The 115,343-nt window shown below is 31.4% G+C and carries 102 protein-coding genes (1 of these 102 running past the window's edge); 62 read left to right on the top strand and 40 right to left on the bottom strand.

Annotated elements, in window-relative coordinates:
- Together GFJ99_RS09770 and GFJ99_RS09765 are read left to right on the top strand one after the other, a co-directional pair.
- Positions 1–186: the 3' portion of an ABC transporter ATP-binding protein gene (locus GFJ99_RS09770; protein WP_008257525.1), read on the top strand. It extends 558 nt beyond the left edge of the window; only the last 186 of its 744 coding nucleotides appear in the window; its start codon lies beyond the left edge, outside the window; it ends in the stop codon at positions 184–186.
- A gap of 6 nt (positions 187–192) precedes the next feature.
- Complete coding sequence (locus tag GFJ99_RS09765; protein ID WP_153208548.1) at positions 193–1,167, top strand: MlaD family protein; 975 nt, start codon at positions 193–195, stop codon at positions 1,165–1,167.
- Positions 1,168–1,183: 16 nt separating this feature from the next.
- On the opposite strand, the gene GFJ99_RS09760 is transcribed toward GFJ99_RS09765, so the two are convergent.
- The 9 genes from GFJ99_RS09760 to GFJ99_RS09720 form a co-directional block, all read right to left on the bottom strand.
- On the bottom strand, positions 1,184–1,717 hold the full coding sequence (locus tag GFJ99_RS09760; protein WP_153208547.1) for a hypothetical protein: 534 nt from the start codon (positions 1,715–1,717) through the stop codon (positions 1,184–1,186).
- Between the two features lie 63 nt (positions 1,718–1,780).
- The gene (locus GFJ99_RS09755; protein ID WP_153208546.1) at positions 1,781–2,209 is read right to left on the bottom strand and encodes a hypothetical protein; all 429 of its coding nucleotides are present in this window, start codon (positions 2,207–2,209) and stop codon (positions 1,781–1,783) included.
- A 58-nt stretch (positions 2,210–2,267) separates the two neighbouring features.
- Entirely contained in the window at positions 2,268–2,951 is a 684-nt protein-coding gene (cmk, locus tag GFJ99_RS09750; RefSeq protein ID WP_153208545.1) for a (d)CMP kinase, read from the bottom strand.
- Positions 2,952–2,981: 30 nt separating this feature from the next.
- A complete protein-coding gene (locus GFJ99_RS09745; protein WP_153208544.1) occupies positions 2,982–3,368 on the bottom strand; it encodes a hypothetical protein in 387 nt (128 codons plus the stop codon).
- 94 nt (positions 3,369–3,462) lie between these two features.
- Positions 3,463–4,482 (bottom strand): type IX secretion system protein PorQ, encoded by a 1,020-nt coding sequence (gene porQ / locus GFJ99_RS09740; RefSeq protein ID WP_153208543.1) that lies wholly within the window; start codon positions 4,480–4,482, stop codon positions 3,463–3,465.
- A gap of 223 nt (positions 4,483–4,705) precedes the next feature.
- On the bottom strand, positions 4,706–7,168 hold the full coding sequence (gene lon / locus GFJ99_RS09735; protein WP_153208542.1) for an endopeptidase La: 2,463 nt from the start codon (positions 7,166–7,168) through the stop codon (positions 4,706–4,708).
- Between the two features lie 194 nt (positions 7,169–7,362).
- Positions 7,363–7,893 (bottom strand): lipocalin family protein, encoded by a 531-nt coding sequence (locus GFJ99_RS09730; RefSeq protein WP_153208541.1) that lies wholly within the window; start codon positions 7,891–7,893, stop codon positions 7,363–7,365.
- A gap of 38 nt (positions 7,894–7,931) precedes the next feature.
- Positions 7,932–9,221 carry an MFS transporter gene (locus GFJ99_RS09725; RefSeq protein WP_153208540.1) on the bottom strand — a complete coding sequence of 430 codons (1,290 nt, stop codon included), beginning with the start codon at positions 9,219–9,221 and terminating at the stop codon, positions 7,932–7,934.
- 64 nt (positions 9,222–9,285) lie between these two features.
- Positions 9,286–10,104, bottom strand: a complete 819-nt coding sequence (locus tag GFJ99_RS09720) for a M48 family metallopeptidase (RefSeq protein ID WP_008257492.1) — start codon at positions 10,102–10,104, stop codon at positions 9,286–9,288.
- A gap of 149 nt (positions 10,105–10,253) precedes the next feature.
- On the opposite strand from GFJ99_RS09720, the gene GFJ99_RS09715 reads away from it, so the two are divergent.
- Positions 10,254–11,117, top strand: coding sequence for an alpha/beta hydrolase (locus tag GFJ99_RS09715; RefSeq protein ID WP_153208539.1), 864 nt, complete (start codon positions 10,254–10,256; stop codon positions 11,115–11,117).
- A 32-nt stretch (positions 11,118–11,149) separates the two neighbouring features.
- Here GFJ99_RS09715 and GFJ99_RS09710 read toward each other — a convergent pair whose 3' ends face one another.
- The 5 genes from GFJ99_RS09710 to GFJ99_RS09690 all read right to left on the bottom strand — a co-directional run bounded on the left by GFJ99_RS09710 (position 11,150) and on the right by GFJ99_RS09690 (position 18,512).
- The gene (locus tag GFJ99_RS09710; protein ID WP_008257488.1) at positions 11,150–11,875 is read right to left on the bottom strand and encodes a TIGR00730 family Rossman fold protein; all 726 of its coding nucleotides are present in this window, start codon (positions 11,873–11,875) and stop codon (positions 11,150–11,152) included.
- Positions 11,876–11,964: 89 nt separating this feature from the next.
- Positions 11,965–14,799 (bottom strand): excinuclease ABC subunit UvrA, encoded by a 2,835-nt coding sequence (gene uvrA, locus GFJ99_RS09705; protein ID WP_153208538.1) that lies wholly within the window; start codon positions 14,797–14,799, stop codon positions 11,965–11,967.
- A gap of 82 nt (positions 14,800–14,881) precedes the next feature.
- Positions 14,882–15,844 carry a Fic family protein gene (locus GFJ99_RS09700; protein ID WP_153208537.1) on the bottom strand — a complete coding sequence of 321 codons (963 nt, stop codon included), beginning with the start codon at positions 15,842–15,844 and terminating at the stop codon, positions 14,882–14,884.
- A 204-nt stretch (positions 15,845–16,048) separates the two neighbouring features.
- Positions 16,049–17,866, bottom strand: coding sequence for a chloride channel protein (locus GFJ99_RS09695; protein ID WP_153208536.1), 1,818 nt, complete (start codon positions 17,864–17,866; stop codon positions 16,049–16,051).
- Between the two features lie 52 nt (positions 17,867–17,918).
- Positions 17,919–18,512 (bottom strand): ACP phosphodiesterase, encoded by a 594-nt coding sequence (locus tag GFJ99_RS09690; protein WP_153208535.1) that lies wholly within the window; start codon positions 18,510–18,512, stop codon positions 17,919–17,921.
- A gap of 191 nt (positions 18,513–18,703) precedes the next feature.
- Here GFJ99_RS09690 and glmM point away from each other — a divergent pair, with 191 nt between their 5' ends.
- A complete protein-coding gene (glmM, locus tag GFJ99_RS09685) occupies positions 18,704–20,101 on the top strand; it encodes a phosphoglucosamine mutase (RefSeq protein ID WP_153208534.1) in 1,398 nt (465 codons plus the stop codon).
- A gap of 35 nt (positions 20,102–20,136) precedes the next feature.
- Here the strand turns inward: glmM and GFJ99_RS09680 are convergent, their stop codons facing one another.
- Entirely contained in the window at positions 20,137–22,140 is a 2,004-nt protein-coding gene (locus GFJ99_RS09680) for an endonuclease (RefSeq protein WP_153208533.1), read from the bottom strand.
- Between the two features lie 235 nt (positions 22,141–22,375).
- On the opposite strand from GFJ99_RS09680, the gene GFJ99_RS09675 reads away from it, so the two are divergent.
- From GFJ99_RS09675 to GFJ99_RS09620, 12 genes are all read left to right on the top strand, one after another.
- Complete coding sequence (locus GFJ99_RS09675) at positions 22,376–25,123, top strand: aminopeptidase (RefSeq protein ID WP_238990095.1); 2,748 nt, start codon at positions 22,376–22,378, stop codon at positions 25,121–25,123.
- Positions 25,124–25,306: 183 nt separating this feature from the next.
- The gene (locus GFJ99_RS09670) at positions 25,307–27,709 is read left to right on the top strand and encodes a thiamine pyrophosphate-dependent enzyme (protein WP_153208531.1); all 2,403 of its coding nucleotides are present in this window, start codon (positions 25,307–25,309) and stop codon (positions 27,707–27,709) included.
- A gap of 206 nt (positions 27,710–27,915) precedes the next feature.
- A complete protein-coding gene (locus tag GFJ99_RS09665; protein WP_153208530.1) occupies positions 27,916–29,316 on the top strand; it encodes an anthranilate synthase component I family protein in 1,401 nt (466 codons plus the stop codon).
- A 152-nt stretch (positions 29,317–29,468) separates the two neighbouring features.
- Complete coding sequence (locus GFJ99_RS09660; protein WP_008257470.1) at positions 29,469–30,032, top strand: aminodeoxychorismate/anthranilate synthase component II; 564 nt, start codon at positions 29,469–29,471, stop codon at positions 30,030–30,032.
- A 44-nt stretch (positions 30,033–30,076) separates the two neighbouring features.
- Complete coding sequence (gene trpD, locus GFJ99_RS09655; RefSeq protein ID WP_008257467.1) at positions 30,077–31,069, top strand: anthranilate phosphoribosyltransferase; 993 nt, start codon at positions 30,077–30,079, stop codon at positions 31,067–31,069.
- A gap of 75 nt (positions 31,070–31,144) precedes the next feature.
- A complete protein-coding gene (trpC, locus tag GFJ99_RS09650) occupies positions 31,145–31,930 on the top strand; it encodes an indole-3-glycerol phosphate synthase TrpC (RefSeq protein ID WP_153208529.1) in 786 nt (261 codons plus the stop codon).
- A gap of 138 nt (positions 31,931–32,068) precedes the next feature.
- A complete protein-coding gene (locus GFJ99_RS09645) occupies positions 32,069–32,704 on the top strand; it encodes a phosphoribosylanthranilate isomerase (RefSeq protein ID WP_153208528.1) in 636 nt (211 codons plus the stop codon).
- Positions 32,694–33,881 carry a tryptophan synthase subunit beta gene (trpB, locus tag GFJ99_RS09640; RefSeq protein WP_153208527.1) on the top strand — a complete coding sequence of 396 codons (1,188 nt, stop codon included), beginning with the start codon at positions 32,694–32,696 and terminating at the stop codon, positions 33,879–33,881. The genes GFJ99_RS09645 and trpB overlap by 11 nt, the downstream gene beginning before the upstream one ends.
- Before the next feature lie 32 nt (positions 33,882–33,913).
- Complete coding sequence (gene trpA, locus GFJ99_RS09635) at positions 33,914–34,678, top strand: tryptophan synthase subunit alpha (protein ID WP_153208526.1); 765 nt, start codon at positions 33,914–33,916, stop codon at positions 34,676–34,678.
- Positions 34,679–34,807: 129 nt separating this feature from the next.
- Positions 34,808–36,571, top strand: coding sequence for an APC family permease (locus tag GFJ99_RS09630; RefSeq protein WP_153208525.1), 1,764 nt, complete (start codon positions 34,808–34,810; stop codon positions 36,569–36,571).
- A gap of 112 nt (positions 36,572–36,683) precedes the next feature.
- Positions 36,684–37,208, top strand: coding sequence for a CIA30 family protein (locus tag GFJ99_RS09625; RefSeq protein WP_238990964.1), 525 nt, complete (start codon positions 36,684–36,686; stop codon positions 37,206–37,208).
- Positions 37,209–37,343: 135 nt separating this feature from the next.
- Complete coding sequence (locus GFJ99_RS09620) at positions 37,344–38,369, top strand: M28 family metallopeptidase (protein ID WP_153208523.1); 1,026 nt, start codon at positions 37,344–37,346, stop codon at positions 38,367–38,369.
- Positions 38,370–38,447: 78 nt separating this feature from the next.
- On the opposite strand, the gene glyA is transcribed toward GFJ99_RS09620, so the two are convergent.
- The gene (glyA, locus tag GFJ99_RS09615) at positions 38,448–39,722 is read right to left on the bottom strand and encodes a serine hydroxymethyltransferase (protein ID WP_153208522.1); all 1,275 of its coding nucleotides are present in this window, start codon (positions 39,720–39,722) and stop codon (positions 38,448–38,450) included.
- Positions 39,723–39,834: 112 nt separating this feature from the next.
- Here glyA and fahA point away from each other — a divergent pair, with 112 nt between their 5' ends.
- From fahA to clpB, 3 genes are all read left to right on the top strand, one after another.
- A complete protein-coding gene (fahA, locus tag GFJ99_RS09610) occupies positions 39,835–41,121 on the top strand; it encodes a fumarylacetoacetase (RefSeq protein ID WP_153208521.1) in 1,287 nt (428 codons plus the stop codon).
- A 196-nt stretch (positions 41,122–41,317) separates the two neighbouring features.
- Entirely contained in the window at positions 41,318–42,499 is a 1,182-nt protein-coding gene (locus GFJ99_RS09605) for a hypothetical protein (protein ID WP_153208520.1), read from the top strand.
- 210 nt (positions 42,500–42,709) lie between these two features.
- Positions 42,710–45,313: an ATP-dependent chaperone ClpB gene (clpB, locus tag GFJ99_RS09600; RefSeq protein WP_153208519.1), complete on the top strand. Its 2,604-nt coding sequence runs from the start codon at positions 42,710–42,712 to the stop codon at positions 45,311–45,313.
- A gap of 106 nt (positions 45,314–45,419) precedes the next feature.
- On the opposite strand, the gene GFJ99_RS09595 is transcribed toward clpB, so the two are convergent.
- Positions 45,420–46,775: a M28 family metallopeptidase gene (locus GFJ99_RS09595; RefSeq protein ID WP_203228784.1), complete on the bottom strand. Its 1,356-nt coding sequence runs from the start codon at positions 46,773–46,775 to the stop codon at positions 45,420–45,422.
- A gap of 177 nt (positions 46,776–46,952) precedes the next feature.
- Between GFJ99_RS09595 and GFJ99_RS09590 the strand changes: the two genes are divergently transcribed.
- The 6 genes from GFJ99_RS09590 to GFJ99_RS09565 are packed head-to-tail and all read left to right on the top strand — an operon-like array spanning position 46,953 to position 52,960.
- The gene (locus GFJ99_RS09590; protein ID WP_153208517.1) at positions 46,953–48,197 is read left to right on the top strand and encodes an MFS transporter; all 1,245 of its coding nucleotides are present in this window, start codon (positions 46,953–46,955) and stop codon (positions 48,195–48,197) included.
- A 10-nt stretch (positions 48,198–48,207) separates the two neighbouring features.
- Positions 48,208–48,816 carry a DUF2238 domain-containing protein gene (locus tag GFJ99_RS09585; protein WP_153208516.1) on the top strand — a complete coding sequence of 203 codons (609 nt, stop codon included), beginning with the start codon at positions 48,208–48,210 and terminating at the stop codon, positions 48,814–48,816.
- A 23-nt stretch (positions 48,817–48,839) separates the two neighbouring features.
- Positions 48,840–49,403, top strand: a complete 564-nt coding sequence (locus GFJ99_RS09580; protein ID WP_153208515.1) for a GNAT family N-acetyltransferase — start codon at positions 48,840–48,842, stop codon at positions 49,401–49,403.
- A 5-nt stretch (positions 49,404–49,408) separates the two neighbouring features.
- Positions 49,409–50,551 (top strand): ATP-binding cassette domain-containing protein, encoded by a 1,143-nt coding sequence (locus GFJ99_RS09575; RefSeq protein WP_153208514.1) that lies wholly within the window; start codon positions 49,409–49,411, stop codon positions 50,549–50,551.
- A 13-nt stretch (positions 50,552–50,564) separates the two neighbouring features.
- Entirely contained in the window at positions 50,565–52,106 is a 1,542-nt protein-coding gene (locus GFJ99_RS09570; RefSeq protein WP_153208513.1) for a hypothetical protein, read from the top strand.
- 2 nt (positions 52,107–52,108) lie between these two features.
- Complete coding sequence (locus GFJ99_RS09565) at positions 52,109–52,960, top strand: aldose 1-epimerase family protein (protein ID WP_153208512.1); 852 nt, start codon at positions 52,109–52,111, stop codon at positions 52,958–52,960.
- Here GFJ99_RS09565 and GFJ99_RS09560 read toward each other — a convergent pair.
- The 3 genes from GFJ99_RS09560 to fabG form a co-directional block, all read right to left on the bottom strand.
- Complete coding sequence (locus tag GFJ99_RS09560) at positions 52,952–54,979, bottom strand: hypothetical protein (RefSeq protein WP_153208511.1); 2,028 nt, start codon at positions 54,977–54,979, stop codon at positions 52,952–52,954. The genes GFJ99_RS09565 and GFJ99_RS09560 overlap by 9 nt on opposite strands.
- Positions 54,980–55,019: 40 nt before the next feature.
- The gene (locus GFJ99_RS09555; RefSeq protein WP_008257428.1) at positions 55,020–55,388 is read right to left on the bottom strand and encodes a four helix bundle protein; all 369 of its coding nucleotides are present in this window, start codon (positions 55,386–55,388) and stop codon (positions 55,020–55,022) included.
- Positions 55,389–55,467: 79 nt separating this feature from the next.
- Positions 55,468–56,214 carry a 3-oxoacyl-[acyl-carrier-protein] reductase gene (fabG, locus tag GFJ99_RS09550; protein WP_008257427.1) on the bottom strand — a complete coding sequence of 249 codons (747 nt, stop codon included), beginning with the start codon at positions 56,212–56,214 and terminating at the stop codon, positions 55,468–55,470.
- A gap of 127 nt (positions 56,215–56,341) precedes the next feature.
- On the opposite strand from fabG, the gene GFJ99_RS09545 reads away from it, so the two are divergent.
- From GFJ99_RS09545 to GFJ99_RS09510, 8 genes are all read left to right on the top strand, one after another.
- Complete coding sequence (locus GFJ99_RS09545) at positions 56,342–56,893, top strand: RNA polymerase sigma factor (protein ID WP_153208510.1); 552 nt, start codon at positions 56,342–56,344, stop codon at positions 56,891–56,893.
- 17 nt (positions 56,894–56,910) lie between these two features.
- The gene (locus GFJ99_RS09540) at positions 56,911–57,180 is read left to right on the top strand and encodes a hypothetical protein (protein ID WP_153208509.1); all 270 of its coding nucleotides are present in this window, start codon (positions 56,911–56,913) and stop codon (positions 57,178–57,180) included.
- A gap of 4 nt (positions 57,181–57,184) precedes the next feature.
- Entirely contained in the window at positions 57,185–57,643 is a 459-nt protein-coding gene (locus tag GFJ99_RS09535) for a hypothetical protein (RefSeq protein WP_008257424.1), read from the top strand.
- Positions 57,636–58,346: an MbnP family protein gene (locus GFJ99_RS09530; RefSeq protein WP_008257423.1), complete on the top strand. Its 711-nt coding sequence runs from the start codon at positions 57,636–57,638 to the stop codon at positions 58,344–58,346. The genes GFJ99_RS09535 and GFJ99_RS09530 overlap by 8 nt, the downstream gene beginning before the upstream one ends.
- On the top strand, positions 58,343–59,368 hold the full coding sequence (locus GFJ99_RS09525) for a cytochrome-c peroxidase (protein ID WP_008257422.1): 1,026 nt from the start codon (positions 58,343–58,345) through the stop codon (positions 59,366–59,368). Before GFJ99_RS09530 ends, GFJ99_RS09525 begins: the two co-directional genes overlap by 4 nt.
- Before the next feature lie 61 nt (positions 59,369–59,429).
- Positions 59,430–60,773, top strand: a complete 1,344-nt coding sequence (locus tag GFJ99_RS09520; protein WP_008257420.1) for a YHYH protein — start codon at positions 59,430–59,432, stop codon at positions 60,771–60,773.
- Positions 60,774–60,782: 9 nt separating this feature from the next.
- A complete protein-coding gene (locus tag GFJ99_RS09515) occupies positions 60,783–62,423 on the top strand; it encodes an aryl-sulfate sulfotransferase (RefSeq protein WP_153208508.1) in 1,641 nt (546 codons plus the stop codon).
- 227 nt (positions 62,424–62,650) lie between these two features.
- On the top strand, positions 62,651–63,130 hold the full coding sequence (locus tag GFJ99_RS09510) for a hypothetical protein (RefSeq protein ID WP_153208507.1): 480 nt from the start codon (positions 62,651–62,653) through the stop codon (positions 63,128–63,130).
- Between the two features lie 30 nt (positions 63,131–63,160).
- Here GFJ99_RS09510 and GFJ99_RS09505 read toward each other — a convergent pair whose 3' ends face one another.
- Entirely contained in the window at positions 63,161–64,201 is a 1,041-nt protein-coding gene (locus tag GFJ99_RS09505; protein WP_008258558.1) for an RluA family pseudouridine synthase, read from the bottom strand.
- On the bottom strand, positions 64,188–64,841 hold the full coding sequence (locus GFJ99_RS09500) for a PASTA domain-containing protein (protein ID WP_153208506.1): 654 nt from the start codon (positions 64,839–64,841) through the stop codon (positions 64,188–64,190). Before GFJ99_RS09500 ends, GFJ99_RS09505 begins: the two co-directional genes overlap by 14 nt.
- 167 nt (positions 64,842–65,008) lie before the next feature.
- On the opposite strand from GFJ99_RS09500, the gene GFJ99_RS09495 reads away from it, so the two are divergent.
- From GFJ99_RS09495 to GFJ99_RS09470, 6 genes are all read left to right on the top strand, one after another.
- A complete protein-coding gene (locus GFJ99_RS09495) occupies positions 65,009–65,983 on the top strand; it encodes a D-alanine--D-alanine ligase (RefSeq protein WP_153208505.1) in 975 nt (324 codons plus the stop codon).
- A gap of 2 nt (positions 65,984–65,985) precedes the next feature.
- Positions 65,986–66,441, top strand: a complete 456-nt coding sequence (gene coaD / locus GFJ99_RS09490) for a pantetheine-phosphate adenylyltransferase (protein ID WP_008258537.1) — start codon at positions 65,986–65,988, stop codon at positions 66,439–66,441.
- Positions 66,442–66,507: 66 nt separating this feature from the next.
- A complete protein-coding gene (locus GFJ99_RS09485; protein ID WP_153208504.1) occupies positions 66,508–68,043 on the top strand; it encodes a SulP family inorganic anion transporter in 1,536 nt (511 codons plus the stop codon).
- A 312-nt stretch (positions 68,044–68,355) separates the two neighbouring features.
- Positions 68,356–69,636 carry a DNA cytosine methyltransferase gene (locus GFJ99_RS09480; protein WP_153208503.1) on the top strand — a complete coding sequence of 427 codons (1,281 nt, stop codon included), beginning with the start codon at positions 68,356–68,358 and terminating at the stop codon, positions 69,634–69,636.
- Positions 69,620–70,693: an HpaII family restriction endonuclease gene (locus tag GFJ99_RS09475; protein ID WP_153208502.1), complete on the top strand. Its 1,074-nt coding sequence runs from the start codon at positions 69,620–69,622 to the stop codon at positions 70,691–70,693. The genes GFJ99_RS09480 and GFJ99_RS09475 overlap by 17 nt, the downstream gene beginning before the upstream one ends.
- A gap of 35 nt (positions 70,694–70,728) precedes the next feature.
- On the top strand, positions 70,729–72,459 hold the full coding sequence (locus GFJ99_RS09470) for an ATP-dependent endonuclease (RefSeq protein ID WP_162523971.1): 1,731 nt from the start codon (positions 70,729–70,731) through the stop codon (positions 72,457–72,459).
- A gap of 135 nt (positions 72,460–72,594) precedes the next feature.
- Here the strand turns inward: GFJ99_RS09470 and GFJ99_RS09465 are convergent, their stop codons facing one another.
- Positions 72,595–73,233 carry a class I SAM-dependent methyltransferase gene (locus GFJ99_RS09465; protein ID WP_153208500.1) on the bottom strand — a complete coding sequence of 213 codons (639 nt, stop codon included), beginning with the start codon at positions 73,231–73,233 and terminating at the stop codon, positions 72,595–72,597.
- A 270-nt stretch (positions 73,234–73,503) separates the two neighbouring features.
- Positions 73,504–74,901 carry a DEAD/DEAH box helicase gene (locus GFJ99_RS09460; RefSeq protein WP_153208499.1) on the bottom strand — a complete coding sequence of 466 codons (1,398 nt, stop codon included), beginning with the start codon at positions 74,899–74,901 and terminating at the stop codon, positions 73,504–73,506.
- Between the two features lie 272 nt (positions 74,902–75,173).
- Here GFJ99_RS09460 and GFJ99_RS09455 point away from each other — a divergent pair, with 272 nt between their 5' ends.
- Positions 75,174–76,898, top strand: coding sequence for a hypothetical protein (locus GFJ99_RS09455; RefSeq protein WP_008258532.1), 1,725 nt, complete (start codon positions 75,174–75,176; stop codon positions 76,896–76,898).
- A 64-nt stretch (positions 76,899–76,962) separates the two neighbouring features.
- Here the strand turns inward: GFJ99_RS09455 and GFJ99_RS09450 are convergent, their stop codons facing one another.
- Entirely contained in the window at positions 76,963–77,571 is a 609-nt protein-coding gene (locus GFJ99_RS09450) for an NUDIX hydrolase (protein ID WP_153208498.1), read from the bottom strand.
- Positions 77,572–77,578: 7 nt separating this feature from the next.
- On the opposite strand from GFJ99_RS09450, the gene pyrE reads away from it, so the two are divergent.
- Positions 77,579–78,226, top strand: coding sequence for an orotate phosphoribosyltransferase (gene pyrE / locus GFJ99_RS09445; RefSeq protein WP_008258530.1), 648 nt, complete (start codon positions 77,579–77,581; stop codon positions 78,224–78,226).
- Positions 78,227–78,313: 87 nt separating this feature from the next.
- Positions 78,314–78,706 (top strand): hypothetical protein, encoded by a 393-nt coding sequence (locus GFJ99_RS09440; protein ID WP_026725027.1) that lies wholly within the window; start codon positions 78,314–78,316, stop codon positions 78,704–78,706.
- A 486-nt stretch (positions 78,707–79,192) separates the two neighbouring features.
- Here the strand turns inward: GFJ99_RS09440 and GFJ99_RS09435 are convergent, their stop codons facing one another.
- Positions 79,193–80,314: a cysteine desulfurase family protein gene (locus GFJ99_RS09435; RefSeq protein WP_153208497.1), complete on the bottom strand. Its 1,122-nt coding sequence runs from the start codon at positions 80,312–80,314 to the stop codon at positions 79,193–79,195.
- Between the two features lie 210 nt (positions 80,315–80,524).
- On the opposite strand from GFJ99_RS09435, the gene GFJ99_RS09430 reads away from it, so the two are divergent.
- Positions 80,525–81,031 carry a hypothetical protein gene (locus GFJ99_RS09430; protein WP_153208496.1) on the top strand — a complete coding sequence of 169 codons (507 nt, stop codon included), beginning with the start codon at positions 80,525–80,527 and terminating at the stop codon, positions 81,029–81,031.
- Positions 81,032–81,127: 96 nt separating this feature from the next.
- Here the strand turns inward: GFJ99_RS09430 and GFJ99_RS09425 are convergent, their stop codons facing one another.
- Positions 81,128–81,688 carry a Smr/MutS family protein gene (locus GFJ99_RS09425; RefSeq protein WP_153208495.1) on the bottom strand — a complete coding sequence of 187 codons (561 nt, stop codon included), beginning with the start codon at positions 81,686–81,688 and terminating at the stop codon, positions 81,128–81,130.
- Positions 81,672–81,857 (bottom strand): hypothetical protein, encoded by a 186-nt coding sequence (locus tag GFJ99_RS09420; RefSeq protein WP_153208494.1) that lies wholly within the window; start codon positions 81,855–81,857, stop codon positions 81,672–81,674. Before GFJ99_RS09420 ends, GFJ99_RS09425 begins: the two co-directional genes overlap by 17 nt.
- A gap of 118 nt (positions 81,858–81,975) precedes the next feature.
- Here GFJ99_RS09420 and GFJ99_RS09415 point away from each other — a divergent pair, with 118 nt between their 5' ends.
- From GFJ99_RS09415 to GFJ99_RS09405, 3 genes are all read left to right on the top strand, one after another.
- A complete protein-coding gene (locus tag GFJ99_RS09415) occupies positions 81,976–82,266 on the top strand; it encodes a DUF2752 domain-containing protein (protein ID WP_153208493.1) in 291 nt (96 codons plus the stop codon).
- 12 nt (positions 82,267–82,278) lie between these two features.
- On the top strand, positions 82,279–82,605 hold the full coding sequence (locus tag GFJ99_RS09410; RefSeq protein ID WP_153208492.1) for a CCC motif membrane protein: 327 nt from the start codon (positions 82,279–82,281) through the stop codon (positions 82,603–82,605).
- A 197-nt stretch (positions 82,606–82,802) separates the two neighbouring features.
- The gene (locus GFJ99_RS09405; RefSeq protein ID WP_153208491.1) at positions 82,803–83,495 is read left to right on the top strand and encodes a hypothetical protein; all 693 of its coding nucleotides are present in this window, start codon (positions 82,803–82,805) and stop codon (positions 83,493–83,495) included.
- Positions 83,496–83,808: 313 nt separating this feature from the next.
- Here GFJ99_RS09405 and GFJ99_RS09400 read toward each other — a convergent pair whose 3' ends face one another.
- From GFJ99_RS09400 to GFJ99_RS09380, 6 genes are all read right to left on the bottom strand, one after another.
- Positions 83,809–85,272: a lipopolysaccharide biosynthesis protein gene (locus GFJ99_RS09400; protein ID WP_153208490.1), complete on the bottom strand. Its 1,464-nt coding sequence runs from the start codon at positions 85,270–85,272 to the stop codon at positions 83,809–83,811.
- Positions 85,273–85,290: 18 nt separating this feature from the next.
- Entirely contained in the window at positions 85,291–86,583 is a 1,293-nt protein-coding gene (locus GFJ99_RS09395) for a glycosyltransferase family 4 protein (RefSeq protein ID WP_153208489.1), read from the bottom strand.
- A 7-nt stretch (positions 86,584–86,590) separates the two neighbouring features.
- The gene (locus GFJ99_RS09390; protein ID WP_153208488.1) at positions 86,591–87,058 is read right to left on the bottom strand and encodes a hypothetical protein; all 468 of its coding nucleotides are present in this window, start codon (positions 87,056–87,058) and stop codon (positions 86,591–86,593) included.
- Positions 87,055–87,219, bottom strand: a complete 165-nt coding sequence (locus GFJ99_RS13655; protein WP_203228783.1) for a hypothetical protein — start codon at positions 87,217–87,219, stop codon at positions 87,055–87,057. The genes GFJ99_RS09390 and GFJ99_RS13655 overlap by 4 nt, the downstream gene beginning before the upstream one ends.
- Positions 87,220–87,278: 59 nt before the next feature.
- Positions 87,279–89,729 (bottom strand): YfhO family protein, encoded by a 2,451-nt coding sequence (locus tag GFJ99_RS09385; RefSeq protein WP_153208487.1) that lies wholly within the window; start codon positions 89,727–89,729, stop codon positions 87,279–87,281.
- A gap of 80 nt (positions 89,730–89,809) precedes the next feature.
- Complete coding sequence (locus tag GFJ99_RS09380) at positions 89,810–89,986, bottom strand: DUF4834 family protein (RefSeq protein WP_238990103.1); 177 nt, start codon at positions 89,984–89,986, stop codon at positions 89,810–89,812.
- Positions 89,987–90,171: 185 nt separating this feature from the next.
- Between GFJ99_RS09380 and GFJ99_RS09375 the strand changes: the two genes are divergently transcribed.
- Positions 90,172–91,137 (top strand): transporter, encoded by a 966-nt coding sequence (locus GFJ99_RS09375; RefSeq protein WP_153208485.1) that lies wholly within the window; start codon positions 90,172–90,174, stop codon positions 91,135–91,137.
- A gap of 1 nt (position 91,138) precedes the next feature.
- On the top strand, positions 91,139–92,257 hold the full coding sequence (locus GFJ99_RS09370) for a GTP cyclohydrolase (RefSeq protein ID WP_153208484.1): 1,119 nt from the start codon (positions 91,139–91,141) through the stop codon (positions 92,255–92,257).
- Between the two features lie 48 nt (positions 92,258–92,305).
- Here the strand turns inward: GFJ99_RS09370 and GFJ99_RS09365 are convergent, their stop codons facing one another.
- A complete protein-coding gene (locus GFJ99_RS09365; RefSeq protein ID WP_153208483.1) occupies positions 92,306–93,565 on the bottom strand; it encodes an aminotransferase class I/II-fold pyridoxal phosphate-dependent enzyme in 1,260 nt (419 codons plus the stop codon).
- A 245-nt stretch (positions 93,566–93,810) separates the two neighbouring features.
- Between GFJ99_RS09365 and GFJ99_RS09360 the strand changes: the two genes are divergently transcribed.
- The 4 genes from GFJ99_RS09360 (at position 93,811) to GFJ99_RS09345 (ending at position 98,636) form a co-directional block, all read left to right on the top strand.
- Positions 93,811–94,392 carry a non-canonical purine NTP diphosphatase gene (locus tag GFJ99_RS09360; protein ID WP_153208482.1) on the top strand — a complete coding sequence of 194 codons (582 nt, stop codon included), beginning with the start codon at positions 93,811–93,813 and terminating at the stop codon, positions 94,390–94,392.
- A 130-nt stretch (positions 94,393–94,522) separates the two neighbouring features.
- Positions 94,523–96,451 carry a DEAD/DEAH box helicase gene (locus tag GFJ99_RS09355; protein WP_153208481.1) on the top strand — a complete coding sequence of 643 codons (1,929 nt, stop codon included), beginning with the start codon at positions 94,523–94,525 and terminating at the stop codon, positions 96,449–96,451.
- 86 nt (positions 96,452–96,537) lie between these two features.
- On the top strand, positions 96,538–97,311 hold the full coding sequence (locus tag GFJ99_RS09350) for a carboxypeptidase-like regulatory domain-containing protein (protein WP_153208480.1): 774 nt from the start codon (positions 96,538–96,540) through the stop codon (positions 97,309–97,311).
- Between the two features lie 119 nt (positions 97,312–97,430).
- Complete coding sequence (locus GFJ99_RS09345; RefSeq protein ID WP_008257051.1) at positions 97,431–98,636, top strand: cation:proton antiporter; 1,206 nt, start codon at positions 97,431–97,433, stop codon at positions 98,634–98,636.
- On the opposite strand, the gene GFJ99_RS09340 is transcribed toward GFJ99_RS09345, so the two are convergent.
- A complete protein-coding gene (locus tag GFJ99_RS09340) occupies positions 98,633–99,295 on the bottom strand; it encodes an RNA methyltransferase (RefSeq protein WP_153208479.1) in 663 nt (220 codons plus the stop codon). The genes GFJ99_RS09345 and GFJ99_RS09340 overlap by 4 nt on opposite strands.
- A 42-nt stretch (positions 99,296–99,337) precedes the next feature.
- Between GFJ99_RS09340 and GFJ99_RS09335 the strand changes: the two genes are divergently transcribed.
- From GFJ99_RS09335 to GFJ99_RS09295, 9 genes are all read left to right on the top strand, one after another.
- Entirely contained in the window at positions 99,338–100,027 is a 690-nt protein-coding gene (locus tag GFJ99_RS09335; RefSeq protein ID WP_008257047.1) for an NAD-dependent deacylase, read from the top strand.
- 74 nt (positions 100,028–100,101) lie between these two features.
- Positions 100,102–101,445, top strand: coding sequence for an adenylosuccinate lyase (gene purB, locus GFJ99_RS09330; RefSeq protein WP_153208478.1), 1,344 nt, complete (start codon positions 100,102–100,104; stop codon positions 101,443–101,445).
- A 7-nt stretch (positions 101,446–101,452) separates the two neighbouring features.
- Positions 101,453–103,024 carry a tetratricopeptide repeat protein gene (locus tag GFJ99_RS09325; protein WP_153208477.1) on the top strand — a complete coding sequence of 524 codons (1,572 nt, stop codon included), beginning with the start codon at positions 101,453–101,455 and terminating at the stop codon, positions 103,022–103,024.
- A 108-nt stretch (positions 103,025–103,132) separates the two neighbouring features.
- The gene (locus GFJ99_RS09320; protein ID WP_153208476.1) at positions 103,133–103,525 is read left to right on the top strand and encodes a hypothetical protein; all 393 of its coding nucleotides are present in this window, start codon (positions 103,133–103,135) and stop codon (positions 103,523–103,525) included.
- A gap of 87 nt (positions 103,526–103,612) precedes the next feature.
- Positions 103,613–105,082, top strand: coding sequence for a T9SS type A sorting domain-containing protein (locus GFJ99_RS09315; RefSeq protein ID WP_153208475.1), 1,470 nt, complete (start codon positions 103,613–103,615; stop codon positions 105,080–105,082).
- A gap of 30 nt (positions 105,083–105,112) precedes the next feature.
- Positions 105,113–105,892, top strand: a complete 780-nt coding sequence (locus GFJ99_RS09310; RefSeq protein WP_153208474.1) for a polysaccharide deacetylase family protein — start codon at positions 105,113–105,115, stop codon at positions 105,890–105,892.
- A 71-nt stretch (positions 105,893–105,963) separates the two neighbouring features.
- Positions 105,964–108,201 (top strand): cation:proton antiporter, encoded by a 2,238-nt coding sequence (locus tag GFJ99_RS09305; protein WP_153208473.1) that lies wholly within the window; start codon positions 105,964–105,966, stop codon positions 108,199–108,201.
- Positions 108,202–108,299: 98 nt separating this feature from the next.
- A complete protein-coding gene (locus GFJ99_RS09300; protein ID WP_153208472.1) occupies positions 108,300–109,478 on the top strand; it encodes a hypothetical protein in 1,179 nt (392 codons plus the stop codon).
- 1 nt (position 109,479) lies between these two features.
- Positions 109,480–109,989, top strand: a complete 510-nt coding sequence (locus tag GFJ99_RS09295; RefSeq protein WP_153208471.1) for a CAP domain-containing protein — start codon at positions 109,480–109,482, stop codon at positions 109,987–109,989.
- A gap of 137 nt (positions 109,990–110,126) precedes the next feature.
- Here GFJ99_RS09295 and guaB read toward each other — a convergent pair whose 3' ends face one another.
- The 3 genes from guaB to GFJ99_RS09280 all read right to left on the bottom strand — a co-directional run bounded on the left by guaB (position 110,127) and on the right by GFJ99_RS09280 (position 113,754).
- The gene (gene guaB / locus GFJ99_RS09290) at positions 110,127–111,599 is read right to left on the bottom strand and encodes an IMP dehydrogenase (protein ID WP_153208470.1); all 1,473 of its coding nucleotides are present in this window, start codon (positions 111,597–111,599) and stop codon (positions 110,127–110,129) included.
- A gap of 222 nt (positions 111,600–111,821) precedes the next feature.
- Positions 111,822–112,685 carry a hydroxymethylglutaryl-CoA lyase gene (locus GFJ99_RS09285; protein ID WP_153208469.1) on the bottom strand — a complete coding sequence of 288 codons (864 nt, stop codon included), beginning with the start codon at positions 112,683–112,685 and terminating at the stop codon, positions 111,822–111,824.
- Between the two features lie 19 nt (positions 112,686–112,704).
- Complete coding sequence (locus GFJ99_RS09280) at positions 112,705–113,754, bottom strand: quinone-dependent dihydroorotate dehydrogenase (RefSeq protein WP_153208468.1); 1,050 nt, start codon at positions 113,752–113,754, stop codon at positions 112,705–112,707.
- A 171-nt stretch (positions 113,755–113,925) separates the two neighbouring features.
- Here GFJ99_RS09280 and GFJ99_RS09275 point away from each other — a divergent pair, with 171 nt between their 5' ends.
- On the top strand, positions 113,926–114,480 hold the full coding sequence (locus GFJ99_RS09275) for a thioredoxin family protein (RefSeq protein ID WP_153208467.1): 555 nt from the start codon (positions 113,926–113,928) through the stop codon (positions 114,478–114,480).
- Positions 114,481–114,727: 247 nt separating this feature from the next.
- Here the strand turns inward: GFJ99_RS09275 and GFJ99_RS09270 are convergent, their stop codons facing one another.
- Positions 114,728–115,231 carry a hypothetical protein gene (locus GFJ99_RS09270; protein WP_153208466.1) on the bottom strand — a complete coding sequence of 168 codons (504 nt, stop codon included), beginning with the start codon at positions 115,229–115,231 and terminating at the stop codon, positions 114,728–114,730.
- Positions 115,232–115,343 lie beyond the last annotated feature (112 nt).

Raw genomic sequence — 115,343 nt, 5'->3', positions numbered from 1 at the left:
CTTTTGATGCAATCCATTCAAGAAAAATACAACACCTCATCAATCATTATAACCCACGATGTAGATTGTGCTAAAGCAATTGCAAATAGAATGGTTTTGTTGATTGATGGAATTAACTATATTGAAGGAACATTTGATGAGTTAAACGCTTCAAACGATCCGAAAGTGCAAGCCTTTTTTAAATAAAATAGTATGGAAAAAACAGATCAACAAAAAATACGATTGGGTTTATTTATCATTATAGGTTCGCTATTTTTTTTAGCAGCAATCTATTTTGTGGGAAATAAGCAAAATTTATTTGGCAATACAAGTAACCTAAAAGCTGTTTTTGGCAATGTAAGCGGCTTACAAGTAGGAAATAACGTTAGATATGCCGGAATGGATATTGGAACCGTTAAGAGCATTGAAATGGTGAATGATACAACTATAAATGTATCGATGGCAATTGAAGATAAAATGCTAGTTCATATAAAAAAAGATGCTATAGCCACTATAGGTTCTGACGGATTAGTGGGTAATATGATTATAAATATTATACCTGGAAAAGGAAATGCAAATGCTGTTATTCCTGGCGATATTATTCAATCTTATAGTAAATCTAGCACAGATGAAATGCTAAAAACATTAGATGTAACCAACAAAAACGCAGCACTTTTAACAGCCGATTTATTAAAAATTACTCATGAAATTAATAATGGTAACGGAACTATTGGAACTTTACTTAAAGACAGTATGATGTCTAAAGACCTAAAAGAAACTATTAAAAATTTAAAAGAAACCACGCAAGGCACTACAGCATCTGTAAATAATTTAAACAAAATGATACTTTCTTTAAATCAGAAAGATAATGTAATTGGTGTTTTAAAGGATAAAGAAGTGGCCATTAAAGTAAAAACAATTATTGATAATTTAGAAAAATCGAGTGGCGAAATTGACAAAGTGGTGACCAATTTGAATGCCACTATTACCAATATAAAAGAAGGAAAAGGGGCGCTGAATTATTTATCTAATGATCCTAATTTGGTTAAAAAAATAGATTCTACGATGATAAATTTAAACGAAGCAAGTTACAAGCTAAATGAAAATTTAGAAGCATTAAAACACAATTTTTTGTTTAGAGGCTATTTTAAAAAACAAGCGAAGGAGAAAGCGAAGCAAGAGAAATAGTTATTAAAATTACTTTCTAATCAACATATCCTTCATAAACGATTTCTGCAAGAAAATTATTTTTAAATTTAAATACAAAGACAGACGTTTGCTCTAAATTTCCTATTTTAACTATATTAGAATTCACTTTTGTTTTTACTGCTTTTTCAAAAGTACTTTTGTTGATTCCAATTTTTATAGACTTCAATAATTTAAATTCTGAATTAAGAATCTTAGCTCCACATATCCATTCTTCATTTGAAGTTTTATAAGATTGAATACTAACTTTATCAAACTTATAAGTTTTTAAAGTGTCTATTAAATCGTCTACATGTCTATTATTTACCAACTCTTTTTCTAAAGCAAATTTTGGATTTTTTGTCAGTTCAAATAAATCAGATTCCATTTTGGCTAATATAGGTTCATTTTCAATGTATTGTTCTTGCTCTTGAACAACAATAGTTTCAATTTGCTTCTTTACATCATTTTCAGAAGAATCTTCACTATTTTTTTCTAGTTTACATGAAACTATTAAAATAAATATTAAAAAATATAATAGTTGTTTTTTCATAATGAGTTTATTTATAAAGTAATTTATATAACAAGTGAAGGAGTAACAGGAAAATAGTTAAGATTATAAATAAAACTTTTCTCCCTCAATATAATTATTTGGTAAAAGTGGACTTTTTATTCCAAATGGACCAGTTCCTCTTTTATAATAATACAATTCTTCTTCAATATCAGTATATCTTCCTGAGCATAAAAGACTAAAAATTGTAGTTTTTCCGTTAGATTTTAAAACATTAATATCAATCCAAACTGGAACTTTATCTTTTCTAAACAAAAAATCAACAACCTCATTTTCAGTTAAATTTAATTTTACCACACCATTATCTTCAGGATAAAGATCGAATTTAGCATCGCAATTATCATCCATGGAAGCATTTAAAATTAAATCATATTTAAAATTGGTAAATAGCTCATCATTTACAAATTTCTTTGCGAATTCAAAAGCATACATACTTGATTTAACTAGATATTTTTGGAAATCTGATTTAGTCATTTTATTAAACTAAGTTACTTTATGTGATTTCTCCTAAGTAGAAAGGAAAAAATTAAGCCTACAACTTCTCCTTAACCAAATTCAAAACCAATTCAAATTGCTCTTTTTTACTGAGTGATGAATTATCAATTTCAATAGCATCATCCGCTTTTACAAGTGGCGAATCGTCTCTGTGGGTATCAATATAATCGCGTTCTTCCACGTTTTGCAGTACTTCTTCAAAGGTAACGTGTTGTCCCTTTTCTACCAATTCGTCAAATCTTCGTTGCGCTCTCGTTTTAGAACTCGCTGTCATGAATAACTTTAATTCGGCGTCTGGAAAAACAACGGTACAAATATCTCTACCATCCATCACAATACCTTTGTCTTTACCCATTTCTTGTTGTTGTTCTACTAATTTAGCACGAACTTCAGAAATTTCAGCCACTTTACTCACCATACGAGATACTTCGATAGTTCTGATTTGCATCTCGATATTTTCATTATTCAAATACATTTCAGCAAATCCTAAAGTAGGATTGAATTGAAAACGTAAATTAATCGTTGGCAATTGAGCAATCAAACTGGCTTTATCTAAATGTGTTTCAGAAACCAAGTTGTGTTGCATGGCAAAATACGCTACAGCTCTATACATTGCTCCGGTATCTACATAAACGTAACCTAATGCTGCAGCCAATTGCTTTGCTAATGTACTTTTTCCTGTCGACGAAAAACCGTCTATTGCTATGGTAATTTTTTTCATGTTAGTTAATAGTTGATACTATTCAAAATTTTATCTTACAATAATTTTTTTATTCTTGATTACTTCATTTGGGAAATGATATTCAAACAAATATTGACAGTAAGAATCACACAAATAGCCTTTTTCAAATCCTGAAAAAATGAAAATCGTATCATTAGAATATTTTACATTATCCTTTGGATTTCGACAACAATCTGAATAGATATTAAACTTAATTACAGTTGAATCATTCAAAACCTCTTTTTCAAAATTCCTGATGGATGATCGATACTTCTCAACAGAATCATAATTTGGATGATGCAAAGGAGAACCATCTTCTGCCATGTTAATATCTTTTCCTTTAAATGAATATTCTTTGTTCATTTCATCACATGAAAAAATTAAAAATGATAAGATTAGTAATATATTTTTTTTCATTAAAATATTTTTTAAATTTAACTAAATAACAATAAGCAAATGATTAAAACATATTTAAGCTAATCACTAATTACTTTTCACTAATCACTCATCTCTACTCCAAATCAATCATCAAACCAAACAAACTGGTATTGGCTGCTACGGTATATCTTGAATACGAATAATCAAATTTCACCTTTCCAAATCGAATTCCAAAACCAACAGAAATTCCTGAAAAATTACGTTGTTCTAAAATTCGTAACTCTTCGCTTCTTCTAAAATTATACCCTAATCTAATATTAAATCCTTTTTCTGGAAACAATTCAGCTCCTAAAATTAAATGGCGTAAAGCATTGTTAAAAAAAGACACTTTTTCTTCTTCAGAACCTCCATCCAAACTACCTTCTGCTCTATTTGGGTTTGAAAAAGCAATATTCCATTGTTGCAAATTTTCAAAAGTCATGTGCCAACGAATAGGAACGTTTTCCATTAATTGTGAAATTCCAGCATCTATAGCTAAAGGAAGTTTTTCATTGGTATCTTCATAAGGTTTAATTTGAAATCCTAAATTTCTAACCGTTAACCCATAATTAATGTCGTTATCATAATCAACATATAAAAATCCTAAATCTACTGCAGCTCCCCATGAATTATAACTTTCTAATGTAGATGAAATTAATTTTGCGTTGGCACCCACATACATATCTGTCCATGGCAAATTATAAGCATAACCAAGCGATAATGCAGCTTCACTCCCTGTAAAATCGGATGTTAAATTACCAAATTCGTCTCTACCTTCAAAAGTTCCGTAATTAACATAACTAATTCCTGCGTGAAAGGTTTGTAAATGTCGGTCATAAGTGTACGCGTAAGCAGCCGTTCCGTAGGACACTTCGCCATAATAACTTCCGTAATTTGCAGATAAACGATTGTGCATTTTAATATTAATTGTAGCCGGATTATAAAATGCCTGATTAACATCGTAATCAACTACTGTAACCGTTTTTCCACCTAAAGCAGCTTGTCTGGGAGATTGTGCTAAATTTAAAAACTGATATACACTTTTACCTCCTATTTGACTAAAACCAGTAGCCGATAGCAGAAATAATAAAAGGAATAGAGTTTTTCTTAGCATTTTATGTTGTTAATCTTACTTATAACGCAACTGCGAAGATAAAATTATATCGGTTAGTAAACAAAAAAAGAAGAGGGTGTTCTAAAAGTCTATTGTTGTCAAGCTGAACTCGTTTCAGCTTCTATAAATAATTGAATATCAAAAATTTAGATTCTGAAATAAATTCAGAATGACATAATCACAACTTTCTAAACAACCTCTTCTTAAAATATTGTTTTTAAAATTACTTTTTAGTTTCTAAAACTTTAGCATTTTTAACCTTCTGATCAGTGATTGCAATAGCTAAAACTTCACACATTTTATCCACGTAATGAAATGTTAAACCTTCAATGTAATCGGGTTTAATTTCTTCAATATCACGTTTGTTTTCTTTACACAAAATAATTTCTTTAATGTTAGCTCTTTTAGCTGCTAAGATTTTTTCTTTAATTCCGCCAACAGGCAACACTTTTCCACGAAGCGTTATTTCTCCTGTCATGGCAATATTTTTCTTAATTCTTTTTTGAGTAAATGAAGATACCATTGAAGTTAACATAGCAATTCCGGCACTAGGACCATCTTTTGGAGTGGCTCCTTCTGGCACGTGAATGTGAATATTGTAATTATTTAAAACTTCAGGATTGATGCCTAAAGATTCAGCATTCGCGCGAATGTACTCTAAAGCAATGGTAACCGATTCTTTCATGACAATTCCTAAATTTCCGGTCATCGTCATCGCTCCTTTTCCTTTTGAAATTAAAGATTCGATAAATAAAATATCACCTCCTACAGATGTCCATGCTAAACCTGTAACAACTCCAGCCACATCATTATTTTCGTATTTATCGCGTTCCATTCGAGGCGATTTTAATACTTCTAAAATATCGGCATCTGAAACTTTAACATTATAGGTTTCGTCCATTGCAATTGATTTTGCTGCATGACGCACCACTTGAGCAATTTTCTTCTCTAAACCACGCACTCCCGATTCACGCGTATAACCTACTACGATTTTTTCTAATTGTTTTTTACCAATTTGTAAATCTTTAGCCGTTAATCCGTGTTCTTTTAATTGTTTTGGCAATAAGTGTGTTTTTGCGATTTCGATTTTCTCTTCAATGGTATATCCCGTCATTTCGATGATTTCCATACGATCACGGAGCGCTGGTTGAATTGGAGATAAACTATTTGAAGTAGCAATAAACATTACTTTAGACAAATCGTACCCTAATTCCAAGAAATTATCATGGAATTCTTTGTTTTGCTCTGGATCTAAAACTTCTAATAAGGCAGAAGAAGGATCGCCATTATGACTAGAAGATAATTTATCTATTTCATCTAAAACAAATACTGGATTTGATGTTTTTGCTTTTTTAATATTTTGAAGAATTCGTCCTGGCATTGCACCAATATAAGTTTTACGGTGACCACGAATTTCTGCTTCGTCACGTAAACCACCAAGAGACATTCGGATATATTCTCTACCTAATGCTTCTGCAACCGACTTTCCAATAGAAGTTTTTCCCACACCTGGAGGTCCGTATAAACAAAGAATTGGCGATTTCATATCATTTCTCAGTTTCAAAACTGCTAAATGTTCGATAATACGTTTTTTTACTTCTTCTAATCCGTAATGATCTCTATCTAAGATTTTTTGCGCGCGTTTTAAATCGAAATTATCTTTGGTAAATTCGTTCCAAGGTAATTCTAAAAACAACTCAATATAATTGCGTTGAATTCCAAAATCAGGAGAGTTTGGATTGGTACGTTGCAATTTAGACAATTCTTTTTCAAAATGTTTTGCCGTATTATCGTCCCATTTTTTCTTTAAACCTTTAGCGCGCATTTCCTCAATTTCAGCTTCATACGAAACACCGCCCAATTCCTCTTGGATGGTTTTCATTTGTTGCTGTAAGAAATATTCGCGTTGTTGTTGATCTAAATCAAAACGAACTTTAGACTGAATATCGTTTCGAACTTCTAATTTTTGAAGCTCCAAATTCATAAAACGTAAAGTTTCAAGCGCTCGATCTTTTAAATTAGGAATCGATAATAACTTTTGTTTTTCATCAACTGAAAGATTCATGTTAGATGAAACAAAATTGATTAAAAACGGATTACTTTCGATGTTTTTAATAGCGAAAGTAGCCTCTGTAGGAATATTTGGACTTTCCTTTATGATTTGAATTGCTAATTCTTTTATTGCATCAACAATCGTTTTGAATTCTACATTTTTATCGTCTGGGCGTTCCTCTGAAACTTCTTTAATTGTAGCTTTTAAATAAGGTTCTTCCTGTGTAAAAGCTTCTACTTCAAAACGTTTTTTCCCTTGAAGAATTACGGTTGTATTTCCATCAGGCATTTTAAGAACACGCATAATTCGCGCTACCGTACCAATATGATGTACATCATTTGGTGTTGGATCTTCTTCATTTTCATCAATTTGTGCTACAACACCAATAATTTTTCCTTTGGCATTGGCATCATTAATTAATTTAATCGATTTATCTCTTCCGGCTGTAATAGGAATTACAACACCAGGAAATAAAACAGTGTTTCGTAAAGGTAAAATAGCAATATCTTTAGGCAAAGCCTCATTATTCATTTCTTCTTCGTCCTCTGGCGTCATTAATGGAATTAATTCTGCGTCTGGATCCATTTCTTGAAGTGACAAATTGTCAAGCGCTAGTATTTTTTGATTTGGCATAATAATATTTATGGTCTTTTTGTCAGTGTTAAATAAAAACAACTACTTTTCAAATTTACATAGAAAATCGTTATCAAACTGATAATCAATTTATAAAATGATTTTAAATAGTAATTTCAAAAGTAATAGTTCAAGATGCATGCCATAAAAAAATCCCGAAACAATCGGGATTTAAATTATATTACATCAATTGTTTATTTGGTAAAAACTATTTGAAGATTTGATGTCAAATAAATTGGTTCTCCACCCGAAGTAGTTCCTACAACTTCTCCATTTTGAACTGTTGAAACTATCGTGTTTCCAGCTAAAGTTGCAAAATCTGTATATTCAACGCCTCCGTCTATATAAGTTATTGATAATTGATTACCAGATAAAGCCCAAGTTCCAGTGAAATTTCCTTCATCAAAACATTCAATTGTTGAAGTTGTTCCATTTGTATTAATATCAATTCCTTTACTATCCGCAACAAAAGTATTATTACTGTTCAGCGTAATGAAACTACCATTAAAACAATTAGTTTCATTCATTTGATTAGTTGAAGCAGAACCATCTCCATTCAAATCGGTAGGAATTGAAGAATTAAAAGCAGTCATGTAATAAGTTCCGGTAATCGATGAACTTGATGAAATATCAATTGCTGGATCAATAGGTTCATTATCACATGAAATAGTTACAAATGCTATTGATAAAACTAAAAGTGATAAAATTGATTTTATAGATTTCATAATTAAATTTTAAAAGTCCTCAAATATAAAAAGATATTTTATTTATTGGGTACTCTGAGTAATAAAAGTAGCCCAACAACAAAAAATAAAATTAAAAATAAAATGGCATTTTGAATTTTACCTGTTACATCTGCAATAAATCCGTAAGTAAACATGCCGATTACAATTCCTATTTTTTCTGCTACATCATAAAAACTGAAAAAAGAAGTTGTATCGTTTGTTCCATCAGGTATAAATTTAGAATATGTGGAACGCGACAAAGATTGAATTCCTCCCATAACTAATCCTACGAAAAATGCAGCTATGTAAAAATCAATTGGTGTGATTACAAAATAAGCATACGTACAAATTAAAATCCAAGAGAAATTTAAAAGTATTAATACTTTAATATTTCCATATTTTAGAACTAATCTTGAAGTAATCAACGCACCACTAATTGCCACAATTTGAATTACTAATATACTTATAATCAATCCAATAAATCTATTAGTATCACTTCCCCACTTCACTTCTTTTTCCCCAAAATAAGCAGCAATAATCATAATAGTTTGTACAGCCATACTGTAAACGAAGAAAGCACCTAAATAACGTCGCAAGGCTTTTAATTCCTTTATTTGTTTCCAAACTTTTAATAACTCTTTAAAGCCATTAAAAATTATATTTTTATGAAGTTTGTTTTCATTTTTGTTGTTAGGTAAGTAATAATAGGTATACTGACTAAAACCAATCCACCAAATTCCAACTAAAATAAAGGAATTACGCATCATTTGAAGTTTATGAGAATCATCAACTAACATTACCATTCCTAAACAAACAAGTAATAAAACAACACTGCCGGCATACCCTAAACTAAATCCTTTTGCACTAATTGCATCTTGTTGTTCTTTATGAGCGATATCGGGTAAATACGAATTATAAAACACCAAACTTCCCCAAAATCCTATTAATGCTAATAAATAAGAAACCAAACTTAAAACCACTGTATCTAAAGAAAAGAAGTACAATGACATACAAGAGATAGCTCCAATGTAACAGAAAAGTTTCAAGAAAAACTTCTTATTTCCCATATAATCAGCAATTCCAGATAATAATGGCGATATAAAAGCAATAATTAAAAAACCTAATGCGGTTACATAACTTATTAAAGCTTCGCTTCGAACTGAAAAACCAAACAATACAATTTCTTCAATGTTTTTTTGACGAAACAAAGCACCATAATACAATGGGAAAATTGTAGAAGAAATAACCAAAGCATAGACCGAATTTGCCCAATCATAAAAAGCCCAAGCGTTTAGCAGTTTTGAATCGCCTTTTTGAAGTTTTTGCATAGCATTTGTTTTAAAATAAAAAATCCCAACAATGTTGGGATTCAAATATAATAGTTTTTTTTAATTATTTAAACGTAACGCCAAACTTGGCTGCTTCTGCTTTAGCCTGAGGAATTAATTCTTTAATTTTTGCTATACGAGTAGCATTACTTGGGTGAGTACTCATAAATTCTGGTGGAGATTGACCTCCTGATTGTGCCGCCATTCTTTCCCAAAATGCTACAGCAGTATCCGGATTGTATCCTGCAATTGCCATTAAAGTTAAACCAATCATGTCGGCTTCGCTTTCGTGCGATCTACTGAAAGGTAACATCCCTCCAAATTGAGTAGTTGCTCCATACGCAGTCATAGCCAATTGTTGCGTTTCTTGAGATTTATTACCCGTAGCAACAGCCAAACCAGCAGCTCCTGCTTGTTGTAATACACCTGCACTCATTCTTTGTTGTCCATGATTTGCTAATGCATGCGCCACTTCATGTCCCATTACAGTAGCCATTCCTGAATCGTCTTTACAAATTGGCATAATACCTGTATAAAACACAATTTTTCCACCTGGCATGCACCAAGCATTCACCTCTTTACTGTCAACTAATTTATATTCCCAAGCATAACCATCTAAATACCCTGTATTTCCATTAGCATTTAACCATCTTTCGGCTGCTACTTTAATTTTAGTACCAACAGTTTCTACTCTCTTAGCATCTGAAGTGCCATTGATTACTTTATTTTCAGACAGAAACTGATTGTATTGCTGAAAAGCTGAAGGCAAAATTTCGCTATTTGGAACTAAAGCCAAGGTACTTTTTCCCGTAAAAGGGTTCTTAGCACAAGAAACAACTAAAGCTAAAACAAAAAGAGTAACGATTTTAAATTTTATATTCATAACCAAATAATTTATTTTGACAAATTTACATTTTTTTATTCTGAACTTACTAAAATCCTATTCCTTTTAGTTTGATTTTTAACTATAATTTATATTCTATTTTTAAGTCAGATTTTATATAAGTTGTAACTTGCGGAAAAATTAATACAATGCCAAAAAACAAACAAAAACAAGCTCAAGTAATTGAAATTCCAAAAGCTATTTTGTTTACAGCAAAATTTTTGCAAGCTGTTTCACCTTCTCTTACCACAAAGTTTGCAGCCAAACTTTTTACAACGCCAATAAAACACAAATTACCCAAACGAGAACTACATATGGAACGTGAAAGCGTTCAAAAAAGTATTTTAGTTCCTGAAATTCAAAAAGAAATTGTGGTTTATGAATATGGAAAGAGTGAAAAGAAAATCTTACTAGTTCATGGTTGGTCTGGTAGAGGAACACAATTAGTTAAAATAGCAGATGAAATGCTAAAAATGGGTTATATGACCATTAGTTTTGATGCTCCAGCACATGGAAAATCGAAAGGAAATTCGTCTATTATGATTGAATTTATTGCTTCTATTTTAGAAATCGACAAACAATTTGGACCATTTGAATTTGCAATAGGACATTCTCTTGGCGGTATGTCGGTTTTAAATGCAATTAAACAAAATCTTCAAGTTAAAAAAGCGGTAACATTAGGAAGTGGCGATATTATTCAAGATATCATTGATGATTTTATACTTAAACTAAAATTAAAACCTGAATTTGGAATTAAATTAAGAGATTATTTTGAAACGAAATATGGTGGAAAAATGGACGATTATTCCGCTTACAAAGCAGCTGAAAAAACAAATATTCCTGTATTAGTTATTCATGATAAAAATGACGATGATGTATCGATAAAGGCAGCTTACAATATTCAAAAGCATTTGAAACAATCTGAAATCATGATAACCGAAGGTTTAGGTCATCGTAAGATTTTAGGTGATGAAACCGTAATTCAAAAAATAAGAGAATTCATTTTAAAATAAAAAAGTCCTTCAAATGAAGGACTTTTAGCTTTTTAGAAGTTAGGTGATAAATTGTATTTTTTGTAGAAGTTATCTAAAGCATCTAACACCTCATCTTCGGTATCTACAATTTGAATTAAATTTAAATCATCTGGATTGGCATTTTTCATTTTGTCAATCATAACGGTTTTAATCCAATCTAATAATCCAGACCAAAATTCTGAACCTACTAAAATAATAGGAAATTTTCCAATTTTCTTAGTCTGAATCAATGTTACCGCTTCGAATAACTCGTCTAATGTTCCAAAACCTCCTGGCATAACCACGAAACCTTGCGAATATTTTACAAACATTACTTTTCTTACGAAGAAGTAATCGAAATTTAAGTTTTTATCTTTATCGATATACGGATTAAAGTGTTGCTCAAAAGGCAATTCGATATTTAAACCTACCGAAATTCCGCCTCCATAATGCGCTCCTTTGTTACCAGCTTCCATGATTCCAGGACCACCACCCGTAATTACACCATAACCAGCTTTACTGATTTTAAAAGCGATTTTTTCTGCTAATAAATAGTTTTTATCTTCTGGTTTTGTTCTTGCCGAACCAAAAATAGAGACACAAGGACCTATTCTTCCCATTGATTCATAACCATTTACAAACTCAGACATAATTTTAAAAATTGCCCAAGAATCATTTGAACGTATTTCGTTCCATGTTTTTTGTTTGAATTTCTCTTGAATTCTGTGATCTTCGTTTTCGTATTGATCTGCTGCCATAATAATTTAAGTTAATTTGTTTATAAACAAACTATTAGGTTATTTTAATTACATTTTTAGCAGTGTTGTTGTGTGTAGTAATTAGATTGCTAAGATAATTCTTTTTTCAAAAACTGTGCAGTATAACTCTTTTTATTTTTTACAATTTCCTCTGGAGTTCCTTTAGCAACAACTTCTCCCCCACCTTTTCCACCTTCATACCCAATGTCAATTACATAGTCTGCTAATTTAACAACATCTAAATTATGCTCTATAATTAAAACCGTGTTTCCTTTTTCAACCAATACATTAATTACATCCATTAAAACTCGAATGTCTTCAAAATGCAATCCAGTTGTAGGCTCATCTAAAATATAAAATGTATTTCCTGTATCCTTTTTAGATAATTCGGTTGCCAATTTAATTCGTTGGGCTTCTCCACCAGAAAGCGTTGTACTTTGTTGTCCTAATGTAATATAACCTAATCCAACATCTTGAATCGTTTTTACTTTTCGATAGATTTTCGGAATATTTTCAAAGAATTCAACCGCTTCATCTACTGTCATATTCAATACATCAGAAATAGACTTTCCTTTGTAGCGAATTTCCAATGTTTCTCTGTTGAAACGTTTTCCCATGCAGGTTTCGCATTCCACATAAACATCAGGTAAAAAGCTCATTTCTATCGTTCTCACACCTGAACCTTCACAGGTTTCACAACGACCTCCTTTTACATTAAAACTAAATCTTCCTGGTTTATAACCACGAATCATCGCTTCTGGTGTTTGTGTGTATAAACTTCTAATTTCTGAAAACACATCCGTATAAGTCGCTGGATTTGAACGCGGTGTTCTTCCAATCGGACTTTGGTCAATGTCGATTACTTTGTCAATATGCTCTAAACCTTCAATTTTTTTATAAGGTTGTGGTTTCTTTACCGCATTGAAAAAATGCGTATTTAATATCGGATACAAGGTTTCGTTAATCAATGTTGATTTTCCACTTCCCGAAACACCGGTTACACAGACTAATTTCCCTAACGGAATTTCGATGGAAACATTTTTTAAATTATTTCCTGTAGCACCTGATAATTTAATTGACTTTCCGTTGCCTTCTCTACGCGTTTTTGGCACTTCAATCTTCATTTTACCGTTTAAATATTGTGCGGTAATCGTATCTTCTTTCAATAATTCTTTTGGTGTTCCTTTACTAATGATTTGACCTCCAAAACGGCCTGCTTTCGGACCAATATCAATCACATAATCAGCACGTTCAATCATATCTTTATCATGTTCTACCACGATTACGGAATTCCCGATATCGCGTAAACTTTCTAAAGATTTAATCAATCTTTCATTGTCTCTTTGGTGCAAACCAATACTTGGTTCATCTAAAATATACAAAACACCAACTAATTGCGAACCAATTTGTGTGGCCAATCGAATACGTTGTGCTTCACCACCCGAAAGCGATTTTGAACTACGATTAAGTGATAAATAATTCAAACCAACATCTAACAAAAATTGTAATCGTGCTGTAATTTCTTTAACAACCTCGACTGCGATAACTTTTTGTTTTTCAGATAAATGATTATCTAAATCAGCAAACCATTCCGATAATTCGGCAATATCCATTTGCACTAATTCGCCAATATTTTTTCCGTTTAATTTGAAATACAATGATTCTTTTCTTAAACGTGTTCCTTTACATTCTGGACATTCATTTTCGTCCATAAATTCTTTTGCCCAACGTTTAATACTTGCCGAATCAGAATTATCGTATTGGTTTTTAATGAAGTTTGAAATTCCTTCAAAATCAATTTTATAATCTTTAGTAATCCCCATAACCTTTGATACGACTGAGAATTTTTCATTTCCGCCATACAAAATCATATTCATTGCATCTTGCGGAATATCGGCAATAGCATCGGTTATTTTGAAATCATATTTTTGTGCAATAATTTCCAATTGCTTAAAAATCCAAGAACTTTTATATTCGCCCAAAGGTGCAAAACCACCATTTTTAATTGATGATTTCGGATTTGGGATGATTTTTTGAAGATTGATTTCATTCACAGTTCCTAATCCGTTACAACTAGAACAAGCTCCTTTTGGCGAATTGAATGAAAAATTATTAGGTTCTGGATTTGGATATGAAATTCCGGAAGAAGGACACATTAAATTACGACTATAAAAGCGTACTTCCTGGCTTTCTTGTTCAATTACCATCATGACATCATCACCATGATACATAGCTGTTTTGATGCTTTCCGATAAACGTTTATTTGTATCTTCTTCAGTATCAATAGCCATTCTATCAATAACAATTTCAATATCGTGGGTTTTATATCGATCGACTTTCATGCCAAATTCTAAATCACGAATTTGACCATTTACTCGAACTTTTAAGAAACCTTGTTTAGCGATTTGCTCAAATAATTCGCGATAATGTCCTTTACGAGAACGAACAACTGGCGCCAAAATGTTAATGCGTTTTCCATTAAAATCTTCAACAATTAACTGCTTTATTTGATCATCAGAATATGAAACCATTTTTTCGCCCGAATTGTAGCTAAAAGCATCTGCTCCTCTAGCATACAATAACCTTAAAAAGTCGTATATTTCTGTGATTGTTCCCACAGTAGAACGAGGCGATTTACTTGTGGTTTTTTGCTCAATAGCAATCACAGGTGAAAGTCCGTCGATTTTATCCACATCAGGACGCTCTAAACCGCCAAGAAATTGACGTGCATAAGCAGAGAACGTTTCGATGTATCTTCGCTGACCTTCAGCATAGATTGTATCAAATGCTAAAGACGATTTTCCGGAACCCGATAAACCTGTAATAACCACCAGTTTCTCACGCGGAATAGATACATCAATATTTTTAAGATTATGGGCTCTGGCACCAATAATTTCGATAGTTTCTTCAGTTGTGTGTTGCATAATTTTTGGCAAAACGCAAAGATACTGATTTCAAACTGATTTTTATAGTAGACAACTGTGAAGAAAATAAAAAAAGAAAGTGTTATAGCAAACGCTTTCTCTGTCTATTATTGATGTAATCATTAATTGCTTTTTTTGTGGTAACCCAATTTCTACCTTCTTTATAGGCATCAATTTTTCCTTGACGCGCTAATAGACTAACGTATTCTTGACTGTAAGGTGAATTAGGTTCACTAACGATATTTGCTATCGACTGATAATCTTCATCATTTTCGCTAGGAATAGAAGTTAGATAAATATTAACCGTTCTTTCTAAAGCTTGACACATTAATAACGTTAATTTTTGATAATTACCATTATTAGCCTGATTTAATGCATCATAATATTTTTTTCTATCGTTTTTTAAGATGATGGCTGGCGGAAAACCTTTTCGCATGAGTAATAAATTCATAGCTAAACGAACCGTTCTTCCATTTCCATCAAAAAAAGGATGAATCCAAACTAATTTATGATGAAAAATAGTTGCCAACTCAATATCATTTAATTGTAAAGGATTTTCATTTACAAATAGAATTAATTCATCTAACAAGTCAGAAACTTTATTTGCATTAGGCGGCATAAAATTAGATCCAGTAATTCTTACACCAGCATTTCTAATTCTCCCTGCAAAATCATCTTCAATAGTTCGCAATACTAAACCATGGAGTGATAAAATATCAATACTTCTTAAAACATAATCATCATTAATAATTTGATATAAATAATTAATTGCATGTTCGTGATTTTTTGCTTCAAAGTGTTCTCGCAACGATTTTCCTTTAACAGTAATGCCATCTTGAAGTACCATTTGTGTTTCTCGAAGTGAAAGTGTATTACCTTCAATACTATTAGAATTATAGGTCCATTCTATAGAAAGTGACTCTTTAATTTTTGAAATAGCGGAATATGGAAGTGGTCTATTTTGATTAAGCACAGCTAGTTTATCATACAATCTATCGAAAGTTGATTGAAATTCTTCTCGGTAAGATAAATCGATATTCCACATATTTATTTATTTTATGACACAAAGATATTAATATCGTTTGTATTAAAAAAACATATTATCCGATATTAAGGTTTTTTACATTCGAAATTAGATATAAGATGTTATATTTTTAATAAATATCTGATTTCTTTAATATGTGTTCAGAAAAATTGTTTTGAGATTTTAATTTTGAAATTGTTATTGAGATTGATTTTGCAATTGAAATTACTCAATAATCATTGATTTCAATCGGTGTCTGTATTTTTCTAGTACCAATTGTTTATTGATAAAACCTAAGAAAAAACCATCTTTTAAAACTGGTAACACTTTACATTCAGACGAATCAAATTTATCCATTATGGTTTCTAGAGTTTCATCATAAAAAATTATTTCTTTTGGCTGTTGCATTATTTCTTCTACAGCAGTATATTTTACTTTGAACTGAGAAAACACTATGGGACGAATTTCATCTAATAAAACAAGTCCTAACAAACTATTTTTATCATCTAAAACCGGAAAAATATCAGCATCAGATTGTTGAATTTTTTCTACTAATTCTTCCAAATCAGGTTGTAAAGTTATCGCCTTAAAATCTATATGAATTAGTTTTGACACATCTATAGAATTTAAAATATTTGTATCTCTATTATCTGTAAAAACTTCGCCTTTATCTGCCAAATTTTTAATATCAAATGAATGAGGTTCAAATCGTTTAGATATTGCAAAACTTACAGAAGAAACAATCATTAAAGGAATCATTAAATTATAGCCTCCAGTAATTTCAGCAATTAAGAAAATAGCCGTTAAAGGAGCATGAAACAATCCGCTCAAAATACCAGCCATTCCTACTAAAGTAAAATTCCCAACTGGAAGTTTTGTAACACCAATTAAATTTAAAAAAGAAGCCATAGAAAATCCCAAGTAAGAACCTACAAAAAGAGATGGTGCAAAATTACCTCCATTACCTCCTGCTCCTAATGTTAAACTCGTTGCATAAACTTTAATTAGCATTGTTAAACTAACAAAAATGAGCAAAATCCATGATGAATCTTGAAAGCGCTCAAAAACAGTATTTTGAACTAATTCTCTGGATTGATTATCTGCCAAAAACTTAATACTTTCATACCCTTCTCCAAACAATGATGGAAAAAAGAAAATTAAAACCCCTAAAATACCAGCTCCAAATAAAGCTTTATTAATATAATTAAATTTTAATTTTGAGAAATAATGTTCAACCTTTCTAAAAGTTCTTGCGTAATTAATAGATACAAATCCACTTAAAACACCCAATAAAATATAATATGGTAAATTATGAAAATCAAAAAATTGAACTTTTTTAAACGAAAATAAAATATTTTCATTCAAAACAACAGTAGAAATTAAGGCTCCAGTTGCAGCACTAATCATAATTGGAATAAAAGCTGTAATACTAATTTCTGCTAAAACAACTTCTACTGCAAACAAAACTCCAGCAATTGGAGCATTAAAAGCAGCACCTATTCCGGCAGCAACACCACAAGCTAATAAAAGTGTTCTATCTTTATAACTTAATCTGTAATTTTGTGCATAGTTACTCCCAAAAGCAGCACCTGTAATGGTAATTGGAGATTCTAACCCGGCACTTCCACCCATTCCTACAGTAAACGAACTTGTTATAATTTGTGCAAACATTTGTTTACGAGGCATAATTCCGCGTTTTTTTGCCACCGAATACATAATTTGAGAAGTTCCTTTTTCAATAGAATCATCTAAAACTTTTTTTACAATGATTACCGTAATAATAATTCCAATTATAGGAAGCGTACTATTACTATATGGAAGATGTAAAATATCATCTAATTTTTGAGACGATTTAAAAACCCAATGTGCAAATGTTTTTAAAACAATAACGGCTAATGCGGAAGAAATTCCGACTAAAACACAAGATACATATATAAATTGTCGCGGCGTTAAAAGCGATTTTAAAAGGAAAATAAACCGCTCTAAACGTCTAAAAGATCTATATAAAAACGTTTTTAAAGAAAATGATTTATTTCTTGGCATTTAATATGAGTTAAAATGCGAATTTAGTCATTTCTAATTAGAACAAAAAAGTTTACAAACTATTTAATTCATTTAATCTTAATTGGCAAGAAATTATTAATTCCTCAAAAAACACAAAAAACTCCGATTCAAATTCTAAATAAAACTCTTGTAACTCTACAATTGCTTCTTGCATATTTACTCTATGTTTAGTTTTATAATCCATTTGAAATAATATCATTTTCATTCCTTCAATTGTGGCATAACTTACAAACCAATTTCTAGCAATCATATAAGGCATCATGGCAATTATTCTATCCGTTAGAATGTTTCTATTCGTTTCTAATAATCTATAAAAACCATCGGCATATTTTTCTAATTTCTCATCTGAATAATTACTCCAGTTTTTAGCCAAAAAATGATCGTACAAAATATCCATAATAACCCCAGAATAATGTCCGTATTTTTCGTGTAACCGATGTTTACTTTTTCTGTAAATTGGATGGAAATCAGTAAAACTATCAATATGTCGATGTAACAAAATACCTTTTTTTAGTTCTGGCGCAAAATTTTCATAGTCATTACCTTTTATACTATCTGCCATGAAATTACCAATTTTTAATAAATCGTTATTTCCTGACAAGTAAACATGAGCGAGATAATTCATACTAAAATTAGATTTGAAATTTAGAGTTTAATGGCTTAAAAATGGTTTTAATTTTTTTTTGGTAAAAATTCAATAGTAAATATATAAAAATCTTTCCGATTTTTATCGAAATCCAATTGCTAACTTTTATATTTGTAGGACAAATTATATTAATACTAAACTTTAAACTCATAACTTTTAAAAATAATTAAATGACATTAATAAAATCTATATCAGGAATTCGAGGCACCATTGGTGGAGCAGTTGGAGATAATTTAACTCCCGTTGACGCCGTAAAATTTGCCTCAGCTTATGGTTCATTTTTAAAAATAAGACACGCTTCCAAAACGAACGAGCGTTTAAAAGTAGTTATAGGCAGAGATGCGCGAATTTCTGGACCAATGATTCATAATTTAGTTATGAATACACTGGTAGGATTAGGAATTGATGTAATTGATTTAGGACTATCTACAACACCAACAGTAGAAATTGCTGTTCCTTTAGAACAAGCAGATGGTGGAATCATTTTAACTGCATCTCACAATCCAAAACAATGGAATGCGCTTAAATTATTAAACGAAAAAGGTGAATTTTTAAGTGGAAAAGAAGGCGAATTAATTTTAGAAATTGCCGAAAATGAAGCATTTGATTTTTCTGATGTTGATAATTTAGGAGAAGTTATTGAAAACAACGCTTACATGGATATTCATATTGATGAAGTGTTAGAATTACCTTTGGTTGATGCTGATTTGGTTAAAACTAAGAAATTTAAAGTGGTTGTTGATGGAGTAAATTCATCTGGAGGAATTATAATTCCTAATTTGTTAGAACAAATGGGAGTTGAAGTAGTAAAATTGTACTGTGAACCAAATGGCCATTTTCCTCATAATCCAGAACCGTTAAAAGAGCATTTAGGAGATATTTGTAAATTGGTTATTGAAGAAAAAGCCGATTTTGGAATTGTAGTAGATCCTGACGTAGATAGATTAGCTTTTATTTCAAACGATGGTGAAATGTTTGGAGAAGAATATACTTTAGTAGCTGTTGCCGATTACGTTTTATCGAAAACACCTGGAAATACAGTTTCAAATATGTCGTCTTCTAGAGCATTGCGCGATATTACCGAAAAACATGGAGGAACCTACCAAGCAAGTGCTGTGGGAGAAGTAAATGTGGTAGAATTAATGAAGAAAACAAATGCTATAATTGGCGGTGAAGGAAATGGCGGAATTATTTATCCATCATCGCATTATGGAAGAGATAGCATGGTGGGAGTTGCTTTATTTTTAACTTATTTAGCTAATCAAGATAAAACGGTTGCCGAAATAAGAGCTTCATATCCACAATATTACATGAGTAAAAATAAAATTGAGTTAACCCCTCAAATAGATGTAGATAATGTTTTAGCTACGTTAACCGAAAAATACAAATCGGAAAACATTACGACTATTGACGGAGTAAAAATAGATTTTCCTAAAGAATGGGTACATTTGAGAAAATCAAATACAGAACCTATTATCAGAATTTATACTGAAGCACCAACACAATCAGAAGCAGATGTTTTAGCCGAAAGATTTGTTAAGGAACTTAAAGAAATTGCAGGTATTTAAAATAGAAAAAGGTCAGATTTTAATCTGACCTTTTTCTATTTAACAATAATCTTTTTAGTTGTAGACTCAGTCCCATTAGTTACTTTAACTAAATACATTCCTACATTTAAATCTAAATCAATTTTTATTTCACCTTCAAAATCTAGGCGTTGTAACAATTGACCTGTAACGGTGTAAATTTCAATTTTCGAACTTCCTTCTAAACCAGAAACTATCAAATAGTCAGAAGCTGGATTTGGATAAACCGCTACTCTATTTTCAATTAGGCTTTGAGTGGACAAAGTAACAGACCAAGGTTGTCCGTAGTTTGCTCCAAATATATAATCAGACAAATTAGGATAATCTATAAATGGATTTCTGTTCATTTGCCACGTATAAATATAATTGTTACGATTCATTTCAAAATCATCTTTCGGATCTGAAGTATTCCATGTTAATAAAGTCGCTAAGTCACCAATATTCCCAGATGCAGTTGTTGTACTAGGTAAATACTCACTTGGATCTCCATTTACAACATTTAACCCATCAAAACGAACAGCCATGTAAAACAAAGCTCTTGCAACATCTCCACACCATGAACCTTGGGTTCCTGAAGGTCCATTGTAAACAGTAGAAGAAGCAACTGTTCCATAATTTTTATTGTTTCTAGAAGAGTTTTCCTGCCCACTTACTGCTCTAATATGATGTGCATCTGAAACACCATCTATAGTTGTTGCAGCACTTGTAGGTAACCAAACATTTATACCATCTGCTGTATCTCCATTAGCCACATCAAATCCTCCTCTTGATTGACAAAAAATATGTTCTCTATTCCATTTACCCACAATACTACTTGTATTTTGTTGGTCTAATTTAGAAAAAGGCTGCTCGGTATAAATACACCAAACCTGATTATTATTGTTTGGGTTTCTATCAGAAGATCTTAAAATTTCCCATATATCGGCATAACTATGTAATCTAACAACACCCGGATCTGCAATAATATTCTGCAATTCTTGTTTTAATGCTGCACCAGATAAACCTTCGAGAGAATCATAATATCCTAAAGGAATAGTTGGAGTTACAACATTATAGGTAGGATTTAAAGGAGTTCCCCATGGGTCTGTTGCAAAGTTAGCATCATAAACTCTGTAAACAATGTTATCATTATTAGCTACATAACCAAAAGGAAGTGTTTGAAATATAAATTTCATTTCTTCATCACCTTCATCTAAACCGTCATCAATTAAAATTATTCCGGTTTGTGTTGTAGTTTGACCAACTGGAATTGAGACCGTTAAACCTCCTGAAAAATCAGACATTGTAAAACTTCCATTAATTAATGTAAAATTCATTATCAACGTTTCATTTTGCACGGGCTCACTCGTTGTTAAAATAAAGTTAAAACTATTTCCTTCAGACAAAATAGACTGAGAAGTTGTTACTGAAATATAATTCAACACTACACCACTCCCATCATTATTAGCTCTAGGAGTAGGTAATTTTACTTCATAAGAACCATCGTTTTTACGTTGAATAGAATGTGTTGTTACGCTTGAAATAGCATTTTCATTTGTACAAACAGTAATTCCAAGAGTGGTCATCATGGCAGCTGGTTGTGTATTTGCATTTGAATAAGCCAAAGCGTCAATTAAGTTTGTTGATGTCGCTAATGTGTTCAATGGAAAATCTGTTGCATTTCCTGAATATATTGCCACAACATCTGGACCATTTTGAATAGTTGCATTAGGAAAAACGCCCATTGGAGATGGCACTAATTGATTATTACCAAAAACTGCAATACCATTTATATCAGTAGAATATCCATCTAAATCAAAAGCATAATAACTTAAACTTCCTGAATATGGAGCAGAACTTCCTCCATTATAAAACACCAAAACATAACCATCCAAAGGAAAATTTGGTGAAGCAGATTTCAATTCAACAAATTCTAATTGATCTGTACCTGGCGTATCCGCATCTATCTCATTAATAACAATTTGAGAGTAAATTGAAATTCCTAATAAAAGAAATATTAGAGTAAGTATTTTTTTAGACATAAAAAACTATTTTACTCAAAATTACGAATATTAAGTTGAAACTAAATTCAATTAAGTATATACTTTCAAAATTTAAGTTTTATTTAAGTTTATTTTTATTTTTTTTCAGTCATTTAAAGCAACTTTTTACTTAATTTGTCATCTAACAATAAAACCAATAAATCAATTGAAATTTTTAATTAAAATAGTTTTTTTAGTATTTCCCCTTTTGATTTTTTCTCAGCATTCTTCAAAAATGTCTGTTAAGATTAATATTGAAGAAAAGATACTATTGGTAGATCAAGTTTTAACCTACAACAATACAAGCAATGATACTTTAAAATATATTATTTTAAACGATTGGAATAATGCTTTTTCATCAAAATCGTCCGCTTTAGCAAAACGATTTTCTGATGAATACATAAGAGCCTTTCATTTAGCATCAGAAAAAGAAAGAGGTTTTACCGATGTTAAAAACATGATTGATACCGATTTAAAACCTGTTAAATGGAGTCGCCCTGATGGAAATATTGATCTAATAAAGGTTGAATTAAACGAACCTATTTTGCCTTGTACAAAACAAACTTTTACCTTTGTTTATGTAGTAAAAATTCCGGATTCAAAGTTTACAAAATATGGTTATGACAATAATGGTAGAATCATTTTAAAAAATTGGTATTTAAATCCTTCACGATTTGAACACAAGCAGTTTATTAAATTAAGTAATGAAAATATTGACGATATTCCAAATGCTTTTTCAGATTTTGATATTGAATTTGAATTACCTTCCAATTATTCATTATCTAGTAATTTACATGAAACCAACAATTTAAGTTCTTCAAATACAAAAATAATCACATTAAAAGCAGACAACAAACCAGAAGCTACATTAACAATTGAACCAAAAAACACTTATCAAAACTATAAAAATGAAATTATTGAAGTAAGCTGTGGAATAGAAGATAATAGAGTAAATGATATTGATAAAGCTGTTATTTTTGATAAAATAAGTCGTTTTACCGCTACAAAATTAGGATTACCTTTTTCTACTAAAATAATATTAACTCAAGAAGATTATTCGAGACAACCTTTTTATGGGTTAAATCAACTTCCCAGTTTTTTAAGTCCATTTTCTGATAATTTAATTTATGAGTTAAAATTTCTAAAAACCTATTTAAATAATTATTTAAAAGAAAATTTAAACTTGAATCAAAGAAGTGATTATTGGATTTATGATGGAATTCAAATGTTCATCATGATGCAATATGTAGATGAATATTATCCTGACTTAAAAATGACAGGAAACATTGCTAGTTTAAAAATATTAAAATCATATCACTTCATCAATTTAAGTTTTAATGAACAATACAGCTATTTATATATGCTAATGGCACGTAAAAACTTAGATCAAGCACTTAACGAGCCAAAGAATAGGTTAATAAAATTTAACGAACAAATTGCAAGTAAATACAGAGCGGGTTTAAGTTTAAAATATTTAGACAGTTATTTAGAAAACAATATTGTTCATAACAGTATTAAAGAATTTATTCAGGAAAATCAATATTTTGGAACCAATTCGCGTCAATTTGAAACCGTTTTATTAAAAAATAGTCCAAAAGACATCAATTGGTTTTTTAGAACCGTTATAGAGTCAAGAGATTTAATTGATTACAAATTTGGAAAAGTAACTAAAACTAATGATTCTATTTCAGTAAATATCATAAATAGAACAAATACTAATGTTCCCATTTCTTTATATCAATTAAAAGACAACCAAGTTATTAATAAAATTTGGGTGACCAACATTAAAACAGATTCTACATTTGTAATTCCAAGATTAGGAGCAGATAAACTAACATTGAATTACAACAATGAAGTGCCAGAATACAACTTAAGAAATAACTGGAAATCATTAAAAGGATTTTTCTTTAACAATCGTCCTATAAAATTTAATTTTATGAGAGATTTAGAAGAACCTTATTATAATCAAATTTTTTATGTACCTGAAGTAGAATTCAATGCATATGATGGAATTGCTGTAGGAATTAAGTTAAGTAATCGTTCTGTTTTAAATAAGCCTTTTACATTTAGCGCAACTCCTATGTTTTCTTCTAATACAGGAAAATTTGTTGGAAAAGCATCTTTTGTTGTAGAAGATAACATAAGAGATGAAGGAAAATTATATCGCATTAAATATATTATCAGAGGAAGTCAGTTTCATTATGCACAAGATGCAACTTATACCGATTTTGTTCCTACTGTTCAGTTTTTATTTCGAGACAAAAATTTAAGAACAAATAAAAATGAATTTATTCAATTAAGACAAGTATATATTAATAGAGAAGCTTCACCATTTGTTACTGAAAACACTCAAAATTATAACATTTTTAATGCAAAATATGGCAATTTCCAATCTGAAGGTACAAAACACTTTTCAATTTTAAACGATTTACAATTATCCAATTCATTTGGAAAAGTAGCAACAGAGCTTCATTACAGAAAATTGTTTGAAAATAATAGACAAATTAGTTTCCGCTTTTATGCCGGAGCTTTTATGTATAATAGTACAAATACCGATTTTTTTAGTTTTGGTTTAGATAGACCAAACGATTATATGTTTGATTATAATTTATTGGGAAGAAGTGAAACTACAGGAATTTATAGTCAGCAATATGTTTATGGAGAAGGCGGATTTAAGTCTAAATTAGACACAAGATTTGCTAATCAATGGATTACAACTGTAAATGGAACATTTAATATTTGGAATTGGGTTCAAATCTATGGCGATGTTGGAATGTTAAAAAACAAATTTCACAATCCAAAATTTGTTTATGATTCAGGATTACATTTAAACTTGGTTCCAGATTATTTCGAGCTATTTTTACCAGTATATTCTTCAAACGGATTCTCTTTAAACGATCCTAATTATGGCCAGCAAATTCGATTTGTAGTTACTTTAAGTCCAAAAACATTAATTTCATTATTTACAAGAAAATGGCTTTAATAGTTTTTTATCTATTTAAATAAGAATTTCACAACATAACTGCAATTTTTAATGAATTGATTGCGTTTTTCAAATTAAAACTATTGATAATTTAATAATAATTAAAAAAATATTACACTATCTATTGTTTTATTACTGGTTTTAATTAAATTTGTTTAAATATCAAATTCGGATAAACGGCTTATGAAAGTAGCAACAACACCAGAGGTAGTTTCTTTTGAAGATTTCAAAAAAGAGGTCATCAACGATTATAAAATTGCAAAAATTAGTAGAGAATGTAGCCTTCTTGGAAGAAAGGAAGTGCTTACTGGCAAAGCTAAATTTGGTATTTTTGGTGACGGAAAAGAAGTACCGCAATTGGCATTAGCAAAAGCATTTCAAAATGGAGATTTCCGTTCTGGATACTACCGCGATCAAACTTTTATGATGGCAATTGGCGAATTAAATATCGAGCAATTTTTTGCCGGCTTATATGGTCATACCGATATAAATTTTGACCCAATGAGTGCTGGACGCCAAATGGGCGGTCACTTCGCAACACATTCATTAGACGAAAACGGAAATTGGAAAAACTTAACCCAACAAAAAAATTCGAGTTCTGATATTTCACCTACTGCTGGGCAAATGCCTCGTTTATTAGGATTGGCTCAGGCTTCTAAAATATACCGAAATGTTTCTGGAATTAACCAAACTAATTTTTCTGAAAACGGAAATGAAGTGGCTTGGGGAACCATCGGAAATGCTTCAACTTCTGAAGGTTTATTCTTTGAAACTATTAATGCTGCTGGTGTTTTACAAGTACCAATGGTAATGAGTGTTTGGGACGACGAATACGGAATTTCGGTTCACGCTCGTCATCAAACAACTAAAGAAAACATCTCAGAAATCTTAAAAGGATTTCAACGTGATGAAAATAATAAAGGTTATGAAATCTTACGCGTTAAAGGTTGGGATTACCCATCTTTAGTCGAAACGTATCAAAAAGCATCGCAAATTGCGCGTGAAGAACATGTTCCAGTTTTAGTGCATGTTCAAGAATTAACGCAACCACAAGGTCACTCAACTTCTGGAAGTCACGAGCGCTACAAAAATGCAAATCGTTTGGCTTGGGAAAGTGAATTTGATTGTTTGGCTAAAATGAAAAATTGGTTAATTGAAAACAATATTGCTACTTTAGAAGAGTTAGATGAAATTGATACTAAAGCTAAAAAAGACGTTTTAGAAGGCAAAAAAGCCGCTTGGACAAACTTTACAGCACCAATAAAAGCAGAACAACAAGAATTAGTTTCATTACTAAATACCATAGCAGCTCAAAGTGATAATAAAGTTTTTATGGATAAAATTGCAAATGACATTGCATCGATTAAAGAACCTATTCGAAAAGATCTTTTAGTTGCTTCTAGGAAAGCGTTACGCATGATTATTAAAGAAAATTCACGCGTAAATTTAGCTTCATGGATTGAAAATTATTTAGAAAAAATTCAACCAAAATTTAGTTCGCACTTATTTTCGCATTCAGACAAAAACGTTTTAAATGCAAAAGAAGTTTTACCTATTTATGATGCTTCAGTAGAAGATGTTGATGCTCGTTTGGTTTTAAGAGATAATTTTGATGCTATTTTTTCAAAATATCCAGAAACGCTAATTTTTGGAGAAGATGCAGGAAACATTGGTGATGTAAACCAAGGTTTAGAAGGCATGCAAGAAAAATATGGAGAATTACGCGTTGCCGATGTGGGAATTCGTGAAGCTACTATTTTAGGTCAAGGAATTGGAATGGCAATGCGTGGATTACGTCCAATTGCTGAAATTCAATATTTAGATTATTTGTTGTACGCTATCCAAATCATGAGTGATGATTTAGCAACATTACAATACAGAACAGCTGGTCGTCAAAAAGCACCGTTAATTATAAGAACTCGTGGTCACCGTTTAGAAGGTGTTTGGCATTCAGGTTCACCAATGGGTATGATTATCAATGCTATTAGAGGAATTCACGTTTTAGTTCCTAGAAACATGACCAAAGCTGCTGGTTTTTATAATGCTTTGTTAGAATCAGATGAACCCGCATTAGTAATCGAATGTTTAAATGGTTACCGTTTAAAAGAAAAAATGCCAACAAATTTAGGTGAATTCAAAACACCTATCGGAGTGGTTGAAACTATTAAACAAGGAACGGATATCACATTAGTTTCTTACGGATCTACTTTACGTTTAGTTGAACAAGCGGCAAACGAGTTAGAATCTGTTGGAATTAGCGCTGAAATTATTGATATACAATCGTTATTACCTTTCGATATTAATCATGATATTGTAAAATCGGTAGCAAAAACAAGTCGTTTATTAGTAATTGACGAAGATGTTCCTGGTGGAGCAAGTGCTTATATTTTACAAGAAATTATAGAAAATCAAAAAGCCTACCAACATTTAGATAGCGCACCACAAACATTGGCTTCAAAAGCACACCGTCCTGCATATGGAACCGATGGAGATTACTTCTCAAAACCTTCAACAGAAGACATTTTTGAGAAAGTATATGCGATTATGAATGAGGCAAATCCAACAAAATATCCAAGTTTGTATTAAAAAATTTGTTTATTCAAAATTTTATTCGAAATATTTGCAACATACAATTAAGAAAATGATTTCAATTTTAAACAATACTTGGTGGTGGTCTAACTTACGTCGAACTTCGTGAGCGAATCCTGCTATAGTATCATTTAAAACCAAATACATAGAAAAGGCTTGTCAATCACGACAAGCCTTTTTTTATTGCCAAAAATTAAACAAATATGAAAAAATACAAGTTACATACTAATTACAAACAAATTCTAGCTGACACTATTACGCCAGTAAGTGTTTACTTAAAAATTCGCGATAAGTTTCCTAATAGTATTTTGTTAGAAAGTTCTGATTATCATGCGAATGACAACAGTTTTTCTTACATCTGTTTCAATCCAATTGCTTCTATTAAAGTGGAAAATCAAAAAATTGAAACAAATTTTCCAGATGGTTTTTCAGAAATTATACCAATTGATGCAGCTGTAAACGTGGCTAAAGAAATTGAAAATTTCTCAAAGCAATTTCTAACTGAAAAGTCGGATTTCAAATTTATTACACAAGGATTATTTGGTTACATAAGTTACGATGCCATTCAATATTTTGAAAAAGTATCGATTGCAAAAAAATCAACAGAAAATGAAATTCCTGAAATCTATTACGCTGTTTATCAAAATATTATTGCCATCAATCATTTCAAAAACGAAGCGTATTTATTTTGTCATAGTTTTGACGGAAGCAACAATATCGCTGAAATTGAACAATTATTACAATCGAAAAACTTTGCTTCATTTTCGTTTCAAAAATCAGGAAACGGCACTTCAAACTTAACCGATGACGAATTCAAAAACTACGTTTCACTAGCCAAAAAACATTGTTTACGTGGCGATGTTTTCCAATTGGTGCTTTCTAGACGATTTTCACAAAGCTTTAAAGGTGATGAATTCAATGTATATCGTGCTTTACGAAGCATTAACCCTTCACCGTATTTGTTCTATTTCGATTATGGAAATTTCAAAATATTTGGTTCATCACCAGAAGCGCAATTGGTAATTAAAAATAACTATGCCGAAATTCATCCTATCGCAGGCACATTCAAACGAACCGGAAACGACGAACAAGATGCCGAATTAGCCAAAAGGTTAGGTCAAGACGCCAAAGAAAACAGCGAACACGTCATGTTAGTCGATTTAGCAAGAAACGATTTAAGCCGAAGTTGTAACGAAGTTAAAGTAGAGAAATACAAGGAAGTTCAATTTTTCTCTCACGTGATTCATTTGGTATCAAAAGTATCAGGAAAATTAAAAGAAAATCATACTTTTATGGAATTAGTTGCCAAAACATTTCCTGCAGGAACTTTAACGGGAGCCCCGAAAATAAAAGCCATGCAATTAATTGAAAATATTGAGAAATCTAATCGAAGTTTCTACGGTGGTGCAATTGGAGTACTCGATTTTGAAGGCAATTTCAATCACGCCATTATGATTCGTTCCTTTTTAAGTAAAAATCACACCTTACATTTTCAAGCTGGAGCCGGAATTGTAGAAAGTTCCTCCGAAGAAAACGAAATGCAAGAAGTGTACAACAAGTTAGGCGCTTTGCAAAAAGCTTTAGATTTAGCAGAAAACATATAAACAAATGCAAGAACAAGTTCAATAACAAATTGTCAAGTCGAGCGTAGTCGAGACTTTTTAAATTTTCAAATTTTTAAAATCTGTGTTCCAAAAAAAATGAACTTGAATTTTAAAATTGAATTTGCCCTTGAAATTGAAAAAAAATTAAAGAAATGAAAATAGCAGTTATAGACAATTACGATAGTTTTACCTACAATTTAGTCCACTATTTAGAGGATTTGAATGTTCAAGTAACCGTTTTTAGAAACGATGAATTTGAATTGAATGAATTAGAAAAATTCGATAAAATATTACTTTCGCCAGGTCCAGGCATTCCAGATGAAGCCGGCTTATTAAAAGAGGTTATCAAAAAATATGCTGCTACAAAAAGTATTTTCGGAGTTTGTTTAGGTTTACAAGCTATAGGAGAAGTTTTCGGTGGCACTTTAACCAACCTAGAAAAAGTCTATCACGGTGTGGCAACTCAAGTCACTAAAACGGAAGATGATTTCATTTTCAACGATTTACCTAATGACATTGAAGTGGGACGTTACCATTCATGGGTCGTTTCCAACGAAAACCTTCCAGCTGATTTAATCGTAACTTCTGTTGATGAAAATGGTGAAATCATGTCGATGAAACATGCTCATTTAGATATTAGAGGAGTTCAATATCATCCTGAAAGTGTGTTAACTCCTTTCGGAAAAAAAATCCTAGAAAATTGGCTTTTGAATTAGTATTCAGTAGTCAGTTAGAAGTGTTCAGTTTATAAAAAATTCAAATGAAAAACATATTAAATCGATTAATTAATCACGAAATCTTAACCAAAGAAGAAGCCAAAGACGTATTGGTCAATATTTCTTCTGGAAGTTATAATCCAAGCCAAATGGCTGCTTTTATGACGGTTTATATGATGCGAAGTATTACTATAGAAGAATTATCTGGTTTCCGTGAAGCTTTGTTAGAATTGTGTATTCCCGTTGATTTTTCCGCTTACAATACTATTGATTTGTGTGGAACTGGTGGCGATGGAAAAGACACTTTTAATATTTCAACTTTAGCTTCTTTTATCGTAGCTGGTGCCGGAATTAAAGTGGCAAAACACGGCAATTATGGCGTGTCTTCAATTTCAGGATCGAGTAATGTGATGGAAAAAATGGGGGTGAAATTTACTAACGATTCCGATTTTCTAACTAAATCCATCGAAGAAACTAATATTGCTATTTTGCACGCGCCACTCTTCCACCCTGCTATGAAAAATGTGGGTCCGATTCGAAAAGAATTAGGGGTAAAAACTTTTTTTAATATGTTGGGACCAATGGTAAATCCTTCCTTTCCAAAAAATCAAATGGTTGGTGTTTTTAGTTTAGAATTGGCTCGAATGTATGCGTATTTATACCAAAACACGACCACTAACTATTCCATCTTACATGGATTGAGTGGGTTTGACGAAGTTTCATTGACCGATGAAGTGAAAATCATTTCCAACACATCCGAACAGATTTTAAAACCATCCGATTTCAAATTACCCGAATGTAAACTAGAATCCATAAAAGGAGGAACAACAATAGATGAATCTGCTAAAATTTTCTACGATGTCATTTCTGGAAAAGGATCAACGGCTCAAAACAATGTGGTTTGTGTTAATGCTGCCATCGCCATTCAAACCATTGAAAAATCGAATTATGATGAAGCTATAGCAAAAGCGCAAGAAAGTTTAGTAAGCGGAAAAGCATTAGAAAAAATGAAAAAATTAATCGAAATAAGTAACTAAAATTTATCCATTCGAGCGCAGTCGAGAACATACGAACATCTCGAATCCGCTCGATGTGACACAAAATAAGTAACCATGAATATCTTAGATAAAATAATCATCGATAAAAAGCGAGAAGTGCAATTAAAGAAAAGCATTATACCTGTTTCGCAATTGGAAGCTTCTGTTTTGTTCAACTCTCGAACGTATTCGTTAAGTAAATTATTAAAAAACAGCGTTTCAGGAATTATTGCGGAGCATAAACGTCGTTCGCCTTCGAAATCGATTATCAATAACAATCATTCCGTTGAAGATGTGGTTTTAGGATACCAAAATGCTGGAGTTTGTGGGATTTCAGTTTTAACCGATTCCAAGTATTTTGGTGGAAGTTTAGATGATTTATTATTAGCAAAAGCTACTGTAAATATTCCATTATTACGAAAAGAATTCATTGTTGACGAATATCAAATTCTAGAAGCCAAAGCCAACGGAGCCGATGTTATTTTACTAATTTCAGCCGTTTTAACTCGAAATGAAATCAAACAACTTTCAGAATTTGCTCAAAGTTTAGGATTAGAAGTACTATTAGAAGTGCACAATTTGGAAGAATTAGAAAAATCGATTATGCCAAGTTTGGATATGATTGGTGTAAACAATCGCAATTTAAAAACCTTTGAAGTGAGTTTGGATTACAGCAAAGAATTAGCTTCTAAAATTCCAGACGAATTTGTAAAAGTTTCAGAAAGTGGCATTAGTTCTATTGAAGCAGTGAAAGAATTACAACAATTTGGTTATCAAGGATTTTTAATGGGAGAACACTTTATGAAAACGGAAAATCCTGGGTTGGAAGCTAAAAGTTTTATAACCAACTTAATTTTTTAAAATTAACTACATAGAAATATAGATTAAAAATGTAAGAGGAATTCTCAGTAAACATAGGCTGTAAAATCTTAAAAAAGTGAAATATCTAGACAAAATAAATCTAAAAACTATGTTTCTATGTGGTAAAAATATAAGATTATGAAAAACGTAAAACTGAAAATTTGTGGAATGAAATATCCAGAGAATATTCAAGATATTTCAACTTTACATCCTGATTATTTGGGTTTTATTTTCTGGGAAAAATCGAGTCGGTATATGAATTTAGAAACAATTCCTGAAATTCCAAAATCTATCAAAAAAGTCGGAGTTTTTGTAAATTCATCCATACAAGAAATTATTTCAAAAGTAAAGCAATATGAACTAGATGTCGTACAATTACACGGCAATGAATCCGCAAGTTTTTGTACCGAAATCAAACACCTGAATGTCGAAATTATCAAAGTATTTTCCATTGGTACTAATTTTGATTTCAGCGTTTTAGAAAAATTTCTTCCAATGGTTGATTATTTTCTTTTTGATACCAAAGGAAAATTACCTGGCGGAAACGGCGTTACTTTCGATTGGAACCTGTTGGAAAAATATCCATTTGACAAACCGTTTTTCTTGAGTGGTGGCATTGGAATAAATGAATGGGAAGCGATTAAAGCGTTCCAAAAAACCAAAGTTGCTGAAAAATGTATCGCTATCGACGTAAACAGCCAATTTGAAACAAAACCCGGCTTGAAAAATAAAATTGAATTAGAAAAATTTAAAAAATTGCTTTATGAAATATAATGTTGACGAAAACGGCTTTTACGGCCAGTTTGGAGGAGCTTTCATTCCTGAAATGTTATACCCAAATGTAGAAGAATTAAAAGAAAATTATGTAAAAATAATGGCTGAATCTTCATTTCAAGAAGAATTTAATGAGTTGTTGCAACAATTTGTTGGTCGACCTACGCCATTATATTTTGCCAAACGTTTATCAGAAAAATACAATACTAAAATCTACTTGAAACGAGAAGATTTGTGTCATACAGGCGCACACAAAATCAACAACACGATTGGCCAAATTTTAGTCGCCAAACGTTTAGGAAAAACTCGAATTATTGCCGAAACTGGCGCTGGTCAACACGGTGTTGCAACGGCAACCGTTTGCGCTTTAATGGGTTTGGAATGCATTGTGTATATGGGTGAAGTCGACATTAAAAGACAAGCACCAAACGTAGCTCGAATGAAAATGTTAGGAGCAGAAGTTCGTCCAGCCACTTCGGGTTCAAAAACGTTGAAGGATGCCACCAATGAAGCCATTCGCGATTGGATCAACAATCCGATTGATACGTTTTATATTATTGGTTCTGTGGTTGGACCTCATCCTTATCCCGATATGGTTGCCCGTTTTCAAAGTGTGATATCAAAAGAAATTAAATCCCAACTTCTAACACAAGAAGGCAGAGAAAATCCAGATTACGTGATTGCTTGTGTGGGTGGCGGAAGTAATGCTGCTGGTGCTTTTTACGAATTTTTAGATGAAGAATCAGTAAAATTAATTGCTGTGGAAGCCGCTGGTCATGGTGTAAATTCTGGAGAAAGTGCGGCGACTTCTGTTTTGGGAAAAATTGGCATCATACACGGAAGTAAAACTTTATTAATGCAAACCGAAGACGGACAAATTACTGAGCCTTACTCTATTTCTGCTGGATTGGATTATCCTGGTGTGGGTCCGCTTCATGCGCATTTACACGACACCAAACGCGCTGAATTTATTGCAATCACCGATTCAGAAGCCATGCAATCAGGATTAGAAATTTCAAAAACAGAAGGCATTATTCCTGCCATAGAAACAGCACACGCTTTTTCGGTTTTGGATAAAAAACATTTCCAACCAAATGATATTGTGGTTATTAACTTATCAGGAAGAGGCGATAAGGATTTGAATACGTATATCGATTATTTTAATTTGAGTGAATAGTAATTAGTAAAAAGTGATTAGCTAAAAATAACATGAATAGAATCAACCAAAAATTACAAGAAGATAAAAAACTGCTATCTATTTATTTTACAGCAGGTTATCCCAAATTAAATGATACGGTTTCCATTATTCAAGAACTGGAAAAAAATGGTGTGGATATGATTGAAATTGGGTTACCATTTTCCGATCCGTTAGCCGATGGACCTACCATTCAAGAAAGTTCGACTATTGCTATTGAAAACGGAATGACGACTTCACTCCTATTCAAACAATTAAAAGATATTCGAAAAACCGTTCAAATTCCGTTGATTATTATGGGATATTTTAATCCGATGATGCAATTTGGAATGGAGAAATTTTGTCAGAAATGTACCGAAGTTGGAATCGACGGTTTAATAATTCCTGATTTACCATTATATGTTTATGAAAATGAATACAAAGCTATTTTTGAAAAATATGGTTTAAAAAATATTTTCCTAATTACACCACAAACTTCTTTCGAACGCATTCAACAAATCGATGCTATTTCAGATAGTTTTATTTACATGGTGAGTTCGGCTGCAGTTACGGGAAGTCAATCTGGATTTGGAACAGAACAAAAAGAATATTTCAAAAGAATTGCTGATTTGAACTTGAAAAATCCGCAAATTGTAGGTTTTGGAATAAAAGACAATGAAACCTTCACGCATGCTACTCAATATCAAAAAGGAGCGATTATTGGGAGTGCTTTTATTACGTTTTTAAGAAAGAACAAAATAGAATCTATAAAAAATTTTATTGAATTAATAAAAAAATAAGAACAAATCCCAAATCCATTTCACAAATAGAATTTGGGATTTTCTATTTTTCATGATTCTAAATTTTAACAATTTTAGGTCTACCCATTAAAATTTGGTACATTTGAGATTCAGAAAAAAAATCAAAAAATGAGTAATACCCATAAAAAATTAAATCAGTTAGCTTCAACTGCAATTTGTGGAAATGATATTAGTTCATCTGTTTTATATGTTTCCGCATTAGCAATTTCATTCGCAGGACAATACGCATGGATAACATTACTAATTGTATCGTTAGTGCTTTTTTTATTCCGAAAAATTTATGGTGAAGTTGTAGGTGCTCTTCCTTTAAATGGTGGTGCATACAATGCGCTTTTAAATACAACTAGCAAAGGAACAGCATCTTTAGCGGCGACTTTAACATTGTTATCTTACATGGCAACTGCTGTAATTTCTGCAAATGAAGGTATTCATTATTTACATCATTTAATTCCTGTTTTACCAATAATACCCATTACCATCGTTTTACTTTGTGTTTTTGCGTTACTAGCTATAATAGGAATTACCGAATCTGCAAAAGTAGCAATTGGAATTTTTATTTTTCATCTAACATCATTAGCCATTTTGAGCGGATTTGTAATCTATTATTTAATTCAAAACGGTGTTGGTACTTTTTTTGAAAACTGGCATTTTCCTACAACAGGTGGAAGTATTTCTACCGCAATTTTTCTTGGATTTGCAGCCTCTATGTTAGGCGTTTCTGGATTTGAAAGTTCTGCTAATTTTGTTGAAGAGCAAGAAAAAGGCGTTTTTCCAAAAACGTTAAGAAACATGTGGTCTATTGTGAGTATTATTAATCCCTTAATGGCCATTTTTGCTCTAGCATTATTTGCAATTCCATTGTTACAAAGTAATGATTATCAAAATACATTATTAATACAAATGGGCGAACATGTTGGTGGTCATTGGATTGCTTCATTAATTGCAATAGATGCCTTTTTAGTATTAAGTGGAGCTGTTTTAACAAGTTTTGTAGGCGTTACAGGCTTATTAGAACGAATGACTTTAGATAGAATTCTTCCACCTTTCTTCTTAAAGAAAAACAAAAAAGGAAGTTCTTACAGAATTGTAATATTATTTTTAATTCTTTCTGTTTCTGTCTTATTAATTACAAACGGAGATGTGCGCTTATTAGCGGGTGTGTATACCATTTCATTTTTATCAGTAATGGCACTGTTTGGCATTGGTAACATTTTACTTAAAATAAAAAGAAATTCATTACCTAGACCAGAAAAAGCAGGTTGGTTATCAGTAATTGTTGCTATTATTGCTGTTTTAATTGCACTTTGGGGAAATGTAGTAATGCCTCCAAAAGATAATTTACCAAGTAATTTATTCGTGTTTTCAATTTATTTTGTGCCTACTATTTTATTTATAGCGGTAATGCTAAATAGAACTATTTTATTGAAGGCTATATTAAAAATATTAGATGCTTTTTTTGATCCAATTCGAAAATTTTCAGTGAATTCAGATAGAGCAATTAAAAAAGTTTTAAATAAAATTAATCAACAAGAATTTATATTTTTTACTAAAGGAGATAATATTGCTACATTAAACAAAGTAATGCTATACATTGAGCGTAATGAACATACTAAAAAAATTAAAATTGTAACGGTTTTAGAAAAAGGACAAACGGGTCCGGCCAATTTAAAACAAGAAATTGACTTTTTAGACAGAGAATATCCTGAAATTGATATTGAACTTATTATTTTAGAAGGAAAGTTTACACCTGAATTGATTCAAGAATTATCGGTAAAATGGAACATACCTGTTAACTTTATGTTTATTGGTTCTCCAAGTAATAAATTTCCATACAAAATTGAAGAATTAGGTGGTGTTAGACTGATAATTTAATGGTTAAAATCTTAAGTTGGCGTTTTTAGAATGTCAAACACAATATAAAAGAGTGTTAAATCTTTTAAAGAAGAATTCTATTTATTTACTTTTAAAGTATAAACGATTAACTATGAAACTTACTTTACTTCTACTATTAACATTTATGAACACCACAATAATTTTCGATTTTAACAAAAGCTCATCTATTAGTAATTGGAAAATTATAGATGATGGCGTTATGGGCGGTTTATCTCAAGGGCGTTTTTCTATTAATAATGATGGGAATGGTGTATTTGAAGGTGCTATTTCTCTTGAAAACAATGGCGGATTTTCTTCCGTACGCCATACCTTTAATAAGATTAATGTAAATTCAGAAAGTATAGTACGTATTCGTTTAAAAGGAGATGGAAAAGCTTATCAATTTAGAATTAAAGATAAAAACGAATCTTATTTTTCTTATATAACTACATTTCAAACTTCCGGTGAATGGCAAACTATAGACATTAAACTAACCGATTTATATCCATCTTACAGAGGTAGAAGGCTTAATTTGCCTAATTTTAATAATGATTCTTTTGAAGAAATTGTATTTTTAATCGGTAACAAAAAAAATGAATCTTTTAAATTACTACTAGACAAAATTGAACTCAAATAAAGTTACACAACTAATCAAATTTATAAATTATAACTAGAATGTGTTAAAATGTTTAAATGCTTGTAATAATAAAACAAGTTTAACGACTAAATACTATATTTGTTTTAAACTTTATAAAAAACAAAACATCAAACTATGAAAAAAATATTGTTTTCAGGTGCCGTTTTATCATTTTTACTTTCGAGTTGTACAAGTGCACAAAAAACAGCAAAGAAACCTGCAGAAGCTGGTGATTATATAAATACAATAACAGCGGCAGAACTAAGTAAACACTTATATATTGTTGCTGGTGACGAAATGGAAGGCAGAAATACTGGTGAACAGGGTCAGAAAAAAGCAGGCCAATATTTAATTAATGAATACAAAAAAGCGGGATTAAGTTATCCTGAGGCAGCAACAGATTGGTACCAAAAAGTACCTTCTGAATTTATGAAAAGAGGATTTGCACCAAAATTAAATGATTCTGAAAACATTTGGGCTTTTATTAAAGGATCAGAAAAACCAGATGAAATTGTTGTTATTTCTGCTCATTATGATCACGTAGGAATGAAAAATGGTGAAGTTTTTAATGGTGCTGATGATGATGGTTCGGGAACTGTTGCTTTGTTAGAAATTGCTCAAGCTTTTAAAGAAGCTGAGAAAAACGGACACGGACCTAAACGTTCTATTTTATTCTTACATGTAACCGGAGAAGAACATGGCTTACATGGATCAAGATTTTATTCTGAAAATCCGTTATTTCCTCTTAAAAATACTGTTGCCGATATCAATATTGATATGATTGGACGCAGAGATACAATTCATCCAAACACAAATAATTATATATATGTGATTGGTTCTGATAGGTTAAGTAGTGAATTACACACTCTTAATGAATCAGCTAATGCTAAATACACTAAGATGGAATTAGATTATAAATACAATGACAGAAACGATCCAGAAAGAATTTACTATCGTTCTGACCATTATAATTTTGCAAAACACGGAATTCCTTCTATTTTCTTCTTTAACGGAATTCATGCTGATTACCACTTACCAAGTGATACTCCAGATAAAATTGAATATGATGCTTTAGCAAAACGTGCTCAATTAGCATTTGCATTGGCTTGGGAAATTGCAAATAGAGAAGAACGAATACTAGTTGATAAAGACGGAAAATAACAATATTGAATATTATACAAAACAAAAAACTCCTGAATTTAAATATTCAGGAGTTTTTTTATTTTAAAATTGTAAGTTTTAGAAAACAAACATAGCTCTTTCACTCATTAATTCGTTTACTTCTTCTGCCACTTGTTCCAAAACAGCTTCATCAGTATAGTTCATTAACACTTTATCAATTAAAGCAACAACCGTTTCCATGTCTTCTTCTACTAAACCACGAGTGGTTATAGCTGGAGTTCCTACACGAATACCAGAAGTAACAAATGGTGATTTATCATCAAATGGTACCATATTTTTATTTACTGTAATCTCAGCTTTCACTAATGCATTTTCAGCATCTTTACCTGAAATTCCTTTATTTCTTAAATCAATTAACATCATGTGATTATCAGTACCACCAGAAATCAATTTATAACCTCTTTTATTAAATGCTTCTGCCATAGCTTGAGCATTACTTTTAACTTGCATTGCATAACGGAAAAACTCATCGGTTAAACATTCTCCAAAAGCAACGGCTTTAGCAGCAATAATATGCATTAATGGTCCTCCTTGATTTCCTGGAAAAACCGACATATCTAATACATGACTCATCATTCTGATTTCTCCTTTTGGAGTAGTTAATCCCCAAGGATTTTCAAAGTCTTGGCCCATCATAATCATTCCACCTCTTGGTCCTCTTAAGGTTTTATGTGTAGTTGTTGTAACAATATGACAATGCGGAATTGGATCGTTTAATAACCCTTTTGCAATTAAACCTGCTGGATGTGAAATATCGGCTAACAATAAAGCACCAACGCTATCTGCTATTGCTCTGAAACGGGCAAAATCCATATCACGAGAATAAGCAGAAGCTCCTGCAATAATCATTTTGGGTTTACTTGCTAAAGCAATTTCTTGAATTTTATCATAATTTAAAACACCAGTTTCTTCTTCTACACCATAAAAAACAGGATTGTATAATTTACCCGAAAAATTTACAGGAGAACCATGTGTTAAATGCCCTCCATGAGATAAATCAAACCCTAAAATAGTATCTCCTGGTTTTAAACAAGCTGCAAAAACCGCTGTATTTGCCTGAGATCCAGAATGTGGTTGTACATTTACATATGCTGCTCCAAATAAAGCTTTAGCTCTATCAATAGCAATTTGTTCCACAACATCTACCACTTCACAACCACCATAGTAACGCTTACCAGGATAGCCTTCGGCATATTTGTTTGTTAAACATGAACCAGCAGCTTCCATCACTTGGTCACTTACAAAGTTTTCAGAAGCAATTAATTCAATTCCGTGAATTTGTCTATCTTGTTCGTCAAGAATTAGGTCAAAAATTTGTTCGTCGCGTTGCATTGCAATAAATATTCGTTAAAATTAGGTCAAAATTACAAAAAAGGTTTGTTACATTGATAGATAATTTTATATTTGATTCATAATTTTTCAACAACAAACTAACAATATATTTATGCCAATTATCGCAAACGATATTAACAGAAAATCATGGATTCCTGTACCAGAAAACAGCGACTTCCCTATTCAAAACATTCCTTTTGGTGTTTTTATTACAAAAGATGACGTTATAACCATTGGAACTCGAATTGGAAATTGCGCAATTGATATGGGCGCATTACAACAATTAGGGTATTTTGAAGGTATTGAATTAACAGACGATATGTTCATGCAAGATACTTTAAACGATTTTATTTCTGACGGAAAGAAAACTTGGCGATTAGTTCGTAATCGTTTAGCTGAACTTTTTGATGAAAATAATTCAAAATTAAGAGACAACAAAAAACATAGAGATGTTGTAATTTTTAAAGTAGAAGATATTGAAATGCTTTTACCTGTTCAAATTGGTGATTATACCGATTTTTACAGCTCTAAAGAACATGCAACTAACGTAGGAAAAATGTTTCGTGATCCAGAAAATGCATTATTACCAAACTGGTTACATATACCGGTAGGTTATCACGGAAGAAGTTCTACAATTGTTCCTTCAGGAATTCCAGTACACAGACCTTACGGACAAACGTTACCAAACGGAGAAACAACTCCTGTTTTTGGACCTTCTAGATTAGTCGATTTTGAATTAGAAACTGCATTTATTACAACTGATGCTAATTTAATGGGAGAACCTATTCCAGTTGAAGATGCAGAAGATCATATATTTGGTATGGTTTTATTTAACGATTGGAGTGCTCGTGATATTCAAAAATGGGAATATGTGCCACTTGGCCCATTCCTAGCAAAAAACTTTGCCTCGTCAATTTCTCCTTGGATTGTAACAATGGATGCGTTAGAACCATTCCGTGTAAAAGGACCTGAACAATCCCCAGAACCATTGCCTTACTTACAACAAAAAGGTAAAAAAGCATTTGACATTAATTTAGAAGTTATAATTCATCCTGAAAATTCAGAAGAAACTGTAGTTTCTCGTTCCAACTTCAAATACATGTATTGGTCTATGGCGCAACAATTGGCGCATCATACCATTAATGGATGTAGAGTGAATTCAGGAGACATGATGGGAAGTGGAACGATTTCTGGACCAACAGAAGATTCTTTTGGTTCAATGCTCGAATTAACTTGGGGCGGTCAAAAACCAATTAAAATGAACGATGGCACAGAAAGAAAATTCATAAACGACAACGATACTGTAATTGTTAGAGGATTTTGCCAAAAAGATAATTTCAGAATCGGTTTTGGAGAAGTTTCGAGTAAACTTTTACCAGCAGTTGATTTGAAATTTTAAACTGATATTTATTTACTAGTAAACTCCGAAATTTAATTTCGGAGTTTTTTTTTAAGCCTTTTAGAAGTGGCATCCTTTTTGTTTTATGAAAAAAAACAAAAAGATAAAAGGTTCAGCTAGTCTCAAGATTTAAAAAAGCGAATCAACAATACAATTAGCCCCGAAAAAATTTTATCTTTGTCAAAATAACCTTTTTATGAAGAAAATTACTTTATTATTTTTATCGCTTATTGTTGTTTCATGTGGTGTGAAGCAAACACAATCTATGCTAAGTAATGGCGATTATGATGGCGCCATCAATCGAGCTTTAGAAGGCTTAAGAACCAATAAAAACTCTAAAGGAAACCAAGATTATGTGTATTTGTTAGAAGAAGCTTTTGCTAAGGCAAAGCAACGCGATTTAGAATCTTTAAACTTATTGATTAAAGAGAATAATCCGGCTAACTATGAAAGGGTTTTTAACTTATATACTCAACTTCACAATCGTCAAGAACGCATTAAGCCTGTTTTACCATTACAGTTAATTAAAGAAGGTAGAAATGCTATTTTTCCTATGGATGACTATTCAGATGAATTAATAAGTAGTAAAAATAATTTATCTGGATTTTTATATGCTAATGCAAAAAAATTATTACTGTCTAAAAACAAAATGGACTTTAGACAAGCCTATGATGATTTAGCTTACTTAGATAGATTAAATCCAAACTATAAAGATGTTCGTAGTTTAATGGATGAAGCCCAATTTAAAGGAACCGACTTTGTTCATGTTTATACCAAAAATGAAACGAATATGGTAATTCCAACGCGTTTACAAGACGATTTATTGGATTTTAGCACATATGGAATAAATGATAAATGGACGGTTTACCATAACAATAAACAAAAAAACATCAACTATGATTTTGGTATGATCGTGAACTTTAGACAAATTAATATTTCTCCAGAACAAGTGAGAGAAAAACAATTTATCAAAGAAAAACAAATTAAGGACGGAACTAAAACTTTGTTAGACGCAAACGGAAATGTAGTTAAAGACAGTTTAGGCAATGCTATTAAAGTGGATAACATGAAAACGATTACCGTTAGTATTTACGAATTTACACAGTTTAAATCGTGCCAAGTAACCGCTAAAGTAGATTATATTGATTTTAGAACCAACCAATTAATTGATGCTTTTCCTGTAACGAGCGAATTTATTTTTGATTACATCTACGCTAACTATAACGGAGATAAACGTGCCTGTGAAGAAAATTATTACCAGTTTTTTGATCGTAGAGCCGTTCCTTTTCCAAGTAATGAACAAATGGTTTATGATACTGGCGAAGATTTAAAAGCAAAACTAAAAGGCATTATTACCAATAATAAGTTTAGAAGGTAAGTTTTATATAGATTAAGAATTAAAGACAGTATTAAAATACTGTCTTTTTTTTTGCTTACGAGAATTTAAAATTCAAAAAAATGACACTTTTTAAGTCATTTTGACATTATTTTAAATATAAAACCATTCAAAATCAGTCATATTGACCGATTATTAACATTGGAATACATATTGACGATTCATATAGTAAGCAACAAAAACAAAGCAACTATGAACATCAACAAATTTACAATCAAATCGCAAGAAGCTTTGCAACAAGCTCAGCAAATTGCTCAAAGTTTTGGACAACAACAAGTCGAAAACGAACATATTTTTAAAGGCGTTCTAGAAGTAGATGAAAATGTAACACCTTTCATTTTGAAAAAACTCAACATTAATATTGAGCTCTTCAAAAAGGTATTAGATAGCACCATTCAAAGTTTTCCAAAAGTATCTGGAGGAGAAATGCAATTCTCTCGCGATGCAGGAACTGCGATGAACGAAGCGGAAATCATTGCTAAAAAGATGAATGATGAATTCGTTTCTATCGAACATTTACTTTTAGCTATTTTTAAATCAAAGAGTAAAGTCGCGCAAATTTTAAAAGATCAAGGAGCTACTTACAACGGATTAGAAGCTGCAATTTCCGAAATGCGAAAAGGAGAACGTGTAACATCAGCTTCAGCAGAAGAAACATACAATTCACTAAACAAATATGCTAAAAACCTTAACGAATTAGCAAAAAGCGGTAAACTCGACCCTGTTATTGGTCGTGATGAAGAAATTCGCCGTGTGTTACAAATTCTAACCCGTCGTACCAAAAACAATCCAATGTTGGTTGGTGAACCTGGTGTTGGTAAAACAGCCATTGCTGAGGGTTTAGCACACCGAATTGTTGATGGTGATGTTCCAGAAAATCTAAAAGACAAAATTGTCTACTCATTAGATATGGGCGCTTTAATCGCTGGGGCAAAATACAAAGGAGAGTTTGAAGAACGATTAAAAGCAGTGGTAAAAGAAGTAACTTCTGCCGAAGGCGATATCGTACTTTTTATTGATGAAATTCACACACTTGTTGGCGCTGGTGGTGGCGAAGGTGCCATGGATGCTGCTAATATTTTAAAACCTGCTTTGGCTCGTGGCGAATTACGTGCCATTGGAGCAACAACTTTAGACGAATACCAAAAATATTTTGAAAAAGACAAAGCATTGGAACGACGTTTTCAAAAAGTTTTAGTCGATGAACCCGATACTGAAAGTGCAATTTCAATTTTGCGAGGTATCAAAGAAAAATACGAAACCCATCATAAAGTGCGTATTAAAGATGATGCTATTATTGCGGCTGTCGAATTATCACAACGTTATATTACCAATCGTTTTCTTCCAGATAAAGCAATAGATTTAATGGATGAAGCGGCTTCTAAATTGCGTATGGAAATCAATTCAAAACCAGAAGAATTGGATGTTTTGGATAGAAAAATTATGCAGTTGGAAATTGAAATGGAAGCTATTAAGAGAGAGAATGACGAAACCAAATTGAAAGTTTTAGGTTTAGATTTAGCTAATTTAAAAGAAGAGCGAAACGAAATTTTTACCAAATGGAAATCTGAGAAAGATGTGGTAGATAATATTCAAAACGTAAAACAAGAAATTGAAGATTTTAAAACCGAAGCAGAACAAGCAGAACGCAATGGTGATTATGGAAAAGTAGCCGAAATTCGTTACGGAAAAATTAAAGAAGCACAAGAACGTCTAGATGTTTTACAAATACAATTAGCTGAAAATCAATCGGGAACCTCTTTAATAAAAGAAGAAGTTACTCGAGAAGATATTGCCGAAGTTGTAGCCAAATGGACCGGAATTCCCGTAATGAAAATGCTACAAGGTGAACGAGAAAAACTTTTAAAATTGGAAGACGAATTGCATCATAGAGTTGTGGGACAAGAAGAAGCTATTGAAGCCGTAAGTGATGCTGTTCGTAGAAGTCGTGCTGGTTTGCAAGACATGAAAAAACCTATCGGTTCGTTCTTGTTCTTAGGAACTACTGGTGTGGGTAAAACAGAATTAGCAAAAGCATTAGCCGAATATTTATTTGATGATGAAAACGCGATGACTCGAATTGACATGAGTGAATACCAAGAACGCCATTCTGTAAGCAGATTAGTGGGAGCTCCTCCGGGATATGTGGGTTATGACGAAGGCGGACAATTGACTGAAGCGGTAAGAAGAAAACCGTATTCTGTAGTATTATTAGATGAAATTGAAAAAGCTCATCCTGATACTTTTAATATATTATTACAAGTTTTAGATGAAGGTCGATTAACAGATAACAAAGGTCGTGTTGCGGATTTTAAAAATACAATCATCATCATGACTTCCAATATGGGAAGCGCTATTATACAAGAAAAATTCGATAATTTAAAAGGTGGAATTGAAGCCGCTACTGAAGCCGCAAAAATAGAAGTTTTAGGTGTGTTAAAACAAACCGTTCGACCTGAGTTTATAAATAGAATAGATGAAATTGTAATGTTTACACCCTTAACTGAAGCCAATATTAAACAAATTGTAAGTTTACAACTAAAAGGTGTAACTAAAATGTTAGCGCATCAAAACATCACGATGGATGCAACTCAAGAAGCCATAGATTATTTAGCTCAGAAAGGTTACGATCCACAATATGGCGCACGACCAGTAAAACGAGTTATTCAACGTGAAGTTTTAAACCAACTTTCAAAAGAAATTTTAGCAGGAAAAGTAACTGTTGACAGCATTATTTTATTAGACAGTTTTGATGGTCAATTGGTTTTTAGAAATGAAAGTGAATTAGTGAAATAATTTAAAACCACCATAAAACCCCTTAATTCATGGGTTAAAATGAGTTAGATTGTTTTAGTTTGAGAAACACCGGTTAAAGTTTAATCGGTGTTTCTTTTTTTTAAAATTACTTTCTCTTAAAAGTAGTTCTTATAATATCATTTGGGAATACCACAACACTCTCGTGACCAGATTTAGAAACAGAAGCTACTCCAAAATAATAATTATCAATTACAATTCCTTCCAGTTCAAAATTATCTACATCACCTACAAAACGACTAAATTCCCATTGTGGTGAAGTGGTTAAGCGCCAATAAATTTTATATCCAATTATATTTTCATCAGAAACCTTATCCCATTTTAATTTGGTGTTGGGTTGCACAATACCTCCAATTTTTACATTTTTAGGTTCAGGTGTTGCCCATGCTAAACTGGCTAATGTAATTGCATTTACAGCAGTTAATTTTTTTGCATATTCAAAATTAACACCTTCAATAACATCACCATATTTAATTCCATTTTCAGTTCGTAAATCTTGATGTTGGCGATTATAATTTTCATGTGCTTCCATAATTCGTACACCCGAAAAACCTAAATCATTAAAAGGTCTATGATGTCCTCCTCTTCCAAATCTATCCAATCGATACACCATCATCGGATTCATTTCAGACATATAGGTAGTGGTTAATTTATGAATGTATCTTGCTAATTGACGTGAAATACCATCTACTTCTCCACCATAAAAACGTCTGTTATTTCTTTCCTTTTCCGTTTCTGTAATAGGTGTTGGTTCAGAAAATATTCTAAAAGTTCGATTATCAATCACACCATCAACTCCTTCAATATTTCCAATCATATCATTGTTTAGAACTCCAATAATATCCCAATTATTCTTTTTTGCGTATTCGGCAAAACCTTTTCCACCAAACAAACCTTGCTCCTCGCCCGATAATCCTAGATATACAATGTTATAATCAAATTTATACTTCGATAAAACTCTTGCAGCTTCAATTGTTCCTGCCATTCCAGAAGCATTATCATTTGCACCAGGAGCATCTTTAGTAAAATCGATTGGATCTGAATTTCTGCTATCAATATCACCTGTCATAATCACGTAACGATTGCTGTTTTTTGTGCCTTTTTGAACCGCCACAACATTTACAATCCATGTGTCTTTTGGAACGCGTTCACCATCATTTGTGGTTACATAATCTTTTTGATAAAAAACGTCTAAGCAATTAGAACAATTTTTTGAAATAGTTTCAAATTCAGATTTAATCCATCGTCTTGCAGCGCCTATTCCTCTTTTAGTAGAAATAGTATCGCTAAATGTATTTCTTGTTCCAAAATTGGCTAACGATTTAATATCATTCTCAATTCTTTTAGATGATACTTCGGTTATGATATCATAAACTCTAGCGTCGGTTTGCGAAAAAACAAAACCACCTAAAAGCATCATAAACAATACATAATATTTTTTCATCATAATTTTTATTTCAAATTTAGTAATTCAAATTGTAAGTACACAAAAGAATTAACACAAAACAAAACAACTTTGTTAAGCTAACTCTAGTAAAAATGTTAAATTTAAATTTCAAACCAATTCAATTTTATTCAGATAATATTTATTTTTACCAAATTAACTAACAAAACTTCATAAATGTCAAATTTCACAACTAAAGAAAAATTAAAACATTTGTTGTCTTTTCCTGTAATTGTAGCTGCATTAGGCTACTTTGTTGACATATATGATTTATTACTTTTTGGAATTGTTCGTGTTCCAAGTTTAAAAGATTTAAATTTAGACATAGACACGGCAGGAACATTAATTCTGAATTTTCAAATGGTTGGTTTGCTTTTAGGAGGAATTCTTTGGGGAGTTTTAGGTGATAAAAAAGGGCGTCTTTCTGTTTTATTTGGATCTATTTTAGTTTATTCTATAGCTAATATTGCTTGTGGTTTCTTACCTCATTTTCCTGTTGAAGACAAAACCATGTTATATGCCTGGTTGCGCTTTATTGCGGGAATTGGCTTGGCTGGTGAACTTGGAGCCGGAATTACTTTAGTGTCTGAATCGTTACCAAAACATTTACGAGCTATTGGAACTTCCATAGTAGCTGGTTTTGGTTTGCTTGGAGCAGTGGTAGCGCAACTAACAGTTGAACTTGCTGGAGATTGGACTATTGCCTATTTTATTGGAGGTGCTTTAGGATTAATGCTTTTAGTATTGCGAATAAGTGTAGCAGAATCGGGCATTTACAATGATATTAGACACGACAGTAATATTAAAAAAGGGAATTTCTTTTCGTTTTTTACCAATTGGAATCGCTTTGTAAAATACATAAAGTGTATTGCAATTGGATTACCGACCTGGTTTTGCATTGGAATTTTAGCAGTAATGGGCAATCAATTTGCACCTGTTTTAGGAATTGATTCAATTCAACCCGGAAAAGCTATAATGTGGGCTTATGTTGGAATTTCTATAGGAGATTTTGCTAGCGGTTTTATTTCGCATTGGCTTCATTCTAGAAAGAAAGCTATATTCTACATGATGCTGTTTACACTTGTAGGAATTGGTTTAATGCTTTTTGGCGGAACAAAAACAGAAAACATGTATTACTTTTATTGTGCATGGTTAGGCTTAGGAACTGGCTATTGGGCTATGTTTGTAACGGTTGGAGCTGAACAATTTGGAACAAATATTAGAAGTACAGCTACAACGACCATTCCAAATATGGTTAGAGGATTAGTCCCTGTTATGTTAATAGCCTTTGATAGTCTTAAAATTAATAATGGCGTAATTATTGCAGCTTGCATTCTGGGAGTATTTGCTTTTGGACTAGGTATTTATGCCACCTTAACAATAGACGAAACCCATAATAAAGACTTAGATTTTAATGAATAAAATCAACTAAATGAAAAAAATACAACTTTACTCCCTCTTATTTATAGTTGGGTTAGTAATTTCCGGAGTTTATCCTAAAGAATACTTTACTTGGTTTTTAGAAGTTTTACCTGCAATTATCGGTTTCCTGATTTTGGCTTTTACTTATAAAAAGTTCCCATTTACAAATTTTACTTATTTCTTTATTCTTATTCATTGTTATATTTTATTTCTTGGTGGACATTATACATATGCAGAAGTCCCTTTGTTTGATTGGATAAAAGAAACATTTGATCAAACACGAAACAATTATGATAAAGTGGGCCATTTTGCACAAGGTTTTGTTCCATCCATGATTACCAGAGAATTATTTATTAGAAAAAATGTAATTTCCAATCCTAGATTCTTTAACTTCGTTATCGTTAGTATTTGTTTAGCAATTAGTGCAGCATACGAATGGTTAGAATGGGGTGTTTCTTTATGTACTGGAGATGGTGGCGATGCTTTTTTAGGAACGCAAGGCTACGTTTGGGACACTCAATCAGATATGTTGTATGCAACTATTGGAGCAATTAGTATGTTGATTTTATTTAGTAAAAGACACGATAAAGCTATCCAAGAGCAATTTCAAGCCCAATAACAAGATTCAAATTAAATAAAATAATGTTACAACAACTTAACTTTTCACCTTTTCCAATACTAGAATCTGAACGTTTACGTTTTAGAAAATTAACAGATAAAGATGCTCCAGAAGTTTTAGTTCTTAGAGGAAATACAAAAACAATGCAATATATTCCGAGACCTTTGATTGAAAATATAGAAGGTGCTTTAGCTCACATTAAAATGATTAACGACAAAATAGACGAAAACCTCGACATCAATTGGGCGGTAACCGAAAAAGAAAACGATAAATGCATTGGAATTATGGGGTTTTACAGAACACAACCTGAGCACTTTAGAACCGAACTCGGCTATATGATTATACCCGAACATTGGGGAAAAGGCTATGTAACAGAAGCGGTGAAAACGTTATTAGATTTTGCTTTCAACACCTTGGATTTTCACTCGATTGAAGCTGTAATTGATTCGAGACATGCAAGTTCTGAAAGTGTTTTAATAAAAAATGGATTTGTAAAAGAAGCGCATTTTAAAGAGAATTTTTATTACAACAATGAATTTACCGATACTGTAATTTATAGCATACTTAAACGAAATTTTATAAAATAAAAGATATGACCGAATTTGAAAAACAATTCCATGAAGTACAAGAACTTCTCGAATTTAATGACTTCAATCAAACCATAAAACGAGTAATCGATTTTACTTTAGATACTGAAAACATTGATTTTTATATTAAAACCAATGAATTTTTGAATTGGTTAGATAAAAATGAACAAGAAGACGAAGATAAAAAAACACGCTTGAAACCCCTGTTAGATGAACTTCACGACTTTTTAAGCAAAAAAGAATGTCATAACCATCAAACCATTATTTCTGTTCATAATTTACAAAAAGTCTACAATGCATCTTTTGGATTGGGTCCAATAAATTTAGACATCAAAACAGGTGAAATTATAGGTTTAGTTGGTGAAAACGGAAACGGAAAAACTACTTTACTTCGCAGTTTATGTGGTGAATTACATCCAACATCTGGAACCATAAATTACCAATTTCAATACGATGATTTGTATGATTTGCGAACAAAATTAGTCTACATTCCACAACGAACGGACACTTGGCGGGGTTCTATGTATGAGAATTTAGAATTTACTGCTAGTTGCTACGGCTATTCGCCTGAAGAAAATAATTTGGTGGTCGATTTAGTAATCACGCGTTTAGGATTGCGAAAATTTAGAAAGCATTACTGGAACAATTTATCTTCTGGTTACAAAATGCGCTTTGAATTGGCAAGGATGTTACTTCGAAAACCAAAAATTTTATTAATAGATGAACCATTGGCAAACTTAGATATTTTAGCACAACAAACCATTTTAGATGATTTTAGAAACATTGCCAATTCTGCCTTTAGACCTATTGCCATTGTATTAAGTTCGCAACAATTGTATGAGGTAGAAAAAACATCAAATCAGGTAGTTTTCTTAAAACGAGGATCTCAGAAAAATTTAAATACCGAAAATGATGTTGCTAAAAATTGTATTATTGAGTTTGAAAGTTCATTAAATTTAAGTGATTTAAAACAAGCTTTTGCTGCTGCAAATATGATTTCGCTAGAACAAAACGGAGGAACTTTTATTGCTACTTTTCCTGAAAATATTGAAATGAATGATTTCTTAAAAGTTGTTATCAATCAAGCAATTCCTTTAACCTATATGCGAAATATTTCAAACTCAACACGTCGCTTTTTTGTGAACTAAAAAATAAAATATCATGTTTAAAAATATACAAAAAACACTACTTCTTAAATATCCGTTACTTTGGAATACAAAATTTATTCCAATGATAGCAATTGGATTATTACTTCATCTTATCTTTTTTGGCTTAGGCTATATAGACGGAACTATCGACTTTTCTAATCGAAATAATATTGACATTAAGGCAACATCAATAATGTTTGGTGTTTTAATAATCATCGTAATATTTATTTTATGGTTAGTTAATTATCTAAAAAACAATTCTTTAAAATCTTTTTACAGCAAATCAAAATACAGTTTGTTTTATGAATTAATGCAAATATTCACAATTATTTTATTGCTTATTACATTTTATATTCCGTTTTCAGTTGCTAAACAATGGCATCAAAAAAGTTATTTTTCTTTAGAAGAAACAACAAAAAGATGTAAAACCATTAGTACTGCAGATTATTTTATTGATGGAAGTTTTGCTCAAACCGAATTAGATTCTTTAGCTTCTGGATTAATTGATAGTTTAGGAAATGTGATTCCGCAAGAAAAATCAAATCAAAATTATAACAATACTGAATATGCTGTTGAAGCTGTTGAAATGGCCGGTAATGCATATGTTCGTAAAGATTACATCCTATTTAAAGGAAAAAAATACGATGAATATTCATTATTAAATAGAAATACATTTGATTTTTCAGTAATTTCTAATGAACAAGATTCTTTAAATAGAATTGAAGTTAAAACTTGGTTATTTAATAACAATGCCGGTGCAGTTCAAAAATTACAAGCCGATTATTTAAAACTTATACAAGAGCATAACTTAGCAACTAATTTAACTGCTAATAAATGGTTTGAAATAACGTACAAAGCACCAGAATTTTATGAATATCTATTTATTCAGCCTTATTTAAGAGAGTACGAAACAGAAGATTCTTATTCCTATAACAATTATGATTATGCTGTAAAAGTGCGAGATGGTGAAAAAAAATATTCTAAATATTTTGTTCAACAAGATGTCTTAAAAAAGAAATACGATACTGTTTCTGATGCTCATACAGAAGACTTTTTTGATTTTGAAGCCATACTTGCTTTTTTATATGGAGCTTTAGCTTTAGCATTATTAGTTTTCTCATTTAGAGTAACTTCTGGAAAAAGTTGGCTAATAGCAATAGTAATTACAGGAGTTTTAAATATTATTTATGGCATTTTTACTGCATTATCAAGAGGTAGTAATTTATATTTTTACTTAATGCTATTTACTATTTTAGGGGTAATATTATATTTTTTCTTCATTTATTTTGGTAAAAAAAGCCTACATTGGAGCCGAATAGCATTAAATTTGTTCTTGTGGTCATTTGTTGCTATAGTGCCAATTGTATACTTTTTAATACAAGAATATTATTTAAGAACTGAATATCAATATAATTATAATTACACATCACCTGAATACGAATGGTTAAGAGAACATGTTGCAGATATGTTTACCATTAACTTTATAGTGGCTATTATTGTATTGTTTATTTTATCAAAAATTATTAGAAACTGGAAAGGATTAGCAGAAGATTAATTATGATTATAAGCATTACAAATACTACTTTTTCGGCATCAATTAATACGTTTGGTGCCGAATTAATTAGTTTAAACAGCAAAACTAAAAATTACATTTGGACAGTTGATGAAACGTACTGGAACAAAACCTCTCCTATTCTGTTTCCAATAGTGGGTCGATTAAAAAATGACACTTTTACATATCAGGATAAAAGCTACAATTTACCAAGACATGGTTTTGCCAGAAATTTTGATTTTAAAATAGTTTCACAAACAGAAAACTTTGTTAGTCTTTCATTAGTAAGTTCTAGAGAAACATTACTTTTATTTCCGTTTGATTTTGAATTACTTCTGAATTACAAACTAACCGAAAAAGGTTTAGAAATTACATATTCTGTTTATAATAAATCTGAAGATTCGATGCCTTTTTCAATTGGTGCACATCCGGCATTTGCAATCGATCATCCATTTTCTGAATATAGTTTGGTTTTTAATAAAACTGAAACCATGATTTCACATGAATTGAATAATGAGCAATTTGACAACTCAGTTCGAGAAATTGAAGCTAATAATGGAGAAATTAAATTGGATTATTTACATTTTGAAAAAGATGCATTGGTTTTTAAACATTTAAAATCGGATGAAATTATACTAAAACACAATAACGAATTTGTATTAAAAGTTATTTACGAAGGCTTTCCTTATGTAGGGATTTGGACCAAACCAAATGCACCCTTTTTATGTATAGAACCGTGGTGTGGTTTAGCCGATAATACAAACCATAATGGAAACTTAATTGAAAAAGAAGGGATTAATTTTCTAGAAAAAGAAGATTTGTTTCAAAGAAAAATAACTATACAGCTATTACAATAATCCATTATATTTTCTAACAAACCACTCTGTTGCAAGCGATAAAACTGTAATAATAAGTAACCAAACCCAATCGATTAGTGGCGATTTTTTAATGATTTCTTTTTGTGTGGGAATATAATTATCGTTATCAATTAACAATTGAACTAAATTATTTATTTGGTTAGGATAATAAACAGCTCCATTTGTATTAGCCGCAAGTTGTTCTAGTCGGGCTTTGTCTGGATTAACAAATTGTTTTTCGATGTCAAAATCTAAAACTTCAAATGTTCCTGAAAAATTAGTATTAGATTGTTTTTCAGTAACTTTAAATGAATAATTCCCGGCTTCTAATCCGTCTAAATTTACTTTAAAAGAATTAGTAGCTTTCAATAAATCGTATTTCTTAGTTGCTTTTGTTTTTGAATTAGTGACTTGAATAGTCAATTGCGCTTTTTCATCAAATTCGTAATTTTTATTAAAATACTCAGCTGTAATTTCAATATTTTCACCCGAATTATAGAAGCTCTCGTAAGTAACATTCAAGTTTTTCTTGGATGCGTTAGAAACTAAATATTGAATAATCTTATCGGTAAATAAATCAAAATCATCAAATGATTTTTTAGTAAGATGATTTTCTAAACGCCATTTCCAAATATTTTCTCCAAGCAAAAATGCTTTTCTTTTACTTCCATTTTCGGTAAAAGTTAATATTGGATTTTGTATTTGAACATTTCTAATTCTTGCAGAAAGTAAGGTATTTACATTATTTTTTGCAGTAATTAGTCCGAATTTATGCTCCAATGGAGGGAAATTTTCAAAACCAATATTGGATTGAGAAAACAAATTAAAATTCGTTTCAAAAGTTGCTAAATAATCTTCTTTTTGAGCCGACATCTTAAAAAACAAATCGTCTTGAACCTGATTTAGAAAATTAAAATCGGTAGTAGTTCCTGTAATGATAAAAGTATTAATTTGAGCCACTTTATTTTGCTCAAAAATAGATTTAAAAGTAGCATTTGGCTGATACAAAATCAAAACATTGTAATCTTGTAACGACTTAACATCGTTTGGTTTTAGAATTGAAACTTTTCGTTGTTGATTGGTTTCTATACTTCTTTTTAAAACACTTAAATCGGGATGATTTATGTCTGATATTAAAGCAATTTCACTACGTTGATCAATAACTTCAACTGCAAAATATTTCGTGTTATTAAATGTATTTTTCTCTTTTATAGTAGAAGAAATTGTGGCTGTATATTTTGCAATCCCAACTTTATCTGCATTTAAAAAAACCGAAACGGATTGTGCTTTTTTATCTTTTGAAAAAGTTACGGTTTGTTTGTGAATGGTTTGATTGCCATTCTGAATGGAAAAAGTGGTTGAAATAGCCTGATTTCCATTGTATTGCAAAAACACTTCTACAGGAAATTTATTCTTTAAAAAAGCATATTTATTTACATTTATTTGATTTATTTTTAAATCAAACACAGCAGTAGTATCGCCCAATACAACCGGAAAAACACTTGTATTTTCCTGAAAACTAAACACATAATCATTTCCCATCGTTTGATTTCCATCGGTAAATAAAACAACAGGATAAGTTGTGTTTCTATATAACTGTTTTAAGTTTTTAGCTACACCATCAATATGAGATTGAGTTCCTTTAAAATCTAATTGTTCTAAGGATTGAAATTCATTATCAAACGAAAACAATTGCACATCATACTTTTCAGTAATTTGTTTGTTTTTAGCTATTTGTTTGTACAATTCTCCCGCTTCTTCCGTAGCTTTTAATTCGGAAATAGATTTAGAATTATCAATAACTATAGGTAAAGGCGTTTTATTAATTTCAGTAATTTTTCGACTAATTATTGGATTAATGAGTAATAAAAAGATAGAAAACAGACTAATAAAACGTAGAAAAGTCAAAAACCAATTCAATTTTGATTGATTTTTGACTTTATACAAATATTGGTAAAACGACAATAATCCAGCTATTAGTACTGAAAGAATTAGAAGAAAGATTGTGTTATTTGTCATTTATAGTTTAAAAGTTTATGCGGTTAAAAGTTTAAAAGAGTTACTTTATATTTGCCAATTGAGATTTGTATAAACCATCTATAAGCATATTTACTTCTGTAATTTTTTCACGTATTAGATTATACTCATTTTCATTAATGTATTCAAAATCAAAACATAAAATTACTTGATTTAATAATTCTAAAGAAGAACCATAAGCTATTTCAGAAAATCGAGCTTTATCCTTAAATGAATTCCTACCAGAGCCTTCTGCTAAATTTGATGCTATAGAAATTGAGCAACGTCTCATTTGACTTATTAAGCCAAAAGTTTCATCTTTAGGGAATCGCTTCGTAGTTTTGTAAATTAATAATGCTAATTCTCTTCCTTTTTGCCATGCAATTAATTTTTCAAAACTAAAAACCCTCATAACGCAACTTTTAAACTAATAAACTATAATTCTAAACGCAATACCTTTTAAACTTATAAACGTTAAACTTATAAACTATTTAAGTAAGCATTCCTCCATCAACATTAATAACTTGTCCGGTTACATAAGCACTCATATCAGAAGCTAAGAAAACACAAACATTTGCTACATCTTCTGGAGTTCCACCTCGTTTTAACGGAATAGCTTCTCTCCAACCTTTTACTACATCTTCGTTTAACTTAGCCGTCATTTCAGTTTCAATAAATCCAGGAGCAATAGCATTACAACGAATATTTCTTGAACCTAATTCTAATGCAATAGATTTTGTAAAACCAATCATTCCTGCTTTAGAAGCTGCGTAGTTGGCTTGACCTGCATTTCCTTTTACTCCTACTACACTACTCATGTTAACAATTGAACCTTTACGGTTTTTTAACATGATTTTTTGCACTGCTTTTGTCATATTGAAAACCGATTTCAAGTTGATTTCAATAACTTTATCAAAATCTTCTTCAGACATACGCATTAGCAAGTTATCTTTTGTAATTCCGGCATTATTAATTAATACATCAATAGTACCAAATTCAGCAATTACATCATCTACTAATTTTTGCGCTTCATTAAAATCAGCTGCGTTTGATTTGTATCCTTTTGCTTTTATTCCTAAAGCATTTAATTCATTTTCTAAAGACATTGCTGATTCTACAGACGAACTGTAAGTAAATGCTACATTTGCACCTTGCTCTGCAAAAACCTTAGCAATTCCACTACCAATTCCACGGCTAGCACCTGTAATAATAGCTACTTTTCCTTCTAATAATTTCATGAATATTTAGTTTAATTAGTTTGTTTCAAATAAAAGTCAAATATAGCACTATTTTAATATTCAAAAAAAAATCCTTTGCATTTAAACCTTTTTTGAAAAATAATGTCAAACAAAAATAAATTTAAATATGAACAACAATTCAATGCTTTTTATAACCATTTATAATCAATATAAAGTTTTGGTTTATAATGTTGCATTAAACTATGTTCAAAACATTGAAGATGCTGAAGAAATCACACAAGATGTTTTTATTAAAGTAAGCGAAAATGTATCTAATTTTAAAGAAAACTCAACATTTAAAACTTGGATTTATCGCATTACCATTAATCAATCTCTAGATTATATTAAAAAAAAGAATAGTAAAAAACGTTTTTTTGTTTTTGGGCGAAAGAGTGAAAATGAACACGAATTATTAAACACTTCAAACTTTGAACACCCAGGTATCCTATTAGAAAAACAAGAAGATGCTAAAATATTATTTCAGGTAATTAATTTATTGCCCGAAAATCAAAAAACAGCTTTTATACTTTCAAAAGTCGATGGTTTGTCAAATACAGAAGTTTCAGAGATAATGCAAATGAGTATTTCGGCTATAGAATCCTTAATTTTTAGAGCAAAAAACAATTTAAAAGAAAATTTATCAAATAATTTTGATGCATACCGCAAGAAAAAAAAATAAATTTCGTCTAAACTATTATGAAAGCAAAAGAAAATTGGATTGACGAGATACTAAACTCTTCAAGTGGAATTACTAAGGTAAGTCCAAATGATACTCTTTTAAATAAAATTCAATCTAAAATAAAAGAAAATAAACCTGCAGATAATTTTACAAAATGGTTAGTTGCAGTATCAATTGTAGTGCTTGTTACATTAAATACTACAATTTTATCGCAAAAAAGAAATGAAAATAAAAATAATACTGGTATTGCTGAAATAGTAAAAACTGTAAATAATCAATTATATTAAAAAAATGAACAAAATTAAAGTATTAACAATTGCCGTAATAGCTTTATTTGTAATAAATATGGTAACACTTTCTTTTTTGTTTTTTAATGATCAAAAAAACGATTCCAAAAAAGAACCAAAAGAAATTATAATTCATAAATTAGGTTTTAACAAAAATCAAATAGCTGAATATGAAATACTTATTAAAAAACATAAAGCAAATATTAGTCGACTTGATAATCAAATTAAAGATTCTAAAAACAAACTATATCAACAGCTAAATTTATCAGAAAATAAAGTTGTTACAGACAGTATTTTAAATAGTTTATACCTTTATAAATCTGAAATAGAGCTGGTGCATTACAATCACTTTTTAGAGATAAAAAAACTATGTAAACCTGAACAACTAGATAATTATAATGAACTAACGCAAGAATTATCTAAAATATTTGCTCCAAATAGAAAGCCTAAAAAAGATGAATAAAATTATAATTGGTTTTCTATTGCTTCTTTCCATTCAATCAAACGCTCAGAAAAATTCTGATAGTTTGTATTTGAATATTAATCTATTATTTGATAAACAGCCTATAGAATTAGATTCTAATTATATTTCAAAAAAAAATGACACCTTATGTTTTTCATCGATTAAATTCTATTTAACTTCTTTTGAATTTCATTTTGTTGATAATTCTGTTTTTAAAGAAGAATACAGTTACCATTTAATAGATATTGAAAACTCTAAAACGAATACACTTTCATTCCCTTATTCAAATTTTAAAAACAAAGTTTTAAAATCGGTTCAATTTAATATTGGAGTAGATAGCTTATCTAGTGTTTCTGGTGCTTTAGAAGGCGATTTAGATGCTACAAAAGGAATGTATTGGGCTTGGCAAAGTGGTTTTATTAATTTAAAAATTGAAGGAAAAAGTTCAAGTTGCCCAACTCGAAAAAATAAATTTCAGTTTCATGTTGGTGGCTATTTGCAACCTTACTATGCGATGAGAAACATCAATCTCTATTGCAATGATAATTTCAATAACAAATTTAAAAATCAAATAGAAATTGGCATGGATTTAGAGAAACTATTTTCTGAAATTTCTTTAACATCAACCAATAACATAATGATTCCTGGAGATGAAGCGATGAAAATAGCCAACTTATCAACTAAACTATTTTCTATAGAATGAAAAAAATAATAACCACATTAACTTTGGGACTAATGTTATTTGTTTTTTTTTCATTTTCAAAATGGAATACTACTCCTATTTATTTAGATATTACAAAAAATTGGCCAAAACCTGTTTATGATTTTTCTAAAAATCCTTTAACAGAAGAAGGTTTTCAATTAGGTCGAAATTTATTTTATGATCCCATTCTTTCTCGCGACAATACTATTTCATGCGCTAGTTGTCATTTACAACAAACAGGTTTTACACACGTAGACCACGATTTGAGTCATGGAATAGATGGTAAAATTGGAACTAGAAACTCTTTGACTTTACAAAATTTAGCTTGGAACAAAACGTTTATGTGGGATGGTGGCGTTAATCATTTAGATGTACAATATATTCATCCTATTACTAGTGAAGTAGAAATGGATGAAACTATGGAAAATGTGGTTAAAAAACTTCAAGAAATTCCAAAATATAAAGAATTATATAAAAAAGCTTTTGGAACTGATAAAGTTACTGGACAGTTGACTTTGAAAGCTTTGTCGCAATTTGTGGTTATGCTAACAACTTCCAATTCAAAATATGACAAAGTAGTTCGAAAGGAAGAAAAATTCACAGAAATGGAACAAAAAGGATACAACATATTTAAACAAAATTGTGCTTCATGTCATAAAGAACCTTTATTCACTTCAGATACATTTGAAAATAATGGATTATCTGTAGATCCAACATTAAATGATTATGGTAGAATGAAGATTACCCAAATAAAATCAGATTCTTTAAAATTTAAAATTCCTACGCTTCGAAATATCGAATTCACATTCCCATATATGCATGACGGAAGATTCAAAACTTTAAATGAAGTTATAAAACATTATAATTCAGGAATTAAACATAGCAATACACTATCTAAACAATTACAAAAACCAATGAATTTATCTGATAATGAAAGAACCGAACTTGTTGCCTTTTTAAAAACATTATCTGACAAAGAGTTTCTTTATAATCCAAAGTATTCATATCCAAAAAATTATTAAATGAATTAGTAAACATTAAAGCAAACTATTAATTACAATAAACTTAATAAACACTAACAAAATGAAAAAAACATTTACTTTTTTAGCCTTATTGACCTCGTTCATTATAAGTGCACAATTAAACCCAGCTATTACAAATTGGTTAGTTAATACTACTAATATTACTGGAAGACATTATGTTTCAGGAAATTCAACACCAATTACAGATGCTGTACTTGCAAATGTTCAAACTGTACAATATAACACTAATTATGTTTATGTTACAGCAACAGGAATTCCAGCTTATATTACAGGACCTTTTTTAGATGGAAACCCATCTCTTGCAACTGCACAAAATAAAATTTTTAGAATAACTTTAACTCCTACACAAAATACAGGCACTTTGACTGCAACAACTGGTGGAAACATAGGAATTTTTAAAAATGGGGTAGCATTATTTGATTATAGAGATGGGGTTTCATATAAAAATTCAACAGGCGCTGAAGCTGGTGGACCAATTGGTGGAACAGGTGATGGCGTTTGGAATAGAGATGCTATTGTTGCAGAAAGAGGTGGATTTGATTGTTCAAAAGCACATCCTGCACAAGGAAATTACCATCATCATCAAAATCCAAGTGCTTTTAATTTAGATTTACAAGTTCTATCTACAATTTGTGACACCTATCCTTCTGATGGGTTATATGTTATTAATCCATCTCAACATTCACCTTTATTAGGGTATGCATATGATGGGTTTCCAATTTATGGAGCATATGCTTATGCAAATACTGATGGTACAGGTGGTATAGTTAGAATGAAATCGAGTTATCAATTGAGAAATATTACTGCAAGAACACACTATGCAGATGGCACTGATGTTACTGACGGTCCTCCAGTTAATACAACATATCCATTAGGAAGATACAGAGAAGATTATGAATTTGTTACAAATTCATCTCCTGATTATTTAGATAAGCATAATGGTAGATTTTGTATTACACCTGAATATCCATCAGGAATTTATTGTTATTTTACAACTGTAGACGCTAATCATAATTCTGCTTACCCATATGCTGTTGGTCCTTACTTTTATGGTGTAAAAAACACTACAACAGGTGGTACAGTTACATCGATTCCAGGGGGAACAACTACCCTTTCATCAGATTCATTTGAAAACAACAACTTTGATATTACGATTGCACCTAATCCCGCATCTGAATTTATTGCAATACAATCTAAAATGACAGAAAGCGATTTAGATGTTGAATTAATATCTGAACTTGGCCAAGTTATCAAAAAAAGTAAAATTTTACAGGGTAGCACATTATCTATAATTGAAACTGATTCAGTTTATAATGGGATATATTTTGTAAAAATATCAAGTAAAAATAATAGTAAAACTTATAAAGTAATTATAAAAAAATAAAACAAAAAAATGAAAAAAACACTCAATTTTATTTTAATGTTTTTTATAGTACCATTGTATTCACAAACTATTGGATTAATTCAGCATGATATTGGTACTTTAGACGATGGCTATGTATTATTTGCTCCAATTTTAAGTACTAATACTTATTTAATTGATAAATGTGGTAAACAAGTTAAAAGTTGGCCAAGTACTTATAGACCTGGACAATCTTGTTATATTTTACCTGACGGAACTTTACTTCGTTCAGGAAATACTAATAATACGACTTTTAATGCTGGAGGAAAAGGAGGCATAATTCAAAAGATAGATTGGAACGGGAATGTGACTTGGAATTATACAATTTCTAGTACAACAGAATGTCAACATCATGATATTAAAGCATTACCAAACGGGAATGTTTTAGCTATTGTTTGGGAGTCTAAAACAAATACTGAAGCAATTGCTCAAGGAAGAAACCCAAGTTTAGTTCCTACAACAGTATGGAGTGAAAAAATTATTGAGATACAACCAGTTGGTGCAACAGGCGGAAATATTGTTTGGGAATGGCATGTTTGGGATCATTTAATTCAAGATTATGATAATTCAAAACCAAATTTTGGCACAGTAAGTAACAATCCGCAATTAATTAATCTCAATTTCAGCGCAAGTGCTACAAATTCTGATTGGATTCATTTAAATTCAATTGATTACAATCCTACATTAGATCAAATCATATTAAGTTCACATGAGTTTGATGAGATTTGGATAATAGACCATAGTACAACAACCACACAAGCAGCATCACATACAGGAGGGAATTCAGGAAAAGGTGGTGATTTATTATACAGATGGGGAAATCCAAGAGCTTATAACAATGGAACAGTTGCTGATCAAAAATTTTTCGGTCAACATAACGCCTATTGGATAGAAAATGGTTTTCCATACCAAAATCAAATCATGATTTTTAATAACGGTAATGGAAGAACTGGAGGGAATTATACAACCGTGGAAATTATTAACCCTCCAGTAAACGGATATCTTTATACCTCTACAATTCCTTATGGCCCTTCAACGACTTCATGGATTTATAATTCAGGTAATCCAAATAATATTTATGCACAAAATATTTCTGGTTCTCAACAACTATCAAATGGAAATGTACTTCTCTGTGAAGGTCCTACAGGGACTTTCAGAGAAGTAAATTCCACCGGTACAACAGTTTGGAAATACGTAAACCCAGTCAACGCGGGTATTATTAATCAAGGTACAACTCCAACTCAAAATTTAGTTTTTAGATGTAACTTCTATCCTAATGATTATACTGGATTTACTGGACATAATTTAACATCAGGAAATATTATTGAAAATTCAAATGCTATATCCGCCAACTGTAATTTAACATTATCTAATTTAAATAATTCAATTTCAGATAATATTTTAATCTATCCCAACCCTGCATCAGAATTTATAAATATTGAAACTAGACAAATTGAAAGTGATTTAAATATTGAATTAATAAATGAATTAGGACAAATAGTAAAAACCGACTACCTCATTCAAGGTGATATTTCTATTAATATAGACATCAATTCCGTTAGTAGCGGATTATATTTTTTAAAAATTTCAAATAATGATGGATTTATAATTAAAAAAATTATAAAAAAATAAAAAGGCAATTATAAATTTGATTTCAAAAACAACCTAGACACTAGATTAAGATCTGGAGGAATTGAACCATAATTGAATTTAATAGCAACTGAAATTAATGCTGTTATTGCTTTTTTAAAAACACTTTCAGGTACAGATGTGTATACAAATACAAAATGGTCTAATCCTTTTAATTAATTTTTTATCTAAAATTAAAAAGATTAAGTTTGTGATTAAAACATAAAACAATGAAAAAAATCTTATTCTTTTTATTCTTAGTTTCATCATCTACTTTTGCTCAAGATCATCATTTTAAAGCAGAAAGAAAAGAAGTAACTTGGCAACTAGGATTTAAAACAGATAAAACAGACATTTTAACTTTAATTGATAAAAACCATACCAAGATTTCTGTAAACAAGGAAGATAACACTGGTAAAGGGCACAGTTTAAACTGCGATTGTAAAGGTGGAGGTTGGTATTTTGAACAATCGTTTAATTTAAATTTCTCAGTTGAAATTATTGATGATAAATATATAGTAACCGTTTCTGATATCGTTTTTGATGGTGAAGGTGAAACAAACAACAATAACAGATTAGAAAACTATGTATTAAGAATAGGTCAAAGTAAATTTCATACCACTGAAAAAAATCTAATCAATTTAAAATGTTTAGAAAATTACTTTATAAAATTATTTCAAATTCCAGGTGCTGAAATTACAACTTGGTAGACACAAAAAAGCCCCAATTTGGGGCTTTTTTTATGATTCTTCTGTAAATGTTTGTGCTTTTGAATACACACGCCATTTTTCAATACAATCTTGTAAATCTTGCGGAATTGGCGTATTAAAACGTAAAAACTCTTTTGTAATTGGATGTTCAAATCCTAATGTTTTTGCATGAAGCGCTTGTCTTGGTAATACTTTAAAACAATTATCTACAAACTGTTTGTATTTGGTAAACGTAGTGCCTTTCAAAATGGAATCACCACCATAACGTTCATCGTTAAAAAGTGTGTGACCTATATGTTTCATATGTACACGAATTTGATGCGTTCTTCCAGTTTCTAACTGACAAGAAACTAAGGTTACATAACCAAATCGCTCCAATACTTTATAATGTGTTACAGCAGGTTTTCCTTTTTCATCACTTTCATGAACCGCCATTCGCATACGATTGGTATCATGTCGACCAATATTTCCTTCAACAGTTCCTTCGTCTTCTTCGATATTTCCCCAAACTAAAGCAACATATTCTCTTTCCGACGTTTTCTCAGCAAATTGTTTTGACAAATAAGCCATTGCTAATTCTGTCTTTGCAACTACTAATAAACCTGTAGTGTCTTTATCAATTCGATGTACCAATCCTGGTCGCTCTGAACTGTTCATTGGTAAATTCTCAAAATGATAGGCCAACGCATTTACCAAAGTTCCTGAATAATTCCCATGACCTGGGTGAACCACCATTCCTGCTGGTTTGTTAATAACCAACAATTGATCATCTTCATAAACAATATCCAACGGAATATTTTCTGGTGTTAACAATTGCTCATAAGTAGGATGTGCCAATACTAAACGTACAACATCACCTGCTTTTACTTTGTAATTGGATTTTACCGCAACATCATTCACTAAAATAGAACCATTTTCTGCTGCTTGTTGTATTTTATTTCGAGTCGTATTTTCAATCATGTTCATCAAAAATTTATCCACTCGCAAGGCAGATTGCCCTTTGCTTGCTTCAAAACGATGATGTTCGTATAACTCATCTTCGAGTTCATTTTCAACCTTATATTCCGCCATTATCTTCTTTAAATTCAATTGGTTTTACTTCTTCTGATGGAGGCAAAGTATCTGATGGTTCTTCTGAACTAAATGTATCTTCGTTAAAAATTTCTTTTCCGTCTCCTAAAACAAAATCAAGTACTGAGTTTTTCTTCACCTTATCTCCAGCTCTTAAACGTCTTCCATTTTGGTAAATTTGTAATACTACATCTTTTGCAATATGTGGTTTATAGGTTAGTTTTCCTTCTTTTAAAGTCAATGCCTTTACAGTTGCCGAAATTTGTCGGAATGTTTTGTCTTTAAATTCTGGAATCGTAATATCTGTAAATTCACCCGCATTTAATTTTACATAAACTTTTCGTCCATCTTTTACGGAACTTCCTGCTTTTGGATCTTGTTCCAAAATAGAAAAAGGAGGAAAATCGGCATTAAATTCTACCGTATCCAATAAAAATACTTCTAAATTAAGTTCTTTTAATTTTTCATTTGCAATTTCCAGTTTCATTTTAGACAAATCTGGTACTTTAATTTCCTGACCATGATTGGTTCTAAAATCTAAAAGCTGAACAACTAAAAAAGTAAAAACAACTACAATTGAAATAGCAATTGCTACTTGTGTAAAAAAGGTTCTACTGGTTAAATACTTAACTAAACTCATACAAAATGATATTTTGACAAAGATATAAAATTTGATTTTAGTATCACTTGCTAATTTATATGTTTTAAAAACGTAGATTATTAATAAAAATTTCAATTGTATCCTTTAAAATAGCATCAAAATATCAATAAATAATGTAATTTTGTGTAAGTCAATTATAACATAAGATGAAAAACGTTGCCATTATCATGGGTGGTTACTCTAGCGAGTACAAAATTTCGTTAACTAGCGGAAATGTAGTGTTTAACAACATTAATCGTACTAAATTCAATCCGTATCGTATTCATATTTTTAAAGAAAAATGGGTGTATGTGGACGAAAATGATACCGAATTCCCAATTGATAAAAACGACTTTTCTGTTGTTATTAATGGAACTAAAGTTAATTTTGATGTCGTTTTTAATGCCATTCATGGTACACCGGGCGAAGATGGTTTAATGCAAGCGTATTTTGAATTGCTACATATTCCTCAAACTTCTTGTGATTATTACCAAGCAGCGTTAACTTTCAACAAACGTGATATGTTATCGGTTTTAAAACCATACGGAATCAAAACTGCTGAATCGTATTATTTGAATTTGGGCGATGAAATTAACGTACAAACTATTTTAGCGAAAGTGGGTTTACCTTGTTTCGTAAAACCAAATAAATCGGGTTCAAGTTTCGGAATTTCAAAAGTAAAAACAGCAGCAGAATTCCTTCCAGCCATTGAAAACGCTTATAAAGAAGACGATGAAATCATCATTGAAAGTTTCTTGGACGGAACAGAAGTTTCTGTAGGAGTAATCAATTACAAAGGAACCGTTACCGTTTTACCAATTACCGAAATCGTATCCGAAAACGACTTTTTTGATTACGAAGCAAAATATTTAGGCAAATCAAAAGAAATTACGCCAGCGAGAATTTCGGAAGAATTGAAAGTAAAAATTGAAACGGTTTCAAAAAGAGCTTACGAAGTGCTGAAAATGAAAGGTTTTTCACGAAGTGAATTTATAATTGTGAATAATGAGCCTTTTATGTTAGAGATGAATACAATTCCGGGTTTAACTACCGAAAGTATTTTACCGCAACAAGCTCGCGAAGCCGGAATCTCGTTATCTGAATTGTTTGAAAACGCTATTGAATTGGCTTTAAAAAACTAACTATGAAAAAAGCAATATTTCCAGGTTCATTTGACCCTATTACTAATGGTCATGCCGATATTATTAAACGTGGTGTTTCATTATTTGATGAAATTATTGTGGCTATTGGCGTAAATGCTGAAAAAAAATATATGTTTTCGTTAGAAGAACGCATGCGCTTTATTGAAGAAACTTTTAAAGACGAACCTAAAGTAAGAGTTATTACGTATACTGGTTTAACTATTGATTTGTGTAAAAAAGAAAAAGCCGAATTTATTCTAAGAGGTCTTCGCAATCCGGCCGATTTTGAGTTTGAAAAAGCCATTGCTCATGCCAACAGAACCATGTCAAAGATAGAAACTGTCTTTTTATTAACCGCTGCTCGAACTTCGTTTATATCCTCAAGTATTGTGAGAGATGTAATTCGAAATGGTGGCGATGCCTCAAAATTAGTTCCAAGTTCTGTATTGGAGAAATAGTCCTTCTTTTCTTAAAATAGAAAACCTTACCTTTGCAACTTAATTTTTTTCAAAGCCAAAATTAACATGCAAAAAGTACTCAATCTCTTCGATTTTAAACAAAAAGTAGCTTACAAAACCGAAATTTTAGCCGGATTAACCGTTGCTATGACTATGATTCCTGAATCGTTGTCTTTTGCAATTTTAGCCGGTTTTCCTCCTTTAGTAGGTTTGTATGGCGCTTTTATTATGGGCATTATCACCGCAATTTTTGGTGGTCGTCCGGGTTTAATTTCGGGTGGTGCTGGCGCAACGGTTATTGTATTGATTGCTTTAATGAAATCGCACGGACTAGACTATGTCTTTGGTGCTGTGGCAATTGCCGGAATCATTCAAATTATAGTAGGCTTACTTAAATTAGGGAAATTTATTCGATTGGTGCCGCAACCCGTTATGTTTGGTTTTGTCAACGGATTGGCAGTCATTATTTTCATGTCACAATTCGAGCAATTTAAAACCGTTATTGCAGGACAAACCGAATGGTTATCAGGCAATCCTTTAATCACCATGACGGCTTTAGTGGCGTTAACCATTGCTGTCATTCTTATTTTGCCAAAGTTAACCAAAGCTATTCCTGCTTCTTTAGTGGCCATTGTGGTGGTTTTTGCCGTTGTATTGCTCTTTAATATTGATACCAAACAAGTAGTGGATATTGCTAAAATTAGTGGCGACTTCCCTCCTTTTCATATTCCTCAAATTCCGTTTACATTAGAAACGCTAAAAATCATTTTACCTTATGGTTTAATTATGGCGGCTGTTGGTTTAACCGAAGGTTTATTAACGCTTAATTTAGTTGATGAAATTACAGCCACCAAAGGAAACAGTAACCGCGAGTGTTTGGCACAAGGAACAGCAAACATTGCCAACGGTTTCTTCTTTGGGATGGGCGGTTGTCCTATGATTGCACAAACTTTAGTCAATTTATCATCAGGATCAAGAGCGCGTTTGTCTGGAATTGTAGCTGCGATAACCATTTTAATCATCATTCTATACGGAGCGCCTATTATCGAATTGGTTCCAATGGCGGCTTTAACGGGTGTTATGATAATGGTGGCGATTGGTACTTTTGAATGGGCGAGTTTTAAAGCGTTTACCAAAATGCCAAAATCGGATATTTTTGTAATGGTAGTGGTTACGTTAATTACCATTTTATTACACAACTTAGCGTTAGCGGTTTTAATTGGTGTGATTATTTCGGCTTTGGTTTTTGCTTGGGAAAACGCCAAACGCATTCGTGCCCGAAAATATATAGATGATAACGGTGTAAAACATTACGAAATTTTTGGACCTTTATTTTTTGGTTCTACTACTGCTTTTGCAGAAAAGTTTGACGTACAAAACGACCCAGAAGAAGTAATTATTGACTTTGCAGAAAGCAGAATTGCCGACATGAGTGCCATTGATGCGGTAAATAAAATTACCGAACGTTATGCTGTTATTGGTAAAAAAGTACATTTACGACACTTGAGTGCCGATTGTGTTACGCTTTTAAACAATGCCGAAGCCATAATTGATGTAAACATTATGGAAGACCCAACGTATAAAGTAGTGCCTGGAAAATAATAACAAATACATGTAAATAAGAAAGCTAAAAGTTACTCGTAATTTTTAGCTTTTTTTATGCCGTTTACGAAAAACCCTACAATGTTTTTTATATATTTACGATTGAAAATTATAAAAATATTTGTACTTTGAACATATATTTACTAGTTAGCTGAAACCCGTGGAATCTGGAACAATAAAGAAAATTTTCGTGTCATAAAACCCAAAAATAACTTTAAAAGTTGTTGAAAAAATCGTGAAATACTTTTCTGATTTATGATAATTCATAACTCAAAAATTACGAACTTGCGAAAAATAGAATTGAATTATATAATGAAGTTAAAAGAAAAAATAACTATTGACGAATTTGATGGCAAACGCTATCAGGTAAGACTTGTTGAACCAAATGAAAATGGAAAAGCGGTTTTAACTCATTATCTGCACAACATTCATAACGGAGTTTCAAAGTATTATAAAGATGATGCTTTAGAAGTTTTAAATGATTTTGTAACTTACAAACAAGAAGAAGAAAAACTTTCAATCGTTGCTGAAGATGCAATGCAACAACTTCTTTTTGAAGTTGAAAACGTTCCGTTTCCAACTCCAGAAAACTATACTTTCAAATTCATAGATTTATTTGCAGGTATTGGTGGCTTTAGAATTGCTATGCAAAACCTTGGCGGAAAATGTGTTTTCACAAGTGAATGGGACAAAGAAGCTCAAAAAACTTACAAAGTAAACTTCGGAGAAGTTCCATTTGGCGACATAACAAAACAGCAAATTAAAAATTATATTCCAGAAGAATTCGATTTACTTTGTGCAGGCTTTCCTTGTCAAGCATTTTCAATTGCAGGAAAACGTGGTGGTTTCGATGACACAAGAGGAACATTGTTTTTTGATGTGGCAGAAATTATCAAAAAACATAAGCCAAAAGCAATTTTTCTTGAAAACGTAAAAGGTTTACGAAGTCATGATAAAGGAAAAACGTTAGAAACAATTCTAAATGTTTTAAGAAATGATTTAGGTTATTTTGTGCCTGAACCACAAATCATTAATGCCAAAAATTTTGGAGTTCCACAAAATCGAGAAAGAATTTATATCGTTGGCTTCCGCCAAGATTTAAACATTTCGAGTTTTGAATATCCAAAACCTTTAGAAAACAACCCAACTTTTGAAGAAGTAAAAGAAAAAAATGTTCCACCAACAAAATACTATCTTTCAACGCAATATGTTCAAACTTTAGTTAATCACAAAGCAAGACACGAAAACAAAGGAAATGGTTTTGGTTATGCAATAATTCCTGACAATGGAATTGCAAATGCAATTGTTGTTGGCGGAATGGGAAGGGAAAGAAATTTAGTTTTAGACCATCGAATTACTGATTATACACCAACAACTCACATAAAAGGAACTGTAAATCGTGAAGGTATTCGTAAAATGACACCAAGAGAATGGGCAAGATTACAAGGATTTCCTGATAATTTTATAATTCCAGTTGCTGATGCGTCTGCATATAAACAATTCGGCAACTCCGTTGCCGTTCCAGCTATTCAAGCAACTGCAAATAAAATTTTAGAACTAATCGGAATAAAAAAATATGCTATCAGGAAATAAAGGAGAATGGAGTGAGATTTACGCTTTGTTCAAATTACTTGGCGATAAACAATTATTTGCAGGTAATGCAGATTTAAACAAAGTTGAAGAATTATTTTATCCAATAATCAAGATTATTCGTTACGAAAGTGGCGGTAATTTTGAATATGAAATTAATGGAGATTTAGTAATTATTTCAGGTGGAAAAGAACAATTAAGAATTCCTGTGAAAACTTTTACTGAACAATCGGTAAAGTTATTATCAACAATAAAAGCTTCAAATGGAGCATTTAGTATTCCAGAAATTGAAACTTTTATGAACTCAATAAATTGCGGTTCATTAAAAGCCAAATCAACTTCGAAATCTGATATTAAAATCGTTATACACGACCAAAGAATAAATCAAACCGCTGAATTAGGATTTAGTATTAAATCCCAACTTGGAGGACAAGCTACGCTTTTAAACGCAGGAAAAACTACTAATTTCATTTATCAAATTTCAGATTTTCAACCAACAGAAAATCAAATAAAAAACATAAACGAAATTGACACAAAAAGTAAAATTAAAGATAGGATAGAAAACATAAAACAACTAGGTGGAAACATAAATTACGTTTCACTTGAACAAGATGTATTCAAAAATAATTTAGTTTTAATTGATAGTTTGTTGCCAAACATTTTAGCTGAAATTGTAAGAACTTTTTACACATCAAATTTAAGCTCAATCAAAGATTTAACTGAAAATATAAACAAAACAAACCCATTAAATTATGACAATCAATTTGCTCATACATTTTATGAATACAAAATTAAACGCTTTTTAACTGACGTTGCATTAGGAATGACGCCTTCAAAAGTTTGGAATGGAATTTATGATGCAACAGGTGGATATTTAATTGTAAAAGAAAACGGAGATGTTTTGTGTTATCATATTTACAATCGAAATCAGTTTGAAGATTACTTATTTCAAAACACAAAATTAGAAACCGCAAGTAGTTCAAGACACGAATTTGGAAAAATATATAAAGTAAATGGAAAAAGCTACTTTAAACTAAACTTGCAAATCAGATTTAAATAATGGATATAAACAAAGAAATTGAAATTTTAAAAAAAATGAAAGAATCAAATTCTTTTGTTAATTATATTGAGCATATTAGATATCCTTATTTTAGAAATCTAGAAGTTAATACAATGATAACATTTGATTTTCCTATAACATTTTTTGTAGGGAAAAATGGTGGAGGAAAAAGTTCGACATTACAATCACTATATGGTGCTCCCAAAAATTATAGTTTAGGTGAGTATTGGTTTACCACAGAAATTGACCCAATACAAGAGTTTGCAGACAATAGAAATTGCTTTATATATGGTTTCAAATCAAATAACATAATTTGTGAAGTTTTAAAACAAAGAATAAATAGAGAAAAAAATCCAGATTATTGGGAACCTTCACGGCCTGTTAAAAAATACGAAATGGATAGTGAAAAAAGGTATTCACCTATTGAAAAATCTGTTGAATATATTGATTTTAGATCTGAATTAAGTGCTTTTGATAAATTTATGTACTTTCTAAATTTTTCAAAAAATTCTCAAATAAAATCAAAACAAGATTATTTAAGAAAATATTCAAAAAAGTTAAAACAAGCATTCAACACAAATAGCATAATTAAATTTAGAGGCGTTGAAAAAAACAAAAAAGTAATAAAACTTACAGAAGCAGAAATCCAAAAAGTATCATACATACTTGGTAAAAATTATATTTCTATAGACATTCTTGAGCACTCTTTTTTTAAAGAATGGGGATTTTCTGTTAGATTCACATCAAACGAAATCTCATACTCAGAAGCTTTTGCAGGAAGTGGAGAAACCGCAATTATTGTACTAATAAATAAAATATTTAATTGTACAGAAAATTCTTTAATATTACTTGACGAACCAGAAACTTCATTACACTCAGGAGCTCAAATTAGACTTCGCGAATTTTTAATAGAACAATGTAAGAAAAAGAAATTGCAAATTATTATTTCAACTCATTCTCCTATTTTGATTAAAGGAATGCCTGCTAATTCTATAAAAGTTTTTTCTTTAAATAAATTTGGACAATTTCATATTGAAAATGAACGTGATTACAAAGAAGCATTTTATGAATTAGAAATTGAAACAGATATTCAAAAAAAACAAATAATTGTTGAAGACAAACTTGCTAAAATAATTTTAGATAAAATACTAAATAAGTTAGGTAAAGACACGAAAGAGATTTTTAATATCAAATATTTACCTGGCGGTTCAGATTCACTTAAACAAAAAATAACTACTATTATTGAAGTTCATTCTGATACTATAGTGATTTTCGATGGAGATCAAAAACAAGAAAACAGCCATGTAGATATTTCAACACTTGCTCAAAATCAAATTGAATCTTATGAACAATTAAATTCTATTATCGAGAAACAAACAAAGTGCAAAATCAAATTTTCAGTTGATGGAAATAATGAAGGTGGTAATTCATCTCAAAAGAAAATATTAGCAATAAATTATTTGAATTTTTACTTAAAAAATGTTTTTTATTTCCCTCTTAAAATTCCAGAAGATATTATATGGGATAACGAATTCGCTTTAAATAAACTTAATGATTTAAGCAATGAAGATGGTGAAAAGGTACTAGCTGATATCAATGATCAAAGTAAAGATTCTAAAGAGAAATTTTTAAAACTATCTTTAGTAATTTATAATTCAACTGAACAAATTGAATCTTTATATATTGATTTTATAATGTATTGGTTGAAAAAAGAAGATGAAAATTATATCTATTTAAAGGATTTAATAAATAAAGTAAAAAACTAAAACGGGCATCAGTTAACAGCCGTTTTGCGCTATTGCGAGAAAAGTGCAAAATTCATGTTTATCTTTCGTAAGAAATATTATCTTAGAAGAAAATAAGCCGCTACGAAGCTCGCAACTGCCACAAGCAGCAATACGTTAAACCCCTTCAAACACAATCAATTTATCATATACCAAAACCTTCTGAAACGGAAGGTTTTTTTGTATCCAATGCAATGTAGCTTCTTGGTAAATAAACACATGCGTAAAATCGTCTTTGTAATACCAATCTTCAAACGGTTTTTGGTTTTTAAAAAGTTCGGTTTTGCAATACAATTTACCGTTTGGCAACAGCATTTTATGTAATAATTGAAGTTCTAGTAACGGTTGTTTAAAATGCTCCATTACTTCGCAACACGAAATGTAGTTGTACTTTTGGGTTAACAATTCGGGTTTGTTTTCAAAATACAAATCGTAGTTTTCCATTTGAAACCCTTGGTCACGAAGCATTTTAGAAACCACTGGTCCGGTTCCAGAACCAAAGTCCAAACCTGTATCTTTTGGAGTAAAATTGTGTAAAACAGCGTTCACAATAGGCGAAACAAAGTGTTGGTAGCGTGCATCGTTGACATCGTTATTGTGCAACTCGTAATGCGCTTTCTCGTCTTCTGAAGTTAAAAAAGTAAATGCCGGTCGAAAAATGCCTTCACAAACGTTGCATTTATAAAACAAATGCTTAGGTTTTTCGCAAAAAACCGTTGCAGTGGAATTACAAAGTGGGCAGGTTGTAGAAGTCATTTTTATAAATTTATAATCACATTTTATTTTTCATAAAAATTTGATAAAAGATTACCATTAGTGGAATCCAAACAAGGAAAGGAATTAATATTCCCTTTATTTTATATTTCAAATTGTCTTTTGAAAACCAAATATGATACAATCCTGGTACTATAAATAGTAAACTAATAATATAAAACCAAGGATTTATGAGAATAAACAAACCAATAGAAAACAGTATTACGCCCTTTTTTAAAGTTCCATTCATCTCTTTTTAATTAAAATAAAGCACTATTTTCTATTATTCTCTTTACGTGACGTAAATTTTGGATGATTTTCTTCCTCCTCCTCCTCTTTCTTAATCACCTTTCTTGCTACTTCAATTTTATACTTCTTCCCTTTCATTTTCTCCTCTTTAATGTTTTGCAATAAAGATTTTACTTTTGGATATTTCACGGCTACAAACGAAATAAAGTCTTTAACTTCGATCAATCCTAAATCGTCTTTTTCTAGTTTTCCTTTTTGCGAAAAGAAACCTACAATGTCAATTTTATTCAATTTGTTTTTCTTTCCTCCACTAATGTATAGCGTTTGATACAAAGGCGCTTTTGGCAATGATTTAGCTGCCGAAACATCTAATCTACGTTTGCCATAATCAAAATAATCAGCTTTCTTTTCGGTTTCATGAATCACAACATAAGCCATTCCGGTAGCCAACATACGAGCTGTTCTTCCATTTCTGTGGGTGAATTCGTCTTCTTTTGCAGGTAAATGGTAATGAATTACGTGGTTCATTTCTGGAATATCCAAACCACGCGCACCTAAATCGGTTGTAATTAAATACGAAACACTTCCATTTCGAAACTGAATCAACGCTCGTTCGCGTTCGTCCTGATCTAATCCACCGTGATAAAAAGTAGAAATAATACCTTTTTCGGTTAACATATCATGAATGCGCTCTACTGCTTCTCTGTGATTACAAAAGATAATTGCGGCTTCAGAATTTAACGAACAAATTAATTGAAATAACGATTCTATTTTGTCTTTCGATTTCGAAAACACAATACGAACATCTAAATTATCGTTTTGTTTGGTATTCGGAATAAAATCCAACACCTTAGGATTTACAACTTGCGTATATTTTGGAATTTCAACGCCCGAAGTCGCCGAAACTAAAATACGTTTGTTCACTTTGGTAATTTTTCCAATAATGTATTTCATTTCTTCATGAAATCCCAATTGCAAAGATTTGTCAAACTCATCTAAAACATAAGTTTTAACGTTTTCAGTAGCAAAACTATTGCGTTCTATATGATCGGCAATTCTACCCGGAGTTCCAATTAACAAAGCTGGCGGATTGCTTAAATTTTTGAATTCGGTTTCTATCGAGTGACCTCCATAACATGTATTCACCTTGAAATGCGTTCCCATTTTTTTCCAAACTTGTTCAATTTGCAAGCCTAACTCACGAGATGGCACTAAAATTAAACATTGAACACCTTTTACCTCTTCTTCCATCATTTGGAAAATGGGCAATAAAAAAGCCAACGTTTTTCCAGAACCTGTTGGAGAAAGTAATAAAATATTGTTTTCTTTTAAGATAGCGCTTTCGGCTGCTACTTGCATTTTGTTTAAACTTTGAATACCAAGATTCAATAGTACATTGTTGGAATATGGATTTTGACTCATGTAGCAAAGATAAAGCCAATTATTTAAAAAAATATTCAATTGCCACAGATTACACAGATTTACACGGATTATTTCTAAAATACAACCTCAAATCCTTTTAATCCATTAATCTAAGGTTAAAAATTCTCAATATAAACGCCACGGATTACACAGATTTACACGGATTATTTTTAAAAAACAATATTTAATCCTTTTAATCCTTTAATCTGTGGCTAAAAATAATTATACCTCAAAAAGATTCTTTATTTTTGAAAATCAAATTCAATTCTGCTATGCGTTTTTTACAACTAAGTTTGCTTTTCTTTTCGATTTCCGTGTTTTCACAAAACAATTTCACCACGCCTTTTGAACGTGGAAATGGCAATCAATCTACAACATATGAAGAATGTATTGCGTTTTATGAAAAATTAGACGAAAGTTTTACCAACATACAAATGATCCAAAAAGGCATCACCGATAGCGGAAAACCATTGTTTTTAGTGCTTTTTTCGAGTGAAGGCAAATTTGATTTTGACGAATATTTTACTAAAAATAAAGCTGTAATTTTAATCAACAACGGTATTCACGCGGGTGAACCTGACGGAATTGACGCAACGATGATGTTAATGCGTGATTTAGCTATGGGAAAAATTAAAACGGCTAAAAATACATTTATTGCAGCTATTCCGGTGTATAGTGTTGGCGGTATGTTGAATCGGAATTCACATTCTAGAGCCAATCAAAACGGTCCGGAAGAATATGGTTTTAGAGGAAACGGCAGGAATTTTGATTTGAATCGCGACTTCATTAAATCGGACACTAAAAATTCGAGAAGTTTTCAAAAGTTGTTTACCGAGTTAAATCCGGATATTTTCTTAGACAATCACGTTTCTAATGGTGCGGATTATCAATATACGTTTACATGCATTGCCACCCAACATGAACGTTTGGGAAACAAATTAGGGAATTATTTTATCAACGAATTATATCCTTCGGTGGTAAAAGACATGAACAAAAAGAAAATCGATGTGGTTCCGTATGTAAACATTCATGGCGATATGCCTGATAAAGGTTTTGATCAATTTACCGATACTCCAAGATATGCGACAGGTTATTCCACATTGTTTCACACTTTAGGATTTGTTCCCGAAACACACATGTTGAAAGTCTACAAAGAACGAGTGAAAGTTACTTACGAATTTATGGTCAGCACGATGAATTTCGCTGATACGAATTGGCAAAAAATCAAGCAAATGCGAAAAGACGCATTAAACGAATATCAAGCTGGAATGCAATATCCATTAGATTGGGCAATTGACTCTACAAAAGTTTCTTATATTGATTTTAAAGGCTATCAAGGCGGATACAAACCAAGTGCTATTTCAGGAAAAGACCGATTGTTTTACGATAAAAGCAAACCGTTTACCAAGAAAATCCCATTTTATGGGAATTATAAACCTACGAAATTCGTAAACATACCGAAAGCGTATGTTATTCCGCAATCGCAATGGCAAGTTTTGGATATTTTGAAATTAAACAATATCAATGCACATCGCATCCAAAAAGATACTATTATTGAAGTAGAATCGTATAAAATTGAAAGTTATCAAACCTCAAAATCACCTTACGAAGGACATTACGGACATTACAATACGAAAGTGTCTAAATCGACTCAAAAAGTGAAGTTTTTCATGGGCGATTATGTGTTTTACACGAATCAACCAAGTGTGAAATATTTAGTTGAAACCTTAGAACCAGAAGCGGTGGACAGTTATTTCAATTGGAACTTCTTCGATCCTATTTTGCAACAAAAAGAATATTTTTCGAGTTATGTTTTTGAAGATTTAGCCAAAGAATTCTTAGATAAAAATCCAAAAATCAAAGCCGAATTAGAACAAAAGAAACAAAACGACAAAGCTTTCGCTGAAAACGGAGCTGCACAATTGGATTGGGTTTACAAACAATCGCCTTACTATGAAAAAGCGCATTTGCAGTATCCAGTTTATAGAGTGAATTAGACAATGTGTCAATTAGTCAATGTGTCAATTAGTCTAAATGAGAAATTGGCACATTGGCTTATTATCACATTGACACATTAGATTGCTCCTCTTCAAACAACAGCTTAATATTCTCGTACGAGTTTTCTAATAAAGTGGGAAAATCTTTTGGATGAATCCATTCTACACGCTCTATTCCTTCTTCGGCTTGACCTTCTGTGATTCCCTCAAAATTAGTTTGCATTTCAAACCATTGGGTAATTTTAAGCTTGTAACGACCATTACGTTTGAAAATGTGATACGTTTTTTGAAGTTTTTCTTTAATCGATAATCCATTTACACCGGTTTCTTCTTCCACTTCGCGCATAGCGGTTTCTTCAATGGTTTCGTTTTTTTCGGTGCCGCCTTTAGGTAAATCCCATTTGCCGTTTCTAAAAATAAAAAGCACCTCGCCTTTGGCATTATAAACTAGTCCACCACCCGCTTTTTCAACAGGTAATTTCGCACGAAGCGTTTTCATGATTAACTTTTCATCAGGATGATATAGAAACGCTTTCTGAATTTTATTTTGAAAAATTTTTACAATTAACTTCTTGATATCAACACTTTCTAATAAAAAAAGTTTGAAATCAGTTTCTTTTTGAACCTGATTTGTTAAAAAAAGTGGCTTATCGTTCACAAAAACTTTATACATTTGCAATATGATTTTTAATAACAATACAGCACAACAAACAGCCGAATTGCTTTTACAAATAAACGCAATTAAATTAAATTCTAAAAATCCTTTTACATGGGCTTCAGGCTGGAAGTCTCCGATTTATTGTGACAACCGCATAATCCTTTCATTTCCAGCGGTTAGAAATTACATTCGTGATGAATTTGCCAAACATATTGAAGAAAAATTTGGTAAACCCGATGTAATTGCTGGTGTTGCCACTGGCGCTATTGGAATCGGAATTTTAGTAGCTGAAGCTATGGGATTGCCATTTGTTTATGTTCGTCCAGAACCAAAAAAACACGGAAGACAAAACCAAGTGGAAGGTTTCTTGCAAAAAGGACAAAATGTAGTTGTCGTAGAAGATTTAATTTCAACAGGCGGAAGTAGTTTGTTAGCAGTTGAAGCTTTACGTAACGAAGGCGCTAACATTAAAGGAATGGCAGCGATTTTTACTTATGGTTTTCCTGTTTCAAAAGAGCGTTTTGAAGCGGCTAATTTGGATGTTTTCACTTTAAGTAATTATGAAAACTTATTGCAAAAAGCAGTAGACAAGCAGTATGTTTCTGAAAACGAATTGGAAACGTTGAGTGCATGGAACGCTAATCCTGCAGAGTGGAACATAGAAGTTTAGTTGGGAGTTGGAAGTAAAAACTAACTTTTAAACTTGTTATTATAACCTTTTAAACCCTTAACCTTATAAACTTTTAAACAAAAAAATATGAACTTAGAAAGTCCAAAAGTAAACGTAGCAAAATCGGCTGAATATTTATTCAACGCTTTGAACGACGTAAAGAATTTTGAAAAATTAATGCCTGAAAATATCGCGAAATTTGAAGTAATTGACGAGAATTGCTTTGAATTCGGATTAAAAGGAATGCCAGAAATTAAATTGGTAAAAAAAGGAGGAACTCCAAATTCACAAATCGTTTTAGGAGCTGCTTCAAGTAAATTACCTTTTACTTTAACTGGAAACTTAAACGCAATTGATGCTGATAATACAGAAGTTCAATTAGCTTTTGAAGGTGATTTCAACCCAATGATGGCAATGATGATCAAAGGACCTATCACAAAATTTATTGAGACATTGGCTCAGAATATGGGGAAATTGTAGTTTCCTGAGTAATTTATTGAACACGAATTGCATTATTTAATTGATGTAATTCGTGTTTTTTTTTTGTTTTAAATCGAAATTCCACAGGCGTCATTTCGAGTGTTTTGTGTTTGTAAAGCCAAAGATTTACAAACACAAAATGTATCGAGAACTACAGAAGGTAAATTCGTTGCTACAGTTCTCGATACAATTTTTAAAAGCAAAAATTAGCATTTTCCTTTTAAAAATCACTCGAAGTGACGGTAGTAGTTACTATTGCTTTATTAGTAATTGAGTTAAAAAGAAAGGCATTAAAAAAAGTGAAATAAAAACGAAATTCCACCAACGTCATTTCGAGTGTTTTGTGTTTGTAAAGCCAAAGATTTACAAACACAAAATGTATCGAGAACTAAAGAAGGAAAAATCGTTGCTATAGTTCTCGATACAATTTTTAAAAGCAAAAATTAGCATTTTCCTTTTAAAAATCACTCGAAGTGACGGTAAAAGTTATGCTTGTTTTAACGCTTCAACCAGCAAATCAATATCTTCTTTCGTATTAAAATGACTGAATGAAATGCGTAAACTTGGTTTTTTAGCTTCTTCTGGTGATAAAAATTCAGCTAAAACGTGCGATGGTTTGATGCTTCCGCTTTGACAAGCACTTCCGCGTGAAACAGCAATTCCTTTCATATCTAACGTAAATAACAACATGGAAGTCTTTTCTTCCGATAAAGGCAATTGGACATTCAAAAGGTTATAAAACGTATTTTCTCCATTGATTTTAACTTCTGGAAATACTTTTTTTAATTCTGAAAAGCAGTATTTTTTTAAATCGGAAATGTAATTGGTATCGTTTTCTAAATTCACGCAAGCTAATTCTAACGCTTTCGCTATACCCACAATCTGATGCACGGCTTCGGTTCCGGCACGCATGCCTTTTTCTTGTTCGCCACCAAAAATCATCGGTTGTAACATCGAATTCTTTTTCAAATATGCAAACCCAATTCCTTTTGGACCGTGAAATTTGTGTGCTGAAGCCACTAAAAAATCGATTCCCAATTCTTGAACATCTAATTGTATTTTTCCAATAGATTGCACCGTATCGCAATGAAAAAGTGCTTTTGCATACTTGCACAAGTCAGAAACGCGTTTGATATCTAAAATGGTTCCTATTTCGTTATTAACGTGTATTAAGGATACTAATGTTGGAACATCTGAATGTAAATTAGCCGCTAAATCTTGATAATCGATATTTCCATTTGGTAAAATGGTGATATATTCGACTTGAATTCCGAATTCCTTTGCTAAATGTTCAACCGTATGTAATGTAGCGTGATGTTCGATTTTAGTGGTAATAATGCGCTTAATTCCCAAATCTTTTACTGCACTGGTCAAAATCCAATTGGTCGCTTCGGTAGCACTTGACGTGAAAATAATCTCAGAAGCTTGTGCATTTAGTAATTTTGCAATTGATTTTCGAGACGATTCTAACAACGTTTTAGCACTTCGACCAAAACTGTGCGTTGATGAAGGGTTTCCGAAATCATTTTGAAGCACATCCATCATTACTGAAATTACTTCAGGATGAAGAGCAGTGGTTGCCGCGTTGTCTAAATACACTTTTTTCATTTGAGGCTTTTATTTTTTTTATTGGTCAACTGGAATTCGCACATCAAAATTGGTAAAAAAATCAAAAATGGTAAGTGCTCATTTTATATCGCAAAGATACAAATCATTTTATTTTGGAAATCTTAAATTCTAATCGATGTATAAATTAACAAACTTTAGTAAATTAATAAATTAAAACCTTTATTTTTGTTGCATAAATTCGATGAATAAATGAAAAAACTTTTTGTTTTAGTAGCTTCAGCTTTTATGCTACAAGCCTGTGATGATGGCGATATTACGCTAGAATCTTTCAATTTTGATACTGTAACTATTCAAGAATGCACGGATAATAATTTGATTTTTAAAATTAATCAAGAAGAGATGCTGTTAATCAATATTCCTGAAACTAGTTTTGCAAACGTTGAAACTGCTGATGGAAGTCCTAGAATCGTTAACGTAAGTTCAACCAACCAAATTATTTACAGGATTTATTCAGGCACTGTTGCTTCAACAAGTATTTGTAGTTTAATTCCTCCCGCTACTCCAATTGTTAATCAGGAATGGAATGCAACTGGAGGAACGATCGAAATTATTACAGATGCACTTTATGCCGCAGATGGTATTACAATTACAGGTTACACTCATAACATTAAATTTGTTAACGTAAACTTCTCTGGACCTTCAAATTCTTTTAGTTTTACAGAGTACACTTTTGGAAATCACGAGACCGATTTGTAAAAAAAATATTTTAAAAACGAAAGGACTATTCAAACTTGAGTAGTCCTTTTTTTTATTACTAGAAGTGAAATTCAAGTGAAATTACTAAGCGAAAATTTACTTCACATTTTGCTTAATATAAACTTCTGTTGCTCCCAAACCATATTTTTGATAGTTCGCATCTTGGAACGAAATGGTATCATATCGACCCAACATAAAATCCAATTCGGCTTTCAAAACACCTTCACCAACACCATGAATAAACACCACTTTAGGCATCCGATTTTTGATAGCAAAATCGAGTTGTCTTTTTGCAGTTTCCATCTGTAAAGTTAAAATATCATAGTTGCTCATTCCTCGTTTTGAAGGTACTAATTTTTCAATATGCAAGTCAACTTCTAAGACAAACTCATCCTTACGAGAACGCTTTTCTTTGACAAAACTTCGCTTTTTTGGCTCTTCTTTATCTTTTAAAACAGAACCTAAACTTTGACTTGAAAAAAAACCACTTAACTCATTGGAATTGTTTATTTTAACCAATTCGTTGACAAAAAATGTCATCACGAAATTATCAGTAGTTTCCACCGAAATTTCATTATTTTCAACCTTTATTACTACTCCTGAAATATCGTCATCTAAAACCGCGACCTTATCTCCTACTTCAAATTTCTGTGTCATTTTCTTCTTCGTTTTTAGAGGGTATTTTTTTCATTAAACGGAATAATCCAAACATAAAAACTGCCATTGCTCCTATCATAATAAATCGATTTGGAGCTGCTTTTGATTGTTCAATCATGGCAAAAATTCCGACTGCTGCAAACATCAAAATGTATAAAAATTGCTTCATATTCTTCTTTCTTAAATTGTACTTTTTTAACTTTTCAAAAGTAGTGTTTTTAAAATTAGTATTTGTTTCTGAACTTTTTTTTGTAAACTTGTAAAGCAATTTTAAGTTAAAAATTAGTATGGAAGAACATATGTTGCCTTGTATGAACAAACAACTTTTTGGGGTCGAATGTCCGGGTTGTGGAACACAAAGAGCAATTGCATTTTTACTCGAAGGTGAGTTTTACGAAGCCTTTAAAATGTTTCCTGCTATTTATACTTTAGCATTGTTTTTTATTCTTTTAGGTTTACACCTATTCGACAAAAAAAGGAATTATACTAAGTTAGTAATTGCAAGTGCTATTTTAAATGCCGTTGTCATCTTAGTAGCTTATTTTATTAAAATTTATTTAAACACTGTAACCAATTAAACTTTATATTTTATGGAAAATCAAAAATTACCTAATGCTACCGCAGTACTTATTCTGGGGATTTTTTCAATCTTAACTTGTTGTTGTTATGGATTTATTAGTATCATTCTTGGTGCGATTGGATTAGTATTAGCCAAAAAAGATTTACAATTATTTAATGAGAACCCAAGTTTATACACCAATTATAACAATTTAAAAATTGGTAGAATTTTAAGTATTATTGGTATCATATTAGGTGCTATTTACTTAATTTACATAGTTGTTTTATTCTCAACATTAGGAATGGAAGGCGTTGAACAAATGCAACAAGAAATGATGAGAAGATACGGAGGTCAATAAAAACCAGACTTTTAAAAATAATTAAAAAGAACGCTATCAGTAAGTTAGCGTTCTTTTTTTATTTAATAACAACTCATTAACAAATTGTTCACAACACTTTTTTTGAGTTTGGCACGGCAATTGGAAATACTTAATCAAGCAACCGTTTTAGAAACGAGTTTTAAAATGAAGTTGCCCAACTTTTAAATTGTTGTATTATGAAAAAAATTACACTTTTAGTAGTAGCCAGCTTCATACTGGTAGGAAGTATGGCTTATGCGTCAGAAAATCCTGTTTTTTCTGACAACACAGATAGAAGAGGGTATTACATTGACTATAGAGATGCAGAACCTATTATTTTTAGAGAACGCGGGATTGAGTTTATGTTGTTTCCAAATGGGGAATTTGACTTCAATACAAGACCTTCAGGATCAAGAAACACTGTAAACAGAACAAATGGCGCTCCTGGAGTTAGAGGTTATTATGGTCCATCTGAAAGAGGAATCCGTGTTGAGCATGATAATTTTGGTAGAGTAAGACGCGTTGGAAATGTTTACATTAACTACGACGCTTTTGGAAGAGTAAAACGTATTGGAACAATATACATGAGCTACAATAGTTTTGCTGTAACAAGAGTTGGGAATATGCGAATTATTTATGACAGAAGAGGCCGAATTGTGGATGTTTATGGATTTATTAATGCTATGAATAGTGGTTATTACTACAATCCAAGAGGAACTCATTATTCTGGAGGAAACGGAGGTTATGGAAACGGAAATGATTATGGAGATGACGATTATGGAAACGACGATGACTATTACTACTACAGAAAAGACGGTTCTAAAGCGAAAATGTCTGATGATGACGTAAAAGAAATCAAAAGAGAAACTTTAGAAGTTAAAAGAAAATAAAAATTGGTTGGTTAGTTTGTTTTAATCCTGCGGATTCTGGGAAGATGAAGCAGGATTTTTTATGTTCAAGCGCAAAGTCAAAGTCAAAAAGCAAATTCAAAAAGCAATATCAAAAAGCAATATCAAAGTCAAAGTCAAAAAATCACTTATCTGAACTTTTAAACTTTTTTAAACACATAGATTCATAGCCATGCTTTGCGAGTGTTTTTAGCCCGAAGATTCGGACGTTTCACTTGACATAATCAACATAGAAAACAAACTTAAATGACTTATATTTTTAAAAAATGGTTCTTAGCGGCTTTGCGAACTAGTATTACTTGAATATTCTCTTGAAAACAGAATTCATTACAAAATTAATATCCGAAGAAATCTTTAAATAATAACTCAATCCTACATAAAACAAACTCACTAAAATAGATTTCAGAATAATATTAACAAAAGGATGAAAAGGAAAATCCCAATAATAAAACAATACAAAACTTACAACTGCAATAACCAAAGCTAGTATTGTGTTTTTTGTAAACGGATATAACTTCATTTTAAACACTACAAAAAGTAATTTAGCTAAACTATATAACGTAATCGATATTAACGTTGCAATTGCTGCTCCATTCAATCCATAAAGCGGAATAAAGATCATGTTTAATGAAATTGTTAAAAAAACTAAGAATAATCCTAAAAACAAAACTGCTTTGTAATATTTTGAATTAAATATAATAGCATTATTGTTCCCTAAAATCAAATCGAAATACTTAGAAATTCCAATTAAGAAAACCACTGCAATTCCTTCAATATAACCTAAAGGCAAAACAGTATATAATTCGTTTATATTGACTAAAATTCCTGTCAAAATTAAACCGCCAATAACTTGTAACGTAATGGAAGACTTTTTATACAACTCATTCAATTCATCTTGCTTGTTGTCGCTCATTAATTTTGCCGTAATTGGATACGTAATTTGATGCATTGCACGACTAGGAACCGCAATAACTGTCGCAATAAAAATAGCAACAGAATAAAAAGCAATATTATCGATATCGATATAAAAATTAAGCATAAATTTATCTACATCTAACAACAAGGTAGCAACACTACCCGATAAAATAATAAAAAAACAATACGTTAAAACCGCTTTAGCATTATCAGGAAAAACCAAATTAAAACTTGGTTTTTTTACTCGCATAGCATAAAAAAACATAACCACAAGAGTTACGAAATAGATTCCCATTAAAGCAAAAACGAATTCTTTTGGAGAAATGTAATCAAAATATACGGCAAACAAAAAGATTGAAATTAGAATTCGGAGTAAAACTTCTTTAACAAAACTACCGTAAACCGATTGTAAATGGACTTTTACCCAAGCATAAAAAATTTCAAAATACCCCATACAAAGTCCAATTACTGGAATTTGCCAAACATAATCATAAACAATTGCATTTTTTTGCGATAATAATTCTGCAATTTCATGATAACCAAAATAACCGATTAAGCTGATTGGAAGAATTGTTAGCAAAGGTAAAAGCAAAACAAATGTTAGAAACTGCGATTTTTTAGCATCAGTATCATATTCATTGTAAAATTTTACCAAGGTATTATGCACTCCAAAAGCCATTAAAGGCATCATAATATTAGCTGCCGACAAAATAAAACCAACTAAACCATAAAAAGTATCGCCAAGAAATTGAGCATACATAAACAATGTGTTAATAGCACCAATTCCAAAACCTATGTAGGTAATGATGGTATTTTTAATCGATTGTTTGATGACAATTCCCATATTTTGAGTGAATAGTATTTAGTGATTAGTGATTAGCAGTTTGGCTAATTTTTCTGTCAATGATTTTCTGCTGTATTGTTGTAAGCCAATAGGATACACTTTTAAATTATTTTGCTGAAATTGGTCAAAACAAGTCAGAATTTGTGCTTTTAAAGCTTCTAATTCGTCGTATTTAAAAAAAGTCCCTGTATTGGTTTCTTTTATGATTTGAGCGAAATCTGCGTTTTCTGGTCCAATAGCGATTATTGGGCGTTCTGAAACCATATATTCGAATAATTTCCCAGGAATAATACATTTAGTTTCTTCTGAATCAATTTCGATAAGCAACAATACTTGCGAACTTCTTTGTTCGATTATGGCTTCATCATGAGGCAAATAGCCCAAATGATTTAAATATTTCTCCAACTTAAATTCTTTAATTGCCTGAAGCACCTCAGCACTCACCGCTCCTATTAACTTTAATTGGAACTGTTTTTTGAATTCGGGATTTTCTTTCGTGAGTTCTTTCAGCGCTTTCCATAATATTCTCGGATTTCTGGCCGATAAAAACGAACCAATGTGTGCCAATGTAAATTTTTCGTCCAATGGCTTTTTAATCACTTTCTCCACATCATAACCATTTGTAATCACCTCGATTGGTTTTGAAGTAATAGCTTCAAATTCGGTTTTTGTTGTTGGTGACGTTACTAAAAGTTGGTCACATGTATTCATGACTTCCTTTTCTAAATTTTTATGCTTTTTGGCTGCCCAAGAACTCAATTTTAGTTGTTTGTGATAGCCAATGGTTGTCCAAGGATCACGAAAATCGGCTAACCAAGTGATGTTTAGTTCTTTTTTCAATTGTAAACCTATCAAATGCAAACTATGTGGCGGACCGGTTGTAATTATCGTATCAATCTGATTTTCTTGAAGGTATTCTTTCAAAAACTTAACCGAAGGTTTCACCCAAAACACTCTTGCATCTGGAATAAAAACGTTGCCACGAATCCAAAGCATTGTTTTTTCTACAAACGATTGCTTTTTTTGATTTGGAATAATTCCAGAGCTGATTTTTTTGGTCTTATTTTTCGAAAAAACAGAAGCTAATCCGTAAGGTTCAAAAATGGGTTGTTTGATGATAATGGCTTTATCTGAAACTTCACTCAATAATTTCTCATCAATTAAAGGATACGTTGGATTTTCAGGAATATAAACGTGAGGTTCGATATTAAAATCGGGTAAATATTTGACAAATTTCAACCAACGCTGTACTCCCGGACCTCCAGCTGGTGGCCAGTAATAGGAAATGATGAGTATTTTTTGAGTTTTCAAAATTTAGTTATGAATCAATATTATCGTTTAATTTACCTAATTCTTCTATATCTAATTGATCCTTGAGTCTGTTTGTTGCTTTTTTTGCTATGATAAGATTTTTATAATCAATAAAATTAACCGGAGTATCTCCTATCATCAGAATTGTAGCATCAGACAAAAGATAATCAAATGATTTATCCTCCAAACCCTTTATAGAAGTCATAACGTCTAAACGAAGTCCAAAATCTAATGTAAAATCTGTCCAGCCAGGAATAAATTGCATGGTTTCAATAGATTCAAAATCTCCTATACCAATATCTACAAAAGCTTTTCTAAGATTTTTTCTATTTTCAATGGAATCCTCAATCAAAATATCTAAATCTCCCGTATTTCTGTTATAACCATAAATATTAACTGCAAAACCACCAATAGTGACGTACTTTACATTATATTTTTGAAAAGATTTCCAAATATTTAAAATTTGTCCAATCATTTCTTAATGGGATAAATTTTGGAAGCATTTTTTAAAGTATAAGAGAGCTCAATAATAACCATCAAGCGCTCTAATCGTTCTACATAAGATAGCGATTTTACTTCTGCTATTCGTTTAGCTTCTAACTTTTCGGGTTTATCGTGATTCAATTTTGCCTTCATTTTTTTGACAGATATTCTTTCAAATTTACAAAATATTCAAGTTCAAAAATCAAAATTCGTTAAGCTTCAGTCTTTTTCTTTCTCTCCAAATAAACTCCTGCTCCTATCAATATAAGCATTCCAATTGAACTGAATAGTGCAATTGTACTTCCTGTTTTTACCACTTCTGGTTCAAATTTGAATTCGATAGTGTGTTTTCCTGCTGGAATTTCTAAACCTCTTAAAACGTAGTTTACATTATGTATTCTAACATCCTTTCCATCAATTGTAGCTTTCCATCCGTTTTTATAATACATTTCAGAGAAAACGGCGAAGCCATTTTTAGAATTATTTGAAATGTATTTTAAATGATTTGGTTGGTATGAAACTAAATTTATAGATGAAATTGAATCTTTTTCATATTCTAATTCTGAAATAGCTCTTCCTGGAGATTTCAGATATTTTTTATCATGAATAACATTAGAAAACACAGCCACTCTTTTTGTATCCAAAGTATCTAAAGCTTTCATTTCTTCATTGGCAGTTTTCACCAACATAACTTCTTCAACAAACCAAGCATTTCCATTTGCTGCTGGATTTGTTAAGGCTAATTTTTGTCCGTTTTCATCGGATTGGATGACATATTTTACGTTTAACATGTTAAGAACACGAACGTTATTTTTAGCGATTTGGTAATCGAACAATTGTTGCATTCTTCTTGGTTTGGCTGCATGATAACCTCCAATTGATTTGTGAAAATATGATGTTCTAGCGTTGCTCATTCCGCCTTCTACTTCAAAAACTCTGAAATGTGTCGTATCTGCTAAAATTATTTGATCGGCATCAGATGGTGTAAAAGGCATATCCACTTCTCTTGCACTTCTAAACTGGTCTGGATTGTTGTTTACATAACGTTTGTCTACCATAAACAAGTCAAAAACCATTAAAATTCCCACTATAATAATTACTGTAGTTTCTTTCATCAGGTTTTTTACAAATAAAAACAAAACTCCAAATGTTAATCCTACAAACAACATCGATCGCAAAACATCAGAAGTATACAAAGCTGCTCTATCTATTTTTAATGTTCTAATGAAATCATCTCCATACATTTGTGCATAAGCTGCATCATTTGCTCCTGAGAAATTGAACGTTCCTTTTATCAAGAATAAAATCACTAAAAGTCCGAAAGTAATGGCTCCAGATTTCCAAAGGGCATTCCATTTTACTTTTTCGTCTTGTTTAAAAAATTGGTACAATCCAACAATTGCTAAAGCCGGAATACATAATTCCAAAATAACTTGAATGGATGAAACCGCTCTGAATTTATTATAAAAAGGAATATAATTTATAAAGAAATCCGTTAAAAAACTGAAGTTTTTACCCCAAGAAAGTAATAATGAAAAAATAGCTCCTGCTAAAAACAAATATTTAATGTTTCGTTTTTCAACAAAAAATGCCATAACAAAAAAGAAAAACACAACTACCCCAATATAGGCTGGTGCTGCAACAATTGGCTGATTTCCCCAATAGGCAGGTGCATGTTCTACAAAACCTTGCACTTGGTCAGCTGGATAGCCTTGCGCAACAAAATTTTGATAGGTTTCAGATTCAATTCCTAAATTTTCATTGTTAGAACCTCCAAAAAGTCCGGGTGCAATTAAGTTTAAACTTTCGGCAACTCCGTAGCTGTATTCGGTAATGTAGTCATACGACATTGCATTACTATCTGTTTTTGGTGAACCGTCTGGATTAAAGGTTAATTCACTATTATTTCGAGTAGAAAATTTAGCATACTCGGAAGTCGCCATTAAATTAGTTGCATTGGCTCCTAAGGCAAAAATTCCTGCAATAGCAAAAACACCTATGATTTTCCCAAGTTCTTTGAATTCTTTATTTTTAACTGCTATAACAATATAATAAACAGCAATAATCACTAATAACAACAATAAATAATAGGTCATTTGGAAGTGATTCGCATTGATTTCTAATGCCGCTGCGACCATAGTAAGCAAACCTCCAATAATATATTTTCTTTGAAAAACTAGTAAAACACCGGCAACTACCATTGGCATATAAGCGATGGCGTGCGCTTTTGCATTGTGTCCTACTCCTAAAATAATAATCAAATACGTAGATAGTCCAAAAGCTAACGCTCCGAAAAAGGCCTTTAATGGATCTACTTTAAGAACAATTAACAAAATATAAAATCCTAAGAAGTATAAAAACAAATAATCTGCTGGTCTTGGTAAAAATCGTAACGTATCGTCTAGCATTCCAATAACATCATTTGGATATTTAGCACCCAATTGGTACGTTGGCATACCTCCAAAAGCACTATTGGTCCAATAAGGTTCTTCATTTGATTCTTTTCTAAAATCATTTTGCTCTTTTGCCATTCCGGTATATTGCACAATGTCCGATTGGAAAATTTTATTCCCTTGCAAAACAGGATAAAAATAGATAAGAGCAACCAAAATAAATCCAACTAAAACTAATAAATGAGGATATAATGCTTTTAAATTCTTCATAAGTATAATAAAATAAGGTGCTAAATTAACTAAAAAAAGGATATTGTTAAAATATCCTTAGTGCTATTAAATTTATATGACTATTTCACTTCTTCATAGTCAATGTATTCACCTACTTCTTTTTTAGGTTTTGGGGTTGGTGCGCTTGCTTGTGAAGCTCTACTTTGTTGTTCTTGTTGCTGTTTATATTGTTCCTGCATTTTTTCTTGCATTTTATTCACCGCTTTTTGCATTAGAATAGGAGCAAATATTCGCATAAAAAATTTAAACAAATAGTAGCATAAAATTATAATTGCTAGAGTTCTTAATAAACTTGGGAAGGAAGCCATTTCCATTGATATACATTTTAAAATTCAAAAATACAGATATTGGTTGGTAAAACTTCAAATTTGTTTCTTAAAATTATGATAAAATAACTATTTTTGGAAATAAATCTATTTTTATGAAATCTATTCAAGCACTTTTTATTTTAATCTTCGGAATTTCTTCACAAATTTCATTTGCACAATTTACAGATGAGATTAATTCAAATCGTCCAGGTCGATCGATGATGGCTTTTTCGGTTGGAAAAAAAATTATCCAAACAGAAACCGGTGTTACCTATATATCAGAAGATCATAACACATTAGACTACCAAGCTAAAGGTTTTATGGGGGAATTAGCAATAAGATATGGAGTTTGGAAAGAAGAATTAGAGGTTATTGCTGAAATTCAATATCAAAATGACAAACTTACAGCGGGCAATTTTGAAGAGCAACGAAATGGATTCAGACAATTAACATTAGGTGCGAAATATTTAATTTACGACCCCTTTAAAAATTTCGAAGAAAAACCAAATTTATACAGTTGGAAAGCCAATAAAAAGTTCAAATGGAGACAATTTATTCCGGCTTTTGCTATGTATGCAGGCGCTAACTTTGCTGTAGGAGAAACACCATTTAATTATGCTCCAGCCAACATTGAAGAACCTTCCTTTAGTCCGAAAGTAACAGCGATTGCTCAGAATCATTTTGGAGGACATTGGGTTATGGTAACTAACTTAACGTATGACAAAATTGGGACAGATTTTGCTAGTATTAATTATGTATTAACACTAACTCGTGGATTTAATGCGCAATGGTCGGGTTTTATAGAAAATCAAGGTTATATGGGAGATTATTATAAAGATGTGTTTTTTAGAATTGGAGCTGCTTTCTTGTTTGACAAAAACATGCAAGTTGATGCTTCTATTGGAAAAAACATTAAAGACACCCCAGGTTTATTAAATGCCGGAATTGGCTTTTCTTGGCGATTTGCTGATCAATATCAAGAAGTAAAAATTGAAAAAGATAAAGGAAGCAAGATGGATAAAAAAGTTAAGAAAAAAGCTGAAAAAGAATCTAAGAAAAGAAAAGATGCAGTTGAATAAAATGATAACAATTAAAGAAGCACTTACCAAAAAAGAAATGAAAGATTACGTCATGTTTTCTTTCGAATTATATAAAAACAACCCGTACTGGATACCTCCTATTATTGCTGAAGAGCTTGAAACTTTTGATAAAACAAAAAATCCAGCCCTTCAAACTGCAGAAGCCCATTTTTATTTAGCCTATAAAGACAATAAGATTGTAGGTAAAATTGCAGCAATTATAAATTGGGAAGAAGTAAAATTATTAGGCAAAAGAAAAACTCGATTTGGATGGTTTGATGTGATTGATGACATTGAAGTTACCAAAGCATTGTTGGAAAAAGTAGAAGAACTAGGAAAAAAGCACCAAATGGATCACATAGAAGGTCCAATTGGTTTTTCAAACTTAGATAAAGTTGGAATATTGACTGAAGGTTTTGACCAAATGGGCAATATGATTACTTGGTATAGTCTGCCATATTACAAAGAGCATTTTGAACAATTAGGTTTCGTAAAAGAAAAGGAATACATTGAAAGTACTTTCTCATTTAGTAATATTGACCCAACACAATTTACAAAATTTAGTTCACTTGTAAAACAACGATACGAATTGCGAAGTCTAAACTTTACAAAGACAAAAGACATCATGCCTTATGTGGACAAAATGTTTGATTTGTTTAATGAAACGTATTCAAAATTACAATCATTTGTACCTATTAACAGTATTCAAAAAGAATATTTTAAAAAGAAATACATTAGTTTTATAAATCCAGAATTTATTAAATTCATAATGGATAAAAACGACAATATGATAGCTTTTGCTATAGTAATGCCGGGATTTTCACAAGCACTCAAAAAAGCTAATGGAAAACTATTCCCCTTCGGATTTTATCATTTGCTTCAAGCTAGAAAACATTCAAAAGAAGTAGTTTTTTATCTTATTGGAGTTACTCCTGAATATCAAAGTAAAGGTGTTACAGCAATAATTTTTGATGAATATTATAAAATTTGTCAAGCTAAAGGCATCGATACATGTACTAGAACTCCTGAATTAGAAGAAAATCATGCCATTCATAATTTATGGAAAAACTTCAATACAAAAATCAACAAACGTAGAAGAACATATAAAAAAGAACTATAAAAAAGGGATTCCATTTGGAATCCCTTTTTGTTATGTATAAAGAATGTTTTACTCTACATTTTGAACACTTGCCTCTGCAATTTTAGCATACGTTCCGTTTACCAATTTCTCACGAATAGCTTCAAAAGCTGCTAAAGTTTCAGCAATATCTTCTAAGGTATGAGAAGCTGTAGGAATCATTCTTAATAAAATAATTCCTTTAGGAATCACAGGATATACTACAATAGAAAGGAAAATTCCGTAGTTTTCACGTAAGTCATTTACCATAATCATTGCCTCTGGAATAGAACCTTCTAAATATACTGGTGTAATACAAGTATTCGTATCACCAATATTAAATCCTCTTTCTTTTAATCCATTTTGTAAAGCATTTACATTTACCCATAATTTATCTTTAATTTCAGATGAATTACGTAATAACTCCAAGCGTTTTAATGAACCAATTGTTTGAATCATTGGCAACGCTTTTGCAAACATTTGCGAACGTAAATTATATTTTAAATAATCGATAATATCTTTATCTGCTGCAACGAAAGCACCGATATTAGCCATTGATTTTGCGAAAGTTGAAAAATACACATCAATTCCGTCTTGACAACCTTGCTCCTCACCTGCTCCAGCACCTGTTTTACCAAGTGTACCAAAACCGTGTGCATCGTCAACTAATAAACGGAAATTGTATTTCTTTTTCATTTCAACAACTTCTTTCAACTTTCCTTGTTGACCACGCATTCCAAAAACACCTTCGGTAATAAATAAAATTCCTCCACCTGTTTCAGTCGCCAATTTTGTTGCACGTTGCAAGTTTTTCTCCATGCTTTCGATATCGTTGTGCTTGTAAGTAAAACGCTTTCCACTATGCAAACGTACTCCATCAATAATACAAGCATGAGCATCAACATCATAAACAATTACATCATTTCTCGTTACCAAAGCGTCAATAGTTGACATAATTCCTTGATAACCAAAGTTTAACAAATAAGCCGATTCTTTCATAACGAAAGCTGCCAATTCATTTTCTAATTGTTCGTGATAATTAGTATGACCACTCATCATACGAGCGCCCATTGGGTAAGCAGCTCCGTATTGTATAGCAGCCTCTGTATCTGCTTTTCTAACTTCTGGATGATTAGCTAATCCTAAATAATCATTTAAACTCCAGTTTAAAATATTTTTACCTTGAAATTGCATTCTTGGTCCTAATTCTCCTTCTAATTTAGGGAATACAAAATATCCTTCTGCTTGTGAAGCCCATTTTCCTAATGGGCCTTTATTGTTTTGAATTCTTTCGAATAAATCTTTTACCATGATATAATAGGTGTTTAAAACGATGCAAAAGTATAAAGAAAAAAGTTTTTATTATAATTTATTTGGTATGAAAAATTTAAGATAAAAAAAAACTTAATTCTACTTGTTTATTTAATAAATGGACTTACATTTGCACCGAACGACACAGAAATGTGGTTACACGTTCACCATGAAAGTCGATCGCTCCAGATCGGCTTTTGTACTTTATAGACGTTTCGTACTTTTACATTTCTAAATAACTTCACATGAAACTCGTATTTGCATCCAACAACAAAAATAAAATTCAGGAAATTCAGGCTTTAGTTCCAAACACTATTCAAATTGTCAGTTTGGAAGAGATTGGTTGTTTTGAAGATATTCCAGAAACAGCTGATACGATTGAAGGAAATGCGATTTTAAAAGCCAATTACGTTACCGAGAAATATGGCTACGATTGTTTTGCAGACGACACCGGCTTAGAAGTGGAAGCTTTAAACGGTGCTCCTGGAGTGTATTCGGCTCGTTATGCAGGTGAACAAAAAGATGCAAATGACAACATGGACAAACTTTTATTCGAATTAAAAGATAAAACCAATCGAAAAGCTAATTTTAAAACAGTGATTGCCTTAAATTTAAACGGGAAGCAAAACATATTCACAGGAATTATTAACGGAAAAATCATTGAAGAAAAAATTGGGACTAACGGATTTGGGTATGATCCAATTTTTGTAGCTGACGGATATGATAAAACTTTTGCGGAATTAAGTATGGAAGAAAAATCAAACATCAGCCACAGAGGAATTGCGGTTAAGCAATTGATTGAATATTTTACAAAAAACAACTTCTAAAACTTTCAGAATTACCTATTCAATACAATTCTATTTATATATTTTTATCTAAAATATTGAAAATCAATATCTAACAAATTAGTTTATATGATTTTTAAAGCGTACCTTTGCACCCAATTTAAAATAATATATGAATAAATTTGAACAATTAGGATTGAATGAGTCGCTACTGCTGGCGATTAAAGATCTAGGATTTGAGAATCCGTCAGAAGTGCAAGAAAAAGCGATTCCAGTACTATTGGAACAAAACACAGATTTAGTTGCCCTAGCGCAAACAGGTACAGGAAAAACCGCAGCTTTTGGTTTTCCACTAATTCAAAAAATTGACGCTGAGAACAAAAACACTCAGGCTTTAATTTTATCGCCAACGCGTGAGTTATGCTTACAAATCACCAACGAGATTAAATTATACTCAAAGTACATAAAGGGGTTACATACAGTGGCTGTTTATGGTGGTGCAAGCATTACAGAACAAGCTAGAGAAGTTAAACGTGGTGCACAAATTATTGTGGCTACACCAGGTAGAATGCAAGACATGATTAACAGAGGTCTTGTAAACATTAAAAACATCGATTTTTGTATCTTAGACGAGGCAGATGAGATGTTAAATATGGGATTCTACGAAGACATTTGTTCCATTTTATCGGACACACCAGATGAGAAAAACACATGGTTATTCTCTGCAACAATGCCTGCTGAAGTAGCGCGTATTGCAAAACAATTTATGTCTACTCCAGTAGAAATTACTGTAGGAAGCAAAAACTCTGGTTCGGCAACTGTATCACACGAATACTATTGTGTGAATGCTCGTGACCGTTACGAAGCTTTAAAACGTTTAGCAGATGCTAACCCAGATATTTTCTCGGTTGTGTTTTGTAGAACTAAAAGAGACACACAAGCGGTTGCCGAAAAACTTATCGAAGATGGGTACAACGCAGCAGCTTTACACGGAGATTTATCGCAAGCACAACGTGATGGCGTAATGAAATCGTTTAGAGGTCGTCAAATTCAAATGTTGGTTGCAACAGACGTTGCAGCACGTGGAATTGACGTAGATAATATTACACACGTAGTAAATTACCAATTACCAGACGAAATTGAAACTTACAATCACCGTTCTGGAAGAACTGGTAGAGCTGGAAAATTAGGAACTTCTATCGTAATTATTACGAAAAGTGAAATCAGAAAAATACACTCAATTGAGCGTATTATCCAACAAAAATTTGTAGAAAAAACAATCCCATCTGGAATTGAAATCTGCGAAATTCAATTGTTGCACTTAGCAAACAAAATTAAAGATACAGAAGTTGATCACGAAATTGACAACTATTTACCAGCTATTAATGAAGTTTTAGATGGTTTATCTAAAGAAGAGTTAATCAAGAAAATGGTTTCTGTTGAATTCAATAGATTCATCAACTATTACAAATCGAAACGTGATTTATCAGGTGAAAGAGGAAATGATAGAGAAAGAAGTTCTGAACCAAGAGAAATTAGAGCGGGTGATCCTGTTCGTTATTTCATTAACATTGGAGCAAGAGATGATTTCGATTGGATGCAATTGAAAGATTTTATCAAAGAAACATTAGATTTAGGTAGAGATGACGTATTTAAAGTTGATGTAAAAGAAGGTTTCTCTTTCTTTAATACTGATGGCGAACACACTGAAAAAGTAATGGAAGTGTTAAACGGCTATGACATGAATGGTCGTAGAATTAACGTTGAAATTTCTAAAAACGATGGTGGCGGAAGACGTGATCATAACGGAAGAAGCTCAGGTGGTGGATTTGGCGGTGGAAGACGCGAAGGCGGATTTAATCGTGAAAGAAGCGGATCTGGTCCAAGAAGAGAAGGCGGAAGAGATAGTGGTGGATTCAGAGGAGAAAGAAGTGGTTCTGCTCCTAGAAGAGAAGGCGGAAGAGATAGTGGTGGATTCAGAGGAGAAAGAAGTAGTTCTGCTCCTAGAAGAGAATCTTCAACTGGATCTTCAGATAGAGCACCAAGACGTGCTGAAAGCGCTGGAGATACTGCAAGACCAAGAAGACCAAGAAGAAGTTAACGTTTTTCGTTAATTTTCTTATAAATTTATAAAAAACTACAAAATATCACCTTTTGATTCGTATTTTTGAATCATTAAATTAAAGGATGAGATATTTTGTAGTTTTTCTTTTTGCACTAATTTCAAATTTATGTTTTTCACAAACAGATTCGCTTGTGACGAATTTAAAAGGAACCGTTATACATAACGAAACCAAACTTCCTATGGGAAATGTTCACGTTATTAATACAACTCGCGTAAAAGGAACAGTAAGTAGCCCAAGCGGAACATTTGAAATTGAAGCTAAAGTAAACGACACTTTATTATTTAGTTATTTAAGTTACGAAACGGTTAAAGTAAAAGTAACTAATGACTGGATTAAGAACAATCCTACCAAAATTTATTTGAGCGAAAAAGCCTATGTATTAGACGAAGTAGTTGTTGCTAAATATAACCTAACAGGTTATGTTGAAGTTGATACTCGATTAATTCCGGTTGCTGATGATTCCTACCGATATAGTATTTCAGGTCTTAATGCAGGCTATGAGGGCGGCACCAGCAAACCAGGAGCTATTGCAAAACTTTTAGGTTCAATATCAAATCCTTCTGATTTTCTTTACAATATTTTTGGAAAAAGACCAAAAGAAATGAAAAAGCTAAAAGAAATGAAGAAAGATGATACCGTTAGAAATCTTTTAGCCACAAAATTTGATCGAGAAACACTTGCTGCTTTATTAGAAATTAATAAAGATGATATTCCTATTATACTTCAAAATTGCAATTATTCTGAGTATTTTATTCAAACTGCTAACGACTTGCAAATCATGGATGCCATTAGTGCTTGTTATGAAGAGTATAAAATCTTAAAAAAGAACAGATAATTGTTGTTTTTTTATTATAAATTCTTACAACTCAAATAATTTTCATAAGAGATTTTAGTTTATATTTGATGCAAGATTTTAAGGCGCATTCCCTTTAATTGATTTAAAACTAATTTGTTTTGATTATAACACTTTGTATATTATTACTTCTTGCTTATGCCTTTGATTTTAGTTCATCAAAGACAAAGATTCCTTCTGTAATACTACTTTTAATATTAGGATTCTCTGTAAAACAATTATTAAGTTTTGTTCATATAACTATTCCCGATCTTACTCCTATTTTACCTGTTTTAGGAACAATTGGTTTAATATTAATTGTACTTGAAGGTTCTTTAGAACTTGAATTAAATAAAAGTAAATTAGCATTTGTAGGTAAAACTTCTTTAATAGCCTTTTTACCTATTTTAATTTTTAGTTTTGGATTAGCATATGCTTTTTATTACTACGGAGATGCGAATACAACATATAAAATGGCATTGTCAAATGCTATTCCTTTTGCAATTATAAGTAGTGCTATTGCAATTCCTAGCGTTCATAATTTAACTTCTAAAAATAAAGAGTTTGTAACCTACGAAAGTAGCATGTCTGATATATTTGGCGTTATCTTTTTTAATTTTGTTACTTTAAATGCCGTTATAAACACTGAAAGATTTGTCAATTTATTTCTTCAGATTTTAGTAATTTTAGTAATTACATTTATTGCAACCATTGGTCTAGCCTTTTTATTAAGTAAAATTAAGCACCATATTAAATTTGCTCCCATTATATTAATGGTAGTTTTAATATATGAAATATCAAAAGTATACCACTTACCTGCGTTAATTTTTATTTTATTATTTGGATTGTTTTTAGGGAATTTAGATGAATTAAAACGCTATAAATTCATAGAAAGATTACAACCTGCAATTTTAAATAAAGAAGTAAAAAGATTTAAAGGTCTTACTTACGAAATTGTTTTTCTAATTCGCTCTTTATTCTTTTTATTGTTTGGTTATTTACTAGAAACATCAGAATTACTAAATTCAAAAACAATTGTTTGGGCCTTACTAATCGTTGCGGCTATCCTTTCAATTCGATTTATATTTTTAAAATTATTTAAAATCCCAATTAATCCATTAGTGTTTATTGCGCCTAGAGGATTAATCACCATTTTATTGTTTTTAACTATTCCAATAAGTCAAAAAGAAGCATTAGCTAACAAATCGTTAATTATTCAAGTAATTATTATAACAGCTTTAGTTATGATGATAGGACTAATGTCAAACACGAAAAAAAAGAAGGGAATTGAAGAGGAAATTGCAACTCCTGAAAATGAAGAAGATTAACTTCTTTCATGAAACTTTTGTTCAATAAAATCAATATCTTTTATTGTTTTACGAGTCCAATCTAATCGTTTTTCTAATACTTCATCTTCTGTTAATTTCCAATTAATATCAGATTGTCGCAAACGATTTGTTATATCCTGAATGATAATAGCTGCAGAAACAGAAATATTCAAACTTTCTGTATAACCTACCATAGGAATTTTCAAAAAACCATCCGCTTGTTGCATTACTTCCTCCGACAAACCATCACGCTCCGTTCCAAAAAATAATGCTGACGGTTGTGTTATATCAAACTCATGCAATAAGCAAGAATCATTATGTGGTGTTGTGGCTATAATTTGATATCCTTTTTGCTTTAAATTAGTAATACAATCCTGAATAGAAGAAAAACGATTGATATCTACCCATTTTTCGGCTCCCATTGCAATTTCTTTGTCAATGCTTTTACCAAATTTCTGCTCCACTACATTTAATTCCTGAATTCCAAAAACTTCGCAACTACGCATTACAGCACTAGTATTGTGCAATTGAAACACATCTTCCATTGCAATTGTAAAATGTTTGGTACGATTTTTTAAAACTTTCAAAAAGCCTTCTTTTCGGTTTTCAGTAATAAATCCTTCCAAATATTCTAAAAGTTCAAACTTGTTAAAACTCATCTTTTTTCTTAAATTTACTACAAAGAAAAAGAAAAATTAACGATGAAAAAAATTGTAGTATTAACAGGTGCTGGAATTAGTGCCGAAAGCGGAATTAAAACATTCCGTGATGCTTATGGCTTGTGGGAAGGTCATGACATTATGGAAGTGGCGTCACCTATTGGTTGGAAAAAAAATCCAGAATTGGTTTTGGACTTTTACAACAAAAGAAGAGCTCAACTCCTAACTGTACGACCAAATAAAGCACATGAAATCTTGGCTGAATTAGAAGAACATTTCGATATTCATATCATTACTCAAAACGTTGATGATTTACATGAAAGAGCCGGAAGCAATAAAGTTATTCATTTGCATGGCGAATTATTAAAAGTCAGAAGTATTAGTAATGAAAACTTCGTTTTAGATTGGAAGCACGATTTGAATTTAGGCGATTTTGATTTAGATGGCAATCAATTACGACCACATATAGTTTGGTTTGGAGAAGATGTTCCTATGATAGAAAATGCTATTGATATTGTGGAAACAGCAGATGTTTTAATCATTATAGGAACTTCGTTACAAGTCTATCCAGCCGCTGGATTAATGAATTATGTAGAAAACCATGTACCCGTTTTTTATATCGATCCTAAACCAGCTACAATTTACGATTTACCAAACGAGTTGAAAGTGTTACCGCTTACCGCCGTTGAAGGAATGAAAATTGTGAAAGAAGAACTTTTAAATTTAAAGTAAAAAACTCGAAACTAATTACTGATAACTAATCACTAATTACTAAATTTGCACTTCTTTAAACAACACACAACAAAATGCAATTAACAGAATTAAACGCTATTTCGCCAATTGATGGTCGTTATAGAAGCAAAACTATTTCATTATCTCCTTATTTTTCAGAAGAAGCCTTAATTAAATACCGTGTTTTGGTAGAGGTTGAATATTTTATTGCTTTACGCGAAGCCGATTTACCTCAATTAGCCAAAATTGACAAATCAGTTTATGATTCATTAAGAGCCATTTACAAAAACTTTTCTACTGAAGATGCGCTTTGGATTAAAGAAACTGAAAAAACAACGAATCACGATGTAAAAGCGGTGGAATATTTCATCAAATCGAAATTCGACGGTTTAGGATTACAAGAATATAAAGAGTTTATCCATTTCGGATTGACTTCACAAGATATCAACAATACAGCAATTCCGCTTTCTACTAAAGAAGCGTTTGAAAACGTATACTTACCAGGATTAGTAAGCGTAATTGCAAAATTGAAAGAATTAGCAATGGAATGGAAGGATATTCCAATGTTAGCCAGAACCCACGGACAACCAGCCTCTCCTACTCGTTTAGGAAAAGAAATTTTAGTTTTTGTAGAACGTTTAGAAGAGCAGATGCGTTTGTTATTCAACGTTCCTTTTGCAGCTAAATTTGGTGGTGCAACCGGAAATTACAACGCACACAAAGTGGCCTATCCAACTACAGATTGGAGAAAATTTGGAAGCGATTTCGTAGAAAACAGTTTAGGATTGCACCATTCGTTTCCAACAACACAAATTGAACATTACGACCATTTTGCAGCTTTTTTTGATGCTTTAAAACGTATCAATACTATTTTAATCGACTTGGATAGAGATATTTGGACGTATGTTTCTATGGATTATTTCAAACAAAAAATCAAAGCAGGCGAAATTGGTTCTTCGGCTATGCCACATAAAGTAAATCCAATTGATTTCGAAAATTCAGAAGGAAATTTAGGAATTGCGAATGCGATTTTCGAACATCTTTCTGCAAAATTACCACTTTCAAGATTACAACGCGATTTAACGGATAGTACTGTTTTACGTAATATTGGGGTTCCAATGGGACACACGTTAATTGCTTTTGAAGCAACTTTAAAAGGCTTAAATAAATTGTTATTGAACGAAGAAAAATTCGCAGAAGATTTAGAGAAAAATTGGGCGGTTGTTGCAGAAGCAATTCAAACGATTTTACGTCGTGAAGGCTATCCAAACCCATACGAAGCTTTAAAAGATTTAACCAGAACAAATACCGTAATTAACAAAGAAGCGATTCATAATTTCATTGAAACATTAAACGTTACGGAAGAAGTTAGAGCAGAATTAATGCAAATTACACCAAGTAATTATTTGGGAATTTAATAAATATATGTTTACAGATAGAATCATCAAAATAGTCTTTCTTTTTATTTTTTCAACAATTAATTTAGTTGCACAAAATACTGAGAAAGAATTAAAATTAATTTGGGAAAACCCTAAAAACGCTGATTCTATTAGACTTAAAGCAATAAATGCATATTATCCTGAAGTTGTTTTTTCAAATCCTGATAAAGCATTAACAGTAAGTAATCTTCATTATTCTATAGCTCAAAAATCGAATGTAGCTATCGAAAAAGTTAAGGTGCTTAAAGAAAGAGGAAAAGCATATTATGTAAAAGGAAATACAGACAAAGCCATAGAGTCTCTTAAAGAAGCCATAGTAATTCAATCTACTTTAAATGATGACGTTTCTTTAGCACGTTTAAATTCTAATCTTGCAAATGTTTACAGAGAACAAAACAAGTTTTTTGAAACCGTAAAATATTATAATTTAAGTTTAAAAATATTTCAAGATAACAAAGAAGAAAATGCAGAAGCCGATATTTTAAATAATTTAGGTTTGGTTTATTTTGATATAAACAATAATGAATTGGCTCTTGACTATTTCAACAAAGCACTTACATTGTATGAAAAATTAAATTTACAAGATAAAATAGGAAACATTTGGCTCAATATTGAATCTGCTTATTTTGAAGAAAAAGATAACAATAAAGCAATAAAACATGCACAAAAAGCATTAAAAATACTTGAATCAAACAACAATCTACTTTCAAGTTCAGATTGTTATTTGCTAATGGCAAAATCAAATCAAAGACTAAATAATTCTGAAAAAGCGTTTCTTTTTGCGCAGAAAAGTCTTGAATTGAATCAAAATATTGGAAACACTACAAAAGTATTAGACAACAAAATCTATATTGCTGAACTAACTTTTCATTCAAATGTAAAAGAAGCTACAAAAATTGGCGAAGAAGTTTTACCTCAATTAAACGCAGATACCGACAAAAAAATAAAAGCAAAATTATACCAATTATTATATAAATGCTATAAAGCAGAAAACAAAGTAGATTTGTCGCATAAAATGTATGACCAATACATTGTTTATAACGACAGTATAATTAAAGAGAAAAGCAATCTATCATTAATAAAGGAGTCGTTAAATCAAGAATTTAAAAATTCTCATGAAGTTCTTAAGAAGAATCAACTTAAAAGAATAATTTTAATTGTTCTCATTTTTCTTTCACTTATTTTGTTATTATTTTTTTATTCAAGAAAAAAATCAATAGCTAACAAAAAGAAAAGAGATGAATTGCTAAAAGAAATAAAAGAACTTAAAAACAATAGTAATTTAGGTTTACCTATTTCAACCTCAAAATTTGAACTAAATAGAACTAAAATAGAAACTTCAATCGATCGAAAAATAAATGAAACCGATTGGAATGTTCTAAATATATTATTAGATGATCCTGTAATTTCTAATAAAGATATAGCCGAAAAAGCTTTTATGAGTGTTGACGGAATTGGCTCTTCTTTAAAACGAATGTATGACTATTTTGAAATAAAAGAATCAAAATACAAAAAAACATCGTTAATTATGAAAGCTATAAAACTTTCTAATAATTAGATTTTATTTTCACTTTTATCAATGAAATCAATACTTTCACTCCTAGGCGTGATGTTTTTTTGAATAATTATCTTGAATTTTGAATAATTAATTTTAAAAATACATGTTATGAAAAAGATTTTATCCTTATTATTTTTATCTGTTATTTTAGTTAGTTGTTCAAATGATGACAATGATCAGCAACCTGCAATTGAAAACACCATAATTGGAAGATGGCATTTAGTAGGGTTTGAACAAACTGTAATGTATGAATTTACAGCTACAGAAAAACATACTATCTATAGCACTAATGGAACTTTTGGTGATATTACTACTGCAATTCCAAATCCTAATCCTTGGGTATACGAAGGAGAAAATCTAGTTATTGATTTGTTTTTTGGAAATTCATCTGTATCGGTTCCTAATTTCAAATGTAATGGTAATGTGGTAGATTTAGTTTCAGAAAGTGGAACTACTACGTTATTTAGAGAAGGTTATAACATTAATAACTGTAATGAGTAAAAAATGTAAATTGATAATAAGTAGTTTCAAAAATTGAAGCTACTTATTATTCAAAAAAAACAGAATTAAAATTTAAAACTACATTCTATGAAGAAAATTACTTTTTTATACTTATTTACCTCATTCATTTCTTTCGCACAATGGAATCAATTAGGGGCTGATATTGACGGTTTAGTTGCCAATGAACAATCAGGTACTTCAAACGATTTAAATGCTGACGGAACCGTTTTAATAGTTGGAGCGCCGAGAGCTATGGATAATGGAATTATGACAGGAAAGGCGAGAGTGTATGAGTGGAATGGCACAAACTGGACACAACGTGGAGATGATCTTATTGGATCTAATCAAGGAGATGTTTTTGGTGAAGCTGTAAGTATTAGTTCTGATGGAAATACTATTGCAGTTGGAGCTCCAGGCTTTCTAAATACTTCTTACTTAAGTCCTACTGGTCCAACGGGATATACAAGAATTTTTGAATGGAATGGTACATCTTGGATTCAAAAAGGAACTGATATTAATGGTGAAGCACCTAATGATGTTGCTGGAAGTTCTATTAGTTTAACCGCAAATGGAAATCGTATAGCAATTGGAGCAAGTTCTAATGATGGTGTAAACGGAAGTAGTTCTGGACACTGCCGTATTTATGAATGGAATGGTTCTGCTTGGAATCAATTAGGGAGTGATATTGATGGAGAAGCCGCAAATGACTTTTCTGGCTCTGTTTCAATAAATGCAACAGGCACAATCGTTGCTATAGGTGCGTCCGGAAATGATGCTGGTGGAACAAATACAGGTCAAGTACGAGTTTATGAATGGAATGGTAGTTCTTGGATTCAAAAAGGTACTGATATTGATAGTGATAATACAAACGCAAGTTTTGGATATACTATTTCTTTGGACACAAGTGGCAATACCTTTATTGCTGGAGGATATTCATTTGTTAATGGCGCTTTAGGATTTGTAAAAGTTTTTAGTTGGGACGGAACTGATTGGGTTCAAAAAGGAGAAACTATTCTTGGCACTACTGGAAGTGATTTTTTTGGAACAGCAGTAGGTATTAGTCAAGATGGTAGTGTTATAACTGCTAGCTCATTAACACTTGTAAACGGCTATGTTCGTGTTTTTAAGTTTATTGGAAGTTCTTGGATACAACAAGGTGCTGATATTTTAGGTGAGACAAATGGTGATCAATTTGGAAGATCGTTAAGTTTAAGTGCAAATGGAAGTATTCTAGCTGCTGGAACGCCATTTAATGATGGCAACGGTACAAGTGCAGGTCATGTTAGAGTTTTTGAAAACACAACACTTTCAACTTCTAATTTTGAAAATAGCACTATTTCTTTTTATCCTAATCCAACAAACAATATTGTGAATTTTTCGTCACCTGAAACTATTGAAATAATTTCATTATACAATTTATTAGGTCAGGAAGTGCTTTCAAAAGAAATCAATTCAAATGAATTTAAGTTAGACATTAGTAGCCAACCATCAGGTACATATATTGCTAAAATTAATTCAAAAGGTAAATCTCAATCAATTAAATTGATTAAATTGTAATCCATTTTAACCTTTTAATTTACATCAAAAATGCCAAAACCTATCAGTATAAAACTCATTTTTATTAGTTTACTGATAGGTTTTTTCTTATATTCTTGTTCGTCTACCAAAACCCCAACCACAAATTCCAAAGCTGGAGTTGTTATCACATTTGATGATTACTTCGTAAACGAATGGAAAGAAGCGGATGTTCAACTCGCAAAATACAATTGGAAAGCGACTTTTTGTGTAAGTAATTTTGAAAAACTCTCGGTTTCAGATATCTCAAATTTAAAAGAACTTCAAACAAAAGGTCACGAAATTGCTGGTCACGGATTACGTCATCTCAATGCAAAAGAATTCACTAAGAAAAATAATAAAAAGCAATACTTAATAGTTGAAATTTTTCCTTTAATCGAAGCATTTAAAAAAGAAGGCATCGAAATTAAATCATTTGCTTATCCTTTTGGAGCCAAAACACAAACGTTAGACTATGAATTACAAAAACATTTCAATATCATCAGAGGCACAGCAAAAGGCGGCAAAAAAGTAGCCGATAACGCTAATTTCTACAACGGAACTCGATTAGCAAACGGAATTGGAATCGACAGTAATTACGAGCATTTTAGTTTAAACTACTTAACTAAAGTTTTAAATTACGCAAAAAAACACAATAAAATAGTCGTATTCTACGGACACAAGCCTGTTGATAAAGCTACAAATGAGTATGAAGTAGATCTGAAAACATTAGAAATGATTTGTCAATTTGTGGTTTCAAACCAAATGAAATTTTACATGCTTCAAGAACTAAATTCGTTAAAAAAACAATAAAATTGAGCGCATAAAGGATTGAAATTTTGAAAACCGACCACTTTTCACTATTTTAGTAAAAATTCAATTCTATGCCCATATTGCTTACTGCTTCCACTGTTCATTTACCCAATTTAATTAGCGATTTAGGTCTAATTTTAGTCACTGCAGCCATTGCAGTACTCATTTTTAGAATCTTAAAACAACCGTTAGTTTTAGGATATTTGGTCGCTGGATTTTTAGCTGGAAGTGAGTTTGACTTTTTCCCGACCGTAAAAGACATGAATAGTGTAAAGGTTTGGGCAGAAATTGGTGTAATATTCCTTTTATTTAGTTTAGGACTCGAATTTAGTTTTAAAAAACTAATGAAAGTCGGCGGAACGGCTTCCATCACAGCGTTGACCCAAATTATCACTATGGTAGCTTTGGGGTATTTCGTAGGACAATTGATGGATTGGGGCAAAATGAACAGTTTATTTTTAGGCGTAATTTTATCCATTTCTTCCACAACCATAATTTTAAAAACCTTTGACGAGTTAGGCGTAAAAACACAAAAATTCGCTGGAAATGTAATTGGAGCGTTAATTGTGCAAGACATTTTAGCGATTTTAATGATGGTTTTATTATCAACTGTTGCTGTGAGTCAGCAGTTTTCAGGTGGCGAACTGTTACAATCGGTTTTAAAATTGATTTTCTTTTTAACCATTTGGTTTGTAGCAGGAATTTTCTTTATACCAACATTACTTAAAAAAGCCAAACATCTTTTAACGGATGAAATGTTACTTATCGTTTCATTGGCATTGTGTTTACTAATGGTATTATTTGCAGCAAATGTAGGCTTCTCGCCTGCTCTAGGCGCTTTTATTATGGGTTCTATTATTGCCGAAACCACACAAGCCGAACATATTGAACATTTAGTAAAACCTGTAAAAGACTTATTTGGAGCTGTTTTCTTCGTATCGGTCGGAATGTTAATTGATCCTGAAATGTTGATGAAATATGCATTTCCAGTTGGAATTCTAACTTTAGTGGTTATTCTTGGTCAATCGCTCTCTTCAACCATTGGCGCTTTACTTTCAGGACAACCGTTGAAACAATCCATTCAAACTGGAATGAGTTTATCGCAAATTGGAGAGTTTTCCTTCATCATCGCTACATTAGGAATGACATTAAATGTAACGAGCGATTTTTTATATCCAATTGTAGTGGCTGTTTCGGCAATAACAACATTCACCACTCCTTTTATGGTAAAGTTTGCCACTCCTTTTTCTGTTTATTTAGAAAAAAAGTTACCAAGACGTTGGGTAAAAAAAATTGAACGCTACAGTGCAAACACAGATGCTATTAAATCGGTAAGTACATGGCAAATTGTACTAAAAGCGTATTTAACTCAGGTTATTATTCACTCTATCATTATTGTTGCCATTATTCTACTTTCATCAAAATACATACTGCCTTTGGTTTCAGATTCTAGATTCGGAAACGCAATTGCTGCTTTTATAACGGTGATTATTTTATCTCCATTTTTATGGGCTTTATCTCTAAGAAGAGTAGCTGTAAAACAAGTGCAAGAACTGTTACAAGTAAAAAAATATCAAGGTCCCATTCTCGTTTTAGTCTTCTTTAGAATTGCACTTTCATTATTTTATATGGGTTTTGTATTAAATGAATTTTTCTCACCCATAATTGCATTTGTAGCTTTAGTAATTGGAATTGTTTCTTATATTTTATTTCCAAAGCGACTCCATTCTTTTTACAATAAAATAGAAAGTCATTTTTTAATTAACTACAATGATCGAGAAATTACTAAGCAAACTAACAAGCGCCAAATCGTTTTATCACCTTGGGATGGTCACATGACAGAATTTACAATTGCTGCTGCTTCAAACTTGGCCGGAAAATCATTGAAATCATTAAAAATTAGAGAACAGTTCGGTATTAATATTGCTTCCATCAAACGTGGTGATATAACCATTAATATACCTGTAAGAAGTGAGCGCTTATTTCCTGGAGATGAAATCAATGTAATTGGAACCGATGAACAAGTAAAATTATTCAAAAACTACTTAGACAAACACGAAATAGACGAACCAGAAACTTTGGTAAAAGAAGATATTATTTTACAGCAATTAGCACTTAAAAACCGTGTTTGCATTGGAAAAAGCATCCGTGAATCGCAAATTAGAGAGAAAACACACGGCATTATTGTAGGTATCGAACGCAACGGTAAACGTATTCTTAACCCAGAATCGCATTGGATTTTAGAATCTGAGGATATTTTATGGATTGCCGGTGACAGGAAAAAGATTAATGAGTTTTTGAAACAATAATAACACCGTAAACCTCAACGCAAAGTCTTTGCGAAGAACGAAGCAATGTATTGAAGTTTTTTGGCACGAAACTTGATTTTTCTTTCAAAACCAACTTTATGAAAACTATTTATATCCTTCTATTATCCATTACAATTTTTTCTTGCCAAAATGAAAAAACGTCTTTACCAATTGAAGAAAATTCGATTGCAATTTCTTCCCAATTAAAAACAGATAAATTACAAACTTTTGAATTTGTTCTTAAAAATGATACTTTAATTTCAGGGAAAGAAGGAACAAAAGTTTGGATTACTAAAGATTTATTTGAAAATTATTCGAACGGAAAAATCACTTTTGAATTAAAAGAATTCTATTCAAAAGAAGATATGATTTTAAATGGTTTATCAACTGTTACAGATAAAGACGAATTATTAGAATCTTCGGGAATGTTTTATATCAACTTTAAAGAAGAAGGTAAACAACTGAAAATCAAAAATGGGAAATCATATAAAGTTGAAATTCCAAACAAACCATTAGCAGATAGTAATATTTATTATAACGATAATGATTCGATTTTTAGATGGGAATTGGGAAAATCCATGTTAAAAGTTTTATTTCCAGACATTTTAAGAAATCGTGCATTTAGAATTAGTGTAGGTAAAGATGGAGTAGGTGGTTTGTTTAAAGAAACAACCTTGGATAGTCTAAAAATTGCTCAAAAAATTGATTCTTTAAAACTAATAAAAATTTTAGAGGAAGAAGAAACTGAATTAAAAGAGAACCTTAGAAACAATGAAATTGAGATTGTTGACGAGTTAAATCATGATTCAAAACAAGATAAATATCGTGATATAAATAATAATGAAAGACTTACTAAAGAAGAAAAACAAAAAAGAAGAAAAAATAGAGATGCATTTTTTAATTCGTTCGCTGAAATTTCTAATTTCTCATCAGACAAATTAGGATGGATAAATATTGATAGAATCCTAGATTATGAGAAGTTAAAAAAAATAACAATAAAAAACAATGATAAACTTTTCGATAGTGATTATGTTATTTTTTATAATTATTTGGGTCAAAAATCATTAATTAACCATTATTTATATAATTTTAATTCTGATTACGTTTATCCTGAACTAAGGATTAAAGGAAAAATTAAAGTAATTGTTTACACAAAAAATGAAGATAAAATCTTTTATGATAAATTTTATATAGATAGAAATTCTAATACCGAATTTAATCTCAAGTTAAAAGAAACCACTTTGGATAAATTAAAGCAAGAACTAATCTCCAACTAACATGAAAACTTTTTTATCAATAGTATTACTTATAGTTACTTCATTAAGTTTCAGTCAAAATCAAAACAAAATTGATGTAGAAAAACTGAAAACAAAAGTATATCAATTGGTAAACGAAGAACGTTCCAATAACGACAGAAAACTACTTGGTTTGGATCCTTATTTGAAAAAAGCCGCAGACGACCATGCCAAATACATTGCAAAAGCACAAACGTTATCGCACGAACAAACCAATAGTAAAAAGCAAAGTCCGAAAGATCGTGTATACTTTTATGGCGGGAATTCATTTGTATTAGTGGGTGAAAATTTATTATTCACAGGAATTAAAGACCAAATTTACTCTGAAACTGACTTAGACACTTTAGCCTTAAAAATGTTTAATCTTTGGAAGAAATCACCCAATCATTTGAAAAACATCTTAGACCACCAATATTTCTATACCGAAATCAGTTTTAGTATTGATTGGGAAAATAAAAGAATTTATGCGGTGCAATTGTTTGGCACAAAATAAAAAAACCTGACAGGTTTTTGAAACCTGTCAGGTTTGTATTAACTATAGTATGAGATTCCTACGGAATAACAATCATTGTGTATAATAAACTGCTAACTGCTCCCGAAATTTCGGGATGATCACTGAAAACTAAAAAATTATCTCGAATAATTCGGAGCTTCTTTTGTAATCGTTACATTGTGTGGGTGACTTTCGCCAATACCACTTGCTGTAATTCTAATGAATCGACCGTTTTCTTGTAACGTAGGAATATCTTTTGCACCACAATATCCCATTCCGGCTCTTAAACCGCCAATGAATTGTTGCATGCTTTCGTTTAATTCTCCTTTGTATGGTACACGACCAACAATTCCTTCTGGAACTAATTTCTTTACATCGTCTTCCACATCTTGGAAATAACGGTCTTTAGAACCTTCTTGCATCGCTTCAACAGAACCCATTCCGCGGTACGATTTAAATTTTCTTCCTTCAAAAATAATCGTTTCTCCTGGCGATTCTTTTGTTCCTGCTAATAATGAACCTAACATTACACAATCAGCTCCCGCAGCAATTGCTTTTGGAATATCTCCTGTGTAACGAATTCCACCGTCTGCAATAACTGGAACTCCTGTTCCTTTTAAAGCCGCAGCAACTTCTAAAACCGCTGAAAATTGAGGAAATCCAACTCCTGCCACAACTCTCGTCGTACAAATAGAACCTGGTCCAATTCCTACTTTCACCGCATCAGCTCCGTTTTGAGCCAAATATAATGCTGCTTCTGGAGTAGCAATATTTCCAACAACTACATCTAAATCTGGAAATTTTGCTTTTACAGCCTTTAACACATCTACCACACCTTTTGTATGTCCGTGAGCGGTATCGATAATTACAGCATCTACACCAGCATTTACTAAAGCCGTTGCTCTTTCTACTGCATCAGCTGTAACTCCTAAAGCGGCAGCCACACGTAAACGACCAAATCTATCTTTGTTCGCAATTGGTTTTTGCGTTAGTTTCGTAATATCTCTAAAGGTAATTAAACCTACTAATTTATTATTGTTGTCAACTACTGGTAATTTTTCAATTTTGTTTTCTTGTAAAATTCCCTCAGCTTCTTGTAAAGTAGTTCCTTGAGCTGCCGTTACTAAATTTTGAGATGTCATTACTTCTAAAATCGAACGGGTATTTACTTTTTCGAAACGTAAATCTCTATTGGTAACAATTCCTTTTAAAATTCCATTCTCATCAACCACTGGAATTCCACCAATACTGTATTCTTTCATTGCCATTTTAGCATCACCAACTGTAGAATTTAAAGGTAACGTAACCGGATCGATAATCATTCCGCTTTCTGCTCGTTTTACTTTTTTAACTTTTGCTGCTTGTTGCTCAATTGTCATGTTTTTATGTAAAACTCCTATTCCACCTTCTTGTGCCATAGCAATTGCCATAGAACTTTCGGTAACTGTATCCATAGCTGCAGAAGCTATTGGAACATTCAAAGTAATATTTCTCGAAAACTTCGATTGTATGCTAACTTCGCGTGGTAAAATTTCAGAATAATTTGGAATAAGCAGAACATCGTCATAAGTAAGACCTTCGCCAACGATTTTAGTTGTGTGTGCTTTCATGATGCAATTTATAGTAGTTGTTAAATTGCGTGCAAATATACAAAAAAGTAATTAGTGATTAGTAATTAGTAATTAGTTTTTTTAGCCCAGATAGAAATGAAAAGCATTTTATTGAAGAATTCTATTTTTTGTTGTCTAAAAAAGCGACCTAAGAAGCTCTTTTTAGTGCTTACAAAAAAAGAATTGTGGATAAAATCTTGAAATGGATAGCTGGAATAGCTTCTAATGAAATTCACCAAATAATTTAGTCGCTTCGTTATAAGCACTTTCAAAACTCATTGGACTGGTATTCGTGTTTTCTCTTTTGGTTGTGAAATATGATAATAATTTTTCCGTTGGCATATTTCCTGTTAAATCGTCTTTTGCCATAGGACAACCGCCAAAACCTTGAATCGCTCCATCATATCGACGACAACCTGCGTTGTAAGCCGCATCAATTTTTTCAAACCATTTATCTGGTGTGGTGTGTAAATGAGCTCCAAATTCAATATGCGGATATTTAGGAATCAAATTAGAAAACAAATAATCAATAACTTCGGGAGTCGAACTTCCAACAGTATCCGAAAGCGATAGGATTTTCACACCCATATTCGCTAACTTTTCAGTCCATTCGCCAACAATTTCAACATTCCAAGGATCTCCATACGGATTTCCGAAGCCCATTGAAATATAGGTCACGACTTCTTTATTCGATTTATCAGCAATTTCTAAAATTTCTTGTAAGGTCACCAAACTTTCAGCAATCGTTTTATGTGTATTTCGCATTTGAAAATTTTCCGAAATCGAAAAAGGGAAACCTAAATATTGAATTTCTTTATGAACGGATGCATTCTGAGCACCTTGTGTATTGGCTATAATCGCTAATAATTTGCTATTCGTTGCCGATAAATCCAATTGCGCTAATACCTCAACCGTATCTTGCATTTGAGGAATCGCTTTTGGCGACACAAAACTTCCAAAATCAATAGTATCAAAGCCTACACGCAACAACGATTGGATGTATTTCACCTTTTTTTCGGTTGGAATAAAAGGTTTAATGCCTTGCATGGCATCGCGTGGACACTCGATAATTTTGATTTCGTTCATAGCTTCAAAGATAGAAATTTTAGCTGTTTTCCAAAATCTTTTTGTTGATTGCTTTCACTAAAGCTGGACCTTCGTAAATAAATCCTGTATAAAGCTGCACCAAACTAGCACCAGCATTTAATTTTTCTATCGCATCTTCAGCGGTGTGAATACCTCCTACTCCAATGATTGGGAACGACTTATTACTTTTTTCCGAAAGAAAACGAATCACTTCTGTAGAACGTTTGGTTAATGGTTTTCCAGATAAACCACCCATTTCTGATTTGTTATCTGATTGTAAACCTTCGCGAGAAATCGTAGTATTTGTAGCTATTACGCCCGCAATTTTAGTTTCATTTACAATATCAATGATGTCTAAAAGTTGCTCATCGGTTAAATCGGGAGCAATTTTTAGTAAAATTGGCTTTTGTTTTGGTTTTGCGTTGTTTTTATCTTGAAGCGTTTGTAGTAACTCAGTCAAAGGCTTTTTATCTTGTAATTCGCGAAGATTTGGTGTGTTAGGCGAACTCACATTCACCACAAAATAATCGACATGCGGAAACAAAGCTTCAAAACAGATTTCGTAATCTTTAACCGCTTCTTCGTTTGGTGTGACTTTATTTTTTCCAATGTTTCCACCGATTAAAACGCCTTTATTTAGCTTCGCTCCGTTCGGCTTTGCCTCGGGTTTTTTCAAACGTTCCACTGCTTCTTTTACACCACCGTTATTGAAACCCATTCGGTTAATAATCGCATTGTCTTCTTTTAAGCGAAACAAACGTTTTTTAGGATTTCCTTCTTGTCCAACAGGTGTTAGCGTTCCTATTTCAATAAATCCGAAACCAAAATTCGATAACTCTTGATATAACTTCGCATCTTTATCAAATCCAGCTGCTAAACCAACCGGATTTTTGAACTTTAAACCAAACACTTCACGTTCTAATTTTGAATCATTTACTTCGTAAATTGCTTGAAACAAATAAGAAAAACCTGGAATTTTATTCAGAAATCGAATGAATGAAAAGGTAAAATAATGTACTTTTTCTGGATCGAAACAAAAAAGTAACGGACGAATAAATAATTTATACATAGTGTGTTGTGTTGTTGTGCAAAAGTAATAAAATGGAATCCCAAAAAAAAGTATTGGCGCATTTTGTAACAATAAAAGATTTGGTGCGTATAATTAAAGAAGTAAAAAGTGAAAAGTAAAAAGTAGAAAGATTAAAACTTCTAAATTCTAACCTCTAAATTCTAAATTAAAATGGCACAAACTCCTTCTAATATGTTACCATTGGGTACAATTGCACCTGATTTTCGTTTAAAAGACACCAATTTTAACGAATTTAAAACTTTTGCTGATTGTAAAGGCGAAAAAGGAACGGTTGTGATGTTTATTTGTAATCATTGTCCGTTTGTGCTTCATGTAATGGAAGAAGTGATTCGCGTTGTCAATGATTATAGAGTGCAAGGAATTGGATTTGTTGCCATTTCAAGTAATGATGTGGTAAAATATCCGCAAGATAGACCTGAATTGATGACGGAATTTGCCTTTGAAAACGGATTTGAATTCCCTTACTTATTTGACGAAACACAAGAAGTAGCCAAAGCTTACGATGCTGCTTGTACTCCCGATTTTTATCTTTTTGACAATCAAAATAAATTGGTTTACAGAGGTCAATTAGACGATAGCCGACCAGCGAATGGCATTCCGTTAAGTGGTTCTGATTTAAGAAGCGCTATTGATGGTGTGGTTACCAATAGAACTATCAATCCTGGGCAAAAACCTAGTATTGGATGTAATATTAAATGGAAATAAAAAGTAATCAGTGTTCAGTGTTCTATTTAAAAATCAAAATTTCCTTTTCTTGACAAAGTAAGCTAAACAGAAAACTATCGATAAAAATAAATACAATAAAGATTGAATTGAAAACTTTAATCGCAAAGTACTCCAATTCATAGATTCAGTTGTTTCAGAATCAAACTTTATTGTAGAAATTAAAAAAACTACAAAAAATACAACAGCTAAATAACTAAAAAGTTTTTTCATAAAATTAAGATATTAATCACTTCCGCTCCAAAATCACCTCAATCGGATTATTACTTCTTGGCCCGAAACTTCTGGCTTGGCGTTCGTTTTCACTTGAACACAAAATATACATGTTAAAGGCTTGAAGTTGCACTAATTGCTCTTTAAACTTTCCTTTGTCATCTATAATTTTAATAAAGAATTCTTCTGCTGGAAACGTATTGGTTACCGAGAGTAAATAAGTATCTTCCGCATAAGGGAAAAACCATTTTTCGGGTTCGTTTGGCTTACTGATTAAATTATTACGCGTAAAAACTAAAGGTTGGTTTCCGTATTTCCAACTGTATTTATTGTTCTCGTTGATGATTTCTTCTCCTTTTTCATTGACCAACGTAATTTTTAAATCGGGAATATTATCTGATTTCCCTTCTTCATGGGCTTTTACAACTAAATAAGAAGTGAAATCAAACCCACAATGCGGTACTTGTCCGAATGTGAACAAAGAGAATAGTAATAATAAAATAAATAATTTGGTTTTCATAGACTTGAATTGGTGGTAAAAATACAAAAACAATACCAAAAAAATATCCGCCATATGACGAGGGCACTGAAAAACATCGACTATTTTGATTAGTACCGTTTTTAGTCAATAA

Origin of the sequence: Flavobacterium sp. LMO6 (assembly GCF_009495795.1) — a bacterium.
Classification (GTDB): domain Bacteria; phylum Bacteroidota; class Bacteroidia; order Flavobacteriales; family Flavobacteriaceae; genus Flavobacterium.
Note: the sequence above shows the minus strand (reverse complement) of the source record. Positions and strands in the feature narration are given on the sequence as shown.

What these genes read in the sequence shown, in the direction of transcription:
- GFJ99_RS09570 (WP_153208513.1), top strand. Translation starts at nt 50,565, where the DNA reads ATGTTTAAAAATATACAAAAAACACTACTTCTTAAATATCCGTTACTT.
- GFJ99_RS09475 (WP_153208502.1), top strand. Translation starts at nt 69,620, where the DNA reads ATGCTATCAGGAAATAAAGGAGAATGGAGTGAGATTTACGCTTTGTTC.
- glyA (WP_153208522.1), bottom strand. Translation starts at nt 39,722, where the DNA reads ATGCAACGCGACGAACAAATTTTTGACCTAATTCTTGACGAACAAGAT.
- GFJ99_RS09460 (WP_153208499.1), bottom strand. Translation starts at nt 74,901, where the DNA reads ATGAGTCAAAATCCATATTCCAACAATGTACTATTGAATCTTGGTATT.
- GFJ99_RS09300 (WP_153208472.1), top strand. Translation starts at nt 108,300, where the DNA reads ATGAAAACTATTTATATCCTTCTATTATCCATTACAATTTTTTCTTGC.
- uvrA (WP_153208538.1), bottom strand. Translation starts at nt 14,799, where the DNA reads ATGCAACACACAACTGAAGAAACTATCGAAATTATTGGTGCCAGAGCC.
- GFJ99_RS09405 (WP_153208491.1), top strand. Translation starts at nt 82,803, where the DNA reads ATGAAAAAAATTACACTTTTAGTAGTAGCCAGCTTCATACTGGTAGGA.
- pyrE (WP_008258530.1), top strand. Translation starts at nt 77,579, where the DNA reads ATGATTTTTAATAACAATACAGCACAACAAACAGCCGAATTGCTTTTA.
- GFJ99_RS09365 (WP_153208483.1), bottom strand. Translation starts at nt 93,565, where the DNA reads ATGGTAAAAGATTTATTCGAAAGAATTCAAAACAATAAAGGCCCATTA.
- GFJ99_RS09680 (WP_153208533.1), bottom strand. Translation starts at nt 22,140, where the DNA reads ATGTCTAAAAAAATACTTACTCTAATATTTCTTTTATTAGGAATTTCA.
- GFJ99_RS09675 (WP_238990095.1), top strand. Translation starts at nt 22,376, where the DNA reads ATGTCTGTTAAGATTAATATTGAAGAAAAGATACTATTGGTAGATCAA.
- GFJ99_RS09360 (WP_153208482.1), top strand. Translation starts at nt 93,811, where the DNA reads ATGAAACTCGTATTTGCATCCAACAACAAAAATAAAATTCAGGAAATT.
- GFJ99_RS09310 (WP_153208474.1), top strand. Translation starts at nt 105,113, where the DNA reads ATGCCAAAACCTATCAGTATAAAACTCATTTTTATTAGTTTACTGATA.
- GFJ99_RS09375 (WP_153208485.1), top strand. Translation starts at nt 90,172, where the DNA reads ATGAAATCTATTCAAGCACTTTTTATTTTAATCTTCGGAATTTCTTCA.
- GFJ99_RS09520 (WP_008257420.1), top strand. Translation starts at nt 59,430, where the DNA reads ATGAAAAAAACATTTACTTTTTTAGCCTTATTGACCTCGTTCATTATA.
- GFJ99_RS09560 (WP_153208511.1), bottom strand. Translation starts at nt 54,979, where the DNA reads ATGACAAATAACACAATCTTTCTTCTAATTCTTTCAGTACTAATAGCT.
- GFJ99_RS09605 (WP_153208520.1), top strand. Translation starts at nt 41,318, where the DNA reads ATGAAGAAAATTACTTTATTATTTTTATCGCTTATTGTTGTTTCATGT.
- GFJ99_RS09285 (WP_153208469.1), bottom strand. Translation starts at nt 112,685, where the DNA reads ATGAACGAAATCAAAATTATCGAGTGTCCACGCGATGCCATGCAAGGC.
- GFJ99_RS09745 (WP_153208544.1), bottom strand. Translation starts at nt 3,368, where the DNA reads ATGAAAAAAAATATATTACTAATCTTATCATTTTTAATTTTTTCATGT.
- GFJ99_RS09545 (WP_153208510.1), top strand. Translation starts at nt 56,342, where the DNA reads ATGAACAACAATTCAATGCTTTTTATAACCATTTATAATCAATATAAA.
- GFJ99_RS09440 (WP_026725027.1), top strand. Translation starts at nt 78,314, where the DNA reads ATGAACTTAGAAAGTCCAAAAGTAAACGTAGCAAAATCGGCTGAATAT.
- GFJ99_RS09510 (WP_153208507.1), top strand. Translation starts at nt 62,651, where the DNA reads ATGAAAAAAATCTTATTCTTTTTATTCTTAGTTTCATCATCTACTTTT.
- GFJ99_RS09535 (WP_008257424.1), top strand. Translation starts at nt 57,185, where the DNA reads ATGAACAAAATTAAAGTATTAACAATTGCCGTAATAGCTTTATTTGTA.
- GFJ99_RS09555 (WP_008257428.1), bottom strand. Translation starts at nt 55,388, where the DNA reads ATGAGGGTTTTTAGTTTTGAAAAATTAATTGCATGGCAAAAAGGAAGA.
- GFJ99_RS09415 (WP_153208493.1), top strand. Translation starts at nt 81,976, where the DNA reads ATGGAAGAACATATGTTGCCTTGTATGAACAAACAACTTTTTGGGGTC.
- GFJ99_RS09320 (WP_153208476.1), top strand. Translation starts at nt 103,133, where the DNA reads ATGAAAAAGATTTTATCCTTATTATTTTTATCTGTTATTTTAGTTAGT.
- GFJ99_RS09275 (WP_153208467.1), top strand. Translation starts at nt 113,926, where the DNA reads ATGGCACAAACTCCTTCTAATATGTTACCATTGGGTACAATTGCACCT.
- GFJ99_RS09435 (WP_153208497.1), bottom strand. Translation starts at nt 80,314, where the DNA reads ATGAAAAAAGTGTATTTAGACAACGCGGCAACCACTGCTCTTCATCCT.
- GFJ99_RS09270 (WP_153208466.1), bottom strand. Translation starts at nt 115,231, where the DNA reads ATGAAAACCAAATTATTTATTTTATTATTACTATTCTCTTTGTTCACA.
- GFJ99_RS09765 (WP_153208548.1), top strand. Translation starts at nt 193, where the DNA reads ATGGAAAAAACAGATCAACAAAAAATACGATTGGGTTTATTTATCATT.
- fahA (WP_153208521.1), top strand. Translation starts at nt 39,835, where the DNA reads ATGCCAATTATCGCAAACGATATTAACAGAAAATCATGGATTCCTGTA.
- GFJ99_RS09630 (WP_153208525.1), top strand. Translation starts at nt 34,808, where the DNA reads ATGAGTAATACCCATAAAAAATTAAATCAGTTAGCTTCAACTGCAATT.
- GFJ99_RS09700 (WP_153208537.1), bottom strand. Translation starts at nt 15,844, where the DNA reads ATGTGGAATATCGATTTATCTTACCGAGAAGAATTTCAATCAACTTTC.
- GFJ99_RS09695 (WP_153208536.1), bottom strand. Translation starts at nt 17,866, where the DNA reads ATGCCAAGAAATAAATCATTTTCTTTAAAAACGTTTTTATATAGATCT.
- GFJ99_RS09625 (WP_238990964.1), top strand. Translation starts at nt 36,684, where the DNA reads ATGAAACTTACTTTACTTCTACTATTAACATTTATGAACACCACAATA.
- GFJ99_RS09670 (WP_153208531.1), top strand. Translation starts at nt 25,307, where the DNA reads ATGAAAGTAGCAACAACACCAGAGGTAGTTTCTTTTGAAGATTTCAAA.
- GFJ99_RS09280 (WP_153208468.1), bottom strand. Translation starts at nt 113,754, where the DNA reads ATGTATAAATTATTTATTCGTCCGTTACTTTTTTGTTTCGATCCAGAA.
- GFJ99_RS09430 (WP_153208496.1), top strand. Translation starts at nt 80,525, where the DNA reads ATGAAAAAACTTTTTGTTTTAGTAGCTTCAGCTTTTATGCTACAAGCC.
- trpA (WP_153208526.1), top strand. Translation starts at nt 33,914, where the DNA reads ATGAATAGAATCAACCAAAAATTACAAGAAGATAAAAAACTGCTATCT.
- GFJ99_RS09470 (WP_162523971.1), top strand. Translation starts at nt 70,729, where the DNA reads ATGAAAGAATCAAATTCTTTTGTTAATTATATTGAGCATATTAGATAT.
- GFJ99_RS09420 (WP_153208494.1), bottom strand. Translation starts at nt 81,857, where the DNA reads ATGAAGCAATTTTTATACATTTTGATGTTTGCAGCAGTCGGAATTTTT.
- GFJ99_RS09325 (WP_153208477.1), top strand. Translation starts at nt 101,453, where the DNA reads ATGTTTACAGATAGAATCATCAAAATAGTCTTTCTTTTTATTTTTTCA.
- GFJ99_RS09715 (WP_153208539.1), top strand. Translation starts at nt 10,254, where the DNA reads ATGCCAAAAAACAAACAAAAACAAGCTCAAGTAATTGAAATTCCAAAA.
- GFJ99_RS09410 (WP_153208492.1), top strand. Translation starts at nt 82,279, where the DNA reads ATGGAAAATCAAAAATTACCTAATGCTACCGCAGTACTTATTCTGGGG.
- GFJ99_RS09620 (WP_153208523.1), top strand. Translation starts at nt 37,344, where the DNA reads ATGAAAAAAATATTGTTTTCAGGTGCCGTTTTATCATTTTTACTTTCG.
- GFJ99_RS09565 (WP_153208512.1), top strand. Translation starts at nt 52,109, where the DNA reads ATGATTATAAGCATTACAAATACTACTTTTTCGGCATCAATTAATACG.
- GFJ99_RS09725 (WP_153208540.1), bottom strand. Translation starts at nt 9,221, where the DNA reads ATGCAAAAACTTCAAAAAGGCGATTCAAAACTGCTAAACGCTTGGGCT.
- GFJ99_RS09645 (WP_153208528.1), top strand. Translation starts at nt 32,069, where the DNA reads ATGAAAAACGTAAAACTGAAAATTTGTGGAATGAAATATCCAGAGAAT.
- GFJ99_RS09500 (WP_153208506.1), bottom strand. Translation starts at nt 64,841, where the DNA reads ATGAGTTTAGTTAAGTATTTAACCAGTAGAACCTTTTTTACACAAGTA.
- fabG (WP_008257427.1), bottom strand. Translation starts at nt 56,214, where the DNA reads ATGAAATTATTAGAAGGAAAAGTAGCTATTATTACAGGTGCTAGCCGT.
- GFJ99_RS09720 (WP_008257492.1), bottom strand. Translation starts at nt 10,104, where the DNA reads ATGAATATAAAATTTAAAATCGTTACTCTTTTTGTTTTAGCTTTAGTT.
- GFJ99_RS09450 (WP_153208498.1), bottom strand. Translation starts at nt 77,571, where the DNA reads ATGTATAAAGTTTTTGTGAACGATAAGCCACTTTTTTTAACAAATCAG.
- GFJ99_RS09505 (WP_008258558.1), bottom strand. Translation starts at nt 64,201, where the DNA reads ATGGCGGAATATAAGGTTGAAAATGAACTCGAAGATGAGTTATACGAA.
- GFJ99_RS09370 (WP_153208484.1), top strand. Translation starts at nt 91,139, where the DNA reads ATGATAACAATTAAAGAAGCACTTACCAAAAAAGAAATGAAAGATTAC.
- GFJ99_RS09590 (WP_153208517.1), top strand. Translation starts at nt 46,953, where the DNA reads ATGTCAAATTTCACAACTAAAGAAAAATTAAAACATTTGTTGTCTTTT.
- GFJ99_RS09335 (WP_008257047.1), top strand. Translation starts at nt 99,338, where the DNA reads ATGAAAAAAATTGTAGTATTAACAGGTGCTGGAATTAGTGCCGAAAGC.
- GFJ99_RS09340 (WP_153208479.1), bottom strand. Translation starts at nt 99,295, where the DNA reads ATGAGTTTTAACAAGTTTGAACTTTTAGAATATTTGGAAGGATTTATT.
- GFJ99_RS09305 (WP_153208473.1), top strand. Translation starts at nt 105,964, where the DNA reads ATGCCCATATTGCTTACTGCTTCCACTGTTCATTTACCCAATTTAATT.
- GFJ99_RS09760 (WP_153208547.1), bottom strand. Translation starts at nt 1,717, where the DNA reads ATGAAAAAACAACTATTATATTTTTTAATATTTATTTTAATAGTTTCA.
- GFJ99_RS13655 (WP_203228783.1), bottom strand. Translation starts at nt 87,219, where the DNA reads ATGAAGGCAAAATTGAATCACGATAAACCCGAAAAGTTAGAAGCTAAA.
- GFJ99_RS09350 (WP_153208480.1), top strand. Translation starts at nt 96,538, where the DNA reads ATGAGATATTTTGTAGTTTTTCTTTTTGCACTAATTTCAAATTTATGT.
- GFJ99_RS09525 (WP_008257422.1), top strand. Translation starts at nt 58,343, where the DNA reads ATGAAAAAAATAATAACCACATTAACTTTGGGACTAATGTTATTTGTT.
- purB (WP_153208478.1), top strand. Translation starts at nt 100,102, where the DNA reads ATGCAATTAACAGAATTAAACGCTATTTCGCCAATTGATGGTCGTTAT.
- GFJ99_RS09465 (WP_153208500.1), bottom strand. Translation starts at nt 73,233, where the DNA reads ATGACTTCTACAACCTGCCCACTTTGTAATTCCACTGCAACGGTTTTT.
- GFJ99_RS09485 (WP_153208504.1), top strand. Translation starts at nt 66,508, where the DNA reads ATGCAAAAAGTACTCAATCTCTTCGATTTTAAACAAAAAGTAGCTTAC.
- GFJ99_RS09455 (WP_008258532.1), top strand. Translation starts at nt 75,174, where the DNA reads ATGCGTTTTTTACAACTAAGTTTGCTTTTCTTTTCGATTTCCGTGTTT.
- GFJ99_RS09530 (WP_008257423.1), top strand. Translation starts at nt 57,636, where the DNA reads ATGAATAAAATTATAATTGGTTTTCTATTGCTTCTTTCCATTCAATCA.
- GFJ99_RS09710 (WP_008257488.1), bottom strand. Translation starts at nt 11,875, where the DNA reads ATGGCAGCAGATCAATACGAAAACGAAGATCACAGAATTCAAGAGAAA.
- trpD (WP_008257467.1), top strand. Translation starts at nt 30,077, where the DNA reads ATGAAAAACATATTAAATCGATTAATTAATCACGAAATCTTAACCAAA.
- GFJ99_RS09515 (WP_153208508.1), top strand. Translation starts at nt 60,783, where the DNA reads ATGAAAAAAACACTCAATTTTATTTTAATGTTTTTTATAGTACCATTG.
- GFJ99_RS09595 (WP_203228784.1), bottom strand. Translation starts at nt 46,775, where the DNA reads ATGAAAAAATATTATGTATTGTTTATGATGCTTTTAGGTGGTTTTGTT.
- guaB (WP_153208470.1), bottom strand. Translation starts at nt 111,599, where the DNA reads ATGAAAGCACACACAACTAAAATCGTTGGCGAAGGTCTTACTTATGAC.
- GFJ99_RS09390 (WP_153208488.1), bottom strand. Translation starts at nt 87,058, where the DNA reads ATGATTGGACAAATTTTAAATATTTGGAAATCTTTTCAAAAATATAAT.
- glmM (WP_153208534.1), top strand. Translation starts at nt 18,704, where the DNA reads ATGACATTAATAAAATCTATATCAGGAATTCGAGGCACCATTGGTGGA.
- GFJ99_RS09315 (WP_153208475.1), top strand. Translation starts at nt 103,613, where the DNA reads ATGAAGAAAATTACTTTTTTATACTTATTTACCTCATTCATTTCTTTC.
- GFJ99_RS09495 (WP_153208505.1), top strand. Translation starts at nt 65,009, where the DNA reads ATGAAAAACGTTGCCATTATCATGGGTGGTTACTCTAGCGAGTACAAA.
- coaD (WP_008258537.1), top strand. Translation starts at nt 65,986, where the DNA reads ATGAAAAAAGCAATATTTCCAGGTTCATTTGACCCTATTACTAATGGT.
- porQ (WP_153208543.1), bottom strand. Translation starts at nt 4,482, where the DNA reads ATGCTAAGAAAAACTCTATTCCTTTTATTATTTCTGCTATCGGCTACT.
- lon (WP_153208542.1), bottom strand. Translation starts at nt 7,168, where the DNA reads ATGCCAAATCAAAAAATACTAGCGCTTGACAATTTGTCACTTCAAGAA.
- GFJ99_RS09385 (WP_153208487.1), bottom strand. Translation starts at nt 89,729, where the DNA reads ATGAAGAATTTAAAAGCATTATATCCTCATTTATTAGTTTTAGTTGGA.
- GFJ99_RS09540 (WP_153208509.1), top strand. Translation starts at nt 56,911, where the DNA reads ATGAAAGCAAAAGAAAATTGGATTGACGAGATACTAAACTCTTCAAGT.
- cmk (WP_153208545.1), bottom strand. Translation starts at nt 2,951, where the DNA reads ATGAAAAAAATTACCATAGCAATAGACGGTTTTTCGTCGACAGGAAAA.
- GFJ99_RS09480 (WP_153208503.1), top strand. Translation starts at nt 68,356, where the DNA reads ATGAAGTTAAAAGAAAAAATAACTATTGACGAATTTGATGGCAAACGC.
- GFJ99_RS09585 (WP_153208516.1), top strand. Translation starts at nt 48,208, where the DNA reads ATGAAAAAAATACAACTTTACTCCCTCTTATTTATAGTTGGGTTAGTA.
- trpC (WP_153208529.1), top strand. Translation starts at nt 31,145, where the DNA reads ATGAATATCTTAGATAAAATAATCATCGATAAAAAGCGAGAAGTGCAA.
- GFJ99_RS09355 (WP_153208481.1), top strand. Translation starts at nt 94,523, where the DNA reads ATGAATAAATTTGAACAATTAGGATTGAATGAGTCGCTACTGCTGGCG.
- GFJ99_RS09665 (WP_153208530.1), top strand. Translation starts at nt 27,916, where the DNA reads ATGAAAAAATACAAGTTACATACTAATTACAAACAAATTCTAGCTGAC.
- trpB (WP_153208527.1), top strand. Translation starts at nt 32,694, where the DNA reads ATGAAATATAATGTTGACGAAAACGGCTTTTACGGCCAGTTTGGAGGA.
- GFJ99_RS09580 (WP_153208515.1), top strand. Translation starts at nt 48,840, where the DNA reads ATGTTACAACAACTTAACTTTTCACCTTTTCCAATACTAGAATCTGAA.
- GFJ99_RS09755 (WP_153208546.1), bottom strand. Translation starts at nt 2,209, where the DNA reads ATGACTAAATCAGATTTCCAAAAATATCTAGTTAAATCAAGTATGTAT.
- GFJ99_RS09295 (WP_153208471.1), top strand. Translation starts at nt 109,480, where the DNA reads ATGAAAACTTTTTTATCAATAGTATTACTTATAGTTACTTCATTAAGT.
- GFJ99_RS09660 (WP_008257470.1), top strand. Translation starts at nt 29,469, where the DNA reads ATGAAAATAGCAGTTATAGACAATTACGATAGTTTTACCTACAATTTA.
- GFJ99_RS09690 (WP_153208535.1), bottom strand. Translation starts at nt 18,512, where the DNA reads ATGAATTATCTCGCTCATGTTTACTTGTCAGGAAATAACGATTTATTA.
- GFJ99_RS09575 (WP_153208514.1), top strand. Translation starts at nt 49,409, where the DNA reads ATGACCGAATTTGAAAAACAATTCCATGAAGTACAAGAACTTCTCGAA.
- clpB (WP_153208519.1), top strand. Translation starts at nt 42,710, where the DNA reads ATGAACATCAACAAATTTACAATCAAATCGCAAGAAGCTTTGCAACAA.
- GFJ99_RS09380 (WP_238990103.1), bottom strand. Translation starts at nt 89,986, where the DNA reads ATGCGAATATTTGCTCCTATTCTAATGCAAAAAGCGGTGAATAAAATG.
- GFJ99_RS09425 (WP_153208495.1), bottom strand. Translation starts at nt 81,688, where the DNA reads ATGACACAGAAATTTGAAGTAGGAGATAAGGTCGCGGTTTTAGATGAC.
- GFJ99_RS09730 (WP_153208541.1), bottom strand. Translation starts at nt 7,893, where the DNA reads ATGAAATCTATAAAATCAATTTTATCACTTTTAGTTTTATCAATAGCA.
- GFJ99_RS09400 (WP_153208490.1), bottom strand. Translation starts at nt 85,272, where the DNA reads ATGGGAATTGTCATCAAACAATCGATTAAAAATACCATCATTACCTAC.